The organism is Nonomuraea sp. 3-1Str, from assembly GCF_031570565.1.
Lineage (GTDB): Bacteria > Actinomycetota > Actinomycetes > Streptosporangiales > Streptosporangiaceae > Nonomuraea.
On sequence record NZ_JALHBK010000002.1, the window covers coordinates 1 to 109,673 of the forward strand.

General features: G+C 71.6%; 114 protein-coding genes, 2 tRNA genes, 3 pseudogenes and 1 riboswitch (1 of these 120 running past the window's edge). Of the genes and pseudogenes, 61 read left to right on the top strand and 58 right to left on the bottom strand.

The genetic code is table 11. The features are described from left to right. The 6 genes and pseudogenes from MTP10_RS03670 to MTP10_RS03695 all read left to right on the top strand — a co-directional run. Window positions 1-106: pseudogene (locus tag MTP10_RS03670) on the top strand (IS5/IS1182 family transposase); the annotation flags it as partial. 82 nt (window positions 107-188) lie between these two features. Continuing rightward, the gene (locus tag MTP10_RS03675; RefSeq protein ID WP_310707545.1) at window positions 189-704 is read left to right on the top strand and encodes a hypothetical protein; all 516 of its coding nucleotides are present in this window, start codon (window positions 189-191) and stop codon (window positions 702-704) included. Between the two features lie 119 nt (window positions 705-823). After that, window positions 824-1,429, top strand: coding sequence for a hypothetical protein (locus MTP10_RS03680; RefSeq protein WP_310707546.1), 606 nt, complete (start codon window positions 824-826; stop codon window positions 1,427-1,429). Window positions 1,430-1,546: 117 nt separating this feature from the next. Further along, window positions 1,547-1,684 (top strand): hypothetical protein, encoded by a 138-nt coding sequence (locus MTP10_RS03685; RefSeq protein WP_310707548.1) that lies wholly within the window; start codon window positions 1,547-1,549, stop codon window positions 1,682-1,684. A 214-nt stretch (window positions 1,685-1,898) separates the two neighbouring features. Then, a complete protein-coding gene (locus tag MTP10_RS03690; RefSeq protein WP_310707549.1) occupies window positions 1,899-2,816 on the top strand; it encodes an N-acyl homoserine lactonase family protein in 918 nt (305 codons plus the stop codon). Then, complete coding sequence (locus MTP10_RS03695; protein WP_310707551.1) at window positions 2,803-3,303, top strand: MarR family transcriptional regulator; 501 nt, start codon at window positions 2,803-2,805, stop codon at window positions 3,301-3,303. The genes MTP10_RS03690 and MTP10_RS03695 overlap by 14 nt, the downstream gene beginning before the upstream one ends. 1 nt (window position 3,304) lies before the next feature. Here the strand turns inward: MTP10_RS03695 and MTP10_RS03700 are convergent, their stop codons facing one another. Beyond that, window positions 3,305-3,487: a hypothetical protein gene (locus tag MTP10_RS03700; RefSeq protein ID WP_310707552.1), complete on the bottom strand. Its 183-nt coding sequence runs from the start codon at window positions 3,485-3,487 to the stop codon at window positions 3,305-3,307. A 36-nt stretch (window positions 3,488-3,523) separates the two neighbouring features. On the opposite strand from MTP10_RS03700, the gene MTP10_RS03705 reads away from it, so the two are divergent. Beyond that, on the top strand, window positions 3,524-4,018 hold the full coding sequence (locus MTP10_RS03705; RefSeq protein ID WP_310707554.1) for a hypothetical protein: 495 nt from the start codon (window positions 3,524-3,526) through the stop codon (window positions 4,016-4,018). A gap of 449 nt (window positions 4,019-4,467) precedes the next feature. Here MTP10_RS03705 and MTP10_RS03710 read toward each other — a convergent pair whose 3' ends face one another. Next, the gene (locus tag MTP10_RS03710; protein ID WP_310708151.1) at window positions 4,468-5,133 is read right to left on the bottom strand and encodes a DUF4097 family beta strand repeat-containing protein; all 666 of its coding nucleotides are present in this window, start codon (window positions 5,131-5,133) and stop codon (window positions 4,468-4,470) included. 256 nt (window positions 5,134-5,389) lie between these two features. Here MTP10_RS03710 and MTP10_RS03715 point away from each other — a divergent pair, with 256 nt between their 5' ends. Next, complete coding sequence (locus MTP10_RS03715; RefSeq protein ID WP_310708152.1) at window positions 5,390-6,163, top strand: helix-turn-helix domain-containing protein; 774 nt, start codon at window positions 5,390-5,392, stop codon at window positions 6,161-6,163. On the opposite strand, the gene MTP10_RS03720 is transcribed toward MTP10_RS03715, so the two are convergent. Beyond that, entirely contained in the window at window positions 6,157-6,795 is a 639-nt protein-coding gene (locus MTP10_RS03720) for a hypothetical protein (RefSeq protein ID WP_310707555.1), read from the bottom strand. The two genes, MTP10_RS03715 and MTP10_RS03720, sit on opposite strands and share 7 nt — an antisense overlap. Window positions 6,796-7,040: 245 nt before the next feature. On the opposite strand from MTP10_RS03720, the gene MTP10_RS03725 reads away from it, so the two are divergent. Beyond that, complete coding sequence (locus MTP10_RS03725; RefSeq protein WP_310707556.1) at window positions 7,041-7,685, top strand: hypothetical protein; 645 nt, start codon at window positions 7,041-7,043, stop codon at window positions 7,683-7,685. A gap of 64 nt (window positions 7,686-7,749) precedes the next feature. Beyond that, a complete protein-coding gene (locus MTP10_RS03730; RefSeq protein WP_310707557.1) occupies window positions 7,750-8,700 on the top strand; it encodes an alpha/beta fold hydrolase in 951 nt (316 codons plus the stop codon). A 47-nt stretch (window positions 8,701-8,747) separates the two neighbouring features. On the opposite strand, the gene MTP10_RS03735 is transcribed toward MTP10_RS03730, so the two are convergent. Next, a complete protein-coding gene (locus tag MTP10_RS03735; RefSeq protein ID WP_310707559.1) occupies window positions 8,748-10,373 on the bottom strand; it encodes an ADP-ribosyltransferase domain-containing protein in 1,626 nt (541 codons plus the stop codon). Between the two features lie 174 nt (window positions 10,374-10,547). On the opposite strand from MTP10_RS03735, the gene MTP10_RS03740 reads away from it, so the two are divergent. Beyond that, complete coding sequence (locus MTP10_RS03740) at window positions 10,548-11,216, top strand: macro domain-containing protein (RefSeq protein ID WP_310707560.1); 669 nt, start codon at window positions 10,548-10,550, stop codon at window positions 11,214-11,216. A gap of 238 nt (window positions 11,217-11,454) precedes the next feature. Beyond that, window positions 11,455-13,314: an asparagine synthase-related protein gene (locus tag MTP10_RS03745; RefSeq protein ID WP_310707561.1), complete on the top strand. Its 1,860-nt coding sequence runs from the start codon at window positions 11,455-11,457 to the stop codon at window positions 13,312-13,314. Here MTP10_RS03745 and MTP10_RS03750 read toward each other — a convergent pair. After that, window positions 13,302-13,775 (bottom strand): hypothetical protein, encoded by a 474-nt coding sequence (locus MTP10_RS03750; RefSeq protein WP_310707562.1) that lies wholly within the window; start codon window positions 13,773-13,775, stop codon window positions 13,302-13,304. The genes MTP10_RS03745 and MTP10_RS03750 overlap by 13 nt on opposite strands. A gap of 72 nt (window positions 13,776-13,847) precedes the next feature. Between MTP10_RS03750 and MTP10_RS03755 the strand changes: the two genes are divergently transcribed. The 6 genes from MTP10_RS03755 to MTP10_RS03780 all read left to right on the top strand — a co-directional run bounded on the left by MTP10_RS03755 (window position 13,848) and on the right by MTP10_RS03780 (window position 21,335). Next, window positions 13,848-14,312 carry a hypothetical protein gene (locus MTP10_RS03755; protein WP_310707564.1) on the top strand — a complete coding sequence of 155 codons (465 nt, stop codon included), beginning with the start codon at window positions 13,848-13,850 and terminating at the stop codon, window positions 14,310-14,312. Beyond that, window positions 14,309-14,797 (top strand): sigma-70 family RNA polymerase sigma factor, encoded by a 489-nt coding sequence (locus MTP10_RS03760; RefSeq protein WP_310707565.1) that lies wholly within the window; start codon window positions 14,309-14,311, stop codon window positions 14,795-14,797. Before MTP10_RS03755 ends, MTP10_RS03760 begins: the two co-directional genes overlap by 4 nt. A 61-nt stretch (window positions 14,798-14,858) precedes the next feature. Next, the gene (locus tag MTP10_RS03765; protein ID WP_310707567.1) at window positions 14,859-15,794 is read left to right on the top strand and encodes an alpha/beta hydrolase; all 936 of its coding nucleotides are present in this window, start codon (window positions 14,859-14,861) and stop codon (window positions 15,792-15,794) included. Between the two features lie 69 nt (window positions 15,795-15,863). Beyond that, window positions 15,864-18,956 (top strand): BTAD domain-containing putative transcriptional regulator, encoded by a 3,093-nt coding sequence (locus MTP10_RS03770; protein ID WP_310707569.1) that lies wholly within the window; start codon window positions 15,864-15,866, stop codon window positions 18,954-18,956. Between the two features lie 61 nt (window positions 18,957-19,017). Beyond that, window positions 19,018-20,190: an FAD-dependent monooxygenase gene (locus MTP10_RS03775; RefSeq protein WP_310707571.1), complete on the top strand. Its 1,173-nt coding sequence runs from the start codon at window positions 19,018-19,020 to the stop codon at window positions 20,188-20,190. 131 nt (window positions 20,191-20,321) lie between these two features. Next, complete coding sequence (locus MTP10_RS03780; protein ID WP_310707572.1) at window positions 20,322-21,335, top strand: NAD(P)-dependent alcohol dehydrogenase; 1,014 nt, start codon at window positions 20,322-20,324, stop codon at window positions 21,333-21,335. 46 nt (window positions 21,336-21,381) lie between these two features. Here the strand turns inward: MTP10_RS03780 and MTP10_RS03785 are convergent, their stop codons facing one another. Together MTP10_RS03785 and MTP10_RS03790 are read right to left on the bottom strand one after the other, a co-directional pair. Continuing rightward, window positions 21,382-22,290, bottom strand: a complete 909-nt coding sequence (locus MTP10_RS03785; protein ID WP_310707574.1) for a hypothetical protein — start codon at window positions 22,288-22,290, stop codon at window positions 21,382-21,384. A gap of 9 nt (window positions 22,291-22,299) precedes the next feature. After that, window positions 22,300-22,893: a matrixin family metalloprotease gene (locus MTP10_RS03790; RefSeq protein ID WP_310707575.1), complete on the bottom strand. Its 594-nt coding sequence runs from the start codon at window positions 22,891-22,893 to the stop codon at window positions 22,300-22,302. A gap of 102 nt (window positions 22,894-22,995) precedes the next feature. On the opposite strand from MTP10_RS03790, the gene MTP10_RS03795 reads away from it, so the two are divergent. Continuing rightward, window positions 22,996-24,588, top strand: coding sequence for a serine/threonine-protein kinase (locus MTP10_RS03795; RefSeq protein WP_310707577.1), 1,593 nt, complete (start codon window positions 22,996-22,998; stop codon window positions 24,586-24,588). 35 nt (window positions 24,589-24,623) lie between these two features. On the opposite strand, the gene MTP10_RS03800 is transcribed toward MTP10_RS03795, so the two are convergent. The 3 genes from MTP10_RS03800 to MTP10_RS03810 form a co-directional block, all read right to left on the bottom strand. Beyond that, window positions 24,624-25,643 (bottom strand): hypothetical protein, encoded by a 1,020-nt coding sequence (locus MTP10_RS03800; RefSeq protein ID WP_310707579.1) that lies wholly within the window; start codon window positions 25,641-25,643, stop codon window positions 24,624-24,626. Next, a complete protein-coding gene (locus MTP10_RS03805) occupies window positions 25,640-26,017 on the bottom strand; it encodes a hypothetical protein (RefSeq protein WP_310707580.1) in 378 nt (125 codons plus the stop codon). Before MTP10_RS03805 ends, MTP10_RS03800 begins: the two co-directional genes overlap by 4 nt. Window positions 26,018-26,198: 181 nt before the next feature. Then, window positions 26,199-26,681 (bottom strand): hypothetical protein, encoded by a 483-nt coding sequence (locus MTP10_RS03810; RefSeq protein WP_310707581.1) that lies wholly within the window; start codon window positions 26,679-26,681, stop codon window positions 26,199-26,201. Window positions 26,682-26,910: 229 nt separating this feature from the next. Between MTP10_RS03810 and MTP10_RS03815 the strand changes: the two genes are divergently transcribed. Then, entirely contained in the window at window positions 26,911-27,273 is a 363-nt protein-coding gene (locus MTP10_RS03815; protein WP_310707582.1) for a cupin domain-containing protein, read from the top strand. Here the strand turns inward: MTP10_RS03815 and MTP10_RS03820 are convergent. After that, window positions 27,270-27,884 (bottom strand): TetR family transcriptional regulator, encoded by a 615-nt coding sequence (locus MTP10_RS03820; RefSeq protein WP_310707583.1) that lies wholly within the window; start codon window positions 27,882-27,884, stop codon window positions 27,270-27,272. The genes MTP10_RS03815 and MTP10_RS03820 overlap by 4 nt on opposite strands. 133 nt (window positions 27,885-28,017) lie before the next feature. Between MTP10_RS03820 and MTP10_RS03825 the strand changes: the two genes are divergently transcribed. Genes MTP10_RS03825 through MTP10_RS03840 form a run of 4 tightly spaced genes read left to right on the top strand, consistent with a single transcriptional unit; the run spans window position 28,018 to window position 31,499 of the window. Next, window positions 28,018-29,892, top strand: coding sequence for an MDR family MFS transporter (locus tag MTP10_RS03825; RefSeq protein ID WP_310707584.1), 1,875 nt, complete (start codon window positions 28,018-28,020; stop codon window positions 29,890-29,892). Then, entirely contained in the window at window positions 29,889-30,437 is a 549-nt protein-coding gene (locus tag MTP10_RS03830) for a hypothetical protein (RefSeq protein WP_310707585.1), read from the top strand. The genes MTP10_RS03825 and MTP10_RS03830 overlap by 4 nt, the downstream gene beginning before the upstream one ends. Continuing rightward, on the top strand, window positions 30,434-30,682 hold the full coding sequence (locus MTP10_RS03835) for an SPW repeat protein (RefSeq protein ID WP_310707586.1): 249 nt from the start codon (window positions 30,434-30,436) through the stop codon (window positions 30,680-30,682). The genes MTP10_RS03830 and MTP10_RS03835 overlap by 4 nt, the downstream gene beginning before the upstream one ends. Before the next feature lie 34 nt (window positions 30,683-30,716). Beyond that, window positions 30,717-31,499 (top strand): M15 family metallopeptidase, encoded by a 783-nt coding sequence (locus tag MTP10_RS03840; protein WP_310707587.1) that lies wholly within the window; start codon window positions 30,717-30,719, stop codon window positions 31,497-31,499. On the opposite strand, the gene MTP10_RS03845 is transcribed toward MTP10_RS03840, so the two are convergent. Further along, window positions 31,480-32,175 carry an alpha/beta hydrolase family protein gene (locus MTP10_RS03845; protein WP_310707588.1) on the bottom strand — a complete coding sequence of 232 codons (696 nt, stop codon included), beginning with the start codon at window positions 32,173-32,175 and terminating at the stop codon, window positions 31,480-31,482. The two genes, MTP10_RS03840 and MTP10_RS03845, sit on opposite strands and share 20 nt — an antisense overlap. Before the next feature lie 190 nt (window positions 32,176-32,365). Between MTP10_RS03845 and MTP10_RS03850 the strand changes: the two genes are divergently transcribed. Beyond that, window positions 32,366-33,178: a helix-turn-helix transcriptional regulator gene (locus MTP10_RS03850; RefSeq protein WP_310707589.1), complete on the top strand. Its 813-nt coding sequence runs from the start codon at window positions 32,366-32,368 to the stop codon at window positions 33,176-33,178. Here the strand turns inward: MTP10_RS03850 and MTP10_RS03855 are convergent. Further along, window positions 33,114-34,055: a helix-turn-helix domain-containing protein gene (locus MTP10_RS03855; RefSeq protein ID WP_310707590.1), complete on the bottom strand. Its 942-nt coding sequence runs from the start codon at window positions 34,053-34,055 to the stop codon at window positions 33,114-33,116. The genes MTP10_RS03850 and MTP10_RS03855 overlap by 65 nt on opposite strands. Before the next feature lie 104 nt (window positions 34,056-34,159). Here MTP10_RS03855 and MTP10_RS03860 point away from each other — a divergent pair, with 104 nt between their 5' ends. Further along, window positions 34,160-35,050 (top strand): NAD-dependent epimerase/dehydratase family protein, encoded by an 891-nt coding sequence (locus tag MTP10_RS03860; RefSeq protein ID WP_310707591.1) that lies wholly within the window; start codon window positions 34,160-34,162, stop codon window positions 35,048-35,050. A gap of 34 nt (window positions 35,051-35,084) precedes the next feature. Here MTP10_RS03860 and MTP10_RS03865 read toward each other — a convergent pair whose 3' ends face one another. From MTP10_RS03865 to MTP10_RS03875, 3 genes are read right to left on the bottom strand one after another with little or no spacing between them, the layout of a single operon-like run. Beyond that, window positions 35,085-36,197, bottom strand: coding sequence for a hypothetical protein (locus tag MTP10_RS03865; protein WP_310707592.1), 1,113 nt, complete (start codon window positions 36,195-36,197; stop codon window positions 35,085-35,087). After that, entirely contained in the window at window positions 36,194-36,712 is a 519-nt protein-coding gene (locus MTP10_RS03870; protein WP_310707593.1) for a SigE family RNA polymerase sigma factor, read from the bottom strand. Before MTP10_RS03870 ends, MTP10_RS03865 begins: the two co-directional genes overlap by 4 nt. Before the next feature lie 60 nt (window positions 36,713-36,772). Then, window positions 36,773-38,242, bottom strand: a complete 1,470-nt coding sequence (locus MTP10_RS03875; RefSeq protein ID WP_310707594.1) for a glycoside hydrolase 43 family protein — start codon at window positions 38,240-38,242, stop codon at window positions 36,773-36,775. A gap of 241 nt (window positions 38,243-38,483) precedes the next feature. Between MTP10_RS03875 and MTP10_RS03880 the strand changes: the two genes are divergently transcribed. Continuing rightward, window positions 38,484-39,329 (top strand): NUDIX domain-containing protein, encoded by an 846-nt coding sequence (locus MTP10_RS03880; RefSeq protein ID WP_310707595.1) that lies wholly within the window; start codon window positions 38,484-38,486, stop codon window positions 39,327-39,329. 57 nt (window positions 39,330-39,386) lie between these two features. After that, window positions 39,387-39,473: transfer RNA gene (locus MTP10_RS03885), tRNA-Ser, on the top strand. A gap of 25 nt (window positions 39,474-39,498) precedes the next feature. On the opposite strand, the gene MTP10_RS03890 is transcribed toward MTP10_RS03885, so the two are convergent. Then, window positions 39,499-41,913, bottom strand: a complete 2,415-nt coding sequence (locus MTP10_RS03890) for an AAA family ATPase (RefSeq protein ID WP_310707596.1) — start codon at window positions 41,911-41,913, stop codon at window positions 39,499-39,501. 113 nt (window positions 41,914-42,026) lie between these two features. On the opposite strand from MTP10_RS03890, the gene MTP10_RS03895 reads away from it, so the two are divergent. Next, the gene (locus MTP10_RS03895; protein ID WP_310707597.1) at window positions 42,027-42,983 is read left to right on the top strand and encodes an NAD(P)H-quinone oxidoreductase; all 957 of its coding nucleotides are present in this window, start codon (window positions 42,027-42,029) and stop codon (window positions 42,981-42,983) included. A 5-nt stretch (window positions 42,984-42,988) separates the two neighbouring features. Then, on the top strand, window positions 42,989-43,501 hold the full coding sequence (locus MTP10_RS03900; protein WP_310707598.1) for a bacterial proteasome activator family protein: 513 nt from the start codon (window positions 42,989-42,991) through the stop codon (window positions 43,499-43,501). On the opposite strand, the gene MTP10_RS03905 is transcribed toward MTP10_RS03900, so the two are convergent. Further along, window positions 43,492-44,319: an HAD family hydrolase gene (locus tag MTP10_RS03905; protein WP_310707599.1), complete on the bottom strand. Its 828-nt coding sequence runs from the start codon at window positions 44,317-44,319 to the stop codon at window positions 43,492-43,494. The genes MTP10_RS03900 and MTP10_RS03905 overlap by 10 nt on opposite strands. 224 nt (window positions 44,320-44,543) lie before the next feature. On the opposite strand from MTP10_RS03905, the gene MTP10_RS03910 reads away from it, so the two are divergent. After that, complete coding sequence (locus tag MTP10_RS03910; RefSeq protein ID WP_043619750.1) at window positions 44,544-44,747, top strand: cold-shock protein; 204 nt, start codon at window positions 44,544-44,546, stop codon at window positions 44,745-44,747. Between the two features lie 181 nt (window positions 44,748-44,928). Here the strand turns inward: MTP10_RS03910 and serS are convergent, their stop codons facing one another. The 4 genes from serS to MTP10_RS03930 form a co-directional block, all read right to left on the bottom strand. Beyond that, window positions 44,929-46,194 carry a serine--tRNA ligase gene (gene serS / locus MTP10_RS03915; RefSeq protein ID WP_310707600.1) on the bottom strand — a complete coding sequence of 422 codons (1,266 nt, stop codon included), beginning with the start codon at window positions 46,192-46,194 and terminating at the stop codon, window positions 44,929-44,931. A 67-nt stretch (window positions 46,195-46,261) separates the two neighbouring features. Then, window positions 46,262-47,185, bottom strand: coding sequence for a prephenate dehydratase (gene pheA, locus MTP10_RS03920; RefSeq protein WP_310707601.1), 924 nt, complete (start codon window positions 47,183-47,185; stop codon window positions 46,262-46,264). A gap of 2 nt (window positions 47,186-47,187) precedes the next feature. After that, the gene (locus MTP10_RS03925; RefSeq protein ID WP_310707602.1) at window positions 47,188-47,616 is read right to left on the bottom strand and encodes a DUF4446 family protein; all 429 of its coding nucleotides are present in this window, start codon (window positions 47,614-47,616) and stop codon (window positions 47,188-47,190) included. 1 nt (window position 47,617) lies between these two features. After that, window positions 47,618-48,856 (bottom strand): glycosyltransferase 87 family protein, encoded by a 1,239-nt coding sequence (locus MTP10_RS03930; protein WP_310707603.1) that lies wholly within the window; start codon window positions 48,854-48,856, stop codon window positions 47,618-47,620. Between the two features lie 317 nt (window positions 48,857-49,173). Here MTP10_RS03930 and MTP10_RS03935 point away from each other — a divergent pair, with 317 nt between their 5' ends. Then, window positions 49,174-51,900, top strand: a complete 2,727-nt coding sequence (locus tag MTP10_RS03935) for an A24 family peptidase (protein WP_310707604.1) — start codon at window positions 49,174-49,176, stop codon at window positions 51,898-51,900. 157 nt (window positions 51,901-52,057) lie between these two features. On the opposite strand, the pseudogene mptB reads toward MTP10_RS03935, so the two are convergent. From mptB to MTP10_RS03950, 3 genes and pseudogenes are all read right to left on the bottom strand, one after another. Further along, a pseudogene (gene mptB, locus MTP10_RS03940) lies at window positions 52,058-53,476 on the bottom strand (polyprenol phosphomannose-dependent alpha 1,6 mannosyltransferase MptB); the annotation flags it as partial. Between the two features lie 659 nt (window positions 53,477-54,135). Next, entirely contained in the window at window positions 54,136-54,861 is a 726-nt protein-coding gene (locus MTP10_RS03945; RefSeq protein WP_310707605.1) for a glycosyltransferase, read from the bottom strand. Window positions 54,862-55,129: 268 nt separating this feature from the next. Next, on the bottom strand, window positions 55,130-55,477 hold the full coding sequence (locus MTP10_RS03950) for an STAS domain-containing protein (RefSeq protein ID WP_175594545.1): 348 nt from the start codon (window positions 55,475-55,477) through the stop codon (window positions 55,130-55,132). A 118-nt stretch (window positions 55,478-55,595) separates the two neighbouring features. On the opposite strand from MTP10_RS03950, the gene MTP10_RS03955 reads away from it, so the two are divergent. Further along, on the top strand, window positions 55,596-56,111 hold the full coding sequence (locus tag MTP10_RS03955) for a hypothetical protein (RefSeq protein ID WP_310707606.1): 516 nt from the start codon (window positions 55,596-55,598) through the stop codon (window positions 56,109-56,111). Between the two features lie 127 nt (window positions 56,112-56,238). Here the strand turns inward: MTP10_RS03955 and MTP10_RS03960 are convergent, their stop codons facing one another. Beyond that, on the bottom strand, window positions 56,239-57,330 hold the full coding sequence (locus MTP10_RS03960; protein WP_310707607.1) for a HAMP domain-containing sensor histidine kinase: 1,092 nt from the start codon (window positions 57,328-57,330) through the stop codon (window positions 56,239-56,241). Window positions 57,331-57,440: 110 nt separating this feature from the next. Next, window positions 57,441-58,139, bottom strand: coding sequence for a response regulator transcription factor (locus MTP10_RS03965; RefSeq protein WP_310707608.1), 699 nt, complete (start codon window positions 58,137-58,139; stop codon window positions 57,441-57,443). Between the two features lie 94 nt (window positions 58,140-58,233). Here MTP10_RS03965 and MTP10_RS03970 point away from each other — a divergent pair, with 94 nt between their 5' ends. The 3 genes from MTP10_RS03970 to MTP10_RS03980 are packed head-to-tail and all read left to right on the top strand — an operon-like array spanning window position 58,234 to window position 59,343. Next, window positions 58,234-58,404, top strand: a complete 171-nt coding sequence (locus MTP10_RS03970; protein ID WP_310707609.1) for a hypothetical protein — start codon at window positions 58,234-58,236, stop codon at window positions 58,402-58,404. Window positions 58,405-58,423: 19 nt separating this feature from the next. Then, window positions 58,424-58,645 (top strand): DUF6412 domain-containing protein, encoded by a 222-nt coding sequence (locus MTP10_RS03975; protein WP_310707610.1) that lies wholly within the window; start codon window positions 58,424-58,426, stop codon window positions 58,643-58,645. 50 nt (window positions 58,646-58,695) lie between these two features. After that, window positions 58,696-59,343 carry a membrane protein insertase YidC gene (locus tag MTP10_RS03980; RefSeq protein ID WP_310707611.1) on the top strand — a complete coding sequence of 216 codons (648 nt, stop codon included), beginning with the start codon at window positions 58,696-58,698 and terminating at the stop codon, window positions 59,341-59,343. Between the two features lie 42 nt (window positions 59,344-59,385). Here MTP10_RS03980 and MTP10_RS03985 read toward each other — a convergent pair whose 3' ends face one another. Further along, a complete protein-coding gene (locus MTP10_RS03985; protein ID WP_310707612.1) occupies window positions 59,386-59,823 on the bottom strand; it encodes an ATP-binding protein in 438 nt (145 codons plus the stop codon). 143 nt (window positions 59,824-59,966) lie between these two features. After that, a complete protein-coding gene (locus tag MTP10_RS03990; protein ID WP_310707613.1) occupies window positions 59,967-61,835 on the bottom strand; it encodes an ATP-binding protein in 1,869 nt (622 codons plus the stop codon). 93 nt (window positions 61,836-61,928) lie between these two features. Between MTP10_RS03990 and MTP10_RS03995 the strand changes: the two genes are divergently transcribed. Next, entirely contained in the window at window positions 61,929-62,489 is a 561-nt protein-coding gene (locus MTP10_RS03995) for a methylated-DNA--[protein]-cysteine S-methyltransferase (protein WP_310707614.1), read from the top strand. A 10-nt stretch (window positions 62,490-62,499) separates the two neighbouring features. Here MTP10_RS03995 and MTP10_RS04000 read toward each other — a convergent pair whose 3' ends face one another. Both MTP10_RS04000 and MTP10_RS04005 read right to left on the bottom strand, forming a co-directional pair. Next, window positions 62,500-63,843 (bottom strand): cytosine permease, encoded by a 1,344-nt coding sequence (locus MTP10_RS04000; protein WP_310707615.1) that lies wholly within the window; start codon window positions 63,841-63,843, stop codon window positions 62,500-62,502. After that, window positions 63,834-63,946, bottom strand: a riboswitch (TPP riboswitch). It overlaps the preceding gene by 10 nt. Before the next feature lie 193 nt (window positions 63,947-64,139). Next, window positions 64,140-65,138: an alpha/beta hydrolase gene (locus MTP10_RS04005; protein WP_310707616.1), complete on the bottom strand. Its 999-nt coding sequence runs from the start codon at window positions 65,136-65,138 to the stop codon at window positions 64,140-64,142. Between the two features lie 89 nt (window positions 65,139-65,227). Between MTP10_RS04005 and MTP10_RS04010 the strand changes: the two genes are divergently transcribed. After that, window positions 65,228-65,860 carry a TetR family transcriptional regulator gene (locus tag MTP10_RS04010; RefSeq protein ID WP_310707617.1) on the top strand — a complete coding sequence of 211 codons (633 nt, stop codon included), beginning with the start codon at window positions 65,228-65,230 and terminating at the stop codon, window positions 65,858-65,860. Window positions 65,861-66,084: 224 nt separating this feature from the next. On the opposite strand, the gene MTP10_RS04015 is transcribed toward MTP10_RS04010, so the two are convergent. The 5 genes from MTP10_RS04015 to MTP10_RS04035 form a co-directional block, all read right to left on the bottom strand. Further along, on the bottom strand, window positions 66,085-66,840 hold the full coding sequence (locus MTP10_RS04015) for a GNAT family N-acetyltransferase (protein ID WP_310707618.1): 756 nt from the start codon (window positions 66,838-66,840) through the stop codon (window positions 66,085-66,087). 54 nt (window positions 66,841-66,894) lie between these two features. Next, a complete protein-coding gene (locus tag MTP10_RS04020; RefSeq protein ID WP_310707619.1) occupies window positions 66,895-67,218 on the bottom strand; it encodes a rhodanese-like domain-containing protein in 324 nt (107 codons plus the stop codon). After that, window positions 67,215-67,628: a helix-turn-helix domain-containing protein gene (locus tag MTP10_RS04025; protein WP_310707620.1), complete on the bottom strand. Its 414-nt coding sequence runs from the start codon at window positions 67,626-67,628 to the stop codon at window positions 67,215-67,217. The genes MTP10_RS04020 and MTP10_RS04025 overlap by 4 nt, the downstream gene beginning before the upstream one ends. A 49-nt stretch (window positions 67,629-67,677) precedes the next feature. Then, window positions 67,678-68,556, bottom strand: coding sequence for a DNA-formamidopyrimidine glycosylase family protein (locus MTP10_RS04030; RefSeq protein ID WP_310707621.1), 879 nt, complete (start codon window positions 68,554-68,556; stop codon window positions 67,678-67,680). Window positions 68,557-68,618: 62 nt separating this feature from the next. Continuing rightward, window positions 68,619-69,224 carry a transcriptional regulator gene (locus tag MTP10_RS04035; RefSeq protein ID WP_310707622.1) on the bottom strand — a complete coding sequence of 202 codons (606 nt, stop codon included), beginning with the start codon at window positions 69,222-69,224 and terminating at the stop codon, window positions 68,619-68,621. 23 nt (window positions 69,225-69,247) lie between these two features. On the opposite strand from MTP10_RS04035, the gene MTP10_RS04040 reads away from it, so the two are divergent. Beyond that, on the top strand, window positions 69,248-69,907 hold the full coding sequence (locus tag MTP10_RS04040) for a GPP34 family phosphoprotein (protein WP_310707623.1): 660 nt from the start codon (window positions 69,248-69,250) through the stop codon (window positions 69,905-69,907). A gap of 44 nt (window positions 69,908-69,951) precedes the next feature. Here MTP10_RS04040 and MTP10_RS04045 read toward each other — a convergent pair whose 3' ends face one another. Then, window positions 69,952-71,259, bottom strand: coding sequence for an LCP family protein (locus MTP10_RS04045; RefSeq protein WP_310707624.1), 1,308 nt, complete (start codon window positions 71,257-71,259; stop codon window positions 69,952-69,954). A gap of 326 nt (window positions 71,260-71,585) precedes the next feature. After that, the gene (locus MTP10_RS04050; protein WP_310707625.1) at window positions 71,586-72,131 is read right to left on the bottom strand and encodes a CGNR zinc finger domain-containing protein; all 546 of its coding nucleotides are present in this window, start codon (window positions 72,129-72,131) and stop codon (window positions 71,586-71,588) included. An 82-nt stretch (window positions 72,132-72,213) separates the two neighbouring features. On the opposite strand from MTP10_RS04050, the gene MTP10_RS04055 reads away from it, so the two are divergent. From MTP10_RS04055 to MTP10_RS04065, 3 genes are read left to right on the top strand one after another with little or no spacing between them, the layout of a single operon-like run. Next, window positions 72,214-73,662 carry an MFS transporter gene (locus MTP10_RS04055; protein WP_310707626.1) on the top strand — a complete coding sequence of 483 codons (1,449 nt, stop codon included), beginning with the start codon at window positions 72,214-72,216 and terminating at the stop codon, window positions 73,660-73,662. Continuing rightward, window positions 73,556-74,908: a hemolysin family protein gene (locus MTP10_RS04060; RefSeq protein ID WP_310708153.1), complete on the top strand. Its 1,353-nt coding sequence runs from the start codon at window positions 73,556-73,558 to the stop codon at window positions 74,906-74,908. Before MTP10_RS04055 ends, MTP10_RS04060 begins: the two co-directional genes overlap by 107 nt. Next, complete coding sequence (locus MTP10_RS04065; RefSeq protein ID WP_310707627.1) at window positions 74,905-75,942, top strand: hemolysin family protein; 1,038 nt, start codon at window positions 74,905-74,907, stop codon at window positions 75,940-75,942. The genes MTP10_RS04060 and MTP10_RS04065 overlap by 4 nt, the downstream gene beginning before the upstream one ends. A gap of 293 nt (window positions 75,943-76,235) precedes the next feature. Here MTP10_RS04065 and MTP10_RS04070 read toward each other — a convergent pair. Continuing rightward, window positions 76,236-76,318: transfer RNA gene (locus MTP10_RS04070), tRNA-Leu, on the bottom strand. A gap of 199 nt (window positions 76,319-76,517) precedes the next feature. On the opposite strand from MTP10_RS04070, the gene MTP10_RS04075 reads away from it, so the two are divergent. From MTP10_RS04075 to pknB, 7 genes are all read left to right on the top strand, one after another. Further along, window positions 76,518-77,258, top strand: a complete 741-nt coding sequence (locus MTP10_RS04075) for a DUF3662 and FHA domain-containing protein (protein WP_310707628.1) — start codon at window positions 76,518-76,520, stop codon at window positions 77,256-77,258. A 17-nt stretch (window positions 77,259-77,275) separates the two neighbouring features. Next, the gene (locus MTP10_RS04080; protein WP_310707629.1) at window positions 77,276-77,746 is read left to right on the top strand and encodes an FHA domain-containing protein; all 471 of its coding nucleotides are present in this window, start codon (window positions 77,276-77,278) and stop codon (window positions 77,744-77,746) included. Next, a complete protein-coding gene (locus MTP10_RS04085) occupies window positions 77,743-79,077 on the top strand; it encodes a Stp1/IreP family PP2C-type Ser/Thr phosphatase (protein ID WP_310707630.1) in 1,335 nt (444 codons plus the stop codon). Before MTP10_RS04080 ends, MTP10_RS04085 begins: the two co-directional genes overlap by 4 nt. Further along, window positions 79,078-80,466 (top strand): FtsW/RodA/SpoVE family cell cycle protein, encoded by a 1,389-nt coding sequence (locus MTP10_RS04090; protein WP_310707631.1) that lies wholly within the window; start codon window positions 79,078-79,080, stop codon window positions 80,464-80,466. Further along, complete coding sequence (locus tag MTP10_RS04095) at window positions 80,463-81,926, top strand: penicillin-binding protein 2 (RefSeq protein ID WP_310707632.1); 1,464 nt, start codon at window positions 80,463-80,465, stop codon at window positions 81,924-81,926. Before MTP10_RS04090 ends, MTP10_RS04095 begins: the two co-directional genes overlap by 4 nt. Window positions 81,927-81,947: 21 nt before the next feature. After that, entirely contained in the window at window positions 81,948-83,393 is a 1,446-nt protein-coding gene (locus tag MTP10_RS04100) for a protein kinase domain-containing protein (protein ID WP_310707633.1), read from the top strand. Between the two features lie 83 nt (window positions 83,394-83,476). Beyond that, complete coding sequence (pknB, locus tag MTP10_RS04105) at window positions 83,477-85,336, top strand: Stk1 family PASTA domain-containing Ser/Thr kinase (RefSeq protein WP_310707634.1); 1,860 nt, start codon at window positions 83,477-83,479, stop codon at window positions 85,334-85,336. A 274-nt stretch (window positions 85,337-85,610) separates the two neighbouring features. Here pknB and MTP10_RS04110 read toward each other — a convergent pair whose 3' ends face one another. From MTP10_RS04110 to MTP10_RS04120, 3 genes are read right to left on the bottom strand one after another with little or no spacing between them, the layout of a single operon-like run. Beyond that, window positions 85,611-86,183: a glutamine amidotransferase-related protein gene (locus tag MTP10_RS04110; RefSeq protein WP_310707635.1), complete on the bottom strand. Its 573-nt coding sequence runs from the start codon at window positions 86,181-86,183 to the stop codon at window positions 85,611-85,613. Continuing rightward, complete coding sequence (locus MTP10_RS04115) at window positions 86,180-86,338, bottom strand: hypothetical protein (protein WP_310707636.1); 159 nt, start codon at window positions 86,336-86,338, stop codon at window positions 86,180-86,182. The genes MTP10_RS04110 and MTP10_RS04115 overlap by 4 nt, the downstream gene beginning before the upstream one ends. A 4-nt stretch (window positions 86,339-86,342) precedes the next feature. Continuing rightward, window positions 86,343-86,987, bottom strand: a complete 645-nt coding sequence (locus MTP10_RS04120; RefSeq protein ID WP_310707637.1) for a class E sortase — start codon at window positions 86,985-86,987, stop codon at window positions 86,343-86,345. 172 nt (window positions 86,988-87,159) lie between these two features. Between MTP10_RS04120 and MTP10_RS04125 the strand changes: the two genes are divergently transcribed. Continuing rightward, the gene (locus MTP10_RS04125; protein WP_310707638.1) at window positions 87,160-87,408 is read left to right on the top strand and encodes a cell division protein CrgA; all 249 of its coding nucleotides are present in this window, start codon (window positions 87,160-87,162) and stop codon (window positions 87,406-87,408) included. Window positions 87,409-87,458: 50 nt separating this feature from the next. On the opposite strand, the gene MTP10_RS04130 is transcribed toward MTP10_RS04125, so the two are convergent. Together MTP10_RS04130 and MTP10_RS04135 are read right to left on the bottom strand one after the other, a co-directional pair. Continuing rightward, entirely contained in the window at window positions 87,459-88,319 is an 861-nt protein-coding gene (locus tag MTP10_RS04130; RefSeq protein WP_310707639.1) for a rhomboid family intramembrane serine protease, read from the bottom strand. A 75-nt stretch (window positions 88,320-88,394) separates the two neighbouring features. Next, window positions 88,395-88,931 (bottom strand): peptidylprolyl isomerase, encoded by a 537-nt coding sequence (locus tag MTP10_RS04135; RefSeq protein ID WP_310707640.1) that lies wholly within the window; start codon window positions 88,929-88,931, stop codon window positions 88,395-88,397. A gap of 157 nt (window positions 88,932-89,088) precedes the next feature. On the opposite strand from MTP10_RS04135, the gene MTP10_RS04140 reads away from it, so the two are divergent. Together MTP10_RS04140 and MTP10_RS04145 are read left to right on the top strand one after the other, a co-directional pair. Beyond that, window positions 89,089-89,631 carry a hypothetical protein gene (locus tag MTP10_RS04140; RefSeq protein WP_310707641.1) on the top strand — a complete coding sequence of 181 codons (543 nt, stop codon included), beginning with the start codon at window positions 89,089-89,091 and terminating at the stop codon, window positions 89,629-89,631. Between the two features lie 106 nt (window positions 89,632-89,737). Next, a complete protein-coding gene (locus MTP10_RS04145) occupies window positions 89,738-90,826 on the top strand; it encodes a hypothetical protein (protein WP_310707642.1) in 1,089 nt (362 codons plus the stop codon). Window positions 90,827-90,834: 8 nt separating this feature from the next. Here MTP10_RS04145 and MTP10_RS04150 read toward each other — a convergent pair whose 3' ends face one another. Beyond that, the gene (locus MTP10_RS04150) at window positions 90,835-91,404 is read right to left on the bottom strand and encodes a hypothetical protein (RefSeq protein ID WP_310707643.1); all 570 of its coding nucleotides are present in this window, start codon (window positions 91,402-91,404) and stop codon (window positions 90,835-90,837) included. Window positions 91,405-91,540: 136 nt separating this feature from the next. Here MTP10_RS04150 and MTP10_RS04155 point away from each other — a divergent pair, with 136 nt between their 5' ends. Together MTP10_RS04155 and MTP10_RS04160 are read left to right on the top strand one after the other, a co-directional pair. Beyond that, window positions 91,541-92,212 carry a response regulator transcription factor gene (locus MTP10_RS04155; RefSeq protein WP_310707644.1) on the top strand — a complete coding sequence of 224 codons (672 nt, stop codon included), beginning with the start codon at window positions 91,541-91,543 and terminating at the stop codon, window positions 92,210-92,212. Then, window positions 92,209-93,672: a HAMP domain-containing sensor histidine kinase gene (locus MTP10_RS04160; protein WP_310707645.1), complete on the top strand. Its 1,464-nt coding sequence runs from the start codon at window positions 92,209-92,211 to the stop codon at window positions 93,670-93,672. The genes MTP10_RS04155 and MTP10_RS04160 overlap by 4 nt, the downstream gene beginning before the upstream one ends. A gap of 33 nt (window positions 93,673-93,705) precedes the next feature. Here the strand turns inward: MTP10_RS04160 and MTP10_RS04165 are convergent, their stop codons facing one another. The 6 genes from MTP10_RS04165 to MTP10_RS04190 form a co-directional block, all read right to left on the bottom strand. Next, a complete protein-coding gene (locus tag MTP10_RS04165) occupies window positions 93,706-94,107 on the bottom strand; it encodes a hypothetical protein (RefSeq protein WP_310707646.1) in 402 nt (133 codons plus the stop codon). Beyond that, the gene (locus MTP10_RS04170) at window positions 94,085-94,711 is read right to left on the bottom strand and encodes a PadR family transcriptional regulator (RefSeq protein ID WP_310707647.1); all 627 of its coding nucleotides are present in this window, start codon (window positions 94,709-94,711) and stop codon (window positions 94,085-94,087) included. Before MTP10_RS04170 ends, MTP10_RS04165 begins: the two co-directional genes overlap by 23 nt. 78 nt (window positions 94,712-94,789) lie before the next feature. After that, on the bottom strand, window positions 94,790-95,596 hold the full coding sequence (locus MTP10_RS04175) for an MBL fold metallo-hydrolase (protein WP_310707648.1): 807 nt from the start codon (window positions 95,594-95,596) through the stop codon (window positions 94,790-94,792). Window positions 95,597-95,623: 27 nt separating this feature from the next. After that, complete coding sequence (locus MTP10_RS04180) at window positions 95,624-96,265, bottom strand: response regulator transcription factor (protein WP_310707649.1); 642 nt, start codon at window positions 96,263-96,265, stop codon at window positions 95,624-95,626. After that, window positions 96,256-97,413 carry a sensor histidine kinase gene (locus tag MTP10_RS04185; RefSeq protein WP_310707650.1) on the bottom strand — a complete coding sequence of 386 codons (1,158 nt, stop codon included), beginning with the start codon at window positions 97,411-97,413 and terminating at the stop codon, window positions 96,256-96,258. The genes MTP10_RS04180 and MTP10_RS04185 overlap by 10 nt, the downstream gene beginning before the upstream one ends. A gap of 157 nt (window positions 97,414-97,570) precedes the next feature. Further along, on the bottom strand, window positions 97,571-97,867 hold the full coding sequence (locus MTP10_RS04190) for a hypothetical protein (RefSeq protein WP_310707651.1): 297 nt from the start codon (window positions 97,865-97,867) through the stop codon (window positions 97,571-97,573). Between the two features lie 218 nt (window positions 97,868-98,085). On the opposite strand from MTP10_RS04190, the gene MTP10_RS04195 reads away from it, so the two are divergent. The 4 genes and pseudogenes from MTP10_RS04195 (at window position 98,086) to MTP10_RS04210 (ending at window position 100,771) form a co-directional block, all read left to right on the top strand. Continuing rightward, window positions 98,086-98,562: a hypothetical protein gene (locus tag MTP10_RS04195; RefSeq protein ID WP_310707652.1), complete on the top strand. Its 477-nt coding sequence runs from the start codon at window positions 98,086-98,088 to the stop codon at window positions 98,560-98,562. Window positions 98,563-98,677: 115 nt separating this feature from the next. Beyond that, window positions 98,678-99,103 (top strand): annotated as a pseudogene (locus MTP10_RS41895) (helix-turn-helix domain-containing protein); the annotation flags it as partial. 565 nt (window positions 99,104-99,668) lie between these two features. Beyond that, window positions 99,669-100,340 (top strand): NAD(P)H-binding protein, encoded by a 672-nt coding sequence (locus MTP10_RS04205; protein ID WP_310707654.1) that lies wholly within the window; start codon window positions 99,669-99,671, stop codon window positions 100,338-100,340. Between the two features lie 41 nt (window positions 100,341-100,381). Continuing rightward, window positions 100,382-100,771 carry an antibiotic biosynthesis monooxygenase family protein gene (locus MTP10_RS04210; RefSeq protein WP_310707655.1) on the top strand — a complete coding sequence of 130 codons (390 nt, stop codon included), beginning with the start codon at window positions 100,382-100,384 and terminating at the stop codon, window positions 100,769-100,771. Window positions 100,772-100,834: 63 nt separating this feature from the next. Here MTP10_RS04210 and MTP10_RS04215 read toward each other — a convergent pair whose 3' ends face one another. Both MTP10_RS04215 and MTP10_RS04220 read right to left on the bottom strand, forming a co-directional pair. Next, entirely contained in the window at window positions 100,835-101,299 is a 465-nt protein-coding gene (locus MTP10_RS04215) for a DoxX family protein (protein ID WP_310707656.1), read from the bottom strand. Window positions 101,300-101,325: 26 nt separating this feature from the next. Next, complete coding sequence (locus MTP10_RS04220) at window positions 101,326-101,784, bottom strand: carboxymuconolactone decarboxylase family protein (protein ID WP_310707657.1); 459 nt, start codon at window positions 101,782-101,784, stop codon at window positions 101,326-101,328. A gap of 137 nt (window positions 101,785-101,921) precedes the next feature. Between MTP10_RS04220 and MTP10_RS04225 the strand changes: the two genes are divergently transcribed. Then, entirely contained in the window at window positions 101,922-102,800 is an 879-nt protein-coding gene (locus tag MTP10_RS04225) for a sigma-70 family RNA polymerase sigma factor (protein WP_310707658.1), read from the top strand. 153 nt (window positions 102,801-102,953) lie between these two features. Here the strand turns inward: MTP10_RS04225 and MTP10_RS04230 are convergent, their stop codons facing one another. The 3 genes from MTP10_RS04230 to MTP10_RS04240 form a co-directional block, all read right to left on the bottom strand. Then, entirely contained in the window at window positions 102,954-103,448 is a 495-nt protein-coding gene (locus MTP10_RS04230) for a carboxymuconolactone decarboxylase family protein (RefSeq protein WP_310707659.1), read from the bottom strand. An 83-nt stretch (window positions 103,449-103,531) separates the two neighbouring features. Further along, complete coding sequence (locus MTP10_RS04235; protein WP_310707660.1) at window positions 103,532-104,971, bottom strand: MFS transporter; 1,440 nt, start codon at window positions 104,969-104,971, stop codon at window positions 103,532-103,534. Then, window positions 104,968-106,143, bottom strand: a complete 1,176-nt coding sequence (locus MTP10_RS04240) for a serine hydrolase domain-containing protein (protein ID WP_310707661.1) — start codon at window positions 106,141-106,143, stop codon at window positions 104,968-104,970. The genes MTP10_RS04235 and MTP10_RS04240 overlap by 4 nt, the downstream gene beginning before the upstream one ends. A gap of 143 nt (window positions 106,144-106,286) precedes the next feature. Here MTP10_RS04240 and sigJ point away from each other — a divergent pair, with 143 nt between their 5' ends. Both sigJ and MTP10_RS04250 read left to right on the top strand, forming a co-directional pair. Continuing rightward, a complete protein-coding gene (gene sigJ / locus MTP10_RS04245; RefSeq protein ID WP_310707662.1) occupies window positions 106,287-107,174 on the top strand; it encodes an RNA polymerase sigma factor SigJ in 888 nt (295 codons plus the stop codon). A 116-nt stretch (window positions 107,175-107,290) separates the two neighbouring features. Then, window positions 107,291-108,226: a hypothetical protein gene (locus MTP10_RS04250; protein ID WP_310707663.1), complete on the top strand. Its 936-nt coding sequence runs from the start codon at window positions 107,291-107,293 to the stop codon at window positions 108,224-108,226. A 39-nt stretch (window positions 108,227-108,265) separates the two neighbouring features. Here MTP10_RS04250 and MTP10_RS04255 read toward each other — a convergent pair whose 3' ends face one another. Next, window positions 108,266-109,111 carry a DUF72 domain-containing protein gene (locus MTP10_RS04255; protein WP_310707664.1) on the bottom strand — a complete coding sequence of 282 codons (846 nt, stop codon included), beginning with the start codon at window positions 109,109-109,111 and terminating at the stop codon, window positions 108,266-108,268. A 34-nt stretch (window positions 109,112-109,145) separates the two neighbouring features. Then, window positions 109,146-109,673, bottom strand: partial view of a DUF4291 domain-containing protein gene (locus MTP10_RS04260; RefSeq protein WP_310707665.1) — the 3' portion only. 150 nt of this gene lie beyond the right edge of the window; 528 of the gene's 678 nt are visible here — the last part of the coding sequence; the start codon falls outside the window, past its right edge — the gene reads right to left on this strand; its stop codon occupies window positions 109,146-109,148.

The window sequence follows — 109,673 nt, forward strand, 5'->3', positions numbered from 1 at the left end:
CAACCGGCTCAAACAGTTCAGAGGCATCGCCACCCGCTACGACAAGCTCGCCGTTCACTACCAGGCAGGTGTCACCATCGCCTGCCTGCTGCTATGGCTCTTATGAGATCCACAAAACAGGCCCTAGCGTGTCCGCCACGTGCCAACAGGCGGTCATCTCGCCATGGACCCGGGACCGGAGCGATTACGTGGGCGTCTTCTTCGAGTACTACCGTGCCGCGGACCGTGCCGCGGCGATCGTTCAACCTGAGCATCCCCGCGAGACCGCCGATGCCTCGTGTGGACTGCCGGAGTTCGATGTGGTGGTGACCAAATGGATCGACCCCGGAGTGGTCCTGGGCCAGCTCGTCGCGTTCGCCGGCCAGGTCGACTATTCCGTGCGGCTGGTCGAGGTGGTCGTGCTGTATCCACCTCCGGAGGGTGCGCCACGCAGCGACGAGGAGTGGGATGCCCTGCCAGAAGACTCCCCGTACCTGGAAGGGTCCTGCATCATGGAGCTGTCGGCTGAGGCTCGCGACATGCTCGCCGGCGTGGACGACGCCCGCCTGCCGATGCTGGCGGAGCAGTGGGCAGCCATCGAGGAGTTCTCCCGCTTCACCGACGATGACGACGGTTACATGCTGTCGCTCACCAAGGAGCTTGTCGGTCTCGCACGGCGGGCGAGAGAAGACGATCAGCTGCTCTACTGCTGGGTCGCCTTTTGAGGTGCCTGGCGGCCGTACCCGCTGCGTGCCCCTGTCAGGAGTCTGATGCGCTTCGGCTCCACCTCACAGAAGGCGGCGCAACTGATCATGGGCGGGCTTGTGCCTTGCGCTCTTCCCGCATGCGACTGAAGGCCGGCTTGGCGCTGTTCGCTGTCTACGCTGTAACGGCGGTGCCTGTGTGCCTGCCAGGTGGATGGCGAGTGATCGTGCAACCAGCGGCAGATGACGCGGTGGAGGTGTACTACGCACTGGGGTCGCCGGCGCCCCGGTCGGACGTGGGCATAGGGCCTTTCCATCAGGCCGTACAAGCCGCTCAGCGGCGGGCCGAGAGCTACCCGCACGATCTCGCCCCGCCCTACCTCCTGTACGCGCCATACCGGCTCGTCGCCCCCTACGCCACACCCCGAGGACAACAGCTGGCTTCCCCGCCGATCTCAGGAGTGGACACGGCATACGGGAAACCCCTTCCGTACCGGATCGTGCCCCAGGTCCGACCGGTGCGGAACAGCCAAACGGCGCTGACCACCTTGACGGAGGACAGAGAACACGGCAGGCCGATCGACGAACCTGAGGTCTCGGGGATGCACATCGAACCTGAGCTCAACCGGGTCGTCGTCGAAACGAACGCGTTCAGCCAAGACCTACGCCGCAGACTGGCCAAGCGTTATGGCGGACTCGTCACCATGGATTGGGACCCCTGGAGACGACCGATGCACCTGCGCTGAGAGGGGCTGGAGCGTTCTAGTCGCAAGACCGCACCGTTCGGAGCGTCCGATCTTGGCCAGCGAGGCCGCACGGTCGGGTTGAACTGATCGGAACGAGGATCCGAGCGATCGCCTCCTATGGTGTCCCGCCGACGGTCACTGCTCCGCGACCTGCCCGAGATGATCCACCTGACGGCCAGGCTCGGCCGCCACCCCGAGCCGCGCGCGGCCGTCGACCTGCTGGGCAACGAGGTTCCCGCCGTTTCACCACGCTGACCGGCCGGCCGCCACTGACCTACCTGACCTGGCGGCCGGCCTCCTGCGCGCATCCGACGCCCCGTTCAGCGAGGTGGCCACCCACGTCGGCTACATCACCTCCGGGTGGACCAACGTCTTCAAGCGCCAGTACGGCATCGCCCCTGGCAAGTACCGCCACCAGGGCCACTCATAGATATTTGACACGACATACATGTCGTGTAATGTAATGCCCATGAGAGACGAGATGGCCAACATGATGAGTCCGATCAAGCACGTCTCGGTGGTCAGCACCGGGACGGTGGCGATCCACCCGGAGCACGTGGCCGCCACCCGCAAGCCGATGTACTGGTGGCTGTTCACCTCGCGCCGGTGGACCCCTCCCCTGCCGATCAACGTCTACGTGATCGAGCATGAGGACGGGCTGGTGCTCTTCGACGCCGGCCAGGACCGGGCGTCGGTGACCGACCCCGGCTACTTCCCCGGTGGCATCACGGGCGTGATGTACGACCGGCTGGCCCGTTTCGACATCGGCCCGGCCGACACCCTCACCGCCCGGCTGGCCGCCGGCGGTTACGACATAGCGGACGTACACACGGTGGTGATCTCCCACCTGCATCAGGACCACATCGGCGGGCTGCGGGAGCTGACCGGCGCCGAGATCGTGGTCAGCGGCAAGGAGTGGCAGACGCTCGACGGAGCCCTGCCGGAGCTGCGGGGGCTGCTGCGCTCCCACATCGACCTGCCTGGGCTGCGCTGGCGGCGCATCGAGTTCGGCGACGTCCAGGATCCCGGGCTCGCGCCCTTCACGACCGGCCACGACCTGTTCGGCGACGGCAGCCTCGTGCTGCTGCCCACCCCCGGCCACACTCCCGGGTCACTGTCGCTCCTGGTCCGCGGCCCCGGGCACCCGCCGCTGCTGATGGTCGGCGACCTGACGTACGACGCCCATCTGCTGCAGGAGGGCCACACGCCGGGAGTGGGCGAAAGGCGGCAACTGGCCGACACCACCAAGGCGATCAACTCGCTGCGGGAGCACAACCCGGGCCTGGTGATCCTGCCGGCCCACGATCCGGGAGCGGCCGCCCGGCTGGCGCCCGTGACCACGGCTCTCGCCGGGAGGCGGCAGGCGGTCGCACATGCGAGCCGCTGAAGAACTCCGCTACCTGATCCTGGCCGCGCAGCGGGAGGGCAACCGGCTGCTCGGCCAGGCGCTCAAGCCGCTCGGGATCACGCCCTCCCAGGCCGAGGTCCTCCGCATCCTGGCCGACCACCGGCCCCTCACCCTCTCCGGGCTCGGCGAGCTGCTGGTCTGCGAGAGCGGCAACAGCCCCAGCCGCCTGGTCGACCGGCTCGCCACGGTGGGCCTCGTCGACCGTAAGGTGTCGGCACACGACCGCCGCCACATCGAGCTGTCCCTCACCGAGGAGGGTATGCGCCTGGCCGGGCAGATCACCGACATCGAGCACGATCTCTACCGATCCATCGACGCCGCGGCCGAAGGGCGCGACGTCGATCAGATCACCGGATTCCTCCGGGCGTTCGTCGCCGACCTGCCGGCGGGGCAGGCACTCGCTCGCCGAATCGCCGTCGAGAAGGAGCCCGCCCATGACCGCGCACAAAGAGACGTGCAAGGCTAGTTCACGCGGGTGACGCGGCCCAGCCTCGGGACCGGCAGCGGGCTATGGGGCCCGTCGAGGACTCGAAGGCATCGATGTCGCGTACCTTATCCACCCGGTCGATGCCCTCGGTCAGCACGAAGTAGCCGCCGTCGGCGATGAAGGAGTTGGCGGTCAGGCGGTACTGCGCGGCCACGTCGGACACCCACGGGTGGATGCTGAAGAGAGGCAGGGGTACAGCGTGGTGATCGTGCAGCGGATCGTGGTCCGGTGGACCAAGCACGTGCGTGGCGCCGCGGAGGCCACGCGGCGACGTGAGATCCCCTCAACGTTCGAGCTGCCGCCAATGCCCGACGCTCCACTCGTCGTCCATGATCTGCTTGCCGAGGAGCGGACTGGATATACGCCGACCGCTGTCATCGGCGACCACACCCTTCCGGCGCAGCTCAAGGGGCTGCGATTCAAGCTGTCCGGAGCAGCGGTTGAAGTAGTGCGGACCCCTGTGTGGGCCGCATATCCGACCAACCGCTTCCCTGGTCTGGTGTTCCTGCTTCAGCCCGGCGAGCATGCCCGTTACCAGGCCAATTTCCGTTTCAGCGGCTACAGCACCGCGTGGTACTACGAGCAATGGACCGTCAACATCGCCCATGAGCCGTGGCGAAGCGACGTGTTTCTGACCGAGGAGATCGACCACGACAAGGACGAACGGGTGTCCTTGTACGGCGGGCCCCGCTGACCTACAAGCGACATCGATCTTCAGTCCCCAGGTGCGGGGAGACCCGAAGTTGCTCCTGAACTTACCGGGGGCTCAGTGGGCGGCACGCTCCACCCGCCCACGCGTTCGGCACGCGCGAACCACGAACGCATTCCGCGGACATGGATGACCACCGACGGATGGGGATCGCCGACGCCTCCGTGCCGGCGGGGTACGGCGAGCGGGACGGGACGGCCGCTCGCACTCTTGGGAGGTTCAGCAGGACGGCGGCCGGCGGGACCTCCGCTGCGCGACAGCCACGCCACTCACCTGGCGACGCCGACGTCCCGCTCCAGCTCACCAGGGGCAGGATCCGCCACAAGGATTCCCGCCCCCATGACGTACCCGCTGACCACCCGCTTCTCCCGGAGGAAAGGGGACGCTGCCCTTTCCTCCGGACGCGGTCCACGTCCCCCTTCGGGGGTTGCGGGTCACAGGCTGCGGGCGGTGATGTCGCCGTTCGAGGTGGTGGCGTGGATGTCGAGCTCGGTCGTGCCGTCGTTCTTGAGGGCGTTGGTGATGCGGCCGTGGCTGGTGCCGGCGTCCAGGGAGGCCGAGACGCCGGGGGCGGCGGCGATCGAGATGTCGCCGGACTGGGTGTGGAGCACGACCTTGCCGCTCACGGCCTCGGCGATCCGGATGTCGCCGCGTGCGGTGGTGATCTCCGCGGGGCCGGTCAGCCGGCCGACCTCGACGTCTCCGTCGACTGCGGTGAGGTTGAGGCTCGCGGCCTCGTCGATCTTGATCTGACGGTACGCGCCTTCGAAGGTGACGTCGCCGAGGCGGCCGACGCCGCGGAGCTCGGTGCTGGCCGCCTTGGCCTCGACCCGCGAACCGGCGGGCAGCTGGACCGTCACCTCGACGGCTCCGGAGGGGCCGAAGTACTGGTTCTTCTCCGCGGCGGTCTCGATCCGCAGGACACCGTCGGCGTATTCGACCGTGGCCTGCTCCGCCGCCTTCACGTCGCGGCTCTTCGAGGCGTCCGCGGGGCGGACCTCGACGGTGGTGTCGGCCCGGTCGGCGGCGATGAACTGGACGCGCCCCGCGGGGATGTCCAGGACGGCGGTGATCGGGGCGGAGGTGTCGAACTTCTGCATCATGTGCTCCTTGTGCGCCATGCTGTTTCTGACGTCGCAAACGCTACGTTGCATTCCAAAGCTCTGCAACACCCATGTTGCGAAGAATCGACACAACTGCAGGTAGACATGACAAAATTGTTGCAACGGTCATCGCGGTTAACGCAATGACAGCCGTCTGATCATTGCAATGTGTTGAAGCTGAACGCTATGCTTCAAGTGTCGGGGAACGCCGAGCAGCGCCATGGAGCACCCATGGGGCATGAAGGAGGACGGGATGCCGGGAGGCAGGCTCACCCAGCAGGAGCGCCAGCAGATCGCGGTGGGGCTGGCCGACGGCCTGGCCTACGCCGAGATCGCCCGCCGCCTCGACCGTCCCACCTCCACGATCACGCGTGAGGTGTCGCGGAACGGCGGCCCCACCGGTTACCGCGCCGAGTTGGCCCACCGCGCCACCCAGCAGCGCACCCAGCGGCGCCGGCAGGCCGCCCCCCGAGGGCCGCAGGCGCCCCCGCAGCCGTACGGACGCGACGCCGAGGCCGTACGCGAGTACGAGGAGATGTGGACCACCGTCCTCATGCAAGGGGGCACGCCCAAGATGATGGCCCGGGTGCTGGCCTGCCTCTACACCACCGACACGGGCAGCCTCACCGCCGCCGAACTCGTCCAGCGCCTCCAGGTCAGCCCGGCCTCCATCTCCAAGGCGATCACCTACCTGGAGAGCCAGGACCTCGTCCGCCGCGAACGCGACGAGCGCCGGCGCGAACGCTATGTCGTCGACGACGACCTCTGGCACCAGTCGACGATCGCCAGCGGCCGATCGCTCGCGCAGGTCGTCGACCTCGCCCGGCAGGGCGTCGGCGTCCTCGGCCGCGGCACCCCGGCCGCCACCCGCCTGGAGAGCGTCGCCCGCTACCTCGACTTCGTCGGCGAGAGCCTCATCCGTGCCGCCGAACAGGCCCGCGAAATCCTCTACACCAGCACCGAAGCGGTTTCGGACGGCGCCGCCGAGGAGACAGCCGTCCCGACGGCCGCAGCATCGCCTCAGTGAATACTGCCGTTTTCCTTCATGAACGCGCTGTAGATCAGCTTGTCGTCCGCGGAGAACGCCTCTTTGTCGAAGAACTGGAATCCGAACTCGCGGCGGACGATGTTCGTTCTGTTGTACAGCTCGTTGTCGGAATTGGACCAGGCCCCGATGAGCTGCTTGTTGTCGGCATTCTGCATCTGGAACGTGTCACCGTCGAAGACGCCGCTCTGCACCCAGGTCTGCGCGGTCATCTTGTCGTAACTGTCGTACAGTTTGCAGGCCCCCGTCGTGTTCCGCCAGTTGAAGAAGAAGGTGGCCCCGCCGATCGTCGCGTTGATCACGAGGTTGCCGACGGAGTCCTTGTACAGCGTCCAGCGCACGGCCCCGTCCGTGGTGCTCTTGGCCGCGAAGAGCCACTTGTCGTCGCCGTCCGCGGACACGTAGCAGCTGAACCCGGTGTTGTACAGGAAGCCGACGAAGGCCGTGCCGGTGGCGAACAGGGAGGAGGTCAGCCATTTGAGCGGAAGCGTCGGGTGGAGGGCGGCCAGATCCCGGTCGAGCTTCTCCCCGTTGTCCTGCGGCTTGACCTGTGATCCCCGGAGTTCGTGCACTCGCGCGAGCACTTCGCCGCGCCGCTGCATCAGTTTTTCCATGACCGGTCCTTTCGGATGGTTCGACGACGAGGAGGAACTCCAGGAGTGGGACCATGCCGACAAGGAAAAGTGACATGCTCATGAATTCCCGGCCATTCCGGCCGCGGCTAGAAATACCCGGGGCTTAGAATCACATAACCTGGGCCGAGGTAGATACAGTTTCTCCTTCCGCGCCGTATCGACCGATCTTGGAGCGAAAAGGGCCACCACCGCCGCCGCCGGTTCGCGCACGAGGGTCCCTGATCGTGGAAGCTTTCGCTATGAACACCTCCGCCGACGACGGCTCATCGGGACGGGCAGGCTACCGGCGATCGGCAGGGTCGCCGCGTGGCGAGGCCAGGCGTCGGGAACTGCTCGATCGGATCACTGACGACATCGCGGTCAACGGGCTCGTGGACTTCTCGCTGCGGCGTGCCGCGCGGGCGGCCGGCACCACGCACAAGGTGCTGCTCTACCACTTCGACGGCGCCGACGACCTGCTCAAGCAGGCGATACTCGCGCTGCGCGAGAAGCGGACCGTCAACGCGATGGCCGCCGCCACCGTAGGAGGCCGGACGCTGGCGGATCGGGTGCGCGCCATGTGGCCCATGATCGGCGGGGACGATCCCGGCCTGCGGGTGCTCGACCAGGCCATCGGTCTGGCGATGTACGACCCCGGCCGCTACGCGTGGCTCGGGCGGGAGGCGTCGCGGCTCTATCTGCCGTCGTTGGTGTCGCTCTGCCCGGCGGGCTGGTCGGACCGGCGCAAGTTCGAGGTCGCCGAGATGGTCCTGGGAGCGCTCCGGGGGTTCCTGGTGGAGTGGCGGACCAGCGGGGACTCCGAGGGGATCGCCGCGGGGTTCGCGGCCCTGGTCCGGGCGTTGGAACGCGAGGAGGCCGCCGGCGAGTAGCGCCGGCGCGGCGTCGGGCATGGACACGATGCGAACCACATGGTTCACTTACCGCATGGAACACATGCCTGCGAAGCGTGCCAAGGTGCGCTTCGCCAGCGGCGACACCGAGTGCGCCGCCTGGCACTATCCGGGGACCAACGGCGCCTGCGTGATCATGGCCGGCGGCTTCGCGGTGCCCAAGGAGCCGGCCACCGACCTGTTCGCGCGGCGATTCCACGAGGCCGGCTTCAGCGTCCTCGCCTTCGACTACCGGGGTCTCGGCGAGAGCGGTGGCCGCTCGCGCCTCGTCCTCCCCGTCAGGAGCCAGCTGGCCGACTGGGATGCCGCGATCGCGTTCGCCGCGACCCTGCCGGGGGTCGATCCGGCCAGGCTCGCCCTGTGGGGCTTCTCCGCGTCCGGCGGTCACGTCATCCGCGTCGCGGCGCGCAACCCGCGGCTCGCCGCGGTGATCGCCCAGACCCCGAACGTCGGCGGCCCGGCCGCCATGCGCAGCGTGTCGAGCTTCCAGAAGCCCCTCGGGATGCTGCGCTTCACCGGCCGGGGCATCGCCGACGCCCTCGGCGCGCTCGCCGGCCGCCCGCCCTTGCTGGTGCCGCTCGCCGGCGAGCCGGGCGCCGTCGCGATGCTCACGACACCGGACGTCGGGGACGGCCCCAAGGCGCTCGATCCCGACAACAGGCACACGCACTGGGAGCAGCGGGTCGCGGCCCGCTCCGCGCTCCGCCTCGCGTTCTACCAGCCCGGCCGCGACACGCCCCGCGTACGGTGCCCGCTGCTCGTCCTCACCTGCGACCAGGATCAGACCGCTCCCCCGGGACCCGCCATCGAGGCGGCTCGGCGAGCGCCGCTCGCCGAGCTGGCCCGCATGCCCGGCCGGCACTACGCGCCGTTCATGGAGATGCACGAGCGGGCCGTGGACGTCGAGCTGTCATTCCTGCGCCGGCACCTGCTCGATCACGCGCCCGCGGAGCCGGGCACCGACTCCGCGCGGCACCGAGGCGGGCGGACATGAAGGACATCTCCGCGAGCTCACCCGAGCCGTCCGCCACGCCCTGGCCGTCACGCCACCAGGCCCTGCTCGGCCAGCTCGGCCAGCTTCACCGTGTAGAGGCCGCCGCGCTCGGTCTTCACCTCGGTCACCTTGAGCTGCGTGCCGGGGGCGAGGATGAACTCCTCCTCGCCGGTGAAGGCGGAGAAGCTGCGGATGCCCACGGCCCGCGCCGGAAGCACCTCGAACAGCGTCCGCTTGCCACGGCGGCCGAGGAACGCCTGTGCCACGCTCAGCTTCGACGTGCACGAGGACACGCCCCACCACGTCACGGTCCGGCCGAGCGGGTACTGCGCCCGCAGGTCGAGCGACACCCCGCGCCACAGCGGCTCCTTGCGGGCGGGCAGACGCGAGACGGCCGAGAACAGCAGCCGTAGATACGGGAGATAGGGGACGACCTGGGTGCGGTCGGGGTTGCGCAGGGTCGCGTTGATCTGCCGGTAGAACGCCGACTCGCAGGTGTAGAGGTACAGGGCCGCGACCTCGTCGGCGGACAGGCCGGCCTCCGCTTCCCCCGCCTGCTTCTCGCCGAACCGGTGCGACTGCTCCACGTGCCAGTCGAGGCCCGGCAGCAGCTCGGCCGCCGGGGTGATGGCCTCGCGGAAGTCCATGAGCGGGGTGTCGAACACGCCGGTGATCGCGGGCAGGACCAGCCCCTCGTCCTTGACCCCGGCGAGCCGTTCCAGGTAGAGCTTGTGCAGCTCCATCGTGGAGGTGATGAACGCCCCCATCCGGTCGGCCGTGTCCGCGTCCGCCCCGCCGGCCCGCGCCGTGAGCGTGTTCCAGCCCTTGCTGGGCAGCCAGTCGATCTCGCCGGTGCCGAGCTCCCTGAGCGCCGTGTTCACCGCGGCGAAGTGGTCGCCGTCGCAGAAGATGTCGCCCTGTGCCGCGGGGTTGGGGTGGTCGATGTGCCGGACGTCCACCTCGGGGTACTTCTGCTGGAGCCGGAGGACGACCGCCTTCAGGCTGCGGGCATGGACTCCCCACCACGCGAACACCACCCCCCTGTCCTCCTCGTCGGCGTTCTGCTTGGCCTTGAGGATCTCCTCGACCAGCTTCTCGACGACCGGTCGCCAGAACGCGGTGTGCTGGTCGGTGCCCATCGCCCCGTCGCCGCTGGCGGTGAGCGCGGCGTTCAGCAGCAGCACGCCCTGCGTGAGCATCGCCTGGAACCACTCGGGCGGCTGCACGGTGTCGTGCTTCTTCAGGAGGGCACGGATGTCGGCGATCGGCGTCTTCTTGGGGATGCCGTGCTTCCACATCGCCGCCGCCTTGATGATGCAGCGGATGGTGATGACCTTGCCGAACTGGCTGTCGGCCCAGTCGTGGAAGGTGTTGTCGAACATGGCGATGCCGGTGGCGCTCTCCGCCCGCGGATACGGGTTCTGGCCGAAGACGACGACCTTCCACTTGTGCGGCGGGTTGGGCTTGAGCGCCTGGAAGGTCAGCTCGCGGACGGGTACGACGTTCGGGCTGCGGCCCGGGCCGATGAACGTGGCCGCGGCCGGCCGCGCCTCGATGACCGGCTTCAGGAGCGGCAGCCACGGCTCGCCGCCGCCCTTGAACAGCTCGGCGAGGGCCAGCGGGTCATCCGGGCCGGGCGGGGTCGGCTGGGCGGAGGCGTCGGTGTCGCGCATGGGGGCTCCTGGCTGGGCGGGCGTGCCGGCGGCGGCACGGATGGTCGAGGTGGGGGGAATTGTGCCGGGTGAAGATCCCGTATGCGAGATCGTCCGGCAAGATCTCGTTCGCCTCCGAGGGGCGATATCTTCGCAGGTGCCGCAGACATCCTTCCCCCGCGACCGGAGTGAGCCATGACCGTCCAGCCCATGAAGCCGCCGCTCGAAGTAGTGCTGGCGGACGTCAACGCGGAGGTGGTGGAGACGTGGCGCTCGGCCTTCGCCGACACCCCTGAGATCGAGATCCTCCAGGCATCGATCCTCGACCAGCGCGTCGACGCCTGGGTCAGCCCGACGAACTCCCGCGGGCGGATGGACGGCGGGGTCGACGCGGTCATCAAGAAATATCTCGGGGCGGGGATCCAGCTGCGCGTTCAGCGGGCGATCCGCGACCGGTTCGGGGGGTCCCTGCCGGTCGGCAGCGCCGTCTGCGTGCCGTCGGGGGCGGTCAACCCCAAGTTCCTGATCTCGACGCCGACCATGGAGCAGTCGTCGCAGGACGTGAGTGAGACGCTGAACGTGGCTCTGGCGTGCGCCGCCGCGTTCCAGGCCATCCACATGCAGAACGAGAAGGAGCCGGGCAGCATCGCGTCGGTGGCGCTGGTCGGCATGGGCGCGGCGACGGGCCGGGTGCCGGCGAGGGTGTGCGCCAACCTGATGTGGACGGGCTACACCCTGTTCAACGACTATTCCTTCCAGGACTTCGACGACCTGCGGAAGACGATCCGCGAGCAGCTCGACGACATCGAGAGCCGCCCCGAGGAGGAGCGGGTGCGGATCGAGCCGCCCCGATCCCGCGGCTGACGCTGTGCGGCCGAGCGGTCCGACCGCCCGGCCGTCCTGAGGCGCGGCCCCCTCGGCACGGCCCCGTCCGTGAATCCGAATGCGGGCTTCGGCGGAGTAAGGGTGTACGCCGTCGAAGGGACACCCGCCGCATGACCGCCCCACCGGAACCTCCCACCCCGCCATTCCGTGCCCGTCGAACGGCTCCGCCTCCTGCCGGAGCGGCCACCGGGCAGCCGGATCGGGCGGGGAGGCCGGGTTGCGCGTCCATCTAGTGCTCGCGGCCAAGCGCGCGGGCGTCCCGGTGCCGTCCGTGGCTCTCGAAGCGGCGCGGGAGGCGATCACGCGTGCCTTCCCGGTGCCGGCCGAGACTGTCAGGTCGGCCGGATGGCGGTCGGCCGCCGGTGACACGGCGTTGCTGTCCTGGTCCAACGAGCCGGAGGGACACGGGCTGCCGCTCGTGTGCTCGGGCGGCGGCCGGCTGATGGGCCTCACCGGGCATCTGGCCGAACCCGCCGAGGTGGAGCGGTTGCTGGCCGCTCCCCGGCTGGGGGAGGCGGCGGTCCGTACCGGCGGTGTCTTCTCGGTCTTCCGGGCCGGCGAGGGGGAGGTGGGCGCGGCCACGGGGCTCACCCGGGCGTGCCCCGTCTTCTACGCCGAGACCTCGGACGTCCATGTCGTCGGCAGCCGGGCACTGCTCGTCCACCTGGTGGCCAGGGCGGCCGAGACGGCGTCGCGCCGGCCGGAGATCGCCTGGGATCTGCCGGCGATGGAGTCGATGGTCCGCGCCGGGTACTTCCTGTCCGACGAGACGCCGTTCCACGGGGTCGGCGCGCTGCCGCCCGCCGCCGAGATCAGGATCACCGCCGGTCGCCGTGCCGTCACCGAGGCGCCGCTCCCCGAGGCACGCCCGGCCCCCGCCTCCAGGCGGGCGACGCGCGCCCAGGTCGACGAGCTCGCCGACGCGCTGCTCGCCGCCGTGCGGCCGCTGCGGAGCACCACCGAGCCGGTACGTCTGTCGCTCACCGGAGGCCGCGACAGCCGTCTCCTCGCCGCGCTGCTGCACAAGGCGGACATCCCGTTCGTGACGTCGACCTCGGGGCACGACGACCACCCCGATGTGGTGATCGCCGGGCACGTCGCGGAGGTGCTCGGCGTCCAGCACCGCGTCACCCGCCCGAAACGGTCCGAGGGCGGCACCGAGCTGATCGTCCCGCATCCCCGCGTTCGCACGCACAACGCGCTGTTCGCCTGCGAGGGCATGATCTCGGCGTACGAGAACATCCCCGGCGGCACGCGGTTCGACCCCACGCCCCGGATGTCCGGCCACGGCGGGGAGATCCTGCGGGGCGGCTTCCTGCAGAACCAGGCCGACCTTGACGCCAAGGCCGTCAGGCGCAGGGTGGACGGCCTCTTCGGCAGGAACGCCGACCTGCTGACCAGGGAGGCAAGGGAGCACGGCCGCGCCCTGGCGTCCCCGTGGCTGGACCGCTGCCGGGAGGACGGCGCGAGCGTGCTGGACCGGCTGTACCTGACGTACCGCGTGGGCCGGTGGCACGCCGCGTCCCGCGCGTCGTTGCTGCGCGGCCAGAACCCCGTCCCGCCGTTCCTCGACAACCTGGTCGTACGGACCGCGCTGAGCATGGATCCGCTGTGGCGGCGTTCCGAGGCGCTCATCCACGGGGTGATCGGCGCCTTCGCGCCCCGGTTACGGGACGTCCCCGTGGAGGGCAGGCCGTGGCGGTTCACGGCCGAGGAGCCGCCGCGCCGCGGCCTGATGGACCGGCTCCGGCCACCGAGGGCCCAGGCCGTGCCGGCCGGCGGTCCTGCCCCGGCCGGCAAGCCCTGGAACTGGCGGACGAAGCCCTCTCAGGAGCTGGTCGACCTGATGTCCGCGGGCATCATCGACGCGCGTGGAGCGCTGAAGGGCGACGGGCTCGCGAGCGTCGTCGACGAGGACGCCGTGGCGCGGCTGCCGGAGTCCCGGATGGACGTCCTGTGGCATCTGTACACGGTCTCGGTGATGCTGACGGACGCCTTCTCCACGCCCGCCCCTCCCGATCTTCCCCCTGTGCACGTTCCCGTGCCGGGCTCCCCGCCCGAGCGTCACCGGTCGTGACGGCCGGGACGTGCCCCCACCAGGCCCGGACGTGCCCGCACCAGCCCCGGACGTGCCCGCACCAGGACGACGCCGACCGCGAGCGCCGTGGCCAGGCAGACAGGGGTGTAGAGGAACAGGTTCAGCCGGTAGAACGCGCTCGCGGTGTCCGTGCCGAGGCCGAAGGCCCATGCCAGCCCGAGCTCCCCGCGCACCAGCGCACCGGCGCCCACGGCCAGCGTCACCGCCCTGGCCACCCACCCGCCCCGGCCGCCGGAGGCCGCCGCCACCGACAGGGCCGCCAAGCTCAGCAGGAGGACGAGCGGCACCAGCACCCGGGCGGTGAAGGGCACCTCGACGTCGAGGACGGCCAGCGACAGCGCGCGGGGGTCGGCGACGGGCCGGATCAGCCAGAACAGGTGGACCAGTGCGTCGAGAAGCAGGACGGCGGCCGCGAACGCGCCGGGACGTGAGATGTTCATGCCCTCCAGGAGGCGGCGAACTTCCCGATGGTTCCATGGAACCTTCTGCCCCCGCGCCGCCTCTGGAAGGACATGAACTGGCCTGTTGCCGACCTGGACCCGGTGCGCCGGCTGCGCGTGCTCGCCGCCGGCGTCCCCGGCGCGCATGTCGCCGAGCGGATGCTTCCCGCCCCCTTCGAGCTGGTCTGGGAGGTGGTGAGCGACCTGGAACGGGAGTTCGGCACCTTCGAGCCTGACATGCGGCGGCTGCGGATCGTCGCGGACGACGGAGGCGGGCGGCTGGTGGCCGAGGCCCGCAGCAGGTACGGCATGCGTGCCCGCTTCGACGTGGACCTGCGGCCCGGCTGGTGCTGGATGCAGAGCAGGTTCCTGCTCGTCGGCCTGGCCGCGACCGCCGTTCCGGGAGGCACGCTGGTGGCGCAGACCGGCGGCGTCCGCGTGCCGGGACGTGCCGCGCTGGTGCCCCTGGGCGTCAGGACGGCCGGGGAGAAGGCCCTCGCCCGGCTGGCCGCGCGGATCGCCGAGCGTGCCCGATGACCGCGGCGCTCGTCCTGGCCGCTCAGCGCGGGGACACGATGGCGATGAACGACCTGCTCAGCGAGCTGACGCCGTACCTCGGCCGGATCTGCGGCCCGATCGCGCTGGACGGCGGGCAGGACGCGGTGCAGGAGGCGTTGATCGCCGTCTTCCGCAACCTGCGCGCGCTGCGCGAGCCCGACGCGCTGTACGGCTGGGCGCGGGCGATAGCCGTGAGAGAGGCCGTCAGGATCGCCAGGCGCGACAACCGGATCGGCCCCGCGGAGCCGGGCGACCTGCCGTCGCGCCAGGACGTGGAGCATGCGGTGGACATCCGCGACGTCCTGGAACGGCTCACGCCCGAGCACCGCGCCGTGCTGGTGCTCCGCGATGTGGAAGGGCTCGACGAGGCCACCGCGGCCAGGCTGCTGGAGGTGCCGGTGGGCACGGTCAAGTCCCGGCTGGCGCGGGCCCGGCTGAGCTTCCGCAGGGCCTGGCAGTCGTGAGGGAACCTCGGCGGGTCCGCCGCCCTCTTCCGATCGGACATCCACCGATTGGAGGGCACCGATGCGAACCCGCACCCTCGTGGTCCTGGCCACGACTCTCACGCTGCTCGTCTGCGCGGCCCTGTACGGCGCCTACGGCTACCGCCCGGCGCGGCAGAGCGGATACCGGCCCGCCTACCCCGAGCACGCGCAATTCCTGGAGACGCCGCTGGCCCGGTTCCACTACGTCAAGCAGGGCACCGGATCGCCGGTGGTGCTGCTGTCCCCCGGGGCCTCCTGGGTGTACGGCTGGCGCCGGCAACTGCCCGAGCTGGCCCGCGAGCACACCGTCTACGTGGTGGACCTGCCGGGCCAGGGCTTCACCACCCTGAAGGACCGCGGCTTCACCTGGGACCTGGACGGGATGACCGAGGCGATCGGCGCCTTCCTCGACGCGGCGGGCATCGAGCGCCCGGCGCTGGGCGGTCTGTCGTGGAGCGGCGGGTGGGCGCTGGCCTACGCGCAGCGGCATCCCGGGCGCGTGGCCGGCCTGCTCCTGCTGGCGCCCTCGGGCGCGGCCACCCGCGACACCTGGGTCTACGAGATCATGAAATATCCCGTCATCGGGGAGCTGTGGAACAACTGGTTCTACGCGGACAGGTCGAGCTCGCTGGAAGCGCTCAAGCGCATCCACGTCCACCAGGACCAGGTGACGGAGGAGGACGTGGACGCCTTCTGGGCGCCCGGCACCCTGGACGACAACCTGGAGAGCCAGTACCTGCTCGAACGCGGCCTTGACTGGCGCGAGACCATCGCCGCCATGCCCCGCACGACCACGCCCGCCCTGGTGGTCTGGGGCCGGCAGGACACGGTCAACCCCGTCGGCCAGGCGCGCGAGTTCCGCCGGCTCATGCCCGGCGCCCGGGTCCACGAGCTGGACGGTTGCGGACACGCCCTCACCACCGACTGCCCCCGGCAGGTCAACCGGCTCCTGGCGGACTTCCTGACCTCCGTGTGAGGGCGTTCGAGGGGCGGCGACCCGGTTCTCCGTCGGAACACACCGGGCGGATGGGACAGAATCGGTGCCGTGCAGTTCGGAATCCTCGGGTCGCTTGAGGTGCGGACGGCCACCGGTGAGGCGGTCGCCGTGGGTGGGCCGCGCCCTCGGGCGCTGCTCGCGTTGCTGCTGCTCGACGCCGGGCGGCTGGTCGGCGTGGAGCGGCTCATCGACGGCCAGTACGGCGACGACCCGCCCGCCGGGGCGGCCAACGCCATCCAGGCCCACGTCTCCCGGCTGCGCCGGAACCTGCCGGCCGGACTGGTGGAGTTCCACGGCGCCGGGTACCGGCTGGCGGTGGAGCCGGAGGACGTCGACGCGCACCGGTTCGAGCGGCTGGCCCGGGACGGGCGGAGGCTGCTGGCCGCGGGGCAGCACGAGCCGGCCGCCCGGGTGCTGAAGGAGGCGCTGGCCCTGTGGCGCGGGCCCGCGCTGGCCGACGTGGCCGACGCGCCGTTCGCCCCGCCGCAGGCGGCGCGGCTGGAGGAGGCGCGGCTGGCGGCCAGGGAGGACCTGGCGGAGGCCGAGCTGGCCCTGCCCGGCGGGACCTCGGTCGCCGAGCTGCGCGAGCTGGTGGCGGCCCACCCGCTGCGCGAGCGGCTGCGCGGCCAGCTCATGCGGGCGCTGCACGCGTCCGGGCAGCAGGCCGCCGCGCTGGCGGTCTACGACGAGGTACGCCGGCTGCTGGCCGACGAGCTGGGGACCGACCCGGCGCCGGAGCTGGCGGCGCTGCACCTGGCGATCCTGCGCGGTGAGGGGCGGAAGGCGCAGGCTCCCCGGCGGCGAGTGCCCGCCCCGCTCAACCGGCTCATCGGCCGGGAGGAGGAGCTGGCCAGGATCGCCGCGCTCGGCGATGCCCGGCTGGTCACCGTCGTCGGGCCCGGCGGCACGGGCAAGACGCGGCTCGCCGTCGAGGCCGTCCACCGGGCGGCTCCGGGCCGGGAGGCGGTATTCGCCGATCTGTCGTCGGTCGACGACGGGCTGCAGGTGGCCCCGGCCGTGCTGGGCGCGCTCGGGCTGCGCGAGGCCGGGTTGCAGGCGCCCGCACTGGACCGTCCGGACCCGGCGGACCGCCTCGTCGCCGCCCTCGCCGACCAGTCGCTGCTGCTCGTGCTCGACAACTGCGAGCACGTGGTGGCCGCCGCCGCCGAGCTGGTCCGGCGGCTGCTGGACGCCTGCCCCGGCGTCGCGGTCATGGCGACCAGCCGGGAGCCGCTCGGCCTCACCGGCGAGATGCTGGTCCCCCTCGCGCCGCTCGCCGTGCCGCCGCCGGGCACCGATCCCGCCGACGCCCTCCCCTCCCCGGCCGTACGGCTGTTCGCCGAGCGGGCCGCCGCCGTCCGGCCCGGGTTCGCGGCCGGCCCCGACGTCGCCGCTGCCTGCGCCGAGATCTGCGCCACCCTGGACGGCCTGCCGCTGGCCATCGAGCTGGCGGCGGCGCGGTTGCGCACGTTCACCCCGGCGGAGATCGCCGCCCGGCTGAACGAGCACGGCCGCTTCACACTGCTCTCCCGCGGCGACCGGACGGCGGCGGCCAGGCACCGCACCCTGCACGCCGTGGTCGAGTGGAGCTGGAGCCTGCTCACCCCGGAGGAGCAGGAGGTGGCGAGGCGGTTCTCGGTGTTCGCGGGGGGCGCGTCACTGGAGGCGGCCGAGTCCGTCTGCGGTGACGGCGACGTGCTGGCCGACCTGGTCGACAAGTCGCTCGTCGAGGCCGACGGCGGACGGTACCGGATGTTCGACACCATCCGCCTGTTCTGCGCCGAGCAGCTGGCCGAGGCGGGTGAGCAGCGGCGGACCCGTGACGCGCACGCCGCCTGGTTCCTCGCCCTGGCCCGGGAGGCCGACCCGTGGCTGCGGCGGGCCGAGCAGCTCGACTGGCTGGCCAGGCTCTCCGCGGAGTACGACAACCTGCGGACCGCGCTCCGGCACACCGTCGAGGACGATCCGGAGACGGCGTCGCGGCTGGTCGCGGCCCTGGCGGCGTACTCGTGGCTGAGCGGGCGGCGCGGGCAGATCACCTCGTCCGCGGCGCGGCTGCTCGGCCGGATCGGCGACGAGCCCGTCGCTGGGCTGGAGGAGGAGTACGTCCTGTGCGTGCTGCAGGCCGTGCCGGACGTGTCCCCCGAGCAGTGGGCGCGGGCCACGGACATCATGACGACGGTGGACGGCGAGCTGCGCCACCCGTTCCTGGCCGCGCTCTGGGGCATGACGGCGGGCCCGGCCGAGACGGAGACCACCCGGCGGCGCGGACGGCTGCTCGGCTCCGACCCGTGGAGCCAGGCCGTGTCCATGCTGGGAGAGGCGCTGATCCTCCTGCTCGGCGGCCGGGTGGCCGAGAGCGAGCACCTGCTGGAGGAGACGCTGGCCCGCTTCCGCGCCGCCGGTGAGCGCTGGGGAATGGCGCAGGCCCTCGAATGGCTGGCGCTGATCGTGAGCCGGCGCGGCGACTGGGCGGGCGCCAGGCGGCTCTGGGGTCAGGCCGTCGACCTGCACGAGCAGCTCGGCGCGGCGGAGGAGCTGGTGGACGTGCTCTGCCGCAGGTCGGCGGGGCTGATGCGGGAGGGCGACCTGGACGGGGCCCGCGCCGACCTCGAACGCGCCACCGAGCTGGCCCGCCGGACGGGGACGTCGCGCGCGGTGCCGGCGCTGGACCTGGCGTGGGGCGACCTGGCCCGGTTCTCGGGTGAGCACGACGAGGCGCGGGCCCGCTACACCGCCGTGCTGGAGGCCGCCGTTCCCGGTTCGTACGTGACCGAGGGCCTCAGGCCGTTCGCGTGCACCGCGCTCGGCCGGCTGGCCGAGGTCGAGGAAGACCGCGCCGAGGCCAGGCGCAGGCACGGCGAGGCGCTGGAGCTGGCGCGCATGGTGGTGCCGTCGGACGCGGCCGAGATCGCCGAGGGCAACGCCGGGCTGGCGCTGCTCGAAGGTGCGGCCGAGCGGGCGGCGTACCTGCTGGGTGTGGGTGCGGCGCTGCGCGGAACGACCGTCACGGGCGATCGGGACGTCGCCAGGGTCGCCGCGGGGGCGACCGAGCGGCTGGGCGCGGACGCGTTCGCCGCGCACTTCGCCAAGGGCGCCGCGCTGAGCGGCGAGGAGGCGCTGTCAGCCCTCGTGGGCTGAGGGGTCGTACTGTCAGCCGGTTGTCCCCGGGGTGTCAGCGCGCTCCGCGAGAGTCGTGGACATGCAGAACACGAACGTCCTCATCTCCGGTGCCAGCATCGGCGGCCCCGCCCTCGGCTACTGGCTCGCCCGCTACGGCTTCCGCGTCACGATCGTCGAGAAGGCCCCCGTCCTGCGCCCCGGCGGCCAGGCCGTCGACTTCAAGGGCGACGTCCACCTGACGGTCCTGCGCCGCATGGGCATCCTGGACGACGTGCGCCGCCTGCAGACCGGCGGCACCGACCAGACGTTCGTCGACACGCGCGGCCGGGCGCTCGGGGTGATGCCCGGCGAGTTCAGCGGCGGCGAGCTGGAGATCGCCCGCGGCGACCTGGCTCGCCTGGTCTACGACAGGAGCGTCGAGGCCGGCTGCGCGTACGTCTTCGGCGACTCGATCACCTCGCTCACCGAGACCCCCGGCGGGGTGCACGTCACGTTCGAGCGCTCGGCTCCGCGCACGTTCGACCTGGTGATCGGGGCCGACGGCATCCACTCGAACGTCCGGCGCCTGGTCTTCGGCCCCGAGTCGGACTACGTCGAGTTCCTCGGCCACTACTACGCCCTGGCCGAGGTGCCCGAGCGGTTCGGCGCGGAGGCGCAGATCTACAACGAGCCGGGCAGGATGGTCGCCGCCGGCGGCCCCAAGGCGTCGGCCTTCTTCGTCTTCTCCTCCCCGCGCCTCGACTACGACCGCTACGACACCGAGGCGATGAAGCGGATCGTCCTCGACGCCTACGCCGGGATGGGCTGGCGGACGCCCGAGGTCCTGGACGCGGTGCGCCGCACCGGCGACTTCTACCTCGACTCGATCAGCCGGGTGAAGATCGACCGGTACTCCCAGGGGCGGGTGGCGTTGCTGGGCGACGCGGCCTACGCCAACACGCTGGGCGGGTTCGGGTCGGGGCTGGCGCTGGTGGGGGCGTATGTGCTGGCGGGCGAGCTGGCGGTGGCCGGCGGCGACCATCGGGTGGCGTTCCGGCGCTACGAGGAGGGCTTCCGCGAGTACGCCAAGGTCTCCGAGAAGGGCAACGCCGGTCCGTGGCTGGCGCCCCCGTCGAACGCCCGCATCCGGATGCGCAACTGGACGTTCAAGGTGGGCTTCATGCTCAAGCTCATGATGAAGATGACGGACGACTTCGCCGGGAACATCACCCTGAAGGACTACTCGTCGCTGCTCAGCGACGTGACCGGGTGACCGGTGCCGCGAGGGCGGTGAATGGTGATTTTCCGATCTTTGGGCTCCCGCCATTCCCTGCGGGGAATTGCCCGATGTCATGGCTCGCCCGGACGATCACCACGTAGCCGAAGCTTGCGGAAGGACGTGCCATGAGGAGCTATCACCTGCGGCCGGGACGCGGTCTCGCCGGGCTGACCGTCGAGGAGCGGGACGAGCCCGCGCCGGGACGCGGGCAGGTCGTGGTCAGGATCCGCGCGAACGGGCTGGGCTTCCGCGACCTGTTGGTGCTGGCGAACGACTACCCGCTGCCGATCACCCCCGGCGTCGTGCCCGGTTGCGAGGGCGTGGGCGACGTCGTGGCCGTCGGCGAGGACGTGACCCGGGTCAGGCCGGGCGACCGGGTGGCGGCCACCGTGTTCCCGCGCTGGCTGGACGGGCCGTTCCAGATGGAGAACGCCGCCCAGCTCGGCACCATGACCGACGGAGTGCTGACCGAGTACGCGGTGCTGGGCGAGGACGGCGTGGTGCCCGTCCCCGAGCACCTGTCGTACGAGGAGGCGGCGGCGCTGCCGCTGGCGGCCGTGACCGCGTGGAACGCGCTGACCTCCGGCGGCGCCCCGCGGCCGGGCCAGACCGTGCTGACGCTCGGCTCGGGCGGGGTGTCGCTGTTCACGCTGATGTTCGCCAAGCTGGCCGGCGCCCGGGTGATCGTGACGACGTCCGGCCCGGACAAGGCGGAGCGGCTGCGGAAGCTCGGCGCCGACGAGGTGATCGACTACCGGGCGAACCCCTCGTGGTCGGAGGAGGTCCGCGCGCTCACCGGCGGCCTGGGCGTCGACCGCGTCGTGGACCCGGCGGGGCCGCTGGAGCAGTCGTTGAAGTCGGTGGCGTTCGGCGGCGAGGTGGCGTTCGTCGGCTACCGGCTGTCCGGCGCCGAGGGGGCCAGGCCGGTCGACCCGGCGCTGCTGTTCGGGGCGGGCGCGGTGCTGCGCGGGGTGGCGACGGGCAGCCGGGCCCACTTCCTCCAGGTCGGTCGCGCGGTCGCCACGCACCGGCTGCGTCCCGTGATCGACCGGGTGTTCCCGTTCGAGGACGTCCACGAGGCGTACCGCTACTGCGAGGCGGGCGGCGGCTTCGGCAAGGTCGTCATCAGCCACGGCTGAGAGCCACCCAGGCTCCCAGCCGTGAGCTCGTCAGCGGATGCGCTCGTCAGCAGGTGGAGCGGTCCGTGGCCGTGCCCGTCTCGCAGGCGGAGCGCTGGACGCGGCCGCGGAGCCGGGCCAGCGGCGAGTCGCCGGCGGACCTGAGCTGCGGGGCGGCGCCCGTGGCCGTGGACTGCGGCGTGGCCCCCGTCGAGCTGGGCCGGCCGGAGGGCGAGGCACCCGTGCTCGTGGGCGTGGGCGACGTGGACGTCGGCGTGGACGTGGGCGTGGGTTGCGCGGTCTGCTCGCCGCCGTCCCCGAGGAGCTGGGCGGCGCGGTTCTCGTCCGTGAGCGGGGCGACCAGCGCCGCGCCCGGCTTCTCCTCGATGAACACACCCTGCCCGATCGGGATGTGCACGGACGCCTGGTACGCCTGCGCCTGCGGCGACGCGGCGCGGCGCTTGGCCCGGGACAGGGCGCTGTCCACGTAGAACAGCCCGCGGCCGGCCGTGCCGATCGACTGGCGGAGGCCGTCGAGCGTGGTGCCGGTGGGCTGCTCGACCCGCAGCCGGATCTGCCCGCCGGTGTAGCCGCGGCCGAGCTTGCCGGCGAGGACCTTGTCGACCTTGACCACGACGCTGGCCCAGCGGATCGCCGCCTCCGCGCTCTCGTACGGCACGACCCGAGGCGTCGGCGAGTCGTCGCCCGAGGCGTACGCGATGCCGGGCTCGACGCCGACGACCGTGCCCTCCACCAGCGCGGCGGCCGGGCGGAACGTGCCGGACGGCCGGGCGCCGGGCGTGATGTCGTCGAGCGAGTCGAACAGGTACTGACCCGTCCCGCCGGCGTCGGTGTGGAGCTGGGACCAGAAGGACCGCTCGGGCTGCCGCTGGGCGGCGCTCTGCTGGGCCGCGCATCCGGCGGTGGAGGCGACGGCGACGGCGGCGACGGTTGTGAGGAGCTTGAGGTTTCGCATCCCGGTCTCCTAGTAGCGGCCGTTGATGTGGGCGACGTCGTGCGCGCTGTACTTGAGGATCTTGTGCGCGCCGGTCTTCAGGCAGGACGTCGACTCGGTGGAGTGGTCGAGGCCGACCGTGTGCCCGATCTCGTGGCACGCCAGGGCCTGCCGCTGGGTCGCGGTCATCCAGTCGATGTCACGCAGGTCGTAGCGGACCTCGTACTGGTCGCAGCGCCACGGCTGGCCGCTGGTGGCCGGGGCGATGGTCTTGACGCACTTCGAGTACGCGAACAGGTTGTAGCCCGTGCTGGAGCCGTCCCAGTCGAGGTCCCAGGCGTCGACGTAGTACTGGTCGAACGACTCGACGTCGGTGCTCGGGTCGGGCGTGGTGTCGGCCGCCACGGTCATGTCGGTCTGGGCGTCCAGGTTCAGCAGGGCGGCCTTCACCGCGGTGCGGGTGCGGGTCTCCAGGGACGCGTAGTTGTACCAGTGCTTGCCGTTGTCGGCGAAGGGACAGCAGCCGTTGGCGGAGCCGAAGCCGTTCGCGCTGGCCGGGGACGCGGCGACGGTGGTGACCGCGGCCGCGAGGATGATCGCTGGGAGGAGCTTTCGGTATGACATGTGATCCAGAAATTGGAGGAGAAGGGTGTCCGCTATCTTGCCGGGTGCATAAGAGGGGATCAAACCGGTGTATCCCCCTTTGTCGGCCCTAGGCTGTGCGCTGTGACATCCGGGCGTACGGTCATCGACGGCCGCTTCGAGCTGGTCGGGCGGTTGGGCAGCGGCGGCATGGGCACGGTGTGGCGTGCCTACGACCTGGCCCTGCAACGCGAGGTCGCGCTCAAGGAGGTCCGCCCGTCCGACTCCCCCGACCCGGACTCCAGCCGGGCCCGCATGATGCGCGAACGGGTGCTGCGCGAGGCTCGGGCCCTGGCCCGGCTCGACCATCCGAACGTGGTGACCATCCACCACATCGTGGACACGCCGGCCCTGGCGCACCCGTGGATCGTCATGGAGCTGGTACGCGGCCGGTCACTGGCCGACCGGCTGGCCCAGGGGCCGATGACGGCCGCCGAGGCCGCGTGGCTGGGGCGCGGGATCCTGGCCGCGTTACGCACCGCCCACGAGGCGGGGATCCGCCATCGCGACGTGAAGCCGGCGAACGTCCTGCTGCGTCCCGACGGCAGCCCGGTGCTGACCGACTTCGGCATCGCGGCCATGCTCGACTCCCCTGGGCTCACGGCCAGCGGCGACGTCGTGGGCTCCCCCGAGTACATCGCGCCGGAACGGCTGCGCGGCCACGAGGGCGATCCCGCCTCGGATCTGTGGTCGCTGGGCATGCTGCTGTACGTGGCGGTGGAGGGCCGCCACCCGCTGCGCCGCGACACCCCGATCGCCACGCTGGCGGCCGTCATGAACGCCCAGGTGCCGCCGGCGCTCCGGGCGGGGCCGCTGGAGAACGTGCTGCGGGCCCTGCTGACACCCGACCCGGCCGCGCGCCCACCGGTGGCGGAGCTCGACCGGATGCTGGCCCAGGCGGCGGAGCAGGCGGCCGGCCGCCCCGCGAACGCGGGGCCGGCCACGCCGCAGGCTCCCCGCCCCGCGTTCCCGACCGGCCCGCAGCACCCCTACGCGAGCCTGCCCACGGGTCCGGTGGGCAAGCGCTCCGCCGGGCGCCGGGCGGTGACGATCGCCGGCGTGGCCGCCGTCGGCGGCATCATCACCGCCGGTCTGATCGTCGTCCCCCGGCTGCAGGGCGACGCCTCCCTCACGGTCTCGCGGGCGACATCCCCGACCGGGATCACCACCGAGGAGGACCAGCCCCTCGACCCTGCCGAGACGGAGCCCGCCGAGGAGGAGAAGGCGGCGAACCTGACGACGCCCGCCGGCGTCCGCACCGCCATCGCGGCCCTGGAGAAGGCGTCGGGCGGCACCGGTTTCTTCCGGCTCGTCCTGTACGAGGGTTACGCGATCGCCGATGCCCCGGTACGCACCAGGAAGGGCGTGTACGACCGCTTCACCTACCGGGACGGCCAGGTGAGCCGGACCGCCGGAGGCACGATCACCCCGGGCCAGAAGGCGGCCACCCTCAGGTCGTTCGACTGGGCCGTCCTCCCGAGCCTGCGCCGCACGGCCGACCGGCGGCTCGGCATCGCGAAGCCGACCATGCGGTACGTGATCGCCGAAGGAGCCTCGCCGTTCGCGGGCAACCAGCCGGCCCTCATGTACTACGTCGTCGACGACTACGGCGCCGGGTACCTGTTGGCGAACGCGAAGGGCAAGATCCTCAAGCTGATGCCGCAGAGCGGCGGCTGACCAGGGGTGGTCGCCGGCCGTGGCCGGCGACGGGGTCAGCGGCCGAACCTCCAGCCCGGGGGGAAGATGAGGGCCCGCAGGCCGTGGCCCTCTACCTTGCTCGCCCACTCCTCCGGCGTCGTCATGATGTCGCCGTCGCCGTCCACGGCGCTCTTGACCGGCGTGTAGCCGAACCCCGAGCCGAACAGCCGCGCCACCAGCTCGCCGCCCCGTGTGGCGGGACCGGGCAGGCCCAGCTTGGCCAGGTCGTAGCCGAGGACGTAGCCGGTGTTCCCGGCGACGATCCCCCCGAACTCGTGGGCGTTCTCACCCGCCGACCTCGTCGGCCGGCCGTGGGCGGCGTCGCTCATCGCGTCCAGCGTGAGCGCTCCGGCGGCGTAGGCGGGGCCGTCGATGGCGGCGTAGTTGAGCGTGGTCAGCACGTACTTCGGCAGGCAGATCTGCAGGATGCGGCCGACGTTCATCCCGAAGACGGCCTTGGCGGTCTGGGCCAGCTTCACCAGCCGCGCCATCTGGGCGGCGGCCATCGCCTGCGCCACGCCGTACAGCATGGTCGTGAACGGCTGGAAGCAGACCAGCCACAGGAGCTGCACGATGGCCTTGTCCAGCTCGGCGAGCTGCTTGCGCACGGCCTCCACCAGGTCGGCGTACGCGTCGCAGCCGGCGGCGATCACCCGGCAGTCCTTGGCGAAGGCGGCCGGGAAGCCCATGATCCGCAAGATGTAGAGCCGGGCGAAGGCGTCCACCCCCTCGCCGCCGTTGTTGTTCCACACCGAGGCGGCGGCGCGGTCCGCCATGCCGGCGGCTCCGCCGGTGTCGCCGTTCGCGGGAGGCGGCTCGGGGCCGTTCAGGTCGTCGGCCAGCGCGCGGAAGGCGGCGGCGGCCTTGCGCAGCTCCGCCGGGTCGATCTCCGGCGCGGTGACGCCCGCGTAGATGCGCAGGGCGACCATCGTCCCGGCGGAGGCCAGGAGCAGGGTCGTCATCAGCGGGACGGGCGACAGGACCCTGGCCCCGTTCAGGGCCGTCGGCGACAGCATCGGCCTGACGGGGATCACGGCCTGTCCTCCGGCCACGTGTAGACCGGCACGTCGGCGAGCTTGATGTCGTCGGCGACGCCCCAGTCGACGACGGCCACGTTGCGGCCCATGGTCACGATGCCGTCGGCGATGTCCGCGTACACGGTCGCGAAGTCCTCGATCATGCGGAGCATCTCGTCGCGCTTCGGCTTGTACCAGTCGACGAACGCCTTGTCGGCCGGCTCGTCCACCGGCCAGCCGCCCAGCGCCCCCAGCGCGTCGGCGGCCTTGCGCACGGCCTGCAGCACGGCCGCGGAGGCGTCGTCGAAGGCGGGCGCGGCACGCTGCCTGAGCTGGTCGTGGTCGATGTCGAGGGCGGGCCGCGACGGCCCGTCAGAAGGAGGCTCTGCCATCGCTCACCACTGGTCGAACGGACGGGATCGTCATGCGGCCATGCTCACTATGTGAGATGTCCGGCGCGTCTCCCTCTCGTTACGATCACATCTACGCTTTCCGACACCCGGCGTTCACCGGCTGTTCGCCCCAGGGCCGCGGGCCGGCCCCTCCCCGAGCCGGCCCGCGGACGGGGCCCGGTCACCTGCCGGACGGGTGGTGGTCGCGGTTGCGGTCGTCGTCGCGCGTCACGGTGAACTCGGCCGTCGTCACCCGGCCGGCGACCGTCACGCCCACCCTGTAGCGGCCCGGCTTGGTGGTGCGCGGGACGGTTAGCGTCTTGGTCGCCCTGCCGTCCTTCAGCGTCACCGTGTACGTGGTGCCCTGCGGGCTCTTCACGGTGGCCGTGGTGTCCCGCCGGGCGCCCGCGGCGAGGATCGTGACCCGGTAGGAGTCGCCGGCGGCGACCTCGCCGGGGGTGATTTCGGCCTTGACCGAGAGCCGGGAGTCGTCCTTGACGAGGCTCACCGACCGGTCCTCGGGGCGAGTGGTCGGATGGGTCGTCGTGGTGGTGCGGGCCGGGTCCTTGACCGGGCTCGTGGCGGCGAGCGAGACGCCCGCGAACGGCACGGCGAGCAGAGCGGCGGCGGCGACACCGACGGCGAACGGCTTCATGAGACGCATGGAATGGATCCCCGATCTCCGGCGGCTCGTGGAGTCCGGTTGACTCCGCCCCTGGAGCCGCCTTCGGGAAGAAACCTAGAAGCGCTGTCTTGGCCTGCCCTGAGGCCCGCATTCCTTTACGTTGAGATGAACGTGAGGATTGTCTGAGTCCGCCGGTCCCGCCTCCCCGAAACAACCTTGTAGCCCCAAAACGGTGGTGAAACACTGAAAGGTGACGAAGGGGGACGTCATGATCGAAGTCAAGAGCATCGACAAGCCCGACGAGCGCCGCGACTTCCCGATGGGGCACCTGGAGGTCTGCAACCTGAGCGGCCTGACCTTCGGCGTGGCCACGTTCGAGCCGGGGTGGCGCTGGTCGGCGTCCGTGAAGCCGATCGCCGGCACCGAGTCGTGCGAGGTCCATCACAACGGCTTCGTCGCCAAGGGCAGGCTCCGCATCCGCATGGACGACGGCACCGAGGCCGAGATCGGCCCCGGTGAGGTCTTCGTGGCACCGCCGGGGCACGACGCGTGGGTGGTCGGCGACGAGGCGACCATCGTGTTCGACTTCGCGGGCGGGGCCGCGGAGTACGCCAAGGCCAAGGACGCCTAGCCGGCCGAAGGTTGATCGCCGGGGGCCGCGTCGCCGGCCTCCGGCGTCGTCAGGTCCCCCAGGCATGCCTCGAACGCGGCGGTCAGGCGGGCGAGGTCGGCCGGGGTCGGCTCCTCCGGCCCGAGGTTGCGGCGCACCGCCCCCACCCCCAGGAACACCGCCGTCGCCAGCCGGGCGCGGGCCACCGCGTCGGGCCCGTCGAGGCGCGCGGCCAGCGGCTCGACCAGGGCCGTGCGCACTCGCTCGCCGACGAGCTGCCGGATCTCGGGGTCGCCGGCCGAGCGTTCGAGCGAGCGCAGGATGCGGCTCTCGGGGTCGGCGTGCATGCGCAGCGCGGCGTACTCGGCCAGCCGCGCGGGCAGGCCGGCCCGGTCGCCGTCGAGGACGTGAGTGAGAGTCGGCTCCCCGGCGAGCACTTCGCGGAACAGCCCTGCCTTCGACCCGAAGTAGCGGCCGACCAGGGAGAGGTTGGCCCCGGCCGCGGCGGCGATCATGCGTACGGTGACGTGCTCGTAGCCGTGCTCGGCGAACAGCGAGCGGGCGGCGGCGAGCAGGCGGCCGCGCGTCGCCTCGCGATCCCTCGGCCGCGCCTCCACCTGGACATGGTCCACCCCGCAAACTCTAGCGCCTGGGACCCCACTTGCCGCACGGCTAGTAAACGTACGTATACTAGCCAGATCTGCGCTCATTTCCGGCTTACCCGGCCGGCCCCCACCAGTCTGGAAAAGGAGGCATGACGCCCTGATGACTCAGACGCGGCATTACACCCACCGCGAGATTCTGAAGGTGATGTCGGGGCTCATGCTCGCCATGCTGACCTCGATGATCTCGACATCGGTGGTCGGCACGGCCCTGCCGACGATCGTCGGCGAGCTCGGCGGCCAGGACCAGTACTCCTGGGTGGCCTCCGCCACCATGCTCACGATGACCGTGTCCACGCCGCTGTGGGGCAAGCTGTCCGACATCTTCGGCCGCAAGCTGCTCTTCCAGATCGCCCTCGGCCTGTTCGTCGCCGCCTCCCTCGTGGCCGGCCTGTCCCAGGACATGGGCCAGCTCATCGCGGCACGGGCCGTGCAGGGCGTCGGCGTCGGCGGCCTGTCCGCCCTCGCGCAGGTGATCCTCGGCGACATCGTGTCGCCCCGCGAGCGCGGCCGATACTCCGGCTACATGGGAGCCGTCTTCGGCATCTCCACCGTCGCCGGGCCGCTGCTCGGCGGGTTCATCGTGGACGCCGACTGGCTCGGCTGGCGCTGGTGCTTCTACGTCGTGGTGCCGTTCGCGGTGGTCGCCTTCGTGGTGATCCAGCGGGTGCTGAAGCTGCCCAGGATCAAGCGGGACACCACGATCGACATCTGGGGCGCCACCACGATCACCGGCAGCGCCACGGCCCTCATGCTGCTGCTCACGCTCGGCGGGCAGGAGTTCGAGTGGAACTCCCCGTGGACGTACCTGCTCGGCGCCGCCAGCGTGCTCATGCTGGCCCTGGCCGTCCTGGCCGAGCGCACCGCCCGCACTCCCATCCTGCCGCCCCGGCTGTTCCGCAACCGCACGTTCGTGCTGACCAGCGCCGCCTCCCTGTTCGTCGGCATGGCGATGTTCGGCGCGATGATCTACCTGCCGCAGTACCTCCAGATCGTCAAGGGCCTCAGCCCGGCCAACTCCGGCCTGATGACCCTGCCCATGGTCTTCTCGCTGTTCGTCTCCGGCATCGTCTCCGGCCGCATCGTCACCCGTACCGGCAAGTGGAAGATCTTCCCCGTGGTCGGGCTGCTGATCGTCGCCGTGGGCCAGTTCCTGCTGTCGCGGCTGCACGTCGACTCCAGCCGGTGGCTGATCGGGATAGACGTGGCCGTGCTGGGCCTCGGGCTCGGCCTGTCCATGCAGATGCTCATCCTGGCCGCGCAGAACGGCTCCGAGCCGCGCGACATGGCCTCCACCACGTCCGGCGTCTCGTTCTTCCGCTCGCTCGGCGGCGCCGTCGGCGTGGCCGCGTTCGGCGCGATCCTGCTGAACCGGCTCAAGGACGAGATGACCGGCCTGCTCGCCGCCCGGCACGTCAAGGTCCCGGGCGGGGCCTCGATGTCCCTGGGCAGCCCCAGCGAGATCCAGCACCTCCCCGAGCCGATCAGGGGCATCGTGCTGGAGTCGTTCACCCGGGGGCTGGAGACGGTGTTCCTCGTGGGGGTGCCGATCACGCTGCTCGGCTTCGTCGCCGTGGTCTTCCTCAAGGAGCTGCCGCTGCGCGGCGTCTCCTCGGCACCGGCCGCCCCGCAGCCCCCCGCCGAGCCGGCGTCGGCGCCGCTCAGCAAGGACGACCTCGTGCTCGCCGGTCTGCTGCTGGAGCTGGTGGCGCAGCGGGTGGAGCTGGTGAACGGCCGGCGGTCCGCGCTGCTCAGCGCCGTCGCCAGGATGGCGCCGGCCGACGACCACCGCACCGAGTCCGAGCGCGCCCGCTCGGTCGCCCGCACGGTGCTGCGGCCCACCTCGCGCGCCCTGATCGCCCACGCCGCCACGCCACAACCTCCTGGCGCCCCGCCGTCCCCCGCGTCCGCACACCCCGGGACGCCACGGCCGGGCAGAACGTACGCAGACCTCGTCTCCGGAAGGACCACACGATGATCCGCAAGTTCGCGGGGGCGGTCGCGGCCACCCTGGCGTTCCTGGCCGGGCTCTGGCTCATGCTCGCCCCCTTCGCCCTGGGCACGCAGCCCTCCGGCGACGACTGGACCGACGCGACGACGACCGAGTTCTTCACCGGCCTCGGCGTGGCCGTCGTCGGGCTCGCGGGCGCCGCCCTCTTCGCCTCCGCCATCCGGGAGACGCTCGTGGAGCGTGGCCTGGTCACCGTACGGCAGCGGCCCGAACCCGAGCCGCAGCCCGAGCCCGAGCCCGTCCCCGCGCCGCCCGTCGCCTCCGGCGTGCCGCAGCCGTCGTCGGCCGAGCTCGCCGCGCTGCTCGCCCCGCTCGTCGAGGCACTGCGCGCCGACCTGAACGCCGACCTGGCCACCACCGAGCGCCCCATCACCGAACGCCCCGCCCCGCGCCTGGACCCGCGCCAGGCCGGCGACCAGCACCCGAACCTGTTCACCCCCGGCCACACCGGCCGGCACGAGCCCGAGCCGACCCACCCGAACGGCTTCGTCGGAGCGGAGGACCACCGTTGAACAAGGCCAAGGCGGGCGTCGTCGCCCTCGCCCTGCTGCTCCTGGCCGGCCTCTGGCTGGTCGCCGCCCCGTTCGTCGTCGGCTACCAGCCGCGCGGCGCCGACTTCTCCGACGCCACGGTCAACGACCTGTGGGTGGGCGGCCTGCTGGCCGGCCTGTCGTTCGCGACGCTCGTCGGGTACACCGGCGCGGCGCTGCGTGCCGTCGCCCGGCGTGGTCGGCACACGGGGGAACACACGGCCTGACCTGGTGAAACGGAGCTTCGCATAGGGTGGTCAGATGAAAGGTGCCGCCACCTTGGCGTTCGTGGTGCTCGCGTCCGTCTCCTGCGGCGGGCAGGCCCCGGCCGCCTCGTCCACGCAGAGCCCGCCACCCGCCTCCGCCCCGGTCTCCACCCCTGAGACGAGCGGGGCCGGCATCACCCCGGCCCCCTCCTCCCCGTCCCCCGCGAGCCCGTCCCCCACGAGCTCCGCGAAGCCCACGAAGGCCGGCCCGCCGCCGTTCACGGCCAAGGTCACCCGCATCGCCCGTGACCGCCTGCCGTACTCGTGGCGGCCGGGCTGCCCCGTCTCCTACCGGGACCTGCGCCTGGTCACGATGACGTACTGGGGCTGGGACGACCGCGCCCACACCGGCGAGCTGGTCGTGCGCAAGACCGTCACCGGCGACATCGTGACGGCCTTCAGGAAGCTGTACGCCATGCGCTACCCCATCAGGCAGATGCGGCTCGTGGACGTCTACAAGGGCGACGACTTCGACTCCATCGACGCGGACAACACCTCGGCCTTCAACTGCCGCCCCGCCACGGGATCGAGCAACTGGTCCAACCACGCCTACGGGGAGGCGGTGGACGTCAACCCGCGCGAGAACCCGTACGTGACGGCCTCGGGCGGCACGGCGCACGCCAACGCCAAGAAGTACGACCACCGCCCGATGCGCGGCAAGGGCGTCATCAACCCGGGCGACCGCGTGGTCCGCACGTTCGCCGCGGTCGGCTGGGGCTGGGGCGGCGCCTGGTCCGGCACCAAGGACTTCCAGCACTTCAGCCGGAACGGCCGCTGAGACCGACGCCTTCGCCGAGCAGCAGTGCGGCGACCGCTTCCGGGGCCTCATGCATGGCGTCGTGGCCGGTCGGCAGGTCGTGGACCTGCCAGCCGGGATCGGCTCGGAGCCGGGTGCGGAGATCGGCGAACGGCGTCCTGTCCTCCCATCCCGAGCAGTAGACGAACTCCCGGCGGGGGACCTGGGCGTGCCTGCCCGCGAGCCGGATCGCCTGCAGGAACGAGGCGAGGGGATGGGGACGGCGGCGGGGATCGCCGCCGTCCGGCGGTCGGACGGCGTAGCCGGTGGTCGCGGCCCCGGCAGCGAACACCTCCCGGTAGCGCTCGGTCGTCGACGACCAGCACGACTCGCCGTCGCGCGGTACGTAGGCGTCGAGATGCACCAGTCGTGCGATCCGGCCCTCGGCGCGATCGGCGGCGGCGGCGATCACCATCCCGCCGTAGCTGTGGCCGACCAACGTCGCGCTGGTGATGTGGGCGCGATCGAGGAGCCGCAACACGTCGTCGGCGTGCGTGTCGAGGTTGGCGGTCGCGACCGTCGCGTTGTCGTCGTCCGGCCGCAGACCGGTCAGGGTCAGGGCGTGAACGGCATGACCCGCACGCTCCAGCAGCGGGACCACCGCCTCGAACGACCAGGAGCCGTGCCAGCCGCCGGGCACCAGAACGAACGTCGCCATGCGTTTCTGCCTTCTCTCTCAAGCCGCGGCATCGAGGCACGCCGCCTCGATGCCATGTGATCCGGTCGGGCGCTCCGCGCGATCGAGGAGCGCTCCGCATGAAGGCAGTTTCACCAGGGCAAGGTGTGGCTTGCCACCGATAGGATGCCAACTTATGCCCGTTCGCCGCCAACCTCGCCGGGACGCCGGTGTGACGTCACACCTGTGGCCGTCCGGCGGGCGCCACCTCTGGCCGTCCGGCGAGACGAGCGCAGTGCAGTCGCACGCACGGGGACACCTGGTATATGCGGCCAGCGGCGTCCTGGCGGTTCACACCGAGCGCGGCACGTCGATCGTGCCCGCCAACCGGGTCGCCTGGACCCCAGCGGGGTTCACGCACCACCATCGCGCCCACGGCGACACCGACATGCGGATCGTCTTTCTCGCGCCGGCCCTCGCCCGGCTCATCCCAGACCATCCCGCCGTGTTCCTGGCCTCCGACCTCGCCCGCGAGGTCCTGCTCGCCCTGACCGGCCCCCGCAACTACGACGACGCCGCGCCTGCCTACAGCCGCTCCGCGCGCTCTCGCCTCCTTCGGGTCCTCGTCGACGAACTCCGCGAAGCCCACGAACAGCCGCTGCACCTGCCGCAGCCACGGGACGACCGACTGCGGGCCATCGCCCGGATGCTGTACGAGTCGCCGGGAGACAACGCCACGCTGGCCGAGCTCGGGAAGACGGTCGGAGCCGGCACCCGCACCCTCAGCCGGCTGTTCCGCGACGAACTCGGCATGACCTTCTACGAGTGGCGCACGCAGCTGCGCATCCACCACGCGCTCGTACTCCTCGCCGACGGCCACGACACCATCCGAACCGCCGCCGCCTGCGGATGGGCCAACCCCAGCAGCTTCATCGCGGCGTTCACCAGCATCATCGGAACGACCCCGGGCCGCTACCGGATCAGTCGCCGGACCGCCGCCCGCGCATCGCGGCTCCCCGAACCGCCTGGCCCCTCACCCGGGTGAAGCTGGCACGGTAGGCCGTGGGAGTGAGCCCGACCCGGCCGGCCAGGTGCTTGCGAAGGGAGTCCGCGCTGCCCAGACCGCTCTGCTCGGCCACCTGGTCCATGGGCAGCTCGGTGGTCTCCAGCAGCTCCCTGGCCCGGTCGACGCGCCGGTGCAGCAGCCACTGGAGCGGGCTGAGCCCCGTCTCCGCGTGGAAGCGCCTGGTCAGGGTCCGTACGCTCATCCCGGCGTGACGGGCCAGGTCCGCGAGGGTGAGCGGGCGATCGAGGTGTTCGAGCGCCCAGGCCCGGGTGGGGGCGAGTGACGTGCCGCGGTCGTCGGGCAGCGGGGTCTCGATGAACTGCGCCTGGCCCCCCGGCCGTACGGGAGGGACGACCGCGAGCCGCGCGGCCGTGTTGGCGACCGCCGCGCCGTAGTCGAGCCTGACCAGATGCAGGCACAGGTCGATGGCGGCCGCGGCGCCCGCCGAGGTGAAGATGCCGCCGTCCTCGACGAAGAGCAGGCCGGGCTGGACGTCGACCGAGGGGAAGCGGGCGGCGAGGTCGTCGGCCAGTCCCCAGTGGGTGGTGGCGCGGCACCCGTCCAGCAGGCCGGCCTGGGCCAGGACGAACGCGCCCGTGCAGAGCGAGGCGATGCGCGCGCCGCCGGCCGCGGCCTTCCGCAGGGCGTCGAGGACCTCCGCGGGAGCCTGCTCGCCGCCGCTGCCGACGGCGAGCACCGTGTCGGCGCCCTCCATCACGTCCAGGCCGTCCGTCACCACGATGTCGGGACCCCCCACGGTCGGCACCGTGCCCGGCCGCGCCGTACAGACGCGCACGTCATAGTCGGGGACGTTGTTGAACACCATGAGCGGGATCGAGACGTCGAAGCTGAGCACGGGGGGCACGATTACCGCGGCGACGAGGTGCATGGCCAGATCTTCCGGATAGTTGGCATTCCAGCCACTATGTCATGGGGCCGCGGATCGGCACTGTTGTCCCCATGAAATCTCATGTGATCGTGGGTCGCGGGGCTGCCGCGTCGAAGGCCGCTCTGCTGCTGGCCGAGGACGGCGAACGGGTGCGGATGATCAGCCGCACGGGTGGCGGGCCCGACCACCCGCTCGTCGACAAGGTCGCCGCGGACGTGACCGACACCGATCGGCTCACCGAGCTGACCGAGGGGGCGGACACGCTGTTCTCCACCGCCGCGCCGCCGTACCACGCCTGGCCCGAGCAGTTCCCCGCCCTGGCCGGATCCCTGCTCACCGCGGTGAAGCGGACCGGCGTCGCCTACGTCATGCTCGGCAACCTCTACGCCTACGGGCCGGTGGACGGGCCGATCACGCCGGACTTCCCGCTCACCGCGACCGGGCGCAAGGGCCTGGTCAGGGCGCGCATCTGGGAGGAGGCCGCAGCCTCGGGAGTGAAGGTCACCGAGGTGCGGGCCGCCCAGTTCTACGGCGCCGGCGCCTTCTCGGTGTTCAGCCTCATGGTGCAGCGGCAGGTGCTGGAGGGCAGGCCCGTCCTGGTGCCGCAGGAGCTCGACGTGCCGCACAGTTACTCGGCGATCGGCGACACCGCACGCACGCTGGTCGCCGCGAGCCGCCACGAGCAGGCGTACGGCCGGGCCTGGCACGCGCCCACCTCGACGCTGTCGGTACGGGAGCTGGCCGGGCGACTCGCCGACCTCTCGGGAGCGCCCGAGCCGCGGATGGAGGAGATGACCGAACGCGACCTGACCCTGCTCGCGTTCACCGAGCCGTTCTGGGCGGAGCTGCACGAAGTGCTCACCAAGCCCGGCCACCCGTTCGTCATCGACTACTCCGAGACCGAGAAGATCCTCGGCGTGAGCGCCACACCGGTCGACGACGTGCTCCGAGAAGTGCTCTAGCTCCGTCACGGCCATGGTGTCCACCGTCAGGGGATCACTGGGCGAAACCGGGCAAGGTCAAGCCCTCGTGGCGGCCCGGGTAGCGGGACAGGAGCCGGGCCTTCCCCGTGGTGACGTCCACCCCGTACGTGCTCGTGTCCCCCTTGGCCCCGTAGGCGATCGTGACCTCGTGGCCGTTCAGCCAGGGACCCGCGCCCATGGCCTGGCCCCCGCCCTTCGGCATGCCGCGCATGGTCACCTTGCGGAGGATCCGGCCGGTCCTGGCGTCGAGCACGGTCAGCCTGTTCCGGGCGAGGTCGTCCGTGTCGGGGGCGGCGCCGTCCCTGCCGAAGGCGACGACCGTGCGGCCGTCAGGGGCGGTCTCGCTGAACATGATGAACACGCCGTCGAAGCGCACCGGCCTGCCTCCGCCGGCGACGGGCATCAGCCACAGGTCCGTCTTGATGTACCGGACCAGCTCGGCGACGCCGCCCTTGATGGCGACCGGCTCGTACTTCCCGTTGATCGGCACCGTCCTACCCGTGCGCGTGTCGATCAGCGAGCCGGGCTGCTTGCTGCCCTCGCGCGGGTCGAAGGCCAGGTAACGGCCGTCGTCGGAGACCACGAGCATGGAGCCGACGCCGATCCGGTCCTCCTTCACGGTGGCGGCGGAGATCGTCTTCGCGCCGGTGACCAGGTCGCGCACCACGTGCGCCTGCGCCTGGCGGCTGTAGTACGCGAGCAGGCGCCCGTCCCTGCTGATCGCGACCGGCGTGGTGTCCATTCTCGTGGTCTGGGCCAGCGCCTGCGGCACGCGGTACGTGGTGCCGGCGGCGGTGACCACCCGCCACTCGACGGCGCTGCAGTCCAGATGCCGCTCCGCGTCCACTTCGCAGGAGGTCCGGTACGCGTGGCTGAGCGGTCCCACTCGGCCCTCGGGCAGGTCGTGGACCGTGTCCAGGCGCTGGGGCGTGGCAGGCTGGTTCGCGCCCTGGCCCGGCAGCGTCACCACGGCCGTCGTCACGCCCAGGACCACGGCCGTGGCGAGCGCGGCCAGCGCCGTGCCGATGCGGCGCCTGCGACGGTGACCCGCGATGGCCAGGTCGGCCAGGTCCACCAGAGGGGCGTCGTCGGCGATGCCGTTCAGTGCCTCGCGCAGCCGCGTCATGGGGCCACCTCCGCGATCTCGGAGTCGGACAGCAGGTGCGCCAGCTCGGGCGCGTGTTCGCGCAGGCGGGCCAGCGCGTGGTGGGTCTGGCTCTTGACGGTGCCGACGGCACAGCCGAGCACCTCGGCCGTCTGCGCCTCGGTGAGGTCCTCGCGGAAGCGCAGCACGATCACCGCGCGCTGCTTGGGCGTCAGCCTCGCCAGGGCCTGGCGCAGCACCATGCGGTCGAGCGCGGCGTCGTCGTAGGAGACGCCGCGCTCGGGCGGGTCGCCGCTGGGCAGTTCGAGACGCCGCCGACGCTGCCAGGAGATGTACTGGTTGACCAGCGCCTTGCGGGTGTACGCCTCGGGGTTGCCGCCCCGTGACAGCTTGTGCCACTGGCCCACGACGTTGGTCAGGACACTCTGCAGCAGGTCCTCGGCGAGGTGGGCGTCGCCCGTCAGCAGGTACGCGGTGCGCATGAGCGCCTGCTGGCGGGCGAGCACGAACTCGCGGAAGCCGTCGTGACGATCCAAGGTGGGACTCCTCTCGCCCGTTGCCAACGCGATCGGCGGGGCGAAAGGTTGCAGGACTTCTTACCTTTCGAGATCGACGGTGAAGGCGTCGAAGGCGGCGTGTCCCGCCGGGGCGTCCCCGTGGGAGGCGGCGAACAGCCCGAGCACCGCACCCACCCACCGGCCCTGCGTGGCGTGGAACGGCTCGCCGATCTCACGCAGGCCGTCCCCGGTGTCGGCCAGGAACGTGACCACCGCGCCCTGCCCGACGCGCGCGCCCAGGGTGACGGCCGCGCCCTCGGGCACGGGCACCGGCGCGGAGCCCGCGCACACCACGGCGGGCCCGTCCTGCGTCGACTCGACCGCCACGTACGCGGAGGTGCGGCCGACGACGGCCAGGCCCGCCCGGCCCTCGCCGTGCAGGGTGACCTGGGTGACGACCGTGCAGGGTTCGCCGGGGAGCCGCTGGGTGAGGACTGCCGGGCGTTCCCACAGGTCCGCGGGGCCCGGCACGCAGGTGAGCCGGAGCGTCCCGTCGCGCAGCTCCCACCAGGACGGGTCGGGGTTGGCCTGCCAGCTCCACTGCGGGCCGAGGCCGGGCCCGGCGAAGTCGTCGGACGTGGCCGGCGCGGCCGGCTCGCCGCCCGGCACGGGCACGGGCCCGCCCGGCACCGGGACGCCGTCCGCGCCCATGACCGGCCAGCCCCCCCGCCACTCCATGGGCTGCAGGTGCACGACCCGGCCGTACGGGCCGCGGTCCTGGAAGTGCATGAACCAGTGCTCACCGGACGGGGTGTCCACCCAGCCGCCCTGGTGCGGGCCGTTGACGTCGGTGCCGCCCTGCTCCAGCACGATCCGGTCCTCGTACGGTCCGAAGATCGACCGGGACCGGAACACCGACTGCCAGCCCGTCGCCACGCCGCCGGCCGGGGCGAAGATCCAGTAGTGGCCGTCGTGCCGGTACAGCTTCGGGCCCTCCAGCGTGCGGTAGCCGGGCAGCAGGTCGGCGTCGATGACGATCGTGCCCTCGTCGAGCACCCGGCTCGCGTCGGGCGCCATGCGGTGCAGCGTGAGCCGGTTGCTGATCCCCGCCCGGCTCTTCGCCCAGGCGTGCACCAGGTACGCCTGGCCGTCCTCGTCCCACAGCGGGCACGGGTCGATGAGGCCGAGACCCGGCTTGACCAGGTGCGGCTCGCTCCACGGACCCCGCGGGTCCTCGGCGTTGACCTGGTGGATCCCCACGTCGGGGTCCCCGTAGAAGATCCAGAAGCGGCCGTCGTGGTGGCGCAGCGAGGGCGCCCACACGCCGCAGCCGGGACGCACCTCGTCGTGGCCGGCGGTCACGGCGTGCCCGATGATCTTCCAGTTGACCAGGTCGCGCGAGTGCAGGATCGGCAGGCCCGGGACCTTGGTGAAGGTGGAGGCGGTCAGGTAGAAGTCGTCGCCCACGCGGATCACGTCGGGGTCGGACCAGTCGGCGTTGAGCACGGGGTTGCGGTAGGTGTCGGCGGGGTCCAGGGGCACGGTGGATCTCTCCTGGTCGATCAGCATGTTGTCTCAGGGACTCTACCTGCAACCGGTTGCAGAAACCATCCTCCAATGTCCGGGTCAGGACGGCCGAAAGGACGCCGTCACCGGTGCCCGACCCGCCAGTCTTCGCCCGAGCGGACGGCCTGACCCTCGCAACCGTTTCCAAAGCCCCTCCCGGCCGGAGCGGCCCTAGGCTGGATGTCCTTGGGGCCCGGACACGGAGCCCCGGACAGGGGAGACTCGGACAGGGAGACACGAGAGCATGGCGGCTGGCGACGGCGACGGTTGGGCGGAGTGCGGACGAGGCCACCGGCACTGGGGACTGCACGGCGCCTCCGGGCTGCTCGCCGTCCACCATGACCAGGCCGGCGTGCCGTACGTGCTCATGCAGAAGCGCTCGTGGTGGAGCCACCACGGCGGCACGTGGGGCCTGCCGGGAGGCGCGCTCGACAGCCACGAGGACGCCGTCGCCGGCGCGCTCCGCGAGGCCCACGAGGAGGCCGCGCTCCCGGCCGACGCGCTGCGGATCAAGGGCGTGTACATGGACGACCACGGCGGATGGGCGTTCGAGACGGTGATCGCCGAGTCGGCCGAGCTGCTGCCCGCCGTCCCCACCAACGGGGAGAGCGACGAGCTGCGCTGGGTGCGCCTGCCGGAGATCACCGAGCTGCGGCTGCACCCCGGGTTCGCGGAGACCTGGCAGGAGGTGCGGCAGGAGCTGCGGCCCGAGACGCTCGTCCTCGACGTGGCGAACATCGTGGGCGCCCGGGCCGAGCACGGCTGGTGGAACGACCGGCTCGGCGCCGCCACCCGGCTGCTCGGCGAGGTGTCACGCCTGGCGCCGGCCCACCCCGTGCTGGAGCGGTGGTACCCGCGGATCGTGGCCGTCGTGGAGGGGGCCGCCCGCGAGGTTCCGGACGTGGCGGGCATCCAGGTGGTGGCCGCCACCGGCAGCGGCGACGACGCCGTCGTGGAGGTCGCACGGCGGGCACGGCCGTGGGAGCGGGTGCTCGTCGTGACCGCCGACCGGGGCCTGAAGGAGCGCGTCACCGAGCTCGGCGCCACCACCCAGGGCCCCAGGTGGCTGCTGTCGCAGCTCACCGGTTAGGAGCCCGCCGGTCCGGTACCCCGGCGCCACGGCAGCCGCTAAGGTGGTGTGCGCACTGGAGGGTTCGCATAGTGGACGAGTGCAGCCGCCTTGAAAGCGGCCAGGTCAGCGATGGCCTCGTGGGTTCGAATCCCACACCCTCCGCTCGGCTCCGGCTCCCCCGGGCGGCCTAGTCCCGCGCCCCCGGGGCCGCCGCCGACTCCCGCATCCCCGCGAAGCCGTCGCCCACGTACGCCGCGAGCTGCAGGAAAGCGTCGCGCGTGCCCTCCTGCAACCGGTCCAGGTCGATCTCCGCGCCCTCCTCCAGATGCGGGTCGTACGGCACCCGGATCACGGCGCGGCACCGGGCGGCGAAGTGGGCCTCCAGCTTGTTGAGGTCGACGGCCGACTTCGTCCGCGGCCGGACGCTGCACAGCACCACGGTGGCGTCCCGTACCAGGTCGCCGTAGTGGTGCGCCTCCAGCCAGTCGAGCGTGGCCGAAGCCGCCCGCGCGCCGTCCACCGACGGCGAGCTGACCAGCACGATCTGGTCGGCCAGGCCGAGCACGCCGCCCATGGCGGAGTGCAGGAGGCCGGTGCCGCAGTCGGTGATGCAGATGGAGTAGAAGTTCTCCAGCACCTGCGAGACGGACTGGTAGTCCGCGCCGCTGAACGCCTCCGACACCGACGGGTCCCGGTCGGAGGCCAGCACCTCAAGCCGCGACGGCGCCTGCGAGGTGAAGGCCCTGATGTCCACGTACCTCTTGACCTGGTCACGCTCGTTGAGCAGGTCGCGGACCGTCGCCGAGGTCTCCAGCACCAGCTTGTCGGACAGCGTGCCGCGGTCGGGGTTGGCGTCCACGGCGATGACGCGGTCGCCGCGCGTCTGGGCGAGCGTCGCGCCGAGGCCGACCGTGGTCGTGGTCTTGCCGACGCCGCCCTTCAGGCTGAGCACGGCCACGCGGTGGTGGCCCGTGGCGACCGGGGTGCGGGCCCTGGCCAGCAGCTCGCGACGTCGGCGCACCTCCGGCGGCTCACCCGGCTTGATCCAGCCGCCCGACGCCTTGTACACCAGGCGCCGCCAGCCCTTGGAGGGGGCGTTGCGGCGGCCGCGGAGCAGCGTCTCGGGGTCGAGGCTCTCGGCGGTCGGCTTGCCGGTGACGGGCGGGCGCGGGGAGGCGGTGAAGACGGGGATGGGCGCGGGGCGGCTCGGCCTGCGCACCGGCGGCGCGGGCTCCGGCGCCGGGGCCGGCGGGGCTGCGGGGGCCACGGGCGGCTGGGCCTGAGAGGCGCGCTGCCGTGCGGGCGGCTCGGGGAACTCCGGCGGCTCCGGACGGTCAAGCCCTCTGCCGTGGGCACCGCCGGCCAGGGGGTGCGGGACCGTGTCGTACGTGCGCCGGCTCGTGTCGTGCCGGCCCGTGTCATGCCTGCCCGTGTCATGCCGGCCCGCGTCGTGCGGGCGGGGGTCTGGCGTGGCCCGGAGGGCTTCCTGGGCGCCGAACGCGGGCGGGTGGGTGAGTGGCCTGCTCTCGGCGGGCGCGGCGGACCGCTGGTCGTCGTGCGCCACAGCCTCCCCGAAGAGCGGCTCGGCGTCCCCGAAGGGCGGCTCGGCGTCCTCGGGCCGGTCCGTCGCTCCGCCGGAGCCCGCGTGGTCGAGGCGGGCGTCGCCGGTGCGGGTGTCCTCGGGCCGGGTCTCGTCCTCACCGGGCGCGGTCTCCGCGACCCGCGCCTCCTCGGACTGCCGGGTCTCGGACTGCCGCGTCTCGGGCTGCCTCGCATCGGGCTGCCTCGCATCGGGCTGCCGGGTCTCGGACTGCTGCGCATCGGACGGCCACACGACGGGCGGCCGTACGTCCGGCGAGGTCGTGTCCGGGGAGCTCAGGTCCTCCCGTACCTCCGAGGGCTGCGAGTCGAAGGCGTTGAAGCGCTCAGGCGGGAGCGGCCACTCCAGCGGCTCCGACCAGGCCGTGCGCTCGTCGGCCGCGCGTCCCGCCGTGGCCGCCGGGTCGTCGCCGTCCCGCACCGGCCGCAGCTGGGGCAGCGAGGGGTACGTCTCGCCGTCGTCGGCCCGGGGCAGCGGCTTGAGCGGCTCCAGGAACGCCTCGTCCGGCCTCCCGGCCCCGGCAGCCGCCGGGTTGTCACGTTCGTCCCGTTCGTCCCCCCGCTCCGCGTCGAACGGCGCCGCGGGCGTCTCGAACGCCGACGGCTCACCGAACGCGCCTGTCCGCCTCGGCTGGTCGTACGCGGACGGCTGAGCGGGCGCGGGCGACTGGTCGAACGAGGACGGCTGGTCGAACGGCGACGGCGGCTGGAGCCACTGGGTCGAGGCGTCATCCTCCCGCCCGGCCTCATCCTCCCCGGCCCCGGAGTCCACCGCGTCCGGGTTCGAGCTGTACATCGACCCGGCGGCGGCCCGGAACAGCGGCTGCGGCGGTACGTCCGGCGGCGTCACCGACCGCCAGGGGTCCTGAGGGTACGGCGAAGCGGACGGCTCGTCGGCGGAGCCGGTGGAGCCGGCCGGTACGGACGCCTCCTCCGACTCCTTGATCGCGTCGAGCCAGGCAAGCTGCTCCTCGAGCGATTCCTCGCGGTCGTGTCTCGCCACCGTGGTCCCCCTCGGGTGGGTGTAAAGGGGCAGCAAATCTTCTGAAGATTAACGCCAGGTGTTCCCATGGTCGCAGCCAACCCACAACTTCTTTGCCCGGTTACGGTGGTGACATGCGAGCCATCGAGATCGCCCGGCAGGGCGGCCCAGAGGTCCTGGAGTGGCGCGAGGTGCCTGATCCGCGTCCCGAGCAGGGTCAGGTCGTCATCGAGGTGACCGCCGCCGGGGTCAACAGAGCGGACGTTCTCCAGCGAAACGGTTTCTACGACCCGCCGCCGGGCGCCCCGCCGTACCCGGGCCTGGAGGTCTCCGGCGTGGTGGCGGAGGTCGGCGCGGGCGTCCCGGGGTTCGAGGCCGGCGACCGGGTGTGCGCGCTGCTGGCCGGCGGCGGCTACGCCGAGCGGGTGGCCGTGCCGTGGGAGCAGGTGATGCCGGCGCCCGAGGGCCTGCCCCTGGACGAGGCGGCGGCGCTGCCGGAGGTCGCCTGCACGGTGTGGTCCAACGTGTTCATGCTGGCGCGGCTGCGCAAGGGCGAGACGCTGCTGGTCCACGGCGGGGCCAGCGGGATCGGGACGTTCGCCGTCCAGCTCGCCAAGGCGCTCGGCTCGCGGGTGGCGACCACGGCCGGCACCGACGCCAAGCTGGCGCGGCTGCGGGAGCTTGGCGCCGACGAGACCGTCAACTACCGCGAGCAGGACTTCTCCGACCTCGTGCGGGCCGACGTGATCCTCGACATCATCGGCGCCCGCTACCTGGCCGGCAACCTCCGGGCGCTCAACACCGGAGGACGTCTGGTGATCATCGCCCTCCAGGGCGGCGCCAAGGCCGAGATCGACCTCGGGCTCCTCCTCACCAAGCGGGCGGCCGTCCACGGCACCACGCTGCGCTCCCGCCCCGCCGAGGAGAAGGGCGTCATCGTGCGCAGCGTCGTGGACAACGTCTGGCCGCTGGTCGCCGCCGGGGCCGTGCGTCCCGTGGTGCACGCGCGGGTGCCGATGAGCGACGCGGCCGAGGCACACCGCATCCTGGATTCCGGGGAACACATCGGCAAGATCCTGCTAGTACGGTGAAACCTATGAGTGCTGAGGACAACAACACCTCTCGCATCGTGGTGGTCGGGCCCGACTTCCAGGGGCAGAGCGACAGTGGGGAAGAGGAGCGCTCGGTCACCAACCTGGTCGAGCAGCCCGCCAAGGTCATGCGCATCGGCAGCATGATCAGGCAGCTCCTGGAGGAGGTCCGCGCGGCGCCGCTGGACGACGCCAGCCGCAAGCGGCTGAAGGACATCCACCAGTCCTCGATCAAGGAGTTGGAGGACGGCCTGGCGCCCGAGCTGGTGGACGAGCTGGAGCGGCTGTCCCTGCCGTTCACCGACGACAACGGCACGCCGCCGAGCGACGCGGAGCTCCGCATCGCCCACGCGCAGCTCGTCGGCTGGCTGGAGGGGCTGTTCCACGGGATCCAGACCACGCTGTTCGCGCAGCAGATGGCCGCTCGGGCCCAGCTGGAGCAGATGCGCAGGGCGCTGCCCGGTGTACCGCACGGCGAGGACCACCGCCCGCCGGGCGGCTCCGGCCCCTACCTGTAGTCGCGGGAGGGCGGCCCGTAGAGCTCCTCGAGCACGCGGGCCACGCCGTGGTCGTCGTTGGCCGCGGTCACGTGGTCGACCGCGGCCAGGACGGCCGGATGCGCGTTGGCGACGGCGTACGAGGTGCCTGCCCAGCTCAGCATGGGCAGGTCATTCGGCATGTCGCCGAACGCCACGACCTCCGAGGGTTTGATCTCGTGCCGCTCCGCCAGCACGGCCAGCGCCGTGGCCTTGGTCACACCGTGAGCGCTCATCTCGACGAGGCTGCGGCCGCTGGAGTGCGTGGCGGTCACCAGGTGCCCCACGAGCCCGTGGACGGTCTCGTGGAGCGCGTCGGGGTCCATGTGGGGGTGCAGGGCCAGCAGCTTGGCACAGGGCTGCGAGGTCAGCGTGCGGATGCCGACGCGCAGTCCGGCGACGGCCTTGCTGTCCCAGCCGCCGAGTGGAAATTCGGACTCATGCGCAAATCCCCCCTCATACTCGACCGAAAATGCGAGTTCGGGCACGTTCGCTCTTAGCTGAGCGACGACTTGTTCCAGCACATCGGCCGCGATCAGGTGAGATTCGACTATGCGTTCCGTATGCAGGTCGTAGATCAGGGCGCCGTTCGCACAGATTGCCAGCCCGCGGTGACGGAGCGCACCCGCCACTCCGCTCATCCACCGGGGCGGCCGCCCGGTGACGAACACGAGCATGGCGCCCGCCTCTTCGACCCTCGCGAAGGCCGCAGCCGTCCGGGGAGAGACGGTTCCGTCAGCGCGCAGGGCGGTGCCGTCGAGGTCAGTGGCCACAAGACGCGGCGCGGGGAGACTCTGCATAACACGTTCCAGTTTGCCGGGTGATGCCGCCGGCGAGAAATCTTCCCAGAGACGGGAACACCAACGCGCCAGAATGGTGTTAGATGTGGTGGCGTTGTATTAGCTGATCCCGTAGTGAAAACCAGCATGACTTTGTCTGAGCCACCCCGGGGTGCTTGCTGTACGACACACCGGGACTCGCGAGGTGCGGGTCCCATAGATTCACATCCTGAGGGAGAGCTTTTATGGCTCAGGGAACCGTCAAGTGGTTCAACGCCGAGAAGGGCTTCGGCTTCATCGCCCCGGACGGCGGTGCGCCGGACGTGTTCGTGCACTTCTCTGAGATCGTCGGCAACGGCTACCGCAGCCTTGAAGACGGCCAGCGGGTCGAGTTCGAGATCACGCAGGGACAGAAGGGGCCGCAGGCCTCCCAGGTCCGTGCCATCTGACCTGTAGCAGCGAGTCAGGCCGGGGTCCGCGTCCAGCGGGCTTCCGGCCTTTCGCGTTCCAGAGGCCCGTACGGGCCTCGTACGGCCGCTGAGAAGGACAAGGGCCCGGCGACCCCCGCAAGGGGTCTCCGGGCCCTCTCAAGGCCGCGTACGGCCTACTTCTCGGCGGCTCAGGACCGGCCTACTTCTTGGCGGGCTCCAGGACGTCGAGGCCGACGTATGGGCGCAGGGCCTCCGGCACCACGACCGAGCCGTCGGCCTGCTGGTGGTTCTCCAGGATGGCGACGATCCAGCGCGTGGTGGCCAGGGTGCCGTTGAGCGTGGCCACGTGCTGCGGCTTGCCGTCCTTGTCGCGGAAGCGCACCCCCAGCCGGCGGGCCTGGAACTCCGTGCAGTTGGAGGTCGAGGTCAGCTCCCGGTAGCGGCCCTGGGTGGGGATCCACGCCTCGCAGTCGAACTTGCGCGCCGCCGACATGCCCAGGTCGCCCGCCGCCGTGTCGATGATCCGGTAGGGCACCTCCACCGCGTCGAGCATCTCCTTCTCCCAGGCCAGCAGCCGCTGGTGCTCCTCGTGCGCCTCCTCCGGCCGCACGTAGGAGAACATCTCCACCTTGTCGAACTGGTGGACGCGGATGATGCCCCGCGTGTCCTTGCCGTACGAGCCGGCCTCGCGGCGGAAGCAGGACGACCAGCCCGCGTAGCGCAGCGGCAGCTCGTCCCCGCCGAGGATCTCCTGGGCGTGGTAGCCCGCCAGCGCCACCTCGGAGGTGCCGACCAGGTAGAGGTCGTCCTCGGGAAGGCGGTAGATCTCCTTGTCGTGGGCCACGTGGAAGCCGGTGCCCTGCATGGTCTCCGGCTTGACCAGCACCGGAGTGATCATGGGCGTGAAGCCGGCGGCGATGGCCTGCTGCATCGCCATGTTGAGCAGGCCGAGCTGGAGCCGGGCGCCGACGCCCTTGAGGAAGAAGAACCGCGAGCCGGACACCTTGGCGCCCCGCTCCATGTCGATCGCGTCGAGCAGCTCGCCGATCTCCAGGTGGTCCTTCGGCTCGAAGTCGAACCGGCGCGGCTCGCCGTGGGTCTCCAGCACGACGTAGTCGTCCTCGCCGCCGTGCGGCGCGCCCTCCTCGACGAGGTTGGGCACCGTCTGCATGAGCTCGTCGAGCTCGCCGCCCAGCCGCTCGGCCTCCGACTCGGCGGCCTTGACCGCGCTCGCCAGCTCCTTGGCCCGGGTCAGCAGCGCGGCCTTCTCCTCGCCCTGCGCCTTCGACACCGACTTGCCGAAACTCTTCTGCTCGGCGCGCAGCGACTCGAAACCGGTCAGCGCGGAGCGCCGGCGCTCATCGAGGTCGAGCAGCGTGTCGACGACGGTGTCGTCCTCACCGCGGGCACGCTGCGACGCCCGGAGCCGGTCGGGGTCCTCACGAAGGGTACGCAGGTCAATCACAAGGAAAGGCTACCGGCGCGGGACGTCTCCTCGCCCCTCGATTCCCGGACGTCGCCCCTGCGGCCCGTCAGACCTCGCCGGAGCGGATCCGGGCCAGCCAGCCGCCCGCCTCGGCGAACTCCTCGTCGGCCGTGCCCCGCTTGACCCGGGGCACGACGCCGTCGGCCCGCGGATAGCTGCCGAGGAAGCGCACCTCGTCGCAGATCCGATGGAGCCCCGAGATGGCCTCGCCGACCCGGGCGTCGGCGACATGGCCCTCGAAGTCGAAGTGGAAGAAGTAGCGGCCGATGCCGTCGCCGGTGGGCCGCGACTCGATACGGGTCAGGTTGACGCCGCGCACGGAGAACTCGGTCAGCATCTCCAGCAGCGCGCCCGGGTGGTCGTCGGCGAGGAAGACGACGAGCGTGGTGCGGTCGGACCCGGTCGGCCCGGGCAGCGGACCGCCGGGACGGGCCACCTTGACGAACCTCGTCACCGTGTCGGTGCGGTCCCCGATGTCACCGGCCAGCTCCACCAGGTTGTAGTGCTCGCCCGCGATGCGCGCCGCGATCGCCGCGTCGTACGGCGAGCTGGGCAGCGACACCTCCTGGGCCGCGGCGGCCGTCGAGGGCGCCGCCACCACCACCGCGTCGGGCAGCTCCCGGGAGAGGAACGCGCGGCACTGGGTGATGGCCGCGGGATGGGTGTAGACGCGCTTGATGCGCGGGATCTCCGTACCGGGCCGGGCCAGCAGCGAGAAGCGCACCGGCAGCAGCAGCTCGGCGTTGATCAGGAGAGGCTCGCCCCAGGCGAACTCGTCCAGCGTCGTGGTGATCGCCCCCTCGACGGAGTTCTCCAGCGGCACGACGGCGCCGTCGGCCTCGCCGCTGCGCGCGGCGGCCAGCGCGGCGCTCACGGTCGGGCAGGGCAGACGCTCGGCGCCGGGATCCAGGAGCCGCAGGGCTTCCTCGGTGAAGGTTCCCTCGGGCCCGAGATAGGCGAGTCTGGGCATGGCTACAGGGTATCCGCAGCTTGTCGAGGTGCGCGCGGCTTCGCCGCGACTGATCCCAGCCCGAGCCTGGCCGCCCGCACCGCCTGCTCCTCCTCCGGCGACAGCGGCTGCTCGCCCCTGCCGCCCACCACGCGGCGCACGTACGTGCGGCTGTCGGAGCAGCCGTTGATGGAGGTCAGCACGATGCCGTCGCCCAGACCGTTGATCATCGCGACCGAGAACGACAGCTCGCCCGCCATCTTCTCCAGGGCGTCGTACCGGCACACGGCCACGTCGCGGATGGCCATCAGGTCCCCTCGGGCGGCCGACGCCTGCCGTACGAGCATGCGGCGGCAGTCCTCGATCTCCTCCCGAGCCCGCCGGAGAGCCAGGTAGCCCATGACCACGCCGCCCGTCGCGGCGGCGGCGCACATCCCCACGGCAATCAGCACGCTACCGAGGGTAATGGGCGGCCAAGGCGCCTGGCGAGGGCTCGGCCGCCCTCCGCTTCGGCAGCCAGGCCGCCAGCAGCCAGACCAGGGCCAGCGCGCCCAGTCCGTACCCGTTCTGCACGATCTTCCCCAGGACGGGGCTCAGCACCGGGATCTCGGCCGCCTTCAGCGACACGCCCCACCAGGGGATCGGCAGCACGTAGTACAGCCACACCCCGGCCGCCACGCGCAGCCGTACCGGATCGCGGCCGTCGCCCACGAGCGCGCCCAGCACCACGACCACCCAGGCCAGATGGTGGATCCACGCGACGGGCGACAGCAGCACCGCCATCAGCCCCACCAGCGCCACGGCGGTGACGTGGTCGTCCGCCCGGTACGCCTCACGGGCGGCGCGGAAGCCGTACCAGGCGACCACGGCCACGACCGCCACCCACAGGACCGACGTCAGCGTGTCGTTCAGATACAGGCGGATCAGCATGCCGCGGACGGACTGGTTGGTGGTGCCGGCGTTCGAGCCGAGACGCTCGGGGTCGAGGAGCGCCGAGAACCAGAAGCCGGCCGCGTCCCGGGGGATCACCGCGAACGGCAGCAACGTGAGCAGCCCCGTCACGAACGACGCCATGAACAGCGTCCGCCACTGCCTCGTGACCAGCAGGTACACCAGGAAGACGCCGGGGGTGAGCTTGACCGCGGTCGCCACCCCGATCAGGAACCCGCGCGGCCACCACGGCCGCCGCGCCACGCAGTCGGCCAGGCACAGCGCCACCAGCATGATGTCCACCTGCCCGAACCGGACCTGGTCGCGGATCGGCATCACATACGTGCACGCCACCATCAGGAACGCGAACACCCACGGGCCGTGCTTCCCGAGCGCTCCGACAAGCGCCTTACGGAACGAGTACCCGACGGTCACGGCCAGCGCCACGAAGATCCCGGCGGTCCACACCCACTGGGCCGTCCCCCACGACATCTCTGCCAGCGCCACGGCCAGCATCGCCGCGACGGGCGGATAGGTGAACGGGAGCAGCTGGGGGGCGGGGGTGGAGAAGTCGTACACGGCGCGGCCGTCCAGGAGCATCTGTCCGCCGGTACGGTAAACATCGAGGTCGACGAGGCGCTGGTCGTCGGGGTTCGTCAGCCAGTGCAGCACCAGGGGAGCCACGGCCCACGCCACGACGACCGCCGCCACGGCCCACGCCCACCACTGCCGCCGGAGCACCGGCGTCTCGCCACCTGTCACGGTGTGGGAGGTTACCGTGGCTGTTGCCGATCGAGGGTCAGACACCGGGGGTCCCGTACATGCCGCACGCCAGCTTCCGCGCGCCCTCACACCCCCGCACGCCCCTGGCCCCTCTCCTGCCCCGGCGGTCGCCTTCCCTGCCTGACCGCTCGGCCGCGTCGTCGTCTCCCACCCCCATGTCTCCTTCCCGCTCGCTGACGGCTGGTTCCCCCTCGCTCACGCCCCCTTCCCCCTCGCTCATGTCTCCTTCGTCCGCGCTCACGCCTCCTTCGTCCGCGACTCTGCGGATGGTCCTCGCGCGGCTCGCCGGTCGGTCGGTGACCCGCGCACTCGCCCTCGTCGCGAGCGCCGTCCTCGCCACTTCCGCCACGACGACCCCCGCAGCCGCGACCACCGTCGCAGCCTCCGCGACCACGAGCGCACCATCACCGTTGCACGCCCTCCAGCCCACCGCCCACACCCCGACCGGCCGAGCCGACCAACTGACCGGCAGGGTGGCCCTCATCGGCGTCCCCGGCCTGGAGTGGAGCGACCTCGACGCTTCCCGAACCCCCAACCTGTGGAAGCTCGTCGGACGAGCAGGCTCGGCGTCCCTGTCCACGCGCGCCGTCCCGCCCCCGGACCGTGGCGTCACGTGTCCCCTCGCAGGGTGGCTGACCGTCTCGGCGGGCCAGCGAGCCGGTACGGCCGAGCGCGGCTGTCCCGCCCTGCCCACGCCGCAGCGGAACGGCGACGGCGCCACCGTCCCCGGCTGGGCGGCGCTGGCCGCTCTCCAGGCGGACACGGGCTACGACGCGCAGCTCGGCACGCTCGGTCAGCTGGTGACCGACGGAGGGGGCCGGGTCGCGGCCATCGGTCCGGGAGCGGCCCTCGCCGCCGCCAACAAGGCGGGAAATATCGCAACATACGCCGATACCCCGGAAGCCCTGCCGGACCCGTCCTCCTACCACCTGATCGTGCAGGACGTCTCCCCCCTGGCCGAGGCGTGGTCCCGCCAGCCCCTCGACGAGTACGGCGTGCCGTCGCCCATGCCGACAGCCACGAGACGGGCGGCCGTCGCGGAGGCCGACCGGCGCATCGGCACCCTCCTGACCCGGCTGCCGTCCGACACGACGATCCTGGTGGCGGGCATCTCCGACGTCACCCCGAACGCCCACCTCCACGTCGCCCTCGCCACCGGCCCGGCCCCGGCCGACCGACCAGCCGCCACCAACGAGCCGACCGCAACCCCACCGTCCAGCGACCAGCCTTCCGGCGGGGAGCAGTACCGTCACGGTCACCTCACCGCCACCTCCACACGCCAGGACGCCCTGGTCACGATCACCGACCTGACGGCCACGGCGATCGCGACACTCGGGCTCGAACCTCCGCGTCAGGTCGTCGGCCGGGCCTGGCAGAACGACGGCCCCGCCCCGGCCACACCGGCCGAGACGGTCGCGGAGCTGGCGGACGCCGACCTGGCCAGCCAGGTGCTCCGCGATGTGCGTGGACCGTTCTTCGCGGTGTTCGTCTCGGTGCAACTGGCCTTCTACGCCTTCGCCGCGCTCGCCCTCCGCCGCCGCCGCAAGTCCCCCGGCACCCGAGGCCAGGCCCTCACCACCGACGCCGCCCAGCACCCCAACGGACCGGACTCCTCCCCGACCCTCCCCACACCCCTCCAGGCCACCCCGGCGGCGCGGACAGACACCTCCACACGAACGACCCCGTTGACAGGCAGCCCAGCAGAAACGACACCGGCGGCGGACGTCCCGGCGGCGGCTGCACCAACAGACAGCGTCCCGGCAGGGGCCGCACCGGCGGCGGGCGAACCAGCGGAAGGTACGGCGGCGGATGGCGTCCCGGCAGGGGCCACACCAGCGGCGGACGTCCCTGCGGGGGCCGCAGCAGCCGGCGTACCTTCGGAAGCCGGGGCGGCGGGTGGGGGGCCTGGTGGGGGCGCCAGGAGGGATGTCGCAGGGGAGTCGCGGCTGCTGACCACCGTGCAGGTTGTGGCGGTGGTCAGTGGGGCCATCGCCGTCTCCACGTTCCTGGCGCAGCTTGTGCCCTGGTGGAGCCTGCCCACGCCGATGGCGGCCCTGATCCTCACCATTCTCGGCATCGCCCTGTTGATCAGCGGGGTGGCGTTCGCCGGGCCGTGGCGGGGGCATGTGCTCGGGCCGCTCACCGTCGTCGCGGCCGTCACGTCGGTGGCTCTGCTCGCGGACGTGATGACCGGCTCCACGCTGCAGGTGAACGCCGTCACCGGCTACGAGCCCGTCACCGGCGGCCGGTTCTACGGGTTCAGCAACATCGCCTTCGCCGTCTACGCGACCGGAACCATCCTCGGGCTCGCCGGGGTCGCCCAGTGGCTGCTGGGCAAGGGCGCGCCGCGAATTGTGACGCTGCTGGTCTGCGCCGTGTACGGCGGCCTGGCGGTCTTCGCCGACGGGTGGCCCGCATGGGGCGCCGACTTCGGAGGCGTGCCCGCCTTCGTGATCGGACTGGCGGTCTTCCTCATCATGCTCTCCGGTCGCCGGGTCTCCATCGTCAAGCTGCTGGTGGTGGCGCTCGGGGGCGCCGCGCTGATCGGCGCCATCGCGGTCTTCGACTGGCTACGGCCCGCGACGCAGCGAACCCATCTGGGCAACTTCGTCCAGCAGATCATCGACGGCCAGGCATGGACCGTGGTCGGCCGGAAGTTCGGCGCCATGATCGGCGTCACCGTCGGGAACTGGTCGCTGACGCTGCTCTCCGTGGTGGCGCTCGCCTTCCTGTTCCTGGTGCTGGACCGCCCGTCGCGCTGGGGCGCGTCGGCGCTCGGCCAGGCGTACGCGCTCGCGCCCGCCCTCCGCGCCGGTCTGTTCGGGGCGTTGACGTGCGCGTTCATCGGCTTTCTCATCAACGACTCGGGGATCGCCATCCCGGCCATGGCGCTCACGGTGGCGGTACCGCTGTCGCTCGCCGCTTCCGTACGGGCCCTGCGGATCTCCGGGCCCACCACACCAGGGCCACCGTCAGAGCCAGCAGCATCCACGGAACCACCTGCGGCCTCACCACGGCCCTGAGCCAGTCGAGGTCGGCCGGTAGGATGATCACCCGCGCCGGCAGGTAGGCCAGCGACAGCACCAGCAGGTGCACGACGAGGAAACCGTCGAAGGCCGTGGCCGCCACCAACCCGAGCAACGCGAACGCCATCCCGTCGTACCACGGCAGGACGTACGGCGTCGCGAACACGTACGCGGCGACCAGCACGGCGGACACCACCTCGGCCGGCGGCCCGCCGGCTGGGTTGCCGGTCGTCGGCGATCCGGACGGGGTGAGGCGGGGAGACAAGCGGAACAGGGACCAGGCGATGAGGGCGAGGACGAGGAGGGAACCGATCTGGATCTCGCCTCGGTAGGCGCTCCCCTCGCCCACCAGCGTCTGCAGCCAGCCCTGGACGAGCTTCCAGTACGAGGCGTGTGAGATCGCCTTGCTGGTGCGGGTCACCGGGCTGATGGCGTCCATGCCCACGATGGCGTACCCGGCGACCACCACGGCCAGGGCCGCCCCGGCCATCAGCGCCAGTCGTCCGGGGCGGCGCCGCAGCTCCCACGCGGGGCCCAGGGCGACCAGCCCCGCGTTGACCTTGATCGCCACCCCGAGGCCGAGCAGCAACCCTGATCGCACCGGACGGCCGCGCGCCAGGAGGGCTGCGATCATGCAGGCGACGGCCAGCGTGTCCACATGCATGCCGGCGACGAGCTGGTACAGCAGAAGCGGGTTGGCCGTCCACAGGAGGGCTGCCCGCAGCCGTCGGGCGGGGTCGTGCCGGGTGAAACGGTCGATCAGGAGACCTGTCGCGATGAACGCGGCGGAATTGAGCAGGGCCAGGACGAAGATCGTCAGCTTGAGCGAGTCGCCACCGACCCAGCTCGCCAACGCCTGCGCGCCCGTCGCGACCGGGCCGTAGACGCTGGGCTCCTCGCGCCACGGATCCTCCACCGCCTTGGCGAGGGGGTCGGCGGGAAGATCGACCGCGCCGTGGGTGTACGGGTCGACGCCGAGAACCACCATGCGGCCGTACGCGGCGTAGTTGAGATGATCGCCGGAGCCGGAGGGTGGCAGGAAGGCGAGCAGAGCGGCGGCGACGCAACCGATGATGACGAGAAGCCGGGCCGGCGGCAGGCCGTGATCGCCACGTCGGAAAGGGCGCTCTCGCGGGTGTTCAGGCGGTTGGCGCGGTGTTGCCGGATGTGGGCCGGTGCGGGGTGTGGTGGTTCGTGGTGGGCCTGACGGCTCCAGGGTGGTGCCGTCGGGTAGCCGGTGGGGCGGTGAGATGTGGTCAGCGGGCTGGTTGTGGTCGAGCGCGCCGTGGTCCGAGGTGATGCGTCCCACCGCGCTGTGGTCTGAGGCGAGGTGGCCCAGGGTGCTGCGGTGCGACTTTGGGTGATCTGCGGCGTTTCGGGGGGTGGAGGGTGGCTGGGCCGGGTGGTCCTTCGAGTGGGAGGCAGCTCGGCGGGTTGCGGTCAGGCCCGCCAGGAGGCCCAGGCCGCCGAGGAGGACGGCGGCCACGGCCATGGCGATCACGAGATGGGGATCGGGCCGGACGTCCAGGGAGAACGGCGGCGTCCAGGCCGGGCCGCCGAGGGCCGGGACCATGGCGGACGGGCCGAGGACGCCGATGGCGATCGTCAGCAGGATCGACGCGACGATCGCGATCGTGGAAGCCCTCGGAAGCCGGTGGCTCGGCTTCCCGCTCTCGTTCTCCGGAGTCACCCGCAAATTCCAGCACACCGGGCCGAGCACCCAGGTCGTCTGTCCCCAGGCTGTGGATAACTTCGCGTTTCTGGTGGATGAAGGGGTGGGGATTGTGCCGGAGGAGTGGCTGGAAAGGCCCGGATCGGGTTTCGGACGGACAGTGAGGTGAGTTTCGGTCGTATCCGAGCTCGTTCTTGAGCGCCGGGCGAGCTGCGCCGGGTAGACCGCGCGTGCGGTACGTCAGGACATGTCTGGACAGCGAGGCGGCCCGAAATAGGGCCGGTCATTCGGCAGATGCGCTCGTACCTGAGTCCTGGGATCAGCCGTGCGGGCGTGCCGGCGCCGATGGGCGACGGGAGGACGGCGCGGGAGCCTGGGCGCCGCCCGTGACGGTGGGGCCGGACGGGTGCTGGGCCGGCTCCGGGCCGTCTCGGCGTTCGGGACAAGGCGACGGCACACGGGGCGGCCGAAACACACGGGCGGCCGAAAGGTGATTCGTAGGGGAATCCGCGGGGTGTGGAGGGTGGTGAGAGGGATCGACCGGGTTTGCGTGGAGCCGGTCAGCGGTTGGGGCGGAGTTTGTTGAGGTTTTGGGTGATTAGGGGCTCGCGAGTCGCCAGGGCGAGTGCCACGTCGCGGAGTTGACGGGCGCGGTGAAGCTGGGCGCGCCAGTCCGTGCCCGTCGCGCGGTGGCTCATCTCCACCTCGACCTCCGCCACGCGGAACCCCTTGCGCAGCAGGTCGATGGTGAGCCCCGTCTCCACCCCGAACCCGTGGGCCAGTGGCCTGGCCGCCTCGAAGGCGTCGCGGGTGAGGCAGCGCTGGCCGTTGAGGGGCTGGGTGGCCGTGAACCCGGTGGCGCGGCGGATGCCGTCACGCGACAGCCGGACGACCATGCCGTGGCCGCCGAGCTTGACGCGCGCGGCGAAGACCGCGATGGACATGTCGGCCGTGCCCTCGCGGATCGGGGTGATCAGGGCGGCCGCCGCGCGGGCGGTCTCGCCGAGGTCGGCGTCCAGGAACAGTAAGTGGCGCGGGGTGTCGCCGTCGAGCAGGCGTACGGCTTCCGCGCCCGTCTCCATGGCGGCGGCCTTGCCGCGGTTGCGGCTGTGGCGTACCACTCGGGCGCCGGCCGCGCGCGCCGCCTTGCCGGTCTGGTCGGACGATCCGTCGTCGACGACCACGACCAGGTCGACTCCCGGGAGGGCCAGGGAGGCGGTGACGGTGGCGCCGATGCGTCTCGCTTCGTCCTTGGCCGGGATGATGACCGCCGTGTCGCCGCTCACCTCGCCTCACCGACAGAGGTGAGGGCGGGGATGCGGGTCCCCGTCACGCCGGGCGCGGTCATCCGGTGCGGGCCGGGAGCGTGGGTCCGGCCCGCGTCGATCGCGGGAGTCCGTGTCGCGTGCGGCGTGATCGCGGGAGTCCGTGTCGCGTACGGCATGATCGCGGGTTTCCTGATGACGGTGAAGTCTCTGCCGGCCGAAGGGGCCGCGGCCGGCGCGAGATCCGTGGTGGGCGAGGGGATGGGGTGCGGGCGGGTCAAGGGCGATCTCACGACCCCTCGGTGATCAGGAGTTCCTGCGGCACCGCGTCGTACACGGTGAAGACCGAGTCGAGCCCCGTGACCTGCAGGATCTTCCGTACGGCGGGACGAGGGGCGGCCACGTCGAGGGCGCCGCCCCGCTCCTTCATGCGTTTCAGCGCCGAGAGCAGGACGTTCATCCCCGTGGAGTCGCAGAAATCCACGCCGGACATGTCGATGACCACGCGGCTGGGCCCGTCCTGCAGCAGGCGAGTGAACTCGGACTGCAGGTGGGGTGCCGTATAGAGGTCGATTTCGCCGGTGATGGCGACGAGCGCCTGGCCGGCATGTGATCGAGTCGAGACCTTGAGCTCCACAGGGGCAGGCTAGCGGCGCGAAGCCTTCCGGTCACGTTGTCACGCCGAGAGGCGAACAGCAGGTTTTTGTCCTCCGTTTGGGCTTCACAGGAACGCAGAGTACGCGAAGCTTGACGGTGTGACACCGGCACGGCCGGAAGGGGGCGGCCCGGCACCCGCATCCGGAAACCACTCTGATCGCCGCATCGAGAAGGAGGGGCTGGGCGCGACTCACGGGCCCGAGTATCTGATGAACAGCGAAGAACCCGAAGATCCTCAGCGTCAACGGCTCCGCGAGCACCTGGAGACCATCCTCATCCGCACCGAGAAGGCCGCCCCCTGGAACGACGAGGTCGGGCGCCTGCGTGGTCTGGTCAACCACGAGGGGTTCGTCCCTGTACGTACCCGGTTGGCGATCGAGGACCTGGAGTTCCTCGCGGGCGCCCGCCGGGATGTGCTGGCATTCACCGAGTTGACGCTGCGACTGCTCGACCTGCATCAGCCCAGGGACGCCGGGGGCATCACCAGCGACTCGGCCAATCCGATCCTGCGCTGCCGGAGCTGCATGTGGCGCTGGCCGTGCCCGACATTTCGCGCGATGTCAGAGTCGTTCGGCGGGACTCTCGACGGCGACACCCTCCCCGAGCGCGCATAGGACGACGCCGCGCAGTGAGTGGCCGCCGGGACCGCATGGCGAGGCGCGATGAGGCCCGGCGGCCTGACGCGCCTCAGCGCACCAGCGCACCAGCGCACCAGCGCACCAGCGTGAGACGGATCGCGCGTCAGCGCACCAGTGGGAGACGGATCTCGAAGCGGCAGCCCGGGCCGTCGTTGACCACGCCGATCATTCCGTCGTGCGCCTCGACGATCCCCTGGGCGATGGCCAGTCCGAGCCCGGCCCCGCCCCCCTCCCGGGTCGGGGTACGGGCGCTCTCGCCCCGGAAGGCGACGTCGAACACCCTTGGCAGGTCCGCGTCCGGTATGCCCCCGCAGCAGTCCCTCACCGACAGGCAGGCCATGCCCGAGTCCACCTCGGCCCGCAGCACCACGGAGCGGTCCGAGGGGGTGTGCCGGATGGCGTTCACGACGAGGTTGCCGAGCGCCCGTCCCAGCGCTCCCGCGTCGGCCTCCACGGGCACCGCCTCGGCGGCCTCAGCGCTCAGCTTCACGCCCTTCGCCCTGGCCAGCGGCTCGGCCCCGGCGAGGGTGTCGGCCACCAGATCGGCCAGGCCGATCCTGGCCCGGGACAGCCGCAGCGCCCCCGAGTGGATGCGTGACAGCTCGAACAGGTCGTCCACCATCGCCGACAGGCGCTCCACCTCCAGCTTGATCTGCCGGTGGTAGCGCCCGACCGTCGCCTCGTCGGTCACCACCCCGTCCTCCAGCGCCTCGGCCATGGCGCGCATCCCGGCGAGCGGCGTGCGCAGGTCGTGGCTGACCCATGCCACGAGTTCGCGCCGGGCGCCTTCGAGGGTGCGCTCGCGGGCGTACGCCTCCTCCAGCGTGTTGGCGATCGTCTGGAGCTCGGCGGGCAGGCCGGCCGGCGCGGTGAACGGCGGCTCGCGTACGGCGGCGACCAGCCGCCGGCTCTCGCCCACGACCCGCCTGGCCAGCACGTACGCCACTCCGAGCCCCACGAGGCCGCCCACCGCGACGACGCTGAGCACGATGTTCTTGACCTGGCCCTCGATGATCATCTTCAGGGTGATCGCCACGACGCCGGCCAGGGTGGCCGCGATGGAGACGACCATGACCACGGCCAGCATCACGCCGATGGAGCGGCGGCGCAGCGCCCACATGGCCCACACCCCGACGAGCGCCACCAGCAGCCCGAGCCCGGCCGTGACCGCGACGATCATCCCCAGATCGCCCATCGCCGCAGCCCCGGCCGCCACAGGACCGCCAGGGAGCCGAACCACAGGACCGCCCGGGAGCCGGTCCACGAGAGCCGTCGGGAGGCCGGTCAGGAGAGGGGGCGCCGGGCTCATCCCGTGGTCTCCAGAGGCTCGAACCGGTACCCGACCCCCCACACCGTCACAATTCTGCGCGGCTCCGTCGGATCCACCTCGATCTTCTCCCGCAGCCGCCGCACATGCACCGTCACGGTGGACGAGTCGCCGAACGACCACCCCCACACCTGGTCCAGCAGCGCCGACCGGCTGAACGCCTGACGAGGGTTGCGCATGAGGTACGCCAGCAGGTCGAACTCCCGCGCCGTCAGCATCACCTCGGCCCCGCCCAGCCGTACCTCGTGCGCCCCCACGTCCACCATCAGGTCGGCGTCGCGCAGGACCCCCGTGCCGCCCGGCGCGGAAGCGCCGCGCGCCCGCCGCAGCACCGACTGGACCCGCAGCGCCAGCTCGCGCGGGCTGAACGGCTTGGTGACGTAGTCGTCGGCGCCCGTCTCCAGACCGACGACCCGGTCGATCTCCTCGCCCAGCGCAGTCAGCATGATCACGGGGACCGGCCAGCGCTCCCGGAGCTTGCGGCACACCTGGAGGCCGTCCACCTTGGGCAGCATGAGGTCGAGGACCATCAGGTCGGGCGGCCGGGCGAGGGCGCGCCGCAGCGCCTCGGCGCCGTCGCTCACGCACTCCACCTCGTGGCCGTCGCGCTCCAGGTACCGCGCCACCACCTCGGCCACCGTGGGGTCGTCGTCGACCACCAGGATGCGCGTACTCACGTCTTCACCGTACGGCCGGCGCCCCCTGATGAGACACCCACGTCATCGGTTCGTAAGCCTCGCGGATCTTGGTCGGAGGACGTACGGTGGGCTCATGAGTCGAGTCGTCATGCTCGTGCTGGGAGCCCTGCTGGGGCTCTTCGTGCTGTTCACCTTCGTCCTGCCCATGGTGGTGGGACTCCTGAAGGTCGCGCTGATCATCGGGGTGGTGGCTCTGCTCGTCTTCGTCGCCGTCACCTTGGTCGGCAAGACGTCGTCGCGGTAGTCCCGGTCCGGGACCTGACGTGACCCTGTTCCTGCTGGACCCGTGGCTGGCCGGCGTCACCATGGTGGCGGTCCTGCTCCTGGTGAGCTGGGCCGCCAGGCTGCTGCCCGTCGTGGGCGGCCGCGGGCCGAGCTTCCCCATGGTGTACGCCCGGCGGACGGCGTTCCAGCGTCAGCGTGATCCCGGCGCCGCCGGCCGGCCGCGCCCGAGAGCGCCCTCACCCAGCCCCGCTTCCGTCTAGCGGGGCTCGTCTCGTCGAGCCCTCGTCACCTGCACGTCGAGGAAGGGCTCATGATCGATTCTCTTGTCACGCTTCTCGTCGGCATGTCCGGAGGCCACGCGGCCGTCGCGATCGTGCTGTTCACGCTGGCCGTACGGCTGCTGCTGCTCCCGCTGAGCGTCCGGCAGGCGCGGGCCGCGCGCGTCACCGAACGCCTGGCTCCGAAGGTCCGGGCCCTGCGCAAGCGGTTCGAGCGCAACCCGGAGCGGCTCAGCAAGGAGCTGTCCCGTCTGTACGCGAACGAGGGCAGCTCGCCGCTGGCCGGAATCTTGCCCGGGATGGCCCAACTGCCGTTCATGTGGCTGATGTACCGGGTGGCCACCCATCCGACTGCCTTGGCCGGTCATGACCTTCTGGGCGCCCCGCTGGGCCAGCAGGTTGCCGGAATTGTCACCCATTACGGACTGATCAGTTGGCCCTTTTCGGTCTTCATTGTGGTGATCGCCCTGGTCACGCTGGTGGCGTGGCTCCAGGCGCGCCGGATCAGGGCCACACTCCCCGAGGAGCAGCCGGCGCTGATGCGGAGGATCATGCCGCTGATGCCCTTCGGCTCGGTCCTGGCGGCCCTGGTGATGCCGCTCGCCGCCGCCCTGTACCTGCTGGTGTCCAGCGCATGGACGTACGGTGAACGGACGGTGCTCACGCGCCGGTTCGCCTGACGGAGAGCGGGCGAACGCCCGGACAAAAACCGAGAGGCCGGCTCAGCCGGCCTCTCGCAGTGCTGCGACCTGGCCTTTCATGGTGCCGTTGCCGTCGGGGGCCGGCAGGACGGCCCAGACCGTGGTGGTGTCTCCGTCATGGCGCACACCCCAGCTCTCGGCGACGTACTCCACGATGCCCAGACCCCGGCCGCCGAGGGAGGACAGCGTGGGACGGCCCGCGCGCGGCTCGGTCGCCGCGCCTCCGTCGCTCACCGCGACCTCGATGTGGTCGTCGTTGCGCAGCCAGGTGACCTTGACCATGCCCGACGGCAGCGGATGCGCGTGCCGCAGCGCATTGCTGAGCAACTCGCTCACCACGAGCACCGCATCGTCGATCGCGGCGGAGAAGACGCCGCAATCATGCAGGTCAGTGCTCAGACGCTGGCGGGCAACAGCGACGCTGGACGGCGCGTACGGCAGCAACACCACGCTTGACACACCCACCTCCCCGTCTTCATGTGCCCCCCGCGGGAACACTCCCCGGTACGACCGAAATGCCCCGTTACTCGATCCCAGAAACCGGATCTCGATCACAGCTTGTCCACATCGGACGATAGGTCAGCTCAACCGTGACCACCTCGTTACCACACCGGTGTGTCGGTTCCGATAGGAGCAGCCGCGTTGAGCACCATCCGCATCCGGGTGCCTCCTCCCGGTCGCGCATGGGCGCTCACGTCGCCGCCCTGGGCCCTCGCGAGGCTGCGGACGATGTAGAGCCCGAGCCCCACGCCACCGAACCTCCTCCGGTCACCGCTGTCGACCTGGACGAACCTCTCGAAGATCCGTTCCCGGTCGGACGCGGCGATGCCGACGCCCTCGTCGTCGACGACCACGACCACCCTGTCGTCCTCCGGCCATGCCTGGACCCTGATCAACCCGCCCTTCGGTGAGTACTTGAAGGCGTTCTCCAGCAGCTGGCCGAGCACGATGTCGGTGGCCAGCGCGTCGCCCTTCACCCACGGCAGGCCGCCGGGGATTTCCACCTCGACCCGATGCGTGTCGGACAACTCGGGCAATCCTAGCGTTGCCGCATTAATCCGCTCAGCCAGGTCGAATGCCTCCACCCGTACCTTGAGCTCGTCGGCGCCGGCCCGCGAGCCGAGCAGCAGGTGGTCCATGAGCGTCCCCAGCGACCTGGCCCGCTCGGCGATCGTGTGGACGGCGGAGCGGCGCTCGGGATCGCTGAGCTTGTCCCAGCGGGCGTCGAGGGTGCTGGCGAAGCCCCGCACGATCGTGATGGGGGTGCGCAGCTCGTGGCTGGTCGTCGCCAGGAACAGGTCCTTGGCCTCCTCCAGCTCCTTGGCGCGCGTCACGTCGCGGAAGTCGACCACCATCTCGCCGGTCTCCTCCACGCGCGCGCTCACGACGTCGAGCCAGCGACCCGTGTCGAGCTGAAACGTCAGCTTCTCCCCCGGGCTGGGCAGGGGGAACGGCGGCGGGCCGCCGCGCACGTCGTCGACGGGCAGCCCGGTGAGCTCGGCCGCCGCGGGGTTCCACCGGATGACGCGGCCGGCCCCGTCGAGCACGGCGATGCCGTCGGCGCTGGCGTCGAACACCGCCTGCTCGTGGGCCCGCTGCCGCACCGCCTCCTGGTAGGCCATGGCGTTGCCCACCGCGATGCCGGCGTGCCCGGCCAGCAGCTCCAGCAGCTCCAGCTCCAGGTGGCCGGGCTTGCGCTGGGCGTACAGGGCGTAGAGGGCGCCGTACGGCCGCCCGCCCACGGCGGCCAGCCCCAGCGCGATCGTGTGCAGGCCGGTCAGCTCCGCCCACAGCAGTTCGTCGAGCCCGTGGGACTCCAGCAGGACGGTCTTGCCGGTGCGCAGCAGCTTGTCCACGAGGCTGGTGCGCAGCCCGGCCGTGGCGTCCTTGAGCGTCTCGGGCAGCCGGTGGGTGCTGACCACGCGCAGCCGTTCGCCCTCGATGAGCACGAAGCCACCCGCGTCGGCGCCCGTCAGCTCGGTCAGGCTGCCGGCGATCCGGTCGAGGACGGCGGGCAGCTCCAGCTCGGCGTTGATGTCGCCGACCACGTCGGTCAGCCGGCGTACCAGCCGGACCCGGCGCGCCATGCGCTCGCTCGCCGCCTCCTCGGCCGCCGCGCGGTGGTGGACGCACACGTATCCCACCACCGAGCTGCCCATCACCAGCGGCCCGATGTCGACCGTCACATCGAGCACGCTTCCGTCGCGGCGTAACCGCTTGGTGCGCAGCGTCACCTGGTCGCCGGTACGCGCGCGTTCGAGTACCGCGTTGTGCTCAGCCGTCAGCTCCCCCGGCACGATCGGCGCCCTGCGGCCCAGCATCTCCTCGGCGGTCCAGCCGAAGAGCCGCTCGGCGGCCGGGGTCCACACCAGCACGGTCTGGTCCCGGTCGAGCGCGATCAGCGCGTTGGGCGAGCCGGCGAGCACCGCGCGAGCGATCTCGTCGTCACTGCCGGCCCACTCGTCACCCACACCTCCATAGTGCCCGCGCTGCGCGGCCGCCGTCGGCCGATCCGTCCGATACGCTGCCGATCACGACCTACCAGGTGAGAAGAGGGTGAGCGGATGTCGAGCGGTGATCTCGATGCCCTGCTACGGGTGACCTCCGCCACCTACCGCGGGGAGACCCCGCCCGACGTCGCGTTCGGCACCTATGACGGCGCCGTGGGGCGACTGGTGCTGGCGGTGTCCGGCAAGGGGATCGTGGCGTGCAGCTTCGAGGACGAGCACGCGGTGTACGAGCGGGTGACGCGGCACGTGGGCTCGTTCATCGGGCCCGACCCCGGCCGGCTGGACCCGGTGCGCCGGGAGCTGGACGCGTACTTCTCGGGACGGCTGCGGGCCTTCACCACGCCGGTCGACCTGGCCATCGCCACGTCGTTCGCGCGCACGGTGCTGCAGAAGACCATGGCGGTCCCGTACGGCACGACGGCGACGCTCAGTGAGATCGGCGAGCACATCGGCCGGCCACGCGCGCTGCGGGCGGTCGGCAACGCGCTGATGGCCAACCCGGTGTGCGTCATCGTGCCGTGCCACCGGATCGTGCCCGGCGACGGCGCGCTCGGCGACTACGCCGGGGGCGTGAACGCCAAGCGCCACCTCCTCACCGTCGAGTCCCGCTCCTGATCACGAGCTGTCAGACGCGGTCGGCGTAGGTCCGGCGCCGGACCAGGCCGAGGGCGAGCGTGACCAGGGCGGCCACGAGCGCCGCGCCGAGCGCGCCGTTCATCCACGGCTGACGGGTGAAGCCGATCGCCTCGCGCACCCCCGCCCAGAGGCCGTCCCACGCCCCGACGGTCGGCGTCGAGGTGGTCAGCCAGTACGCGGCGAAGCCGAGCACCCAGGGCACCAGCATGGACCAGCGCGACGGCGCGTCCTCGTCGGTGTTCCACCGGGCGGAGCCGCCGAGCACGAAGTAGTCCACGGCGAGGACCGCGAACATCGGCACGAACACCGCGCCGATGATGCCGAGGAACGCCCCGTAGGAGTTCACGTCCACCACCAGCGCCACGGCCGTGGTGACCACGCCGATGGCGACGCTGAAGACGCGGCGGTCGACGCGGGGCATGAGGTTCTGCAGCGAGAGGGTGGTCGAGTAGACGTTCGCGAACGACTGGTCGGTCTCGCGCAGGACGAGCACGGCGAAGAACAACGCGCCGAGCGGCGCCGCGACGAACGTCCCGAACACCGCGGTGCCGTCCGCCTGGACCGCGGCCGCCCCGGCGATGGCCACCGCGTACACGCCGAGCCCCAGGCAGGCCACCTGGGCCAGCGTGTAGCCGCCGACGACGCCGGTGAACGCGGCGGCGCTCGACCTGGAGTGCCGGGCGAAGTCGGCGGCCATCGGCACCCACGAGACCGACAGCGCGATCACGTAGTCGACGGCCGGCGCGAACGCGTGCCACGAGCCGCCGGCCTGCGGCTGAGCCTGGCCGAGGAAGTCCACGGCGAACCAGGCCAGCGCGATGACCACGGCGACCGTGACGTACCGGCGCAGCAGCCGCACCGAGCCGAGCGGCCAGATCGACAGCGAGGTGGTGAGGACCCCGGCGACGATCACCCAGACCGCGTACGGCACCGCCGGACCGAAGATCGCGCTCGCGCCCATGGAGATCACCCAGAGCTCGAAGGCGCCCCAGCCGACCATCTGGATGATGTTGAGCACCGTCGGCACGTACGACAGCCGTGCCCCGAACAGCCCCCGGAGCAGCACCATCGAGGGCCGTCCGGTCTGCGTGCCGGGGATGGCGGCCAGGCCCACCATGGCGGTGCCGACGAGGCTGCCCACGACCGCGGCGGTGAGGGCCGCGGCCACGCTCAGGGGCGCGCCGCCCAGCGGGTCGAGCAGGAAGAGCGCGCCGGAGAAGCCCAGCAGGCTCACCCCGAGGTTGGCCCAGAGCGCGCCCTGGTCCAGCACCCCGAGCGTCTTCGGCGGGGCCTCGTCGAGAGTCAGCGGGACTTCGTTGACGGCATGCGTCATCACACACTCCCTACGCCGGCATTACCCGGACAGGTTCATGCGGTCGGCAGCAGCGGTAGCTGCCCTCTCAGCCCGGTGGCCCCGAGCTCCCGCGTCGGCTCATGCAGTTAGCGCCCTCATATTGCCTCATGAGAGGACATCTGGCCACAGTGAGCCGGATCTCAGATCGAGCCTGGCCGGCAACCGCCCGCGACCTGGGCGCCGTCGCCCTGCCCTGTCGCCCTCGCTGCGCTTAGTCGACCATCGGGCCGGAACCGAGCAGGGCGGAAACGTAGAGCGCGTCCGGTGACGCGTGCTCAAGCGCCGTCGAGAAATTCGGCGACGACGGGGTTGGCCACCGCTGGGCAGTCCTCGTGGACGTTGTGGCCGCATCCGGGCAGGACCCGGGAGGCGGCCCCGGGGATCCGCTTGGCCATCGCGGCGGCCTGCCACGGCTCGTCGAACCGGTCCTCGCCACCCCACAGCACCAGGGTGGCCGCGGTCACCTTGCCCATGAGGCGCTGGGTGACGGTGTAGTCGATGTTGCGCTGCGAGGCCCATAGAGCCTCGCGGTTGGCCGGCCGGCTCATCGGCGCCCAGTCCTCGGCGACGACCTCGTCGGTGACCCGTTCGGGATTCGCGAACGCCTTGCGCAGGACGCGGGCGGCGTCGCTCTTCCGCATGAGCTTGCCCATCACCTCGCCGACCACGGGGAACTCCAGGGGGCGCCAGTCCCAACCAGAGGGCACGTTCAGGCCGGTGGAGCCCATCAGCACCAGCCGGTCGACGCGCTCCGGATAGCGCTCGGCGAAGTACAGCGACCAACTGCCGCCCCAGGAGTGCCCGACCACGGAGGTGGTGCGCAGGCCCACGGCGTCCATGAAGGTTCCCAGGGCGCCGGCCATGGCGTCCAGGTCGTAGGAGAAGCCGTCCTTCTTGAGGGTGGTGTAGCCCTGACCGGGCAGGTCGACGGCATAGACGGTGTGGTCGGCGGCCAGGGCAGGGACGGTGTCCCGGTAGGAGTAAAGCCACTGCCCGCCGCCCGCGACCAGCACCACCGGCGAGCCATGGCCAGTCTTCGTGTAGTGGAAGCGGGCGAGGAGGGTGTCCGCGTAGCGGGAGTCGATCCGCGCCAGGTAGGGCGAGGCGTAGGCGGTCGCCGACGGCTGCCACGCGTAGGCGATGACCAGCGCCGAGACGCTCAGCACGGCGAGCAGGCCGCCCAGGGCCGCCAGGGCGCGGCGCAGCCACCGGCGCTCGGTCCCTGGGTGGACGTCGGGACCGGGCCCGGATGCGGGTGCAGCGGTGGTCGCCACGTTCATCAGCTCCTACAATCGTAGAAATTTCTTCAACGGTTATAGATCTGGCTCCTACGGATGTCAAACCTCTGGGCATACTGGGGTGCATGACCACTGGGAAGACCGAAACAGGCGGGCGGGGCGGCCGCACCGACACCCGCACGCTGCTGCTGGACACCGCCATGGCGGTCATCGCCGAGCACGGGCTGCGGGGTCTGACCCACCGTGCGCTGCAGGAGGCCGCCGGCGTCAAGCACGGCTCAGTGACGTACTACTTCAAAACCTGGGATCTGCTGGTCCTGGCCGTGGTCGACCGCATGGTCGAGATCGAAAAGGATCGGTCCGCGCCGGTGGTCCACGACCTGGTGCGATCCCTGGCCGTCCGGCCGCAGGGCCAGGATGCCGAGCCGGACTACGACCGGATCGCCGCCCTGCTGCAGCAGTGGTGGACTGCGAGCCGGGGCCTGCTGCTGGCCCGCTTCGAACTCGACCTGGCCGGGGCCAGGGAGCCCGCGGTGAGAGAGGCGATGGCGCGGTGCGGCGCGGAGTTCCGGCGGGCCGCCGAACTGATCACCCTGGCTGCCGGATCGCCCGAACCCGAACTCGATGCCCAGGTCCTGGTCAAGCTCATCGACGGCCTGATGCTCGACTTCGTCACCCGCCCTCCGCAGGACCGGCGCCATCTCGCGCTCGGCCTGCGGCACGCGGTGGAGGCGATTCGGCAGAACCGCACGCCCTGATCCCCGGCCACCCGCCTCACCATCCGTCGGCCACCCGCCACCGTCCGCTCTGGAGTCGTCGTGGACGAGGGCCCGAAGGTCCGCACCGGCCCCTCGGCGACGCTCCTGCCCGCATGGAGCACCTCCTCTGGAGTCGCTTCGCTCCGATCCCCCGCCGCCGCAGCGTTCCTGTCCGTCCTCGGTATCCCGGCAGCGGAATAGGCAGGGACGCCGGACTCGTGACGTCAGGCGTCCGGAGCGTAGGCGTACGGAGTCGTGGTGCCCAGCGGCTCGAACCCGAGGCGCAGCAGGATGGGGCGGCTCTCGTCGGAGGCGTCCACGTGGAGGTAGCGGTAGCCCCGCTCGACGGCCACCCGCGCCCGGTGGGCCAGCAGCGCCCGGTACACGCCGCGCCCGCGCCACCCGACCACCGTGCCGCCGCCGAAGAGCCCGGCGAACTCGGTGTCCGGGTCCAGGTCCACCCGCGCCCCGCTGATCGGCCGGTCACCGGCCATCGCGACGACCGCGGCCATCGACTCGGGCCGCTCGGCCAGCCGGCGGAGCAACTGGTCGCGCAGTCCCGGCGCCGGCATGCCGAACGCCTGCTCGTGCGCCTCCATGAGCAGCTCGATCCCCTCCGGGTCCTCCGCCGGGCGCAGGACGACGCCTTCGGGCAGCCGCGGCTCGGCGGCTATGGCGGCGGCCTCCGCGGCCAGCAGCGTCTCCTCAGGGTCTGCCGCGAAGCCCGCGGCCGACAGCCGCTCCGCCAGGTCGGCGGGGCGGTCGTGGGAGTACAGCTTCCACTCGAACGAGCGCTTCAGCGCGGTGAAGTACGCCACCTGCGCCGCGATCTCGGGGTCGGCCGTGTCCTCGTCGAGGTCCGACCACAGGATGCCGTTCCAGCCGCCCTCGGCCGCCTTGCGCACCACGCGGCCCGCCCGCTCGCCCTGGCTGATTCGCACCTGGCGGTCGTAGGCCGCCAGCATCTCATCACGATTCACCGGCACAGCCCACCAGCACGGACGCGCGCGGGGCAACCGGATTAAGGGACCGGCTCAGGCCACGAACGGCGGCTGACCGGTCTCGCTGACCATCGGACGGCTCGCGCCCTCCCACGACTGCATGCCGCCGCCGACGTTGACCGCCTCGCGCCCCAGGTGGTTCAGCCAGGCCGCCACCTGGTAGGACCGGCCGCCGACCCGGCAGACGACGTAGACCTTGCCGCCGGCGGGGACCTCGTCGACGCGCCCCTGGATCTCGCTCATCGGGATGTGCACGGCCTCGGGGGCGTGGCCCGCCACCCACTCCTCACGCTCGCGCACGTCCAGCAGGAAAGCGTCGTCGGGTACGTCACGTGCCTCTACCTCGGGAACCGTCATGCGTCCATCATCTCGCGCCTTCGGTCGTAGGCCGCACGGGCCTCGGCGATCTCCCGCTGGTGCCGCTCGGTCCAGGTGACCAGCGACTTGATCGTCTCGTGCAGGGTGCGGCCGAGCGGCGTGAGCGCGTAGTCGACGCGGGGCGGCACGACGGGATGGACGGTCCTGGTCACCAGGCCGTCGCGCTCCAGGTGGCGCAGGGTCACGCTGAGCATGCGCTGGCTGACCCCGTCGATCTCGCGGCGCAGCTCGCTGAAGCGCAGGCTCCGGCTGTCGAGCAGGGCGATGACGAGCAGCGACCACTTGTCGGCGACGCGGTCCAGGATCTGCCGGACCTCGCAGTCCTCGCGGGTGTCCCACTGCCGGACGTCGTAGTCGTCGGTGATGTCACAGGAGGCGTGGTCGTCCATGGCATCCATGCTGTCGCAGGCTCCGTACGGTTACAAGAGATAACCGACCCTACTTGAGCAGGCGCGACAGGCGCCGGTCGGCGAGCGGCTTGCCGCCGGTCTGGCAGGTCGGGCAGTACTGGAGCGAGGAGTCGGCGAAGGAGACCTCGCGGATGGTGTCGCCGCAGACGTCGCACGGCTGACCGGCGCGGTTGTGGACGCGCAGGCCGGACTTCTTCTCCGCCTTGAGGTCCTTGGCGGCCAGCCCATGGGCCCGCTCCATGGCCTCGCGCAGCGTCGTGACGATGGCCTCGTGCAGGTCCGCGATCTGCGCGTCGGTCAGCGAGGAAGCGATCTTGAACGGGGACATCCGGGCCGCGTGGAGCACCTCGTCGGAGTAGGCGTTGCCGATGCCCGCGACGACCTTCTGGTCGCGCAGCAGGCCCTTGATCTGCGTGCGGTTGCCGCCCACGATCTTCTTCAGCGTCTCGACCGTGAACGACTCCGCCAGCGGGTCCGGGCCCAGCGCGGCCACGCCGGGCACCTCGGCCGGGTCCCTCGTGACGTACATGGCCAGGCGCTTCTGCGTGCCGGCCTCCGTCAGCTCGAACCCCGGCGCCAGGCCCTCGTCGTCGGGCGCGAACCGCACCCTCGCCGCGAGCGGGCCCTTGCCGGGACGGACCGGCTTGGCGCCCGACAGGTCGTCGCGCCAGCGCAGCCAGCCGGCCCGGGCCAGGTGGATGACGAGGTGGAGCCCGTCGCAGTCGAGGTCGAGGAACTTGCCGTGCCGCGACACCCCGGTCACGGTCAGCCCGCCCAGCGCGGTCACCGGCGGGTCGAAGGTCTTGAGCGCCTGGATCGCCACCACGTCCACGGCCAGCACGGTCCGGCCGACCGCCCGCTCACGCAGGAATCCGGCCAGGGACTCGACTTCGGGAAGTTCCGGCATGCCACCAGAGTACGGTCACTCACCGACAGCTTCCCGGACGCTCGCGGACGCCGCTCCACGCGTCAGGACACGTCCCAGAAGGCCAGCTCATGGGCCATGCCCTCGCGGAAGAGCCGCTCCGCCCGCACCGGGTCGGGAGCCGCCTCGTCGATCATCACGGCGATCCGGGCGGCCAGCGCGGCGAACCCCGGGTCGGCGTAGGTGCCCACCCACGCCCGGTAGCGCGGCTCCGCCGGCGGGTCCTGCGCCAGGATCCGGCCCAGCGTCGAATATCCCCACATGCACGGGTACAGCGCCGCCAGCCCGTCGGCGTACGTGGCCGCCGACTCCAGCAGGAAGGCCGTGTACGCGGCGCACGCCGGCCCCTTCACGGCTCCCTCCAGATCGGCGCCGAACTCGGCCGACATGGTTCGGTGCAGGCTCAGCTCGTCATGGAAGGTGGCGTGCGCCAGGTCCACCAGATCCCCCAGGTGGCCGTCCGGCGCCTGCCAGGCCAGCCGGGCGAAGACCCGCACGTAGTCGAGCAGGAACAGGTAGTCCTGCTCCAGCCAGGACCGGAACACCGCCTCTGGCAGGTCGCCGCGCGCTATCCCGGCGACGGTGGGGTGCGCGAGCTGGGCGTCGAGCAGGGGGCGGCCGGCGGCGTGCAACTTCTCGGAGATGGACATGAGCGCACGTTAGTGTCGAGGGCATGACTGTGACGATCGCCGAGGAACTCCTCCTGCTCGCCTACAGCGAGGACGAGGGCAAGCAGCTTGTCGGCTCCGCCCAGCTCGACCCCGCGTTGAGCGGAGCCCTCCTGGCCGAGCTGGCCGTCAACGGCCGGATCGAGCTGTCGGACAAGACCGTGACCGTCAAGGACCCCACTCCCCTCGGCGACGAGGAGCTGGACGCGGCCCTGGCCCGCATCGCGGCGGAGGGCAAGGAGCGCAAGCCCGTCTGGTGGGTGCAGAGGCTCATGGCCGGCAAGCCCCGCCCGCGGTTGCTGACCCGGCTCGCCGAGACCGGCGTGCTGACCGAGCAGCGCGGCAAGGTCCTGGGGATCTTCCCGACGACGCGCTGGCCGGAGGCCGACGGCTCCGTCGAGGCGAACGTCAGGGAGCGGGTCGCGAGCGCGCTGGGCGGCGCCGACCCCGACCCGCGCACCGCGGTGCTCATCGCGCTGCTGCACGCCGCCAAGATCGACCGCAAGGCGTTCCCGGGCGCGAGCAAGGAGCGCGTCAAGGAGATCGCCGAGGGCGCGTGGACGGCCGACGCCGTGGCCAAGACCATCGCGGCGATCAACGCGGCCATGATGGCCGCGGTCACGTCGGCCGCCATCGCGGCCTCGACCAGCGCCGCCACCAGCTGAGCGCCCCCGGTCCCGCCCTCGCGGGACGGGACCGGGGCGGCCGGTCAGCCGGCGTCCAGGATCTCCTGCGGGACCGGCCTGTCGTTCTTGAGCGCGTCGAACAGCGCCAGTGCGCGGGTCCGGTCCCACTTGATCGCCGAGCCGCCGCCCGCGATCTCGTTGCCGCCGAACGGCACCACGGTCGTCACCGGGCTGTCGCCCATCGCCAGCCCCAGCGAGAGCATGTCGAGCGCGCCCGTGGAGGAGTCGACCGTGACCGCGTCCGTGGCGCTCATGGCCAGCGGGATCGAGGTGAAGGGGTTGAGCAGGACACCGGGACCGGCGGCCTTCTTGACCACCGCGCCGAGGAACTGCCGCTGCCGCTTGGTCCGCTCGAAGTCGGGCAGCGCGCCGCCCTTGCGGGTGCGCACGTAGCCGAGGGCCTGGCTGCCGTTGAGCACCTGCTTGCCCTTCTTCAGCTTGAGCCCGGCCTTGGGGTCGTCCACGGCGGCCCGTACGTCGATCTCCACGCCGCCGATCGCGTCCACGATGCCCACGAACCCGGCGAACCCGATCTCCATGTAGTGGTCGACGTGCACGCCCGTGACGGTCTCGACGGTACGGGCCAGCAGCTTCGGGCCGCCGAACGCGTAGGCGGCGTTGAGCTTGTTGCGGCCCTTGCCGGGGATGGTGACGGCCGAGTCGCGGGGCAGGCTGACCAGCGTCGGCTTGTCGCTGCCCTCGGGGATGTGCAGCAGCATCATCGAGTCGGTGCGCTGCCCGGCCGCGCGGCCGGTGGCGAGCTTGCGGCGCTGCGCCGCCGACAGGCCCTTGCGGCTGTCGGAGCCGACGAGCAGCCAGTTGGTGCCGGGGGTGTCGGCCGGGCGGCCCTCGTAGTCGTCGAGGACCCCGTCGATGCCGGCCAGCCGGGAGTCGATCCAGAAGAACAGCCCCACCGCGACGACCAGCAGCAGGGCCACCACGGCCGCCACGATCTTCGCGATGGTGGACCACGACGGCAGCCGTCTCGGCGAGCGCGACCGCGAGGGACCGGAAGGGCCCGACGGGCCGCCGGGCCCCGGGGGCCCGTCCCGCCGTCCGAGCGGTCTGACGGGCGAGTCGCCCGAGCGCTGCCTGCCGTACACGCGGGCGGCCGACCGGGGAGCGTCGCCGGCGGGCGAGGCGGGCCCGGAGGCGTTGGGGAGCAGGTGCGTGGGCGCCGACTCCGGCCCCGGCGCGGAGGGCCGCTGGTGGGCGGGCGCGCCGCCGGACAGCGGGCCCCCGTCGTTCGCGGGGGGCTTGTCGTTCCTGGAAGGCAGTGGGCGGCCGTCGCCCGGCGAGCGCATGGCCCGCGTCCGGTCGTCCTCAGACACGTCCCCCTACTTCCTTCGGCTGCCATAAACGCTACGTCGTACCTGCACCAGTGAAGCCTCCCCGCCGGGCATTTGCCACGGAAAAGTACGCGGAACCAGGGCCCGTATCAAAGTCCACGGTGGCCGACTCGACTTGACGGGTGGGAGGTCGGCAACGGGTGAGGTCCCCGGTACGAGGGTTGATCGACCAAGATCAACCCTCGTACCGGAGACCTCGTCACCACCTTAGCGGGGACGCGGCGACCCGGCCTGACCGATGCGCACCGGGCGGCGCCGGAACCTCTGCTGGGCGGGCCCGCCCCATCCGCGGGCATCACCAGGGTCGATCAGCTCTGGCGGCGGCTGCGGTAGGCGGCGGTCTTGGCGCGAGCCGTACATGCCGCGCTGCAGTAGCGGCGCGAGGCGTTGCGGGTCAGGTCGATGTAGACCGCGTCGCACTGGTGTGCCGCGCACTGTCCGAAGCGGTCGGATCCGTAGCCATCCACGATGAGGGCCAGCGCCGTGGCGAACTCGCCACCCAGAGCCTCCACCTCGGTGCCGCCCGAACCGTGGAAGTGCAGGTGGAACGGCTGGCCGACATCCTCGACCAGGTACGGCTGCGCGCCGTACCTGCGGATCATGGCGTTGATGCGGGCGGCCTGGTCCGCCGGACGCTCGGCCAGCAGGACCTGCCGCAGCTCGATGGCCAGCTCGGCCAGGTGCCGCCCCGCGTCCGGCATCGCGCGCAGGGCCATGCCCGTGCGCTCGCCGAGCTGGGCGGCGAACGTCGTCGCGAGGTCCTCACCTGCCGGTGGCTGCACCGAGGCGCCGCCCCGCCGGCGCGCCGTGGCCAGGTTGACCAGCTCGGCGATCAGCGGGGCCTGCCGGGTCATGTTACAGGCTATTTCCACTTGACCGGTAACACCTCTCCGTGTGTCATAGGCATAATCCAATTAGATGGTAACGGAGTCACCCATGCTCGCGCCCTATCGCCGCCTGCTCGCCCATCCCGGCGTTCCCCACCTGCTGGTCGCCGGGCTCATCGTCAAACTGGGCACGCCCGTGCTCAGCCTCGCCCTGCTGCTGTCCGCCGTCGACCGGCTCGGCTCCTACGCCACCGCCGGGCTCGTACTCACCGGCCATGCGTTGGCCCTGGCCCTGTGCGCGCCGCTCGGCGGGCGCATCGCCGACCGGTACGGCCCGCGCCCGGCCCTGACCGGCTACCTGGCCGCCCACGCCCTCGCCTACGCTCTCCTCCTGCTCGCCCCACCCGTCCTGATGATCGGCGCCGCAGCACTGCTCGGCGCCACCACCCCGCCCGCCGGATCAGTCATCAGAGGCGCCTGGCCACGCCTCGTCCCCGCCGCCTCACTGCCCGCCGCCTACGCGGTCGACAACGCCGTCAACGAGGTGACGTTCATCGTCGGCCCCCTGCTCGTGCCGGTCCTGACCCTGGCCGTCCCGGCCCACGGCGTGGTGGCCGCCGCCGGCGCCGCCGTCCTGCTGGGCACCGCGCTGCTCCTGGCCTCCCCTGCGGTACGGCAGGCGGCCCCCACCCCGCCCGGCAGGCTCAGCCTGGCCGGGCCGCTCACCCACCGGCCCACCCTCCTGCTGCTGACCATCGCCGCCTTCGGCACCTTCACCTTCGGGTGCCTGCGCATCGCCACGGTCGCCTCGGCCACCACCTTCGCCTCGGCCTCCTCCGCCGGCGTCCTGATGGGCCTGCTGTCGGCCGGCGCTCTCCTGGGCACCCTCGGGTACGGCGCGCGGGGCTGGCCCGTCACCGGCGGGCGCCTGCTCGTCCCGCTCTCGCTCGCAGAGGCCGTCATCCTGCTCGGCGGAGGCTGGGTACCCGGCTTCGTGACGCTCGCCGTACTGATCACTCTGGTCGGGCTGGTGACCGGGCCGCGCGACGCCGTCGTGCCCACCCTGCTCGCCGACCACGCCCCCGCCCGCCACCGCACCGAGGTCTTCGCCTGGCTCAGCACCTTCACCTGGGCCGGCTACGGTCTGGGCACCGCCGTCGCCGGCCGGCTCACCGGCCCCCACGACACCGGCGCCACCGCCTTCGGCGTGGCCGCCGCCGCAGCCGTGGCATGCGCGATCCTGGCAGCCGTCGCCAACCGGATCTCCTCGCCCCTGCTGACGCCCGCGCGGGAAACCCTCGGGAAACATAGTGGAGAGTCGGATCGTTACGGTTATGGACGACCTCTATCGAAGGGAAGATCGTGTCCGCTCCGGACCCTTGGAGTAGCAGCCCGTGCGGGTGCACGGGTTCCTCTGAGAGCTCACCATGGTGAGCGCTTATCTGGGCCTGCTGGCCCTTCTCCTTCTCACCGCGGCGACCGGGTACTTCGTCGCCCAGGAGTTCGCCTTCGTGGCGGCCGACCGGAGCGTCCTGCGCGAGCAGGCCGCGGCCGGTGACAAGGCCGCGGACAAGGCCCTCCAGGTGACCTCCCGCCTCTCCTTCATGCTCTCCGGCGCCCAGCTCGGGATCACGGTCACGGCGCTGCTGGTCGGCTTCCTGGCCGAGCCGGCGATCGCCACGCTCGTACGGCCCTGGCTGGACGGCCACGGGCTGCCCGACGCGGCCGTCACCGGGCTGTCGGTGGCGGCCGGCGTGGTCGCCGCGACCATCGTGCAGATGGTCCTCGGCGAGCTCGCGCCCAAGAACCTCGGCATCGCGCGGCCGGAGCCCGTGGCCAAGTTCCTGGCCGGCTCGACGCTCACCTACCTCGCCGTGGTCGGCCCGGTGGTCCGCCTGTTCGACTCGGCCGCCACCGGCGTGCTGCGGCGCGTCGGCATCGAGCCGGTCGAGGAGGTGGAGCACGGCGCGACGCCGGAGGAGCTGTCGCGGATCATCGCCGAGTCGACGCGGGCCGGCGAGCTGCCGCCGCGGCTGTCGGAGCTGCTGGAGCGGGCCCTGGAGTTCGGCGACCGCATCGCCGAGGAGATCATGGTGCCGCGCCCGCGGGTGGTCGCGCTGCGCGACTCACAGCCGCTCTCCGACCTCGTGCAGGTCATGCGCGACCGCGGCCACTCCCGCTACCCGGTGCTGGGCGCCGACGGCGACGTGGCCGGCGTGACGGGCGTGCGCGAGCTGCTGGCCTCCGGTCTCGACATCGGGGCGGACGGCACGGCAGGGGGCGGGACGGTCGGCGACATCACCAGACCGGCCCGCCTGGTGCCCGACTCGCTGCCGCTGCCGGGCGTGATCGAGCAGATGCGGGCCGGCAAGGACGACATCGTCTGCGTCATCGACGAGTACGGCGGCCTGGCCGGCGTCATCACCATCGAGGACCTGGCCGAGGAGCTGGTCGGCGAGCTGGTCGACGAGAACGACCCCGAGCCGGCCGGCGCCGTGGAGCGCCCGGACGGCGGCTGGGACGTGCCCGGCAGCCTGCGGCTCGACGAGGTCGAGCGGGCCACCGGCGTGGCCCTGCCGGAGAGCGACGACTACGACACCCTCGCCGGTCTCATCCTGGCCAGGCTGGGCCGCATGGCCGAGGCGGGCGACCAGGTGGTCGTGCCCCTCACCGCCGAGCCCGACCTGTTCGCCGAGGACGACGGCCAGGAGCGGCTCGCCGAGCTCACCGTCGTCGCGCTCGACCGCCGGGTGCCCGGACTGGTACGCCTGTCGCCGGTGCTGCAGACGGAGGCCGCCCGATGACGATGATCCTGCTCAGCCTCGTGCTGCTGGCGCTGAACGCGGTCTTCGTGGCCGCGGAGTTCGCCTTCGTCTCCGCGCGGCGCCACCGCCTGGAGGAGGCGGCGAGCGGCGGCAACCGGCTGGTCCGCTTCGCCGCCAGGTCGGCGGTGGGCGGCGGACGCCAGCTGTCGATGATGCTGGCCGGGGCGCAGCTCGGCATCACGCTCTGCACGCTCGGCCTCGGCCAGGTCACCGAGCCCGCGATCGAGCACTTCCTGGAGCCGGTCTTCGCGGCCCTCGGCGTGCCCGAGTCGCTGCGGATGCCGATCGCGCTGACCATCGCGCTGGCGCTGGTCACGTTCCTGCACATGGTGATCGGCGAGATGGCGCCCAAGTCATGGGCGCTGACCGCGCCCGAGCGGGCCGCCATGCTGCTGACGCTGCCCTTCCGCGCGTTCGTGACCGTGACGCGCCCGCTGCTGTCGACGCTGAACGGCCTGACGAACCTGATACTGCGCGCCTTCGGCGTGCGGCCCCGCGACGAGCTGGCGACCACCCGCACCCCGCGGCAGCTCGCCATGCTGGTGGGCGAGTCCGGCCGGATGGGACTGCTCGACCGGGAGGAGCACGACCTGCTCACCCGGGCGCTGCGGCTCCAGGCCGAGGGCATCGAGCGGCTCATGGTGCCCATCGGCCGCGCCGTGACGGTGTCGCCGGAGGCCGGCGCGGAGGCCATCAGGCGGACCGCCCGCGACAGCGGCCACCTGCGGCTGCTGGTGGGCGTGCCCGGCGACATCAGGGGCGTCCTGCACGCGCGTGAGGCGCTGCTCCAGCCCGACGCCACGGCCGAAGGGCTGGCGCGGCCCGTGCCGCGGCTGGCGTGCGTCACGCAGGTCCCTGAGGCCGTGACGGCGCTCCAGGACGCCCGCGCGCACCTGGCGCTGGTCACGGACCAGGGCGGCGACGTCATCGGCATGGTGACGCTCACCGACCTGATCGGGGAGCTGCTGGACACCCGCGCCGCCCTGGCCGCCCCCGCCATGGCCGCCGTCTGAGAACGCCGCGGCCGGTCCGGAAACGGGCCGGCCCGGCACTCAGGCTGACTCCCGGGGACGGGCTCCGGCGCGCGCCTCACCCGGGCGCCCATGCTCCGCTGTGAGCGAAATCTCACCGTGAACCCGGCGAAAGCAGTCCGAAGGCGATCTGCAAGCGGCCCGCCCCACACTCATCGCCGGGGGAGCGCCAGCCGCAACCTCTCAGGTTCCTGGGAAAGAAAAAGCCCCGGCTCTTGCGAACCGGGGCTTGTCTTCGTCAGTGTGGTTCTGCCGATTTCATCGGCGAACCTGAGTGGGCGAGGAGGGATTTGAACCCTCACGTCCTTTCGGACACACGGACCTGAACCGTGCGCGTCTGCCGTTCCGCCACCCGCCCTTTGTTGGGTGCGGAGAAACAGTAGCACGGAACAGCCGCTGGTACTGAACCCGGATACGATCGCATAAGACACGGGAGCGGATGAGCTGGGCGCGACGGCTGACCAAGCGCCTGGACCGCCGTGACGTGGGACGAGCGGAGCCAGGCGCGCGAGCGCCTGGAGGCCGCGATCATATGCACGGAGGAAGGGAGGTACCCGGTGGGAGTCCTTCAGCGCTTCGAGCGAAGGCTCGAAGGCTTGGTTGAGGGGGCCTTTGCGCGGGCGTTCAAATCTGACCTTCAGCCGGTCGAGGTCGCCAGCGCGGTTCAGCGGGAGATGGACGAGCGTGCGGCGATCGTCGCACAGGGTCGCACACTCGTGCCCAACGACTTCGTGGTGGAGCTGTCCACGACCGACAGCGAGCGGCTTGAGGTCTACGCCGACAGCATCAGCCACGAGCTGGCCAACCTCGCCAGGGAGTACGCCAAGGAGCAGGGCTACTCCTTCGTGGGACCGGTCCGGGTGCGGTTCGAGACGGCGGCGGACCTCGCTGTGGGTCTGTTCCGCATCAGGTCGGGCGTCATCCGCGGCGCGACGGTGGAGCAGGACGAGATCCGCCAGCCGGCCAGCGACCTGCCCCCTTCCCGGCCCAACGCGTTCGGCGGGCGGCCCCGGCTGCTCGTCTCCACCCAGGACGACCCGCAGGGTGACCGCTCCTACGAGCTCACCACGCCGGTGACCCTGCTCGGCAGGGGCACCGACTGCGATCTCCGCCTGGTCGATCCCGGCGTCTCACGCCACCACGCGGAGCTGCGCGTGGAGGGCCCCCAGGTCTTCCTGGTCGACCTGGGTTCGACCAACGGCACTTTCGTCAACGGCCAGCCGGTACGCAGAGTCGAGCTCCAGAACGGCACGCGAGTGACGTTGGGGCGCACGACTCTGGTGTTCCGGCGCGATTAAGGGTAGACAAACGGTCCATGTCCGAGCTCACGCTGCTGCTGATCCGGCTCGCCTTCCTGGCGGTGCTGTGGTTTTTCGTCATTGCCGCAGTCGGCGTGATCCGGACTGACTTGTTCGGATCACGTACGGCTCCCTCGGGTCCGCGTAAGACCGCGAAACCCGCCAAACCGGTGGCCAAGCCGAAGAGCAAGAAGGGCGAGCCACGCCAGCTAGTCGTGACCGGTGGCCCCTTGCAGGGCACCACCATTAACCTCACGGAGACGCCCATCACCATCGGCCGGGCGAACGACGCCACGCTGGTAGTCACCGATGACTACGCATCCAGCCGGCATGCCCGGCTCTTCCCTCAGGACGGTCAGTGGATCGTGGAAGATCTTGGTTCGACCAACGGCACGTACCTCGACCGCTCAAAAGTCACCCGCCCGACCCCGGTGCCGCTCGGTGTTCCGATCCGCGTCGGCAAGACAGTCATTGAATTGCGCAAATGACCATCGCACTCCGCTACGCCGCCCGCTCGGACGTCGGCCTCCTCCGCGAAGGGAACGAGGACTCGGCGTACGCGAGCGGCCGCCTGCTGGCCGTCGCCGACGGCATGGGCGGGCACGCACACGGCGAGGTGGCGAGCTCCGTCGCCATCGCCGCAATGGCCTCCCTGGAGGAGGCCCAGCAGGGCGGTGACCTGCTCAACGCCATCGAGGCAGCAGTACGCGACGCCAACCGCAGACTGCACGAGATGGTGGGGCGGGACCCGAGCCTGAAGGGCATGGGCACCACGCTCACCGCCATGCTCTGGCACGGCACCCAGGTGGCCCTGGTGCACGTCGGCGACTCGCGCGCCTACCTGCTCAGACGCGGGGAGCTCTACCAGATCACCCACGACCACACGCTGGTGCAGCAGCTGGTCGACGACGGGCGCATCACCCCCGAGGAGGCGGCGACGCACCCGCAGCGCTCGATCCTGCTGCGGGCCCTCGACGGGAGCGGCGAGGTCGATCCCGACCTCACGCTGCGCGAGGCCCAGCTCGGCGATCGCTACCTGCTGTGCTCCGACGGGCTGTCGGGTGTGGTGAGCGCGGAGACGCTGCACGCCACGCTGACCAACATCGACGACCCCGAAGAGGTCGTCCGACAGCTCATCGACCTGGCCAACAGGGGCGGCGGGCCCGACAACATCACCTGCGTGCTGGCCGACGTGCTGGAGATCGCCGACGACCAGCAGGCGCCCGCCGAGGCCGCGGTGGTGGGCGCGGCCGGCATGGACCGGCTGAGACCCGGCCCGCAGGAGACCTCCCCGGGGCGATCGAGCGCGGTGACCGCGCCCCAGCCGGTGATCACTGACGACGAGTTCGACGAGCCGGGCGCGCAGGCGACCCGGCGGTCGGGCGGCCGTCGTCGCGTGTGGCCCGTGCTGGTCTCCGTGCTCGGCGTCGGGGCGGTGGTCGCCGGTGTCGGCGGCTACTTCGGCTGGCAGTGGACCCAGGACCAGTTCTTCGTCGGAGCAAGGGGCGGCGAAGTGGTCGTTTTCCAGGGCATCCAGCAGGAAGTGGGCCCGCTCCAGTTCTTCTCGGTGGCCAAGTACACCGGAAAGCCCGTGTCCCGGCTCTCCGCCCCCGACCAGGCGCTGATCGCGGACGGCATCGAGGTCGCCAGCGTCGACGAGGGCCTGAAGAAGATCAACGACCTGAGGTTCGCCGACGACCAGACCGGGTCGAAGGACAAGGCCGCAACCGACGCGAGCGCGTCCCCGTCCCCCGAAAGCGCCAAGGCGTCCCCCAGCGCCACGAAGGCATCTCCGAGCCCCACGAGGACGAAGCCCTAGATGAGCGAGATGGCCGCCTCCCCCGTTCCCATGCCCGCCAAGCGCCGAGGGGCGCAGCTTCTGATGCTGGCGCTGGCCGTCGGCATCGTCATGTTCGCCTACGCCAACGTGGGCCTGGCCATGGACGGCAAGGTCCCCGCGGGCATGCTGACGTACGGTCTCGGGCTCGGCGGCTTCATGCTGGCCGCCTACCTGGTGCTGGCCAAGTTCGCGCCGTGGGCCGACCCGCTGCTGCTGCCCCTGGTGACGCTGGTCAACGGCATCGGCCTGGTGATGATCTACCGGATCGAGGCTTCGAAGGCGATCGGCACGGGTGGGGCGTCCGCGACCAACCAGCTCATCATGACGGGCGTGGGCGTCGTGCTGTTCGCCATCACCCTGATCGTGCTGCGCGATCATCGCGCGCTGCAACGGCTGACCTACACCGCCGGCTTCGCCGGCCTGTTCCTGCTGGTCTCCCCCCTCATCCCGGGGCTGGGCAAGACCGTCAACGGCTCCCGCATCTGGATCGGATTCGGCCCCGCCACCATCCAGCCCGCCGAGCTGGCCAAGATCGCGCTCGTCGTCTTCTTCGCCGGCTACCTCGTGGCCAAGCGTGACGTGCTGGCCCTGGCCGGGCGGCGGTTGCTCTTCATCGACCTGCCCCGCGCCCGTGACCTCGGCCCGGTGCTCATCACCTGGGCGGTCAGCCTGGGCGTGCTCGTGCTGCAGAAGGACCTGGGCTCGTCGCTGCTGCTGTTCGGCACCTTCATCGCGATGCTGTACATCGCCACCCAGCGCACTTCCTGGGTGCTGATCGGCATCCTGCTCTTCGTCGGCGGCGCGTTCCTGGCCGGCCAGCTCTTCGACCACGTGCAGGCCCGCTTCGAGGTCTGGCTCGACCCGAGCAGGCAGGAGTTCTTCGACCGCGAGCTGGGCGGCAGCGCCCAGCTCATGCAGGGCCTGTTCGCGCTGGGCGCGGGCGGCATCCTCGGCACCGGCCTCGGCGAGGGCCACCCCTACCTGGTCCCGCTGTCGTTCTCCGACTTCATCTTCTCCGCCACCGGCGAGGAGCTGGGCCTGACCGGTCTGATGGCCCTGCTGATGGTCTACGCGCTGATCGTCGAGCGTGGCCTGCGCACCTCACTGGCCGCCCGTGACCCGTTCACCAAGCTGCTGGCCGGCGGCCTGGCGTTCCTGCTGGCCTGGCAGTTGTTCATCATCGTCGGCGGCGTGACCAACCTCATCCCGCTCACGGGCCTCGTCACCCCGTTCATGTCGCAGGGCGGCTCGGCCCTGCTGGCGAACTGGATCCTCATCGCCCTCCTGGTACGCACCTCCGACGCGGCGCGGAAGCCACCGCCGCAGGCGATCCAGAACGAAGGAATGACGCAGGTGTTCCAGCGATGAACAGCACCATCAAGCGCATCGCCGTGGCCTGCCTGGCCATGTTCGCGCTGCTCATGGTCAACGTGAACTACGTCCAGGCGATCAAGGCCGGCACGTACTCCGAGGACCAGCGCAACATCCGCAACTTCTACGAGCGCTACGCCGTGCAGCGCGGGCGGATCACGGCCGGTGGCAAGGAGATCCTCGCCCAGTCGGTCGAGACCGGCAGCAAGGAGTTCCGCTTCGTCCGGCAGTACACCGACGGCAAGCTGTACGCGCACGTCACGGGCTTCTTCTCGCCCGAGAGCGCGGACGCCATCGAGGCCACCGAGAACAAGCTGCTCGACGGCTCCAGCTCCGACCTGCTGCTGCGGCGCAGCATCGACCTGTTCACCGGTGAGCCCACCAAGGGCGCCAACGTCGACCTGACGATCAACCCGAAGGCGCAGAAGGCCGCGTACGACGCCCTGCGCGGGAGCGGCAAGCGGGGCGCCCTGGTGGCGCTCAACCCGAAGACCGGTGCGATCCTCGCGATGGTGTCGCTGCCCACCTACGACCCGGCCGAGCTGTCCGGCACCAACAAGAGCAAGGTGTTCGCCCGCTACGACGAGCTGGCCAAGGAGAAGGGCCAGCCGCTGCTCAACCGCGCCATCCGCCAGACCTACCCGCCCGGCTCCACGTTCAAGGTGGTCACCGCGGCCGCGTACCTGGAGGACGACTCCTCGCGCGGGCCGGACACCACCGTGGACGCGCCGCAGCGGCTGCCCCTGCCCGGCACCACCATCAGCCTGCCCAACTACGGCGGCGCCGCCTGCGGCGCCGGCAAGGTCCCGCTGGTCTTCGCGCTGGAGAAGTCCTGCAACACGCCGTTCGGATCCATCGGCATGGAGCTCGGCTACGACAAGATGAAGGAGCAGACCGAGAAGTTCGGCATGGGGGAGCAGCTCGGCGTCCCGATGTCGGTGACCCAGAGTGACTTCGGCAAGGAAGAGGACAAGGCGGCCCTGGCGATGGCCTCGATCGGGCAGCGCAGCAACCGGATGACGCCGCTGCAGATGGCCATGATCGCCGCGGGCATCGCCAACAACGGCACGGTCATGAAGCCGTACCTCGTGAACAAGATCACCGACAGCAAGGGCGACTCGATCGAGGACGCCGACCCGCAGGAGCTGAGCGAGGCGGTCAGCTCCGAGACGGCGGGCAAGCTGCGCGAGATGATGGTCAGCGTCGTCAACAACGGCACCGCCAACCTCGCGCAGATCCCAGGCGTCCAGGTGGCCGGCAAGACCGGCACGGCCGAGACCACCGACGGCCAGCCCCCGCACGCGTGGTTCATCTCGTTCGCCCCGGCCAACGACCCGCAGATCGCGATCGCGGTCATCGTCGAGTCGGGCGCCGCCAACGTGGGTGCCGAGGCGACGGGCGGCCACACCGCCGCGCCGATCGCCAAGCAGGTGATGGAGGCGGTGCTGAAGAATTGATCGACGGCAACGTGCCGGGTCATGCGGCTCGGTAACCGCTATCTCCTCCTCTCCCGCATCGCCATGGGCGGTATGGGGGAGGTCTGGCGTGCCCGCGACGAGCTGCTGGGCCGCGAGGTGGCGGTCAAGGTGCTGCGCAGCCACATCCACGGCGACCCCACGTTCCGCGCGCGGTTCCGCAACGAGGCGCGCATCACCGCGGCGCTGGCCGACCCCGGCATCGCGCAGGTCTTCGACTACGGCGAGCAGAACGACCTGGCCTACCTCGTGATGGAGCTGGTCCACGGCGAGCCGCTGTCGGCCATCCTGGCCCGCAACGGCGCGCTGGGCCCCGAAGTGGCGCTGGACGTGCTCCAGCAGACCGCCAAGGCGCTGCACACCGCCCACGCCGCCGGAGTCGTGCACCGCGACGTCAAGCCGGGCAACCTGCTGGTGACGCCCGACGGTCACATCAAGGTGACCGACTTCGGCATCGCCCGCGCGCTGGAGGCCGCGCCGGTGACGCAGACCGGCACCGTGCTCGGCACCGCGCAGTACGTCAGCCCGGAGCAGGCGCAGGGCCTGCCGCTCACGCCCGCCACCGACCTGTACTCCCTCGGCATCGTCGTCTACGAGTGCCTGGCGGGCCGCACCCCCTTCCGGGGCGAGAGCCAGGTGGCGATCGCGCTCCAGCATCTCAACGAGCAGCCGCCGCCGCTCGGCGTCGACGTGCCGGCCCCGGTGCGCGACCTGGTCATGGCGCTGCTGTCGAAGGACCCGGCGCGCCGGCCCGGCTCCGCGCGGGAGCTGGCCGACCGGGCGTACGTCCTGCGTGACTCGCTGGTGGGGCACGAGCCGAGCGTGGAGCTCAGCATGCTCACCGACCCCGACGGCTTCCGCGTCCACGAGCGGAGCGGCCCCGGGCAGACCGGGACGGGACCGACCCGGCCGGGGCAGGGCGGGCCGGGACAGGGCGGGCCGGGGCAGGGCGATGACCCGACCTACGACCTGATGGGCGGGGGCGTGCCGGCCACTGTGGCGCGGCGTCCGGCTCGGCGGCCCTCCCAGCGCAAGGGCACCGGCGCGCGGGCGCTGGCCGTCGTCGCCGCGGCCGGCTGCCTGGCCGCGGTCGGGTTCGGCGCCATGACGCTCGCCGAGCGCGACGCGCCCACGCGGCCGCCGGACGTCATGGAGCCGTCCGGCGCCGGCTCGGCCACGCCGACGCCGACGCACACCCGTACGGCCAAGGCCAAACGCACGCGGCGCCCGCCCGCGATTACGGCGAAGTCCAAACGGCCGGTACCCTCACGGTCGGCTACCGTTGACAAGTCGGCGACTCCTACCCAGAAGCCGACACCCCGACCCACCCCGACCACCCGTACCCCGACCCCCACACCGACTCCGAAGCCCACGACGACGCCGACAAGTCAGACACAGAGCGCTTCACCTGACCCGGCGGCGACAAACCCGCCGAAGGATGGGACGTGACGCGTCATGGGGTCGATGATGGACACCGGCGGCTCCGCGCAGACCGCGGTACCCAAGATGAACGGTAAGGGACAGTGCAGGAAATGACTCAGCCTCGGCTACTCGGAGGTCGCTACGAGCTCGACGGTGTCGTCGGGCGCGGCGGCATGGCTGAGGTGTATCGTGCCCGGGACATCCGGCTGGACCGCATAGTCGCGATCAAGACTCTCCGGTCGGATCTGGCGCGCGATCACACCTTCCAGGCCCGTTTCCGCCGTGAGGCACAGTCCGCGGCTTCGCTGAACCACCCGGCCGTCGTCGCGGTCTACGACACCGGCGAGGACGTCAGCGAGGGCGCCCCCGTGCCCTACATCGTGATGGAGTACGTCGACGGGCGCACCCTGCGCGACCTGCTCCGGGCCGACCGGCGGCTGCTGCCGGAGCGGGCGGTCGAGCTGGTCGACGGCATCCTGCGGGCGCTCGACTACAGCCACCGCGGCGGCATCGTGCACCGCGACATCAAGCCGGCCAACGTCATGATCACCCGGGCGGGCGACGTCAAGGTGATGGACTTCGGCATCGCCCGCGCGATGGCCGACTCCGCCGCGACGATGACGCAGACCGCGCAGGTGATAGGGACCGCCCAGTACCTGTCGCCCGAGCAGGCGCGCGGCGAGCGCGTCGACGCGCGCAGCGACATCTACTCCACCGGCTGCGTGCTGTACGAGCTGCTGACCGGCCAGCCGCCGTTCACCGGCGACTCGCCCGTCGCGATCGCCTACCAGCACGTGCGCGAGGAGCCGATCCCGCCGTCGCAGATCGACCCGGAGATCCCACAGTGGGCCGACGCGATCGTGCTCAAGGCCATGGCCAAGGACCCGGCGCATCGCTACCAGAGCGCGACCGAGATGCGCGCCGACATCCAGCGGGCGATGTCCGGCATGCCGGTCGACGCCCAGACGATCGCCATGAACAACACGTACGCCCCGACCACCCGCATGATGACCTCGACGCAGCAGGCCGCGGGCCCGGCGACGCAGCGCAGCACAGCCGTCCCGCCGTACGAGTACGACGACGACCGTGGCGGCGGCAGGGGCGGCGGCGGCCGGCGGCGGGCCAGTGGCGGCGGGGGCAACACCGCGCTGAAGACGGCGGCGTGGATCCTCGTCCCGCTGCTCGTCATCGGCGCGTTCATCGGCGTGGGCTACGCCTTCCTCAGCAACACCGACACGCCGGCGGCGCAGGCGCTCAAGGTCCCCTCGCTGGAGACGCAGACCGAGCAGGCCGCGGTCGCCGAGCTGACCGGTCTCGGGCTGAAGCCCCAGGTCGTCCGCGAGTTCAGCGACGAGTACGACCCGAAGACCGTCATCAAGACCGATCCGGCGGCGGGCGCCGAGGTCGAGAAGGGCGCGACCGTCAAGGTCGTCGTCTCCAAGGGCAAGAAGAAGGTCAAGGTGCCCGACGGGCTCATCGGCCTCACCAGGGAGGAGGCCACCGAGCTCCTCCGGAAGGAGGGCCTGACCGCCACGATCAAGACCAAGTCCTCCACCAGGAAGCAGGGCACGGTCATCTCCACCGATCCCGCCGCGGGCGAGGAGGTCGAGGACGGCGGCAGCGTCACGCTGTACGTGCCCAAGGAGCTGACCACGGTCCCGAACGTCACCGGCATGACGGCCGACGAGGCCAGGGCGGCGCTGGAGGCGGCCGGCTTCAAGGTCAAGATCAGTGAGCAGTTCAACGAGCAGGCCGCCGAGGGCACGGTCTTCCGGCAGAGCCCCGGCCCGGACGCCAAGCTGTCTCCCGGCACGACCATCACGCTCGAGGTCTCCAAGGGGCCCGACCAGTCGCAGCCCACGGACCAGCCGACGTTCACGCAGGAGCCCGATCCGACGCTGCCCACCGACGAGCCGACGGACGATCAGACGACGATCGAGGATCCGACCGGCGACGACGGCTTCGGATGACGTTCCGGGGCGCGTGACGCTCAGAGCGCTTGAGGAGCCGCCTCCCGGCTGGGAGGCGGCTCCTCCGCTTTTCGGTGGCTTCGGGCGGGCCTGTGGGCGCCTGAGAGCCGCCAGGAGCGCCTGTGGATGAACGCCACCCGGGGAACGCGGCGAGAACGGCCTGCGGCTCCCCGGCGGCCGGGCCAAGCGAAAGAGCGCCCCCGCCGCTCGGGGGCAACGGCGGGGACGCTCATCTGTGAGTCGTGGCGGCCGGGCCGCGCGTTACACGATCGCGCTACCCGATCGCGCTCAGCCAGTTGGCGAGCAGCCGGTGGCCGTGCTCGGACAGCACCGACTCGGGATGGAACTGGACGCCCTCGATCGGGGCCTCGCGGTGGCGCAGGCCCATGATGACGCCGTCGTCGGTGCGGGCGCTCACCTGGAGCTCGCCGGGGACCGTCTCGGGGCGCACGGCCAGCGAGTGGTAGCGGGTCATCCGCACCGGCGAGGGCAGCGACGCGAACACGCCCCGGCCGTCGTGGGCGATCGCGCTGGTGCGACCGTGGACGATCTCCGGCGCGCGGGAGACGGTGGCGCCGTAGGCGTGGGCGATGGCCTGATGGCCGAGGCAGACGCCGAGCAGCGGCCGGCCCTCCTCGGCGGCCCGGCGCACCAGGGGCACGCTGACGCCCGCCGCCTCTGGGGTGCCCGGACCCGGGCTGATGAGGACGCCGTCGAAGCCGGCGGCGTCGGTCACGGCCACCTCGTCGCGCGGGCGCACGTCGCACGTGGCGCCCAGCTCGCGCAGGTACTGGACGATGGTGTGGACGAAGCTGTCGTGGTTGTCCACCACCAGCACACGGGTCATTGCGTAACCGTCACCTCGTCCAGCGTCATCAGGGGTTCGAGCAGCGGAAACACCCGATACCACAGTACGGCCACCGCGATGCCGGCCAGCACGGCGGCCAGCAGTGCCTTGACGGCCGTGGGGCCGGGGAGCCTGCGCCAGATCCAGCCGTACACGTGATCAGTCCTTCCTGAGCTCGACGCGGTCGAGCACCCCGTGCACGATGTAGCGCTGCGCGGCGGAGTACTCGGGGTGGCAGGTGGTGAGCGTGATGAACGCCTTGGACGGCTTGCGCTGGGGCTTGCCGGGCACCGGGGCGATGACGTCCAGGTCGGTGGGCAGCACGACCTCGTGGTAGGTCACCCGGTAGGTGTAGCGGGCCTCGCGCGCGTCCACGACGATCTCGTCGCCGCGTTTCAGCTCGTCGATCTGGTTGAACGGCGCGCCGTAGGTGGTGCGGTGGCCGGAGACGACGAAGTTGCCCTTCTGGCCCGGCAGGGCGGTGCCGGGGTAGTGGCCGGGGCCCTTGCGCAGGTCCTCGACCGACACGCCCTCGATCACGGCGTACTTGTAGTCGTTGCCCAGCCTGGGCATGCGCAGCAGGGCCACCGCGTGACCGAGCTTGATCTTCTTGAGCCGCTTCGGGCGGCCGTCGTCGCCCTGCTGCTCGCCGCCCGACTGCTCGCGGGCCAGCTCCTGCTCCAGCAGCGGCTGCTCACGGTCGGTGTAGGCGCCCGTGCCCCAGAGCAGGTAGGCGCAGAACAGCAGGAGTACGAGGCCCGCGGTGATGCACAGCTCCCCCACGGCCCGTAGCGTGGCCCTCACCCCCACAGCGTAGGCGCGCCGCTACGGTTCGTGAGGGATCGCCATGTCATGCGCGTGGCGACTATCCTGGGCCGGTCCCAAGCTCGCCGCTCTCGGCTACGCTGTCTCAACTACGCTAAACGAAGAGCCTGTGGACGATCCGGAAGCCCAGGCCCTCAGCAGGAGTCATCCAGTGCCCAAGTCGAAGGCTCGCAAGAAGGCGGTCTACACGCCGCCGCAGAAGTCCCAGCAGGTCAAGGTCAGCCCGCGCTGGCTGGCGCCGACGATGGTGGCGTCGTGGATCATCGGCATCCTGTGGATCGCCACGTACTACGTGGCCCCGCAGCAGGCGCCCCTGATCAAGGACCTCGAGGCCTGGAACCTGCTGATCGGGTTCGTTTTCATCATCTTCGGTGTGGTGCTCTCCACCCGCTGGCGTTAGATCTTTCCACAGTCTTTTCCACACCCTGGGGACGCCGGGTCACCGGCCGTTCACCCGGCGGTGCCGAGAATGGCCGTGGTCCGTACGACGACGAGTGCCACGAGTACGACCAGCGCCCCCGCGAGCGCCAGCGCCTGCCACAGGGCCCGGTTGCTCCGGGGGGCGTAGGCCATCGCGGCGGCGAGGGCCGAGCCGGTGATCAGTCCGCCGATGTGGCCGGTCCAGCTGATGCCGGACACCACGAACGTGAACACCAGGTTGAGGCCGATGATCAGGGCGATGCCGCGCACGTCCAGGTTCAGCCTGCGGCCGACCACGAACACCGCGCCGAACAGGCCGAAGACAGCGCCTGACGCGCCGATCGTCGCCGTGTTGAGCGGGTCCAGCCAGTAGCTGAGCACCGAGCCGCCCAGCGCGCTGAGCAGGTAGACGGCCAGGTAGCGGAGATGGCCGAAGGCACGCTCCAGGTAGGGGCCGATGACGTAGAGTGCCCAGCCGTTGAACAGGATGTGCAGGATGTCCCGGTGGAGGAACGCGCCGGTGAGCAGCCGGTAGTACTCGCCCCCCTGGGCCACCCCGTTCGGCCACATGGCGAAGCGCAGAGAGAGCGGGTCGTTCGGAAGCTGCTGGATGCCGAAGGCCAGAACGTTGATCGCCAGGAGCGCCCAGGTCACGTACGGCGTGCGGACGACCGCGCCGCCGAACGTGGACCTCGCCTGGCGCAGGCCCTTGCCGCCCTCGGCCACGCACTCGGGGCACTGGAAGCCCACGGCGGCGTCGCGCATGCAGTCGGGGCAGATCGGCCGTTCGCAGCGCTGGCAGCGGACCCAGGTCTCCCGCTGGGGATGCCGGTAGCACGTCGGCACGGCCTCCGCGGGCTGCTCCGGGGGCAGGGGCGGCTGGCTGGTCATGCCCGCAGCCTACGGCCTCACCGGCCCTGCCGCGTGCGCCGACGCCGCCCCTCGGCCCCCGGCCCGAGCCTGGGCTCAGCCCTGGACGCGCTCGATCGTCACCGACTCCAGCACGACGTCCTCGACCGGGCGGTCGTTGCGGCCCGTGCGGGTCTTGGCGATCGAGTCGATGACATCCTGGCCCTCGACGACCTCGCCGAAGATGGTGTGCCGGCCGTTGAGGTGCGGCGTCGGGACGACCGTGATGAAGAACTGCGAGCCGTTGGTGCCCTTGCCGAAGCGGACGCCCGCGTTGGCCATGGCCAGCAGGTAGGGACGGTTGAAGTAGAGGTCCGGGTGGATCTCGTCGTCGAACTCGTAACCGGGGCCGCCGATGCCCTGGCCGAGCGGGTCACCACCCTGGATCATGAAGCCGGAGATCACCCGATGGAAGATCGTGCCGTCGTAGTACTTGCCGGTGCTCTTCTCGCCGGTGCCCGGGTGGGTCCACTCGCGGTTGCCCTCGGCGAGCTCCACGAAGTTCCGCACGGTCTTGGGCGCCTGGTTGGGGAAGAGTTCGACCTTGACGGTGCCGTGATTGGTCTGCAGGTTTGCGATCAGCTTCTCAGCCACGAGACAGCTGCCCCCCTCTATGCACACGGTTAGTTCTGTGGTGTTTCGTTGACTATGGCCGTTAGGCCTCCGGGCCATCCTCCCACGGCTCGTCATGATTGAGCCGCCTTCTACCGGGAAGGTCAGGCTCGGGGCCCCAACGACAGGGGAGGTTGTCGTGTCCCTGACACTAAGAAGACGCCGCGTGGTCATAGAGGTTCCCGCCACGTGGATGGGCCGCATGAAGGCCCGGGCCGTCGAGACCGGTCAGCGTGTTGCACCCATGGCCGACCAGGCCAAGGTGATGGCCGACCAGGCCAGGATCATGGCCGACCAGGCCAGGTTCGCCACCGCCCAGCGCATCGAGGACGCCCGTTACTGGGCGGCACCGAGGCTGGAGGACGCCGCGCATCGGGTGGAGGACCAGTTCGCTCCCAAGGTCAGCTCGATGCTGACCGCGGCGGCCGACAAGATCGACCCGACGCCCGCCAGATCGCGGCGTTGGCCGATCATGATTCTGATCACTGGTGTCGCCGTGGGCGCGATGGGCTACATGGCCTATCGCCGTAACGCGCAGCAGTGGACCGATCAGATGAAGGACTCCGCGTCCGACGCGTCGCGTTGGGTGAGCGAGAAGGCGGACAAGACCGCCCAATCCACGGAGAACGCCGCGTCCACCGTCACCGAGACGACGGACGAGGCAGCGCACAAGATGCAGTGAACCAGCGCGAAAGTGCGCCCCCACCTCAAGGGGGCGCACTTTCGCGTTTCACGGCACCGGCGGGGCGGCGTTGACGACGTACCAAGCGCTTGTTAGAACGAGCGGCATGAGCCTGTCACCGCTCGACGACCACCCCGTTCACCAGGCCGCCGAGGTCATGCGGCACGTGACCACGTCCGACCGCAACTTCTACGACCGCTACTACTTCAACTGCCACGCCGGCACGGACGAGCTGATGCTGATCATCGGCCTCGGCCAGTACCCCAACCTGGGCGTCACCGACGCGTTCGCCTGCGTGCGGCACCGTGACGCCAACCGCGACCTGCACCGCGTCGTGCGCGCCTCCCGCGAGCTGGGCGCCGACCGAATGGACACCGGGATCGGCCCGTTCCGGGTCGAGGTCGTCGAAGGGCTCAAACGGCTCCGCGTCGTGCTGGAGCCGAACGAGCATGGCCTGTCCTTCGACCTCGCCTGGGAGGGCGCGATCCCGGCGACACTGGAGCCCCGGCACTTCCTGCGCCGGCAGGAACGGGTCATCTTCGACTCGGTACGGCTCGCGCAGACCGGGAGGTGGACCGGCCACATCCGCGTGGGCTCCGAGGAGATCCCGGTCACCCCCGACCGATGGCAGGGCACCCGGGACCGGTCCTGGGGCGTCCGGCCCGTCGGTGAGCCCGAGCCGCCCGGCGTCCAGGCCAGGAACGCCGGGACGTTCTACTGGCTGTACGCGCCGATGATGTTCGACGACCACGCCATCCTCTGCATCGTGCAGGAGGACGAGCGCGGGCGCCGGGTGCTGGAGGAGGCCACCCGGGTGTGGTCGGACGGCCGCGAGGAGGAGTACCTCGGCCGGCCCGAGTACCGTCCCGTCTACGCGCCCGGCACCCGCGACGTGGTCGAGGCCACGATCACCTTCGCGCCGCCCGGAGGCAAGCCGTTCGACGTGCGCTGCACGCCGATCCTGCCGGTCCACCTCATGGTCGGCACCGGGTACGGCCTCGAACCGGACTGGCGGCACGGCATGTACCAGGGCGCCGGGCCGGTCGTGCAGGGGGTGACCTACACGCTGCCGGCCGACGCGGCCCGGATGTGGGGCCTGGTCGACGCCGTGGGCCGGTTCGAGTACGACGGTCTGGTGGGACACGGGCTGTTCGAGTACTGGGCGCTCGGCCCGCACCCGTCGTTCACTTCCTGACCGGCCGGCTACTCCTTCTCGGCCTTGCAGACCACCGTGAAGCGGACGCCCTTGACGTCCTTGACGCCCTTGGGCGGCACACCGTCGGGGCCCTCGGCCGGGAGGGCGGGCACGGCCTCGCCCACCTCGGGCTCGCCCCCCTTGACCTTGCCCTCCTTCAGCTCGCCCTCCTTGAGGCCGCCCTCCTTGAGCCGCAGGATCTTCGCCTCCTCTCCGGGCTCGGCCTTCCTGATGCGGAGCTCCGGCGCGCCCTCGGGGAGGGTTTCGGCCGCCTTCTCCGCCTTTTCCGCCTTCTCCGCGGGCACCGCGCGCTCCAGGCGGAAGTCCTTCACCCGGGCGAGCTCGGCCGGCTCGCCCGGATCGCCCTCGGCGACGACGACCTTGCCGTCCTCGAGCTTCACGACTTTGAGGGCCTTGACGCCCTTGGCGAAGCTCAGGGTCTCGCCGTCGCTCGTCCTGCAGACGATCGCACCCTCGGGCGCGGGCGACGGGGTCTCGTCGGCCAGCGCCGACCCGCTGAGGATCGACAGGGCGAGGACGCCCACCGCGCCCAGGATCCCGACACGCCTCTTCAACATGGACATCTTCCCTTCATGGAAGGTGCTCAGCACGATCTGACGGTCCGAGACTGGCCCGCCGTACCTGAAGCGAGCCTGAACGCAGCCGAAATGATCTTCAGGTTGGCTTTAGGCAGCGTGCGGCACTCTGGTCAGCGTGCGGCTCTTACTGGTGGAGGACGAGCGGCGGCTGGCCGGTCTCGTGCGGGACGGGTTGTCGGGCGAGGGCTTCGCGGTCGACGTGGCCCACGACGGCCGCGACGGGCTGTGGATGGCGACCGAGAACCCCTATGACGTGATCGTCCTGGACGTGATGCTGCCCCGGATGAACGGCTACACCGTCTGCACCCGGCTGCGCGAGGCCGGGAACTGGACGCCGATCATGATGCTCACGGCCAAGGACGGCGTCTACGACGAGGCCGAGGCCCTCGACACGGGCGCCGACGACTACCTGGCCAAGCCGTTCTCGTACGTGGTGCTGCTGGCGCGGCTGCGGGCCCTGGTGCGGCGGGGCGGCAGGGAGCGGCCGGTGTCGATCACGGTGGGCGACCTGGTGCTCGACCCGGCGGGGCTGCGCTGCCGCAGGGGCGAGGTGGAGATCGCGCTGACGCCGAAGGAGTTCGCCGTGCTGCACGGGCTGGCGCGGCGGGCGGGCGAGGTGGTCTCCAAGAGCGAGCTGCTCGCGCAGGCGTGGGACTTCTCCTACGACGGCGACCCGAACATCGTCGAGGTCTACATCAGCGCGCTGCGGCGCAAGATCGACCAGCCGTTCGGCCGGTCGTCGCTGATCACGGTGCGGGGCGCCGGTTACCGGTTGGAGGCGACATGAGCGCGGGCCTGACGCGGACCCCGCGGGACCGGCTGCGGACCGCACTGCCGGCCGGGCTGGTCACCGGGGTGCGGAAGAGGTTGCCGGTCGGTCTGCCGGCCGGCCTGTCGTCGGTACGGCTGCGGGCCACGGCGGCGGCGACCCTGGTCGTGGCGCTCGCCCTGGGGGTCGCCGCGGCCGTACTCGTCGTGACGTTGCGCGGCAGTCTGGAGGCCAGCACGGACGCCGAGGCGGCGCGGCGGGCGGTGGCGGCGGCGCCGCGGCTCATCCAGGGGGTGAAGGCCGTTCAGGCCGAGCCGGCGGAGGTCGGGGTCGCGGCCCCGCTCGACGCGAAGCCCGTGAAGACCGAAGAGAAGACCGGCGTGAGGACCGAAGGGAAGCCCGGTGTGCGGCCCACCGGGGAGACCTATGAGGGGGCCGAGGCGGATCAGCCGATGGGTGACCCCGACGTCCTGCTCATCGGCGGCTCAGGTGAGTCTCTGGCCGTCACGGAGTGGGCCCAGCCGCGTCAGTACGCCGTGGCGGCCCTGAAGGTGGCCACGGCGGACGGGACCTCCACGGTGCTGGCCAGGGCCTCCCGCGCCGGTGCCGAGGAGGCGTTGCGGGCGCTCGACGGCGCGCTGCTGCCCGGTGTTCCGGCGCTGCTGGGGGTGGTGGCGGCGATGACGTGGTTCTCGGTGACCCGGGCGCTGAGGCCGGTCGCCGCGATCCGCGCCAAGATGGCCGACATCACCGCCCGGGACCTGCACCAGCGCGTGCCGGTGCCCCGCTCGGGCGACGAGATCGCAGCGCTGGCCACGACCGTCAACGGCACGCTCGACCGGCTGGAGACGGCCGTCGGGACGCACCAGCGGTTCGTCGCCGACGCCGCGCACGAGCTGCGCAGCCCCATCGCCACGCTGCGGGCGCGGCTGGAGCTGGCCCCGCCCAGCGAGCTGACCCGCGAGGCGCTGGCGGACGTCGAGCGCCTCCAGGCGCTGGCCGGCGACCTGCTCATGCTGGCCAGGCTGGACGCCGGTGAGCCGGTGCGGACGACGTCGCTCGACCTCGGGCAGGTGGCGTTCGAGGAGTCGGTGCGCCACGGGCAGGAGAAGGAGCCGCGGGTCGTGGTGGACATCGAGCCGGACGTGGTGGTGCGGGGCTCGCGCGGCCACCTCGCCCGGCTGGTGACGAACCTGCTCGACAACGCGCGCCGGCACGCCGAGACGGCGGTGACGGTCCGGGTGCGCCCGGGTGACGGCCTCGCGGTGCTGGAGGTGCTCGATGACGGGCCGGGGATCGCGCCGGAGCACCGGGAGGCGGTGTTCGACCGGTTCACCCGGCTGGACGAGGCGCGGGCCAGGGACGACGGCGGCGCGGGCCTGGGTCTGCCCATCGCCCGCGACATCGCGGGGCTGCACGGCGGCACTCTGGTGGCGATCGACGGCGGCTTCCGCGCCACGCTCCCCGCGAGCACGTGACCGGGGGCCGGCCCCCGGTGAGGCGGGCCGGCGCTAGGGAGACAGGTGGACCGGGCAGCCGAGGTCGGCGCCGATGCGGGTCAGGCCGGCGGCGAAGGAGTCGCGGGTGTTTCGGTCGTAGCCGATGAAGAAGCGGTTGGCCAGCCGCACGCCCCAGCGCAGGCTCGTGGCCACGTCGTAGACCCGGTGGGTGAGCCGCGTTCCGCCGAGGTGGGGGACGAACGTCCACTCGCCCCGGTACCACCATCCGCCCTGCAGGGCGATCATCCGGTCCGTGACCTCGGCGGTGCTCGTGTGCCCGGGGATGTCCTCGACGGTGAACCGGCCGCTGTCCGGCGCACCCTCCGGCAGCAGGGTCCTGGCCAGCACCTCGCGCACCCGCTCCACCGGCGCCTCCACCACGCCCGACACCTCAGTGATCAGCCTCTTGTCCATGGTCGCCTCCTTCGGATACCCGCTCCATCAGTGATCGCTTGACCGTGTCCGGCCAGTCGAGCGCGCCGCTCTCCAGCCGCTCCAGCACCCCCCGCACCCAGGCCAGCTCGGCCGCCTGGACGGCCCGCTGGTAGTCGAGCTCCAGCGCGAGCACCTCCGGCAGGCCGTTGTCGGCCATGCCCGCCAGGTGCGCGTCGAGGCCGCCGACCGCCGCCTCCAGCGCGGCCGCGCGATTGCGCAGCGCGCGCCGCGCCTCGGGCACCGGCAGCGCGCCGATCAGCGAGATCCCGGCCACGAGGACGCGCCGGTCGGGATCGGGCCGTTCCAGCAGGCTCCGCAGCCTCGTGGCCAGCTCCTGCCGTCCCTCGCCGGTGATCTCGTAGACGGTCCGCTCGGGGCGGCGGCCCTCGCGCGCGGTGGCCGCGGGGACGATCAGCTCCTCGCGTGCCAGCCGTTCGACCGCGTGGTAGAGGCTCCTGGGCAGCCCGGCCACGTAGTCCTTGTGCGTGTCCACGATGAGGCGGTGCAGCTCGTAGGGGTGGCTGGGACGGACCGAGAGCAGGGCGAGCACGGTCAGCCCGGCCAGATCATGGCGCTGCGCCATGATGCCTCCTTCTATAGTGCAACTTGCACTATAAGCGGAGCCGCTGGAGCTGTCGAGGGTCCGCCGGGGGCGGGCTCGTCAGGCGAGAAGGCCGTCGAGCTGCATGAAGGCGCGCTCGATGATCTGCCGGGTGACGTCCTCGGGGTACGGGAACTGCTTGACCATGTCGCGCAGCCCCTCCACGTGCGCCCGCCTGGCCAGCGCGGCGACCGTCGCCAGCTCCGCCGCCTGCGCCTCGGCGAACGCGCGGTCCACCACCGCGCCGTGACCGGGCACGACCACCTCGCCGGGCAGCTCGGCCAGCATGGCGGCCGCCGTCTCCGGCCAGTCCAGGGGGTACGAGTCGCCGAACGCCGGCGGCGCCCCCTGCTCCACCAGGTCACCGGCGAACACCACCCCGGCGTCGGGCACGTACGTGACGATGTCGTTGCTGCTGTGGCCGAGTCCGAAGTGGCGCAGGTGGATGATCCGGCCGCCGATGTCGAGCGTCGCGGCGGTGGTGAACGTGTGGTCGGGCGGCACGATCACCACCTCCTCCACCTCCTCGCGCCTTGCCTCCGGCACCCCGTCGACGACTCTGGCGCGCTGCTCCAGCCCGTACCGCTCGATCTCCTCCGCGCACCTCACGTGGCCCCAGATCTCGGCGGGCAGGAACGGCGCGTTGCCGAAGTAGTGGTCGAAGTGGGAGTGGCTGTTGACGACCGTCCACGGGCTGCCGGTGATCCGCCTGATCGCCTCGATCAGGTCGGCCGCCTCGCGGTGGGACATCCGCGTGTCGAGTACGAGGCAGTGCCCGTCGCCGACCACCAAGCCGACATTCATGTCGTACGACCTGTGGCGCCGGACGTACACCCGGTCGCCGACCTCCCGCCATTGCTCCCTCATGAACGAAACCTTACTGACCGGACGATCTCAGCCCCGGAGGTAGGCGAGGACCGCCAGCACCCTGCGGTGGCCGTCGGCGGCCGGCGGCAGGTCCAGCTTGGTGAAGATGCCCGCGATGTGCTTGGCCACGGCCGCCTCCGTGACGAACAGCTCACGCGCGATCGAGGCGTTGGCGCGGCCCGCCGCGACCAGCCCGAGCACCTCCCGCTCGCGGGGTGTGAGCCGCGCCAGCGGGTCGCGGCGCCGCCGCAGGAGCTGGCGCACCACCTCGGGATCGACGACCGTGCCCCCGGCGGCCACGCGGTCGAGCGCGTCCACGAACTCCCGCACGTCACCGACGCGGTCCTTCAGCAGGTAGCCGATGCCGGCGCCGCCCTCCGAGTCGAGCAGCTCGGCGGCGTACGTCTGCTCGACGTACTGGCTGAGCACGAGCACGGCCAGCTCCGGGCGCGCCCGGCGCAGCTCCACGGCGGCGCGCAGCCCCTCGTCGGAGAAGCCGGGCGGCATGCGCACGTCGGTGACCACGGCGTCCGGCCGGTGCTCGGTGGCGGCCTCGACCAGCGCGGGCGCGTCTCCGACGGCGGCGAGCACGGTGTGGCCGAACCGTTCGAGGAGGCCGACCAGGCCCTCCCGGAGCAGGACGGCGTCCTCGGCTATCACTACGCGCACGGGATCTCCACTCGCACCAGGGTCGGGCCGCCGGCCGGGCTGGACACCGACAGCCTGCCACCCACGACGGCGAGCCGGTCGGCCAGGCCGGTCAGGCCACTGCCGCGCCCCGGATCGGCCCCGCCGCGGCCGTCGTCGCGGATCTCCACGAGCAGCGTGCCGCCCTCGGCGCCGCCGGTGACGCGGGCCGCGCTCGCGCCGCTGTGCCGGGCGACGTTCGTGAGGGCCTCCGTGACGACGTAGTACGCGGTGACCTCCACGGCCGGGGGCAGCCGTTCCTCCAGCGCGAGCTGCACCTCGACCGGGACGGGCGAGCGGCCGGCGACGTCGCGGACGGCGGCGGGCAGTCCCCGGTCGGTGAGCACCTGGGAGTGCACGCCCCGGATGAGCGCCCGCAGCTCGGCCAGCGCCTGCTTCGCCTCGTCGTGTGCCCGCGCCACCAGCCGTCCGGCCGGAGTGTCGTCGGGCAGGTCCAGCCGGGCGATGCCGAGGCTCATCGTCAGCGCCACCAGCCGCTGCTGGGCGCCGTCGTGCAGGTCACGCTCGATCCTGCGTCGCTCGGTCTCGAACGCGTCCACGAGCCGGGCCCGCGATCGCAGCACCTCGCTCAGCTCGGCGGCCTGCGGGGCCAGGATCGCACGGGTCATGGCGCCCCTCGCCCCGGCCCAGGCGGTGAGCGTGTACGCGGCGACGGGCACCAGGAGCACCCCGAGGCCCGAGGCCGCGAGCCCGACGGGGACGCTCACGGTGGGCTGCGCCACCGGCGTCAGGATCAGCAGCACGAGCCCGACCGCGGCGAACAGCGCCATGACCACGTCCAGCCACCACAGCAGCAGCACCGTCACCCCGCCCAGCGCCGCCTCCCGGCGCAGCCCGCCAGGCGTGACGGGCAGCGGCACGTCGTCCACCAGCCGCAGCCGCCACCGTTCGTAGCGGGCCACCACGGGGGTGAGCAGCGCGACCACCGCCACCCCGGCGACCGCGACGGCCGGGGATGCCGTCACCGCCACCCCGGCCACGACACCCATGACGGGCAGGCCGGGCACGACCGCGGCCAGCAGGTAGGCCAGCGAACGCCACGGCCAGGCCGACCTCAGGAAGGGGATCGGCCGCTGGGTGAGCGCTTCCGGCGCGGTCCTGACGAGCACGCCGCGACACTATCCGCGCGCGACCCCAGGGGTCGGTAGTGCCAGGTAGACCTTTTTGCCGGCATTCGCACCGGGACTTCTCGCAGGCGAGCTCAGAGGGGCGGATTCAGCCTCCGGGCCGCGGCCGGTGGACCGGGAGCCGAGTACGCGTACCCCATCATCGACTGACGGCGTCCCGCTCGATGGCGGGCAGGGCGGTCAGGAAGGGCGTGGAGTCGTCCGATGGCGGCGGCACCGGGTCCGGGCGGTCCACGGCCCGGAGGGTCAGGGCGCCCGCGGCCAGCACGACCAGGCAGACCGTCACGATCAGCACCCGCCGCCGCAGCCGGGAGCCCGGTGCGAAGGCCAGCCGGAGCCGCCATCCCAGTCCCGGCGGTTTCAGGCGCACGCCGGCCGTCAGGCGGGCGAACGCCGCGTCGACGTCCAGCTCGGGCTGGTCCTCAGGCGGGTTCACAAGACAGCGATCTTAAAACACTACAAACGCCACCAAGCGCTTTCTCGATCACATATTGATCACGCACTCCATTTCGATGCGCGGGGCGCGGCATTTCGGCCCGGAATTCGGCGGCGGCGCCGTTCAGGAGTGTTGTACGGCGTGGCGCGCTTTTCCACCGCGAACGCTCGACATAATGGGGTGATCACCTGGTCGCGAACGCCCGGCGGGAGGAATCCATGCGTTCCGTCGCGGGATTGGGAGCCGCCGCCGTTCTCGTGATGAGCCCGGCCACCGCGACCGCTCTGCCTCGCCCGTCCGTCTCCACGGCCGCCGTCCGCGGCCCCGTGCCGGACGACTGGAAGAAACGCACGTCCCTGCGGATCCTGCCGCCGTGGCCGCGCCAGAACGACGAGGTGCGCGTCTTCGTCCACTGCCCCGTCAAGGCCAACCACGCGCTCATCGGGTCCACCGCGTTCACGCTGAAGGGCTCGCGGCGCATCTACCGCGAGGTGGGGCTGGGCCTGTCGGACCGAGGGCTCGGCCGGCGCGCCGTCGGCATCTCCTACTACGCCTTCCCGGGTGACCACCTCGCGCACCTCAGGTGCGTCAAGGTCACGATCGACGAGCACACGCGCATCCGGAAGGTACGGCTGATCAGCCGCTTCACCGTGCCGCTGGTGGTACGCCCGTTCCGGCTCGGCCGCTTCTTCTGACCGCGGCCGTCCGCCGGGCACCGGGACCGGCCGGTCAGATGTGGGCACACCTTCCCATCCCCAGTTGTCCGGATATGTCTGGCATGACAGAGGGACGGTGTCGTACATCTGACCCATGACCACGTACTCCGCCGTCGTCACCACCGGCATCTACTGCCGGCCCGGGTGCGGCGCGAAGCCGCTGGCGAAGAACACCCGCACGTACGAGCTGGCCGCCGCCGAAGCCGCCGGGTTCCGCGCCTGCCTGCGCTGCCGGCCGTACCGCGTGGCCGGTCCCATCGCCGCCGACACGCCCGAGCTGGTGTGCCGGGCGTGGCAGCTCATCATCGACGGGGTCCTCGACGAGGGGACCGAGGCGGCGCTCGCCGAGCGGGTCGGGTTGTCGCCGCGCCACCTGCGGCGCCTGTTCCTCAGGCATCTCGGCGCGAGCCCCGACCAGCTCGCCCGCTCCCGCCGGGCGCACTTCGCGCGGCGGCTGCTCGACGACACCGACCTGACGGTGCTGGACATCGCGTTCGCGTCCGGGTTCGGGAGCCTGCGGCAGTTCAACCGGATCATGCGTGAGGTGTTCCGCGCCTCGCCGACCGACCTGCGCGACCGGCGGCACCGCGCGGACCGGCTCGTCGCCGACGGCGGCCTCGCGCTGCGGCTGCCGGTCCTGCCCGGCTACGACTGGGACGCGGTACGGGCCGTACCTGGGCGAGGACCTGCGCCAGGCCATCGGGCTGCGGCTGGGGCAGCGCCGGACCTGACATGGCGTACGGCGAGTGTCGGCTTCGCAGGGGCAAGTCGCCCGTGTCACATTTTCGCCGCGCGCTGCGTCATGGGGACGACGGAACGTACTCGGCCGCCGACCTCACAGAGCAGCTCTTGCGAGAGTCGTCACCTTCGCCGCACCCGCCCCGTCAAACACGTGAAGACAAAACGCGAGCAAGTGGGTGTCCATATGTCAGCGACCGCGTACGAGACTGCGGTGCGCGGGACCGTGGTTGAGGAGTGCCCGGCCGATGCGCGGCATCTTCGAAGCTGTCCGGCCGGCGGCCGCCCACGAGCGGGGGGATCACCTGCCCCGCAACCTCTTTCAACGAACCCGGAGGGATTCGTCCATGAAACTCACCGTCTTCGGCGCCAGCGGTGGCGTCGGTCGGCATCTGCTCGACCAGTCGCTGGCCAAGGGGCACGACGTCACGGCGGTCGTACGGGATCCGGCCAAGCTGGACGGGCAGCCTGTCCGCGTCGTGCGTGCCGCTGACATGGCCACGGCCGAGGTCGCGACGCTGCTGCCCGCCGTCGAAGGAGCCGACGCCGTTCTGTCGGCACTCGGCCCACCGAACAATGCCGCGGCCGGGGTGGCCTCCAGAGGCACCAAGGCGATCCTCGCGGCGATGCGGGCCGCCGGGACCCGTCGACTGATCGTGGTGAGCGCCGCCCCGGTGGGCACCACGCCCTCTCCCGGCCGCCCCCACCCGCCCCGGCACGACCCTGGCGATGGGCCGTTCCTGCGTTACCTGGTGTATCCGATCGTCAAGGCCGCGCTACGTCCGCAGTACCTGGACCTGGCGGTCATGGAGGACGCCGTGCGTGACAGCGGCTTCGACTGGACGGTGCTCAGGCCGGTGCAGCTGACCGACAAGCCGGTGACCGGCGCTTACCGGACGGCGGTGGGGCAGAACGTGCCGGGCGGCCGGTACGTCTCGCGCGCAGATGTGGCCCACGCCATGCTCGCGGTGCTCGACCGGCCGGAAACGGTCAAGCAGGTCATCGGCATGGCCAACTGACGCTCTCATCGCCGATCGCAACCGACCGCAAGGGAGAAATCATGATGGAAGTTCCGATCACCCGTACCGAAACGCCTGTCGACGAGCCGATCACCATGATCAACGCTTTCACCGTACCGATAGAGGAGTCGGAGGCGTTCCTGCCGCTGTGGGAGGAGAACGCCGAGATCATGGCCAGGCAACCGGGATTCATCCGTGCCCGGCTGCACCGATCGATGATCGACGACGCTGAGCTGCGGTTCGTCAACGTGGCCCAGTGGGAGAGCGGGAGGCAGTTGGAAGAGGCGCTGAGCAGGCCCGAATGGCACGAGAGCGCCCAGCGGCTGCTCAATGATCCCGGCCTGCACATCACCACGCGGCCCAGCATCTACGAGGTCGTCGTCGACCTCCTGCCCTCTCACGATGGAAGCGGCGAGCCGGCGACCAGGTGAAACCGGCACCGCGGGACGGCATGGCCATGATCACCAGCTGGATCATGGCCATGCCGGTTTCTCCTACCGGACGGTCGACGCCCGGCCGACCGACGAGCTCGGCACCGCGCGGGCACTCCGGTCGTCGAGGGGATGGAGAAGGTCCCGCCAGTCCGATGGCCAGTTCGCCAGCGCAACGCCGATCATGATGATCAGGTGCAACGGCGCCGATACCTCCTCGTACAAGGGGGCGACATCGATGAGGTGGGTCGTCACCGCGCCGATCAGCACGAACACCAGACCCGCGGCACCGATGAACCTGACCCGCCGCCGCGGGACGATCATCATCAGTCCGAGGACGAGCTCCAGGGCGCCGACGACGAACCGCATCCACGGCGGCCAGCCCCAGTCGACGAACTTCTCCGCGTAGGCCGGACCGAAGAATGTCGGCCCGGGCCAGAACTTGGTGACAAAGCCGATGAAGAACGACACGGCCAGATACCAGTAAAGGATCGTGGACAGCCGTCGCGGCCACGTACGTGCGGTCATGAGCACTCCGTCGTGTTCGCCACGGCTCAGCCCCACTTCTGGCCCGCGGGCTGCCGGGTGGTGACGTTGAGCCGGTTCGACAGGTTCGTCACCGCCGCCATCAGAACGATCGCGGCCAGCCCCGCTTCGTCGTAATGCCGGGTCGCCTCCTCCCAGATCTGGTCGGGGACCGGGTCGGTACGGTCGGCGAGCCGGGTGGCGGCCTCGGTGAGGGCCAGCGCGGCCCGCTCGGCGTCGGTGAAGTACGGCGTCTCCCGCCAGGCCACGAGCAGCCCCATCCGCTCGTCGCTCTCGCCGCTCTTCCTGGCGGTACGGACACCCGACTCCACGCAGGGGCCGCAACCGTTGATCTGGCTGGCGCGCAGGTGCACCAGCCCGAGCGTGGTCTCCGGCACCCCGCCCGTACGGGCGGCCTTGAAGAGCTCCTGGACGGGTGCCATCGCCGCCGACAGGACGACGGCAGGATTCTTCATCCGTGCTTGCATGTGTCTCTCCGCTCCATGGGCTGGACTTCCACCCTGATGACGCGCCCCGGAGAGAGGATGTGACAGCAAGCCGCCTGTCACATCTTCGAGGTCTCCTCCGTCATCCCGTTACAGGCGACACGGGAGGGACGGCGTCAATGGAGGAGAAGGACCTGCTGGCCGGCTGGTTCCAGCAGCATCGCGACCATCTGTGGGCAGTGGCCTACCGGCTGCTCGGCTCGTCGAGCGAGGCCGATGACGCACTCCAGGAGGCATGGCTACGGCTCAGCCGCGCCGGCGCGGAGGACGTGCGGAACGTGCCGGGCTGGCTCACCACGATCGTCGCACGGGTGGCGCTGACCATGCTGCGCGATCGCAGGACACGCCGCGAGGAGCCGCTACGTGCCTCCGGGCCGGACCTGATGGCCGACCTTCGCGAGGCGGACGACCCCGAGCACGAGGTGGTCATCGCCGATTCGGTCGGCTTGGCTCTGCTGGTGGTGCTCGACATGCTCGCGCCCGCGGAACGGATCGCGTTCGTCCTGCACGACATGTTCGCTGTGCCGTTCGGCGAGATCGCGTTGATCGTGAACCGTTCGCCTGCCGCGGCCCGGCAACTGGCCAGCCGCGCCCGCCGACGCGTACAGCAGACGACGACCCCGGGCACCGGGACCGATCCCGCCAGGCAGCGGGAGATCGTCGCAGCCTTCCAGGCCGCGTCACGTGGCGGTGACTTCGCGGCCCTGCTCGCGCTGCTCGACCCGGACGTGGAGATCAGCGCGGATCGCACCGCCGTGCTCTCCGGCGCGGCGAGGCTGGTACGAGGGGCGGACGGCGTGGCCGAGACCTTCGCCGGCCGGGCCCGGGCCGCCGAGCTCGCGCTCATCGACGGGGCGCCGGGTCTGGTGTGGGCGCCGGGTGGACGGCCACGGATCGTTTTCGCCTTCACCATCACGAACGACAAGATCACGCACGTCGACCTGCTCGCCGACCCCGCATACCTGAGGGACCTCGAACTGGTGATGCTCGGTGGGTAGGCGCGGAGGTCTTCATGTCCTGGACGTCCTGGTACCAGCCGTTCCCCGCCCGGATGGCGGCTGACTGCCGCGCACGAAGGCCGGCCGGCGGGGGTGCTCAGGGTGAGGCGCAGGCGCCGCGTCCTCACCCTGGGCGAGTGCCGCTGGTGGGTTTTACTGCTTCCACTGCTCCGCCGGTGACACACCGGGCAGCGGCTTGCCGATGAGGGCCAGCGGGATGAAGAAGCAGACCTGGCCGATCGCCATGGTGAGCGTGGCGAGCGCCTTGTCGTCGTAGTGCTTGCACGCCCGCTCATACAGCTCGTCGGGGACGCGCTCACCGGCCGGGTTCGGGGTGAGGACGGCCTCTACCAGGGCGAGCGCGATCCGTTCGGCGTCGGTGAAGTAGGGGGCGTCCTGCCAGGACGCCACGGCGGTGATGCGCTCCTCTGTTTCCCCGGCCTTGCGGAGGTTGCCGGTGTGCAGGACCGTCAGGTACGTGTTGCCGACGATCTGACCGGCGCGCAGCTGGACCAGACTGATGGTGGCCTGCGGAATGGAGCCGTTCCCCGTCGCCTTGAACATGGGTCCGCCGATGTCCTTCAGCTCGGGGACGAGCACGGCGGGGTTGGGCAGGCGCGACTGGCGGTTCTGCTCGGTGGTGGTCATGGTGGTGGGGTTCCTTTCTGAACGGTGTTTCGCCGCTATGACGGATCGCACGGGCCGAAGGTGACCGGTGCGGCGATGGGCTTTCACCTGGGGGCGCTGCCGAGGGGCTCCTCGCTCCGGCTCACAGGGCGCGGCCGCAGGAGCAGGACGGCGGTGAGGATGGCGGCCAGGTAGAACGCGCCCGCGCCGAGCATGCCGGCGGTGTAGCCGCCGGTGAGCGCGTCGTGCGGGGGCGTGCCCGGCGGCCGGCTCGCGGTGGCGGTGACGGCGATGCCGGCCAGGACGGCCAGCCCGAGTGCGCCGCCGATCTGCTGGCTGGTGTTGACCAGGCCGGAGGCGATGCCGGAGTCGCGCGACGCCACGCCCTGGACGCCGCCGATGGTGGCACCGACGAAGCCGATGCCCAGGCCGACGCCCCCGGCGAGCTGGGCGGGCAGCAGCACGAACAGCGGGTTCTGGTCCGGAGTGAGGAGACTGAACCAGCCCATCGCCGCGGCGGCCACCGCCAGGCCGGTCGCCAGGACGGTCCGTGTGGAGGTGCGGGCCTGCAGTGCGGGCCCGACGAGGCCGGAGCCGATGCCGATGCCGACGGCGAACGGCAGGTAGGCCAGTCCGGTGGTCATGGGGGAGTACTGCTTGATCGTCTGCATGTAGAGGGTGAGGAAGTAGAAGGTGGCCAGCTGCCCGGCGCCCATGAGCAGCATGACCAGGTTGGCGCCGAGCTTGCCGCGGTCGGCCAGTACGCCTGGCGGCAGCATCGGGCTGCGCGCGTTGCGCTGGATGAACAGGAACGCGACGAGCAGCGCGACGGCCGCCGCGCCGAAGGCCAGGGTGAGCCCGTCGCCGACGCCGTGGGACCCGGCCCGGTTGATCGCGTAGACCAGCGAGCCGAGGGTCAGGGTCACGGTGACCGCGCCGGGCAGGTCGAGCCCGCCGCGCTGCCGGGTGCCGGGCACCAGGGCGAACGTGCCGGCCAGGACCAGGAGCGCGATGGGGATGTTGACGAACATGATCCATCGCCAGCCCAGGTACTCGGTGAGCGCGCCGCCCAGCAGGAGTCCGGCGACCGAGCCCAGGCCGCCCATGGCGCCGTACACGCCGAGCGCCTTGTTGCGCTGCGGGCCGGCGGGGAAGGTGTCGGCGAGCAGGGACAGCGCGGCCGGGGCGACGATCGCGGCGCCGACGCCCTGCAGGGCGCGGGCGGCGATCAGCACGCCTCCGCCGCCTGCCAGGCCGCCCAGCAGGGAGGCGGCCAGGAAGACCGTCAGACCGGCGCGGAACAGCCTGCGCCGGCCGAACAGGTCACCGGCCCGGCCGCCCGCCAGCAGCAGACCGCCGAAGGCCAGGGCGTAGGAGGTGAGGACCCAGTCCAGGTCCGCCTCGTCGATCCGCAGGCCGGTTCCGATGACGGGCAGGCCCACGGTCACGATAGTGCCGTCCATCACCATCAGCAGTTGCGCGGCGGCGATCACCAGTAGTGCGAGGCCGCTTCTTTCGGGACCGGGTGCGGTGTGCGTGCTCATGTGAGGTCTGCGGAGGTGGTGGCGCGGGGGAGCGCCGCGGCGTCGTGCACCGCGGCGGCCAGCCGGTCGTGTTCGGGGTAGGACCAGCCGAAGCCGAAGCGGCGCCGGGTGTAGCCGAAGGCGATGCCGCTGAACGGGTCGGCGAAGGCTTCCGAGCCCGCCGAGCCGTCGTGGCCGAACGCGTTCGCGCCGAGGAACGGGTAGCGCATGCCCTTGGCCTGGAAGCCCAGCGCGTAGTTGCCCTGATCGCCGCGGACCAGGTCTGCGCCGATGGAGTGCAGCTGGGCGAACTCCCCGACGGTGTCCGGCTTGAGCAGCGGAGGTTGCCCTTCGATGCCCCAGACGGCCGCCGCGTACAGGCCGGCCAGGCCGCGGGCGCTGCCCACCCCGCCGGCCGATGCCTGGCCGTTGGCGCGGACGGCGCGGGTGTTGGCGAAGGCCACCTGGTCCAGCGGCGGCGTGCTGTTGAGCCCGTAACCGATGCCGAGGATGCTGTTCGGTCCGGGCACGTTCGACCAGAACGCTGCCTCCTGCTCCAGGGTGGCCGTCCACCACTGGATCGGCCTGAACCGCTCCTCCTCCGCCGCGGGCAGCCCCAGGTAGAGGTCCAGCCCGTACGGGGTCCGGATACGCTCGTCGTAGACCTGCTGCAGCGACTGCCCGATCATCCTTCGGATCACCTCGTTCACCAGGGCGAACGTGACGAACCCGCCGTAGCCGTAAGCCGAACCCGGCCGCCAGTACGGGCGCTGCCCGGCCAGGCGGCGCGCGATCACCGCGTCGTCGGCCAGCTCGGCCGCCGACAGCCCGCCGTCGACGCCGATGACGCCGGAGCGGTGAGTCAGCACGTCCCGGAGCGTGATCCCGTCCTTGCCCGCGGCGGCGAACTCCGGCCAGTGCCGGGCCACCGGCTCGTCGAGATCGAGGACCCCCTCCTGCACCAGAAGCGCCGCCACCAGCGTCGCGGCACCCTTGGTGGAGGAGTAGACGCCGGTCAGCGTGTCACCGTTCACCTCGTCCCCGGCCCACAGGTCGACCACCCGCCGGCCGTGCGCGTAGGTGGTCAGCTGCGAGCCCACCTGGCCGTCCTGCTCGGCCACCACCGCGGCGAACTCGGCGCGCACCCGCTCGAAGCCGTCCGCGACCGTTCCGTGGACATCCACCGTGCTCATCGTCGGCAACCCTTCGTGAATGAGTGTCTGGCAGGGGGACGACGGATGCTCCGGGGGAAAGGTGACGGGGTGCGTTCGCGGTCACCTTTCCCCGGTTTGATGCGTCATCGGGATGACGTTCGCCGATGGAGAGGAATGCGATCGTGACGCCCCACGACTTTCTGGCCGACCGGTTCCAGGGGCACCGCCCCCATCTGAAGGCGGTCGCCTACCGCATGCTCGGCTCGCTGAGCGAGGCCGAGGACGCGGTCCAGGAGGCATGGCTGCGGCTGGCGCGCTCAGATTCGGGGGACATCGACAATCTCGGTGGCTGGCTGACCACCGTGGTCGGCCGGGTGTGCCTGGACATGCTCCGCGCCCGCAGGTCTCGACGCGAGGAGTCGCTGGAGGACCGCCTGCCCGATCCGGTGATCAGCCGCGCGGATGCCGCCGACCCGGAGCAGCAGGTGCTCCTGGCCGACTCGGTGGGCCTGGCGCTGCTGGTCGTGCTGGAGTGCCTGACCCCGGCCGAACGGCTGGCGTTCGTGCTCCATGACATGTTCGGTCTGCCGTTCGAGCAGATCGCGCCCATCGTGGACCGCACCCCCGTGGCAGCCAAGAAGCTCGCCAGCCGCGCGCGCCGGCGCGTCGGCGGCGCAGCCCCGAACCCCGACCCCGATGTGAGCAGTCAACGCCGGGTGGTGGACGCCTTCCTGGCCGCCGCCCGCGACGGCGACTTCGCCGCGCTGATGTCCATTCTCGACCCCGACGTGGTGCTGCGCGCCGACGGCGGGATGCTCACCGGTGGCATGAAGGTCATCAGGGGCGCCGCGGCCGTGGCCGGGAAGCTCGCCACCTTCCAGCGTATGGCCACCAGCACCGCCACCCACCCGGCGATCATCAACGGTCTCGCCGGCCTGGTGAACACCATCGACGACCAGCTGATCTCCGTCATGAGCTTCACCATCTCCGACAGCAAGATCGCCACGATCGACATCCTGTCCGACCCCGACCGCCTGGCCCGGCTCGACCTCACCCACATGGAGCCATGATGCCTGGCGCACGCCGACGCAGCAGTGTCGCCGGTGCCGCCGAGCCGAGGGCCCGTTACGAGGCGGACGCAGACGGGCTTGACCCTGACACCGTGTCAGGCGGAACGGTGCGGAGCATGTCCGTCACCTACGTCGGCTCCGGGCCGTACTGCTACGCCAACTCCCTCGCGATGGTCCTGGGCGGCGATGCGCCGCCTCCGGCTGTGATCGAGGTCCTGACAGGCTCGCCGTACGGGATGCAGCTCATCGGCGGCCGACTACCGCTGTTCGACGCGTTCGGCTGGGACCCCGAGATCGGGATCGACGCCGCGATCGGCCTGCTCGGCTGGGAGTGCGAGTGCACGGACGGCGGGACGGCGGCAGCGGCGCTCGCCCGGCTGCACCGGGCCTGCCAGGACGGCCCGGTGCTGGCCGGGCCGCTTGAGCTCGGTCTGCTGGCATACCAACCCGGGTCCGGCAGAGCGGTCGGCGCCGACCACTACGTGGTGGTGCTGGAAGTGGACGGCGACACCGTGCTCGTGCACGACCCTCAGGGCTACCCGTACGCCACACTGCCGGTCGACGCCTTCGCCGAGGCGTGGCACGGAGAGCTGATCACTTACCTGGAGCGGCCGTTCCGGATGCGGCACAGGTTCACCCGGCGTAAGCAGGTCAGCCCGGAGGAGGCGTTGCGGTGCTCCCTGCCCGCCGGACTGGCCTGGCTGGCAGGAAGGACGGACGTGGAGGTCCCTCCCGGCACGCTGGGGCAGGCCGAGGCCGCCGAGCGCACGGCCGAGCTGGTGGAGGAAGGGCTGGATCCCGAGATCAGGATGCTGTGGCAGGCGTTCGCGGTGCGGGTAGGCGCCCGCCGCCTCAACGACCTGGCGGCCTGCCTGTCGTCCCTCAGCCTCGACGCGGCGGCCGTCGCCGCGGAGCAGGCCCGCATCGTCGGTGGCCTGCAGGGGCCGCTCGTATCGGGCGACGACACGGTGCTCGCGGCCGGCCTGCGCCGCCTGGCCCCCACGTACGAACGGCTGCGCGCCGCCCTGATCGCCGACAAGGCGGCGTCCTGAAACAGTTCCCCTGACCAGGCGCGCCGACATCGCGGGGTCTCAGAAGAGAGTCAGCGGCTCGGTTCCGGTGGCGTCGGACGGCGACATGGGCTCGGGCAGCGGCTCCAGCTCGGGCACCAGGGCGCGGACCTCGTCGTGGAAGCAGCGGGCGAGGGGCAGCGCCTCGGCGTTGTCCGGGGTGTGGACGAAGACCGTCGGGGAGCGGCCTTCGCGCAGCCACTCCACGACCGTGCCGACCCACGGCCGCCAGCCCTCGACCGTGCGGGTGATGTCGTCCCGGCCGAGGTAGCGGACGATCGGACGGTCGGTGAGAGCCGTGGCGCGACGGGGCACGCGCGGCTTCTTCGTCCAGGCGTCACGCTCGGCGTCGCTGGTGGGCGGGCTGTCGAAGAACGCGACGGTGTCGAACGGGATCCACTCGGCGCCCACGCGGCCGAGCACCGACTCCAGCGCGCGGGCGGCCCGTACGTCCTCGAAGAACGCGCGGTGCCGCACCTCGACGGCGTACCGGTGCCCCTCGGGGAGCCGCTGGAGGAACGCGGCGAGCGTGCCGAGGTCGTTCGGGCCGAACGAGCCCGGCAACTGGACCCACAGGGCGTGCGCCCGGGGCCCGAGCGGCTCGATCGCGTCCAGGAACGCCCGCAGCTCCTCGCCCGCGCCGGTGAGGCGGCGCTCGTGGGTGATCGGCTTGGGCAGCTTGACCACGAACCGGAAGCCGGGATCGGTCTGCGCCGCCCACGACTCCACCGTGCTCCTCGCCGGGGTGGCGTAGAAGGTGGTGTTGCCCTCCACCGCGTCGCACCAGGTGGCGTAGGCCCGCAGGCGCTCGGTGGGGGGCAGCGGGTGCGGCAGGAAGCGTCCCCGCCACGGTGTGTGAGTCCACATGGCGCATCCCACATGAAGCCGCATGCCCACGACGCTACACGCCCCGCTCCGCCGGGAGAGTGGCGCCGATGGAGCGGGCGAGGTCCGCGGGCAGGGGGTACGGGCGCTCCGCGGGCAGCAGGCCGGTGATGTCCCGGCCGTCGCGAAGGGCCCGCCGGAGGTCGTGGACGCGGCCGGTCACGTCCGTGATCGCGACGATCCACTCGCCGAGGTAGCGGGTCACCGCCTCACCGGACAGGCCCACCTGGATCGACCGGTACGGCAGGGCGTTGTGGTGCGGGTCGCGTTCGGGGTCCCACTGGATCCGGACCGGGCTGGCGCGCAGGCGTGCCTTCCACTCGGCCGCGTCGGCGGCGCCGTCGGAGTGGCCGTCGGGGAGGCCGTCGGGGAGGCCGTCGGGGAGGCCGTCGGGGAGGCCTGCCGGGTGGCCTTCGGGGTGGCTGAGGCAGGCGTGCTCCAGCGCCCACGCGAACCCGTCCCGCGTGATGTCGATGGCCAGCACCCTCGTCTGGCCGGGCTTGGCGGCCCAGCCGCAGCGGTACATCATCCACAGGAAGGACGG

Excerpts from the sequence above, each read along its gene's own strand:
- MTP10_RS03860 (WP_310707591.1), top strand. The coding sequence starts at position 34,160 with ATGAAATCTCATGTGATCGTGGGTCGCGGGGCTGCCGCGTCGAAGGCC.
- MTP10_RS03680 (WP_310707546.1), top strand. The coding sequence starts at position 824 with ATGCGACTGAAGGCCGGCTTGGCGCTGTTCGCTGTCTACGCTGTAACG.
- MTP10_RS03735 (WP_310707559.1), bottom strand. The coding sequence starts at position 10,373 with ATGCGCGACACCGACGCCTCCGCCCAGCCGACCCCGCCCGGCCCGGAT.
- MTP10_RS04215 (WP_310707656.1), bottom strand. The coding sequence starts at position 101,299 with ATGACCGCACGTACGTGGCCGCGACGGCTGTCCACGATCCTTTACTGG.
- MTP10_RS04220 (WP_310707657.1), bottom strand. The coding sequence starts at position 101,784 with ATGCAAGCACGGATGAAGAATCCTGCCGTCGTCCTGTCGGCGGCGATG.
- MTP10_RS03760 (WP_310707565.1), top strand. The coding sequence starts at position 14,309 with ATGACCGCGGCGCTCGTCCTGGCCGCTCAGCGCGGGGACACGATGGCG.
- MTP10_RS04055 (WP_310707626.1), top strand. The coding sequence starts at position 72,214 with ATGCTCGCGCCCTATCGCCGCCTGCTCGCCCATCCCGGCGTTCCCCAC.
- MTP10_RS03900 (WP_310707598.1), top strand. The coding sequence starts at position 42,989 with ATGAGTGCTGAGGACAACAACACCTCTCGCATCGTGGTGGTCGGGCCC.
- MTP10_RS04170 (WP_310707647.1), bottom strand. The coding sequence starts at position 94,711 with ATGGCGCAGCGCCATGATCTGGCCGGGCTGACCGTGCTCGCCCTGCTC.
- pknB (WP_310707634.1), top strand. The coding sequence starts at position 83,477 with ATGACTCAGCCTCGGCTACTCGGAGGTCGCTACGAGCTCGACGGTGTC.
- MTP10_RS03875 (WP_310707594.1), bottom strand. The coding sequence starts at position 38,242 with ATGCTGATCGACCAGGAGAGATCCACCGTGCCCCTGGACCCCGCCGAC.
- MTP10_RS03755 (WP_310707564.1), top strand. The coding sequence starts at position 13,848 with ATGAACTGGCCTGTTGCCGACCTGGACCCGGTGCGCCGGCTGCGCGTG.
- MTP10_RS04210 (WP_310707655.1), top strand. The coding sequence starts at position 100,382 with ATGATGGAAGTTCCGATCACCCGTACCGAAACGCCTGTCGACGAGCCG.
- MTP10_RS03805 (WP_310707580.1), bottom strand. The coding sequence starts at position 26,017 with ATGGCAGAGCCTCCTTCTGACGGGCCGTCGCGGCCCGCCCTCGACATC.
- MTP10_RS03785 (WP_310707574.1), bottom strand. The coding sequence starts at position 22,290 with ATGCGAAACCTCAAGCTCCTCACAACCGTCGCCGCCGTCGCCGTCGCC.
- MTP10_RS04085 (WP_310707630.1), top strand. The coding sequence starts at position 77,743 with ATGACCATCGCACTCCGCTACGCCGCCCGCTCGGACGTCGGCCTCCTC.
- MTP10_RS04240 (WP_310707661.1), bottom strand. The coding sequence starts at position 106,143 with ATGAGCACGGTGGATGTCCACGGAACGGTCGCGGACGGCTTCGAGCGG.
- MTP10_RS04090 (WP_310707631.1), top strand. The coding sequence starts at position 79,078 with ATGAGCGAGATGGCCGCCTCCCCCGTTCCCATGCCCGCCAAGCGCCGA.
- MTP10_RS03995 (WP_310707614.1), top strand. The coding sequence starts at position 61,929 with ATGTCGAGCGGTGATCTCGATGCCCTGCTACGGGTGACCTCCGCCACC.
- MTP10_RS04250 (WP_310707663.1), top strand. The coding sequence starts at position 107,291 with ATGTCCGTCACCTACGTCGGCTCCGGGCCGTACTGCTACGCCAACTCC.
- MTP10_RS04175 (WP_310707648.1), bottom strand. The coding sequence starts at position 95,596 with ATGAGGGAGCAATGGCGGGAGGTCGGCGACCGGGTGTACGTCCGGCGC.
- MTP10_RS04050 (WP_310707625.1), bottom strand. The coding sequence starts at position 72,131 with ATGACCCGGCAGGCCCCGCTGATCGCCGAGCTGGTCAACCTGGCCACG.
- MTP10_RS03715 (WP_310708152.1), top strand. The coding sequence starts at position 5,390 with ATGCCGGGAGGCAGGCTCACCCAGCAGGAGCGCCAGCAGATCGCGGTG.
- MTP10_RS04010 (WP_310707617.1), top strand. The coding sequence starts at position 65,228 with ATGACCACTGGGAAGACCGAAACAGGCGGGCGGGGCGGCCGCACCGAC.
- MTP10_RS03810 (WP_310707581.1), bottom strand. The coding sequence starts at position 26,681 with ATGCGTCTCATGAAGCCGTTCGCCGTCGGTGTCGCCGCCGCCGCTCTG.
- MTP10_RS03970 (WP_310707609.1), top strand. The coding sequence starts at position 58,234 with ATGAGTCGAGTCGTCATGCTCGTGCTGGGAGCCCTGCTGGGGCTCTTC.
- MTP10_RS04080 (WP_310707629.1), top strand. The coding sequence starts at position 77,276 with ATGTCCGAGCTCACGCTGCTGCTGATCCGGCTCGCCTTCCTGGCGGTG.
- MTP10_RS03905 (WP_310707599.1), bottom strand. The coding sequence starts at position 44,319 with ATGCAGAGTCTCCCCGCGCCGCGTCTTGTGGCCACTGACCTCGACGGC.
- MTP10_RS03730 (WP_310707557.1), top strand. The coding sequence starts at position 7,750 with ATGCCTGCGAAGCGTGCCAAGGTGCGCTTCGCCAGCGGCGACACCGAG.
- MTP10_RS03880 (WP_310707595.1), top strand. The coding sequence starts at position 38,484 with ATGGCGGCTGGCGACGGCGACGGTTGGGCGGAGTGCGGACGAGGCCAC.
- MTP10_RS04110 (WP_310707635.1), bottom strand. The coding sequence starts at position 86,183 with ATGACCCGTGTGCTGGTGGTGGACAACCACGACAGCTTCGTCCACACC.
- MTP10_RS04165 (WP_310707646.1), bottom strand. The coding sequence starts at position 94,107 with ATGGACAAGAGGCTGATCACTGAGGTGTCGGGCGTGGTGGAGGCGCCG.
- MTP10_RS03865 (WP_310707592.1), bottom strand. The coding sequence starts at position 36,197 with ATGACGCGGCTGCGCGAGGCACTGAACGGCATCGCCGACGACGCCCCT.
- MTP10_RS03960 (WP_310707607.1), bottom strand. The coding sequence starts at position 57,330 with ATGGGCGATCTGGGGATGATCGTCGCGGTCACGGCCGGGCTCGGGCTG.
- MTP10_RS03980 (WP_310707611.1), top strand. The coding sequence starts at position 58,696 with ATGATCGATTCTCTTGTCACGCTTCTCGTCGGCATGTCCGGAGGCCAC.
- MTP10_RS04095 (WP_310707632.1), top strand. The coding sequence starts at position 80,463 with ATGAACAGCACCATCAAGCGCATCGCCGTGGCCTGCCTGGCCATGTTC.
- MTP10_RS03695 (WP_310707551.1), top strand. The coding sequence starts at position 2,803 with ATGCGAGCCGCTGAAGAACTCCGCTACCTGATCCTGGCCGCGCAGCGG.
- MTP10_RS04160 (WP_310707645.1), top strand. The coding sequence starts at position 92,209 with ATGAGCGCGGGCCTGACGCGGACCCCGCGGGACCGGCTGCGGACCGCA.
- MTP10_RS04040 (WP_310707623.1), top strand. The coding sequence starts at position 69,248 with ATGACTGTGACGATCGCCGAGGAACTCCTCCTGCTCGCCTACAGCGAG.
- MTP10_RS03840 (WP_310707587.1), top strand. The coding sequence starts at position 30,717 with ATGAAAGGTGCCGCCACCTTGGCGTTCGTGGTGCTCGCGTCCGTCTCC.
- MTP10_RS03690 (WP_310707549.1), top strand. The coding sequence starts at position 1,899 with ATGAGAGACGAGATGGCCAACATGATGAGTCCGATCAAGCACGTCTCG.
- MTP10_RS03845 (WP_310707588.1), bottom strand. The coding sequence starts at position 32,175 with ATGGCGACGTTCGTTCTGGTGCCCGGCGGCTGGCACGGCTCCTGGTCG.
- MTP10_RS04030 (WP_310707621.1), bottom strand. The coding sequence starts at position 68,556 with ATGCCGGAACTTCCCGAAGTCGAGTCCCTGGCCGGATTCCTGCGTGAG.
- MTP10_RS04235 (WP_310707660.1), bottom strand. The coding sequence starts at position 104,971 with ATGAGCACGCACACCGCACCCGGTCCCGAAAGAAGCGGCCTCGCACTA.
- MTP10_RS03910 (WP_043619750.1), top strand. The coding sequence starts at position 44,544 with ATGGCTCAGGGAACCGTCAAGTGGTTCAACGCCGAGAAGGGCTTCGGC.
- MTP10_RS03765 (WP_310707567.1), top strand. The coding sequence starts at position 14,859 with ATGCGAACCCGCACCCTCGTGGTCCTGGCCACGACTCTCACGCTGCTC.
- MTP10_RS04205 (WP_310707654.1), top strand. The coding sequence starts at position 99,669 with ATGAAACTCACCGTCTTCGGCGCCAGCGGTGGCGTCGGTCGGCATCTG.
- MTP10_RS03815 (WP_310707582.1), top strand. The coding sequence starts at position 26,911 with ATGATCGAAGTCAAGAGCATCGACAAGCCCGACGAGCGCCGCGACTTC.
- MTP10_RS04195 (WP_310707652.1), top strand. The coding sequence starts at position 98,086 with ATGCGTTCCGTCGCGGGATTGGGAGCCGCCGCCGTTCTCGTGATGAGC.
- MTP10_RS04255 (WP_310707664.1), bottom strand. The coding sequence starts at position 109,111 with ATGTGGACTCACACACCGTGGCGGGGACGCTTCCTGCCGCACCCGCTG.
- MTP10_RS03750 (WP_310707562.1), bottom strand. The coding sequence starts at position 13,775 with ATGAACATCTCACGTCCCGGCGCGTTCGCGGCCGCCGTCCTGCTTCTC.
- MTP10_RS03895 (WP_310707597.1), top strand. The coding sequence starts at position 42,027 with ATGCGAGCCATCGAGATCGCCCGGCAGGGCGGCCCAGAGGTCCTGGAG.
- MTP10_RS03830 (WP_310707585.1), top strand. The coding sequence starts at position 29,889 with ATGATCCGCAAGTTCGCGGGGGCGGTCGCGGCCACCCTGGCGTTCCTG.
- MTP10_RS04000 (WP_310707615.1), bottom strand. The coding sequence starts at position 63,843 with ATGACGCATGCCGTCAACGAAGTCCCGCTGACTCTCGACGAGGCCCCG.
- MTP10_RS03790 (WP_310707575.1), bottom strand. The coding sequence starts at position 22,893 with ATGTCATACCGAAAGCTCCTCCCAGCGATCATCCTCGCGGCCGCGGTC.
- MTP10_RS03720 (WP_310707555.1), bottom strand. The coding sequence starts at position 6,795 with ATGGAAAAACTGATGCAGCGGCGCGGCGAAGTGCTCGCGCGAGTGCAC.
- MTP10_RS04020 (WP_310707619.1), bottom strand. The coding sequence starts at position 67,218 with ATGACGGTTCCCGAGGTAGAGGCACGTGACGTACCCGACGACGCTTTC.
- MTP10_RS04150 (WP_310707643.1), bottom strand. The coding sequence starts at position 91,404 with ATGTTGAAGAGGCGTGTCGGGATCCTGGGCGCGGTGGGCGTCCTCGCC.
- MTP10_RS03775 (WP_310707571.1), top strand. The coding sequence starts at position 19,018 with ATGCAGAACACGAACGTCCTCATCTCCGGTGCCAGCATCGGCGGCCCC.
- MTP10_RS04100 (WP_310707633.1), top strand. The coding sequence starts at position 81,948 with ATGCGGCTCGGTAACCGCTATCTCCTCCTCTCCCGCATCGCCATGGGC.
- MTP10_RS04145 (WP_310707642.1), top strand. The coding sequence starts at position 89,738 with ATGAGCCTGTCACCGCTCGACGACCACCCCGTTCACCAGGCCGCCGAG.
- MTP10_RS03740 (WP_310707560.1), top strand. The coding sequence starts at position 10,548 with ATGACCGTCCAGCCCATGAAGCCGCCGCTCGAAGTAGTGCTGGCGGAC.
- pheA (WP_310707601.1), bottom strand. The coding sequence starts at position 47,185 with ATGCCCAGACTCGCCTATCTCGGGCCCGAGGGAACCTTCACCGAGGAA.
- MTP10_RS03685 (WP_310707548.1), top strand. The coding sequence starts at position 1,547 with ATGGTGTCCCGCCGACGGTCACTGCTCCGCGACCTGCCCGAGATGATC.
- MTP10_RS03710 (WP_310708151.1), bottom strand. The coding sequence starts at position 5,133 with ATGCAGAAGTTCGACACCTCCGCCCCGATCACCGCCGTCCTGGACATC.
- MTP10_RS03780 (WP_310707572.1), top strand. The coding sequence starts at position 20,322 with ATGAGGAGCTATCACCTGCGGCCGGGACGCGGTCTCGCCGGGCTGACC.
- MTP10_RS04065 (WP_310707627.1), top strand. The coding sequence starts at position 74,905 with ATGACGATGATCCTGCTCAGCCTCGTGCTGCTGGCGCTGAACGCGGTC.
- MTP10_RS04025 (WP_310707620.1), bottom strand. The coding sequence starts at position 67,628 with ATGGACGACCACGCCTCCTGTGACATCACCGACGACTACGACGTCCGG.
- MTP10_RS04230 (WP_310707659.1), bottom strand. The coding sequence starts at position 103,448 with ATGACCACCACCGAGCAGAACCGCCAGTCGCGCCTGCCCAACCCCGCC.
- MTP10_RS04225 (WP_310707658.1), top strand. The coding sequence starts at position 101,922 with ATGGAGGAGAAGGACCTGCTGGCCGGCTGGTTCCAGCAGCATCGCGAC.
- MTP10_RS04130 (WP_310707639.1), bottom strand. The coding sequence starts at position 88,319 with ATGACCAGCCAGCCGCCCCTGCCCCCGGAGCAGCCCGCGGAGGCCGTG.
- MTP10_RS03825 (WP_310707584.1), top strand. The coding sequence starts at position 28,018 with ATGACTCAGACGCGGCATTACACCCACCGCGAGATTCTGAAGGTGATG.
- MTP10_RS04035 (WP_310707622.1), bottom strand. The coding sequence starts at position 69,224 with ATGTCCATCTCCGAGAAGTTGCACGCCGCCGGCCGCCCCCTGCTCGAC.